110 protein-coding genes, 2 tRNA genes, 3 rRNA genes and 1 riboswitch (2 of these 116 only partly in view) are annotated in these 115,343 nt (G+C 42.6%); of the genes, 6 read left to right on the top strand and 109 right to left on the bottom strand.

Annotated features, from left to right (window positions below):
- From WC676_08495 to WC676_08450, 10 genes are all read right to left on the bottom strand, one after another.
- On the bottom strand, positions 1-228 hold the 5' portion of the coding sequence (locus WC676_08495) for a DUF2846 domain-containing protein (protein MFA5060646.1). 198 nt of this gene lie to the left of the window's left edge; only the first 228 of its 426 coding nucleotides appear in the window; it begins with the start codon at positions 226-228; its stop codon lies off the left edge, out of view.
- Positions 225-671 (bottom strand): hypothetical protein, encoded by a 447-nt coding sequence (locus WC676_08490; GenBank protein ID MFA5060645.1) that lies wholly within the window; start codon positions 669-671, stop codon positions 225-227. The genes WC676_08495 and WC676_08490 overlap by 4 nt, the downstream gene beginning before the upstream one ends.
- A 91-nt stretch (positions 672-762) precedes the next feature.
- Positions 763-1,137 (bottom strand): hypothetical protein, encoded by a 375-nt coding sequence (locus WC676_08485; protein MFA5060644.1) that lies wholly within the window; start codon positions 1,135-1,137, stop codon positions 763-765.
- Positions 1,138-1,287: 150 nt separating this feature from the next.
- Positions 1,288-1,623 (bottom strand): hypothetical protein, encoded by a 336-nt coding sequence (locus WC676_08480; protein MFA5060643.1) that lies wholly within the window; start codon positions 1,621-1,623, stop codon positions 1,288-1,290.
- Positions 1,610-9,349 (bottom strand): LamG-like jellyroll fold domain-containing protein, encoded by a 7,740-nt coding sequence (locus WC676_08475; GenBank protein ID MFA5060642.1) that lies wholly within the window; start codon positions 9,347-9,349, stop codon positions 1,610-1,612. Before WC676_08475 ends, WC676_08480 begins: the two co-directional genes overlap by 14 nt.
- A 301-nt stretch (positions 9,350-9,650) precedes the next feature.
- On the bottom strand, positions 9,651-9,923 hold the full coding sequence (locus tag WC676_08470) for a septation protein SpoVG family protein (GenBank protein ID MFA5060641.1): 273 nt from the start codon (positions 9,921-9,923) through the stop codon (positions 9,651-9,653).
- A 138-nt stretch (positions 9,924-10,061) separates the two neighbouring features.
- Positions 10,062-10,337, bottom strand: coding sequence for a hypothetical protein (locus tag WC676_08465; protein MFA5060640.1), 276 nt, complete (start codon positions 10,335-10,337; stop codon positions 10,062-10,064).
- 118 nt (positions 10,338-10,455) lie between these two features.
- Entirely contained in the window at positions 10,456-10,860 is a 405-nt protein-coding gene (locus tag WC676_08460) for a four helix bundle protein (protein ID MFA5060639.1), read from the bottom strand.
- The gene (locus WC676_08455; protein MFA5060638.1) at positions 10,853-12,412 is read right to left on the bottom strand and encodes a hypothetical protein; all 1,560 of its coding nucleotides are present in this window, start codon (positions 12,410-12,412) and stop codon (positions 10,853-10,855) included. The genes WC676_08460 and WC676_08455 overlap by 8 nt, the downstream gene beginning before the upstream one ends.
- A 16-nt stretch (positions 12,413-12,428) precedes the next feature.
- Positions 12,429-12,713, bottom strand: coding sequence for a hypothetical protein (locus WC676_08450; GenBank protein MFA5060637.1), 285 nt, complete (start codon positions 12,711-12,713; stop codon positions 12,429-12,431).
- 234 nt (positions 12,714-12,947) lie between these two features.
- Between WC676_08450 and WC676_08445 the strand changes: the two genes are divergently transcribed.
- Positions 12,948-13,499, top strand: coding sequence for an XRE family transcriptional regulator (locus tag WC676_08445; protein ID MFA5060636.1), 552 nt, complete (start codon positions 12,948-12,950; stop codon positions 13,497-13,499).
- A gap of 43 nt (positions 13,500-13,542) precedes the next feature.
- Entirely contained in the window at positions 13,543-13,902 is a 360-nt protein-coding gene (locus tag WC676_08440; GenBank protein ID MFA5060635.1) for a response regulator, read from the top strand.
- 21 nt (positions 13,903-13,923) lie between these two features.
- Here the strand turns inward: WC676_08440 and WC676_08435 are convergent, their stop codons facing one another.
- The 20 genes from WC676_08435 to WC676_08340 all read right to left on the bottom strand — a co-directional run bounded on the left by WC676_08435 (position 13,924) and on the right by WC676_08340 (position 33,532).
- Positions 13,924-15,102 carry an HD domain-containing phosphohydrolase gene (locus WC676_08435; protein MFA5060634.1) on the bottom strand — a complete coding sequence of 393 codons (1,179 nt, stop codon included), beginning with the start codon at positions 15,100-15,102 and terminating at the stop codon, positions 13,924-13,926.
- 33 nt (positions 15,103-15,135) lie between these two features.
- A complete protein-coding gene (locus WC676_08430; protein MFA5060633.1) occupies positions 15,136-15,492 on the bottom strand; it encodes a response regulator in 357 nt (118 codons plus the stop codon).
- Between the two features lie 87 nt (positions 15,493-15,579).
- Positions 15,580-17,079, bottom strand: a complete 1,500-nt coding sequence (locus WC676_08425) for an ATP-binding protein (protein ID MFA5060632.1) — start codon at positions 17,077-17,079, stop codon at positions 15,580-15,582.
- Between the two features lie 681 nt (positions 17,080-17,760).
- Positions 17,761-18,846: an SDR family oxidoreductase gene (locus tag WC676_08420; GenBank protein ID MFA5060631.1), complete on the bottom strand. Its 1,086-nt coding sequence runs from the start codon at positions 18,844-18,846 to the stop codon at positions 17,761-17,763.
- A 7-nt stretch (positions 18,847-18,853) separates the two neighbouring features.
- Positions 18,854-20,254: an NAD(P)/FAD-dependent oxidoreductase gene (locus tag WC676_08415; protein ID MFA5060630.1), complete on the bottom strand. Its 1,401-nt coding sequence runs from the start codon at positions 20,252-20,254 to the stop codon at positions 18,854-18,856.
- Position 20,255: 1 nt separating this feature from the next.
- On the bottom strand, positions 20,256-21,911 hold the full coding sequence (locus WC676_08410) for an ATP-binding protein (protein MFA5060629.1): 1,656 nt from the start codon (positions 21,909-21,911) through the stop codon (positions 20,256-20,258).
- A complete protein-coding gene (locus WC676_08405) occupies positions 21,901-23,130 on the bottom strand; it encodes a beta-ketoacyl-[acyl-carrier-protein] synthase family protein (protein ID MFA5060628.1) in 1,230 nt (409 codons plus the stop codon). The genes WC676_08410 and WC676_08405 overlap by 11 nt, the downstream gene beginning before the upstream one ends.
- The gene (locus tag WC676_08400) at positions 23,130-23,561 is read right to left on the bottom strand and encodes a 3-hydroxyacyl-ACP dehydratase FabZ family protein (GenBank protein MFA5060627.1); all 432 of its coding nucleotides are present in this window, start codon (positions 23,559-23,561) and stop codon (positions 23,130-23,132) included. The genes WC676_08405 and WC676_08400 overlap by 1 nt, the downstream gene beginning before the upstream one ends.
- A 100-nt stretch (positions 23,562-23,661) precedes the next feature.
- Positions 23,662-24,585, bottom strand: a complete 924-nt coding sequence (gene fabD / locus WC676_08395; protein ID MFA5060626.1) for an ACP S-malonyltransferase — start codon at positions 24,583-24,585, stop codon at positions 23,662-23,664.
- A complete protein-coding gene (locus tag WC676_08390) occupies positions 24,582-25,568 on the bottom strand; it encodes a beta-ketoacyl-ACP synthase III (protein ID MFA5060625.1) in 987 nt (328 codons plus the stop codon). Before WC676_08390 ends, fabD begins: the two co-directional genes overlap by 4 nt.
- Positions 25,568-26,551: a phosphate acyltransferase PlsX gene (gene plsX, locus WC676_08385; protein MFA5060624.1), complete on the bottom strand. Its 984-nt coding sequence runs from the start codon at positions 26,549-26,551 to the stop codon at positions 25,568-25,570. The genes WC676_08390 and plsX overlap by 1 nt, the downstream gene beginning before the upstream one ends.
- 45 nt (positions 26,552-26,596) lie before the next feature.
- Positions 26,597-26,803 carry a 50S ribosomal protein L32 gene (rpmF, locus tag WC676_08380; protein ID MFA5060623.1) on the bottom strand — a complete coding sequence of 69 codons (207 nt, stop codon included), beginning with the start codon at positions 26,801-26,803 and terminating at the stop codon, positions 26,597-26,599.
- Between the two features lie 39 nt (positions 26,804-26,842).
- On the bottom strand, positions 26,843-27,253 hold the full coding sequence (locus tag WC676_08375; protein MFA5060622.1) for a DUF177 domain-containing protein: 411 nt from the start codon (positions 27,251-27,253) through the stop codon (positions 26,843-26,845).
- Positions 27,250-27,732 (bottom strand): pantetheine-phosphate adenylyltransferase, encoded by a 483-nt coding sequence (gene coaD, locus WC676_08370; GenBank protein ID MFA5060621.1) that lies wholly within the window; start codon positions 27,730-27,732, stop codon positions 27,250-27,252. The genes WC676_08375 and coaD overlap by 4 nt, the downstream gene beginning before the upstream one ends.
- Positions 27,733-28,296 (bottom strand): 16S rRNA (guanine(966)-N(2))-methyltransferase RsmD, encoded by a 564-nt coding sequence (gene rsmD, locus WC676_08365; protein ID MFA5060620.1) that lies wholly within the window; start codon positions 28,294-28,296, stop codon positions 27,733-27,735.
- Between the two features lie 2 nt (positions 28,297-28,298).
- Positions 28,299-30,392, bottom strand: a complete 2,094-nt coding sequence (gene recG, locus WC676_08360) for an ATP-dependent DNA helicase RecG (GenBank protein MFA5060619.1) — start codon at positions 30,390-30,392, stop codon at positions 28,299-28,301.
- Positions 30,393-30,398: 6 nt separating this feature from the next.
- Positions 30,399-30,818 (bottom strand): EamA family transporter, encoded by a 420-nt coding sequence (locus WC676_08355; GenBank protein MFA5060618.1) that lies wholly within the window; start codon positions 30,816-30,818, stop codon positions 30,399-30,401.
- Positions 30,819-30,848: 30 nt separating this feature from the next.
- Entirely contained in the window at positions 30,849-32,525 is a 1,677-nt protein-coding gene (locus WC676_08350) for a M48 family metalloprotease (protein MFA5060617.1), read from the bottom strand.
- A gap of 31 nt (positions 32,526-32,556) precedes the next feature.
- Positions 32,557-33,111, bottom strand: a complete 555-nt coding sequence (locus tag WC676_08345; GenBank protein ID MFA5060616.1) for a LemA family protein — start codon at positions 33,109-33,111, stop codon at positions 32,557-32,559.
- 22 nt (positions 33,112-33,133) lie between these two features.
- The gene (locus tag WC676_08340) at positions 33,134-33,532 is read right to left on the bottom strand and encodes a Minf_1886 family protein (GenBank protein MFA5060615.1); all 399 of its coding nucleotides are present in this window, start codon (positions 33,530-33,532) and stop codon (positions 33,134-33,136) included.
- A 121-nt stretch (positions 33,533-33,653) separates the two neighbouring features.
- On the opposite strand from WC676_08340, the gene WC676_08335 reads away from it, so the two are divergent.
- Complete coding sequence (locus WC676_08335; protein MFA5060614.1) at positions 33,654-34,118, top strand: hypothetical protein; 465 nt, start codon at positions 33,654-33,656, stop codon at positions 34,116-34,118.
- Here WC676_08335 and WC676_08330 read toward each other — a convergent pair.
- The 60 genes from WC676_08330 to WC676_08035 form a co-directional block, all read right to left on the bottom strand.
- Positions 34,115-37,258, bottom strand: coding sequence for an efflux RND transporter permease subunit (locus tag WC676_08330; protein ID MFA5060613.1), 3,144 nt, complete (start codon positions 37,256-37,258; stop codon positions 34,115-34,117). The two genes, WC676_08335 and WC676_08330, sit on opposite strands and share 4 nt — an antisense overlap.
- A gap of 4 nt (positions 37,259-37,262) precedes the next feature.
- A complete protein-coding gene (locus WC676_08325; GenBank protein MFA5060612.1) occupies positions 37,263-38,759 on the bottom strand; it encodes a TolC family protein in 1,497 nt (498 codons plus the stop codon).
- Positions 38,743-39,180: a MarR family transcriptional regulator gene (locus tag WC676_08320; protein MFA5060611.1), complete on the bottom strand. Its 438-nt coding sequence runs from the start codon at positions 39,178-39,180 to the stop codon at positions 38,743-38,745. Before WC676_08320 ends, WC676_08325 begins: the two co-directional genes overlap by 17 nt.
- Positions 39,181-39,423: 243 nt before the next feature.
- A 5S ribosomal RNA gene (gene rrf, locus WC676_08315) occupies positions 39,424-39,540 on the bottom strand.
- A gap of 71 nt (positions 39,541-39,611) precedes the next feature.
- Positions 39,612-42,586: ribosomal RNA gene (locus tag WC676_08310) — 23S ribosomal RNA — on the bottom strand.
- 193 nt (positions 42,587-42,779) lie between these two features.
- Positions 42,780-42,855, bottom strand: a tRNA-Ala gene (locus WC676_08305).
- Between the two features lie 108 nt (positions 42,856-42,963).
- Positions 42,964-43,036 (bottom strand) — tRNA-Ile (locus WC676_08300).
- Positions 43,037-43,206: 170 nt separating this feature from the next.
- Positions 43,207-44,775, bottom strand: a 16S ribosomal RNA gene (locus WC676_08295).
- The 16S, 23S and 5S rRNA genes sit together here with 2 tRNA genes alongside, the layout of an rRNA operon.
- A 275-nt stretch (positions 44,776-45,050) precedes the next feature.
- Complete coding sequence (locus WC676_08290) at positions 45,051-45,968, bottom strand: amidohydrolase family protein (GenBank protein ID MFA5060610.1); 918 nt, start codon at positions 45,966-45,968, stop codon at positions 45,051-45,053.
- A gap of 9 nt (positions 45,969-45,977) precedes the next feature.
- Positions 45,978-47,231: a hypothetical protein gene (locus WC676_08285; protein ID MFA5060609.1), complete on the bottom strand. Its 1,254-nt coding sequence runs from the start codon at positions 47,229-47,231 to the stop codon at positions 45,978-45,980.
- A gap of 51 nt (positions 47,232-47,282) precedes the next feature.
- Complete coding sequence (locus WC676_08280) at positions 47,283-47,516, bottom strand: transcriptional coactivator p15/PC4 family protein (GenBank protein MFA5060608.1); 234 nt, start codon at positions 47,514-47,516, stop codon at positions 47,283-47,285.
- Between the two features lie 39 nt (positions 47,517-47,555).
- Positions 47,556-47,795 (bottom strand): GIY-YIG nuclease family protein, encoded by a 240-nt coding sequence (locus WC676_08275; GenBank protein ID MFA5060607.1) that lies wholly within the window; start codon positions 47,793-47,795, stop codon positions 47,556-47,558.
- A 23-nt stretch (positions 47,796-47,818) separates the two neighbouring features.
- Positions 47,819-48,190 carry a DUF3568 family protein gene (locus WC676_08270; GenBank protein ID MFA5060606.1) on the bottom strand — a complete coding sequence of 124 codons (372 nt, stop codon included), beginning with the start codon at positions 48,188-48,190 and terminating at the stop codon, positions 47,819-47,821.
- Between the two features lies 1 nt (position 48,191).
- Entirely contained in the window at positions 48,192-48,965 is a 774-nt protein-coding gene (locus tag WC676_08265; GenBank protein ID MFA5060605.1) for an SDR family oxidoreductase, read from the bottom strand.
- Positions 48,958-50,100: an MFS transporter gene (locus WC676_08260; protein MFA5060604.1), complete on the bottom strand. Its 1,143-nt coding sequence runs from the start codon at positions 50,098-50,100 to the stop codon at positions 48,958-48,960. The genes WC676_08265 and WC676_08260 overlap by 8 nt, the downstream gene beginning before the upstream one ends.
- A 65-nt stretch (positions 50,101-50,165) precedes the next feature.
- The gene (locus WC676_08255) at positions 50,166-50,666 is read right to left on the bottom strand and encodes an SRPBCC family protein (GenBank protein MFA5060603.1); all 501 of its coding nucleotides are present in this window, start codon (positions 50,664-50,666) and stop codon (positions 50,166-50,168) included.
- 27 nt (positions 50,667-50,693) lie between these two features.
- Positions 50,694-51,614, bottom strand: a complete 921-nt coding sequence (locus tag WC676_08250) for a magnesium transporter CorA family protein (GenBank protein MFA5060602.1) — start codon at positions 51,612-51,614, stop codon at positions 50,694-50,696.
- A gap of 126 nt (positions 51,615-51,740) precedes the next feature.
- Positions 51,741-52,544 carry a cyclase family protein gene (locus WC676_08245; protein ID MFA5060601.1) on the bottom strand — a complete coding sequence of 268 codons (804 nt, stop codon included), beginning with the start codon at positions 52,542-52,544 and terminating at the stop codon, positions 51,741-51,743.
- 66 nt (positions 52,545-52,610) lie between these two features.
- A complete protein-coding gene (locus tag WC676_08240) occupies positions 52,611-52,868 on the bottom strand; it encodes a phosphopantetheine-binding protein (protein MFA5060600.1) in 258 nt (85 codons plus the stop codon).
- A gap of 30 nt (positions 52,869-52,898) precedes the next feature.
- Positions 52,899-53,093, bottom strand: coding sequence for a PspC domain-containing protein (locus tag WC676_08235; GenBank protein MFA5060599.1), 195 nt, complete (start codon positions 53,091-53,093; stop codon positions 52,899-52,901).
- The gene (locus tag WC676_08230; protein ID MFA5060598.1) at positions 53,090-54,337 is read right to left on the bottom strand and encodes a beta-ketoacyl-[acyl-carrier-protein] synthase family protein; all 1,248 of its coding nucleotides are present in this window, start codon (positions 54,335-54,337) and stop codon (positions 53,090-53,092) included. Before WC676_08230 ends, WC676_08235 begins: the two co-directional genes overlap by 4 nt.
- Positions 54,330-55,592 (bottom strand): beta-ketoacyl-[acyl-carrier-protein] synthase family protein, encoded by a 1,263-nt coding sequence (locus WC676_08225; GenBank protein MFA5060597.1) that lies wholly within the window; start codon positions 55,590-55,592, stop codon positions 54,330-54,332. Before WC676_08225 ends, WC676_08230 begins: the two co-directional genes overlap by 8 nt.
- 30 nt (positions 55,593-55,622) lie before the next feature.
- The gene (locus WC676_08220) at positions 55,623-56,624 is read right to left on the bottom strand and encodes a 2-dehydropantoate 2-reductase (GenBank protein MFA5060596.1); all 1,002 of its coding nucleotides are present in this window, start codon (positions 56,622-56,624) and stop codon (positions 55,623-55,625) included.
- On the bottom strand, positions 56,621-57,085 hold the full coding sequence (locus tag WC676_08215; GenBank protein ID MFA5060595.1) for an SRPBCC family protein: 465 nt from the start codon (positions 57,083-57,085) through the stop codon (positions 56,621-56,623). The genes WC676_08220 and WC676_08215 overlap by 4 nt, the downstream gene beginning before the upstream one ends.
- Positions 57,072-57,347 carry a DUF2621 family protein gene (locus WC676_08210; GenBank protein MFA5060594.1) on the bottom strand — a complete coding sequence of 92 codons (276 nt, stop codon included), beginning with the start codon at positions 57,345-57,347 and terminating at the stop codon, positions 57,072-57,074. The genes WC676_08215 and WC676_08210 overlap by 14 nt, the downstream gene beginning before the upstream one ends.
- A 23-nt stretch (positions 57,348-57,370) precedes the next feature.
- Positions 57,371-58,852 (bottom strand): radical SAM protein, encoded by a 1,482-nt coding sequence (locus WC676_08205; GenBank protein MFA5060593.1) that lies wholly within the window; start codon positions 58,850-58,852, stop codon positions 57,371-57,373.
- A gap of 103 nt (positions 58,853-58,955) precedes the next feature.
- Positions 58,956-60,455: an aldehyde dehydrogenase family protein gene (locus WC676_08200; protein MFA5060592.1), complete on the bottom strand. Its 1,500-nt coding sequence runs from the start codon at positions 60,453-60,455 to the stop codon at positions 58,956-58,958.
- A gap of 7 nt (positions 60,456-60,462) precedes the next feature.
- Complete coding sequence (locus WC676_08195) at positions 60,463-61,467, bottom strand: class II aldolase/adducin family protein (GenBank protein MFA5060591.1); 1,005 nt, start codon at positions 61,465-61,467, stop codon at positions 60,463-60,465.
- 4 nt (positions 61,468-61,471) lie between these two features.
- Complete coding sequence (locus tag WC676_08190; GenBank protein ID MFA5060590.1) at positions 61,472-61,954, bottom strand: hypothetical protein; 483 nt, start codon at positions 61,952-61,954, stop codon at positions 61,472-61,474.
- Positions 61,944-62,912 (bottom strand): hypothetical protein, encoded by a 969-nt coding sequence (locus tag WC676_08185; protein ID MFA5060589.1) that lies wholly within the window; start codon positions 62,910-62,912, stop codon positions 61,944-61,946. Before WC676_08185 ends, WC676_08190 begins: the two co-directional genes overlap by 11 nt.
- 3 nt (positions 62,913-62,915) lie before the next feature.
- Positions 62,916-63,668 carry a hypothetical protein gene (locus WC676_08180; GenBank protein MFA5060588.1) on the bottom strand — a complete coding sequence of 251 codons (753 nt, stop codon included), beginning with the start codon at positions 63,666-63,668 and terminating at the stop codon, positions 62,916-62,918.
- Positions 63,649-65,172: an AMP-binding protein gene (locus WC676_08175; GenBank protein ID MFA5060587.1), complete on the bottom strand. Its 1,524-nt coding sequence runs from the start codon at positions 65,170-65,172 to the stop codon at positions 63,649-63,651. Before WC676_08175 ends, WC676_08180 begins: the two co-directional genes overlap by 20 nt.
- Before the next feature lie 124 nt (positions 65,173-65,296).
- The gene (locus WC676_08170; GenBank protein MFA5060586.1) at positions 65,297-65,812 is read right to left on the bottom strand and encodes a PadR family transcriptional regulator; all 516 of its coding nucleotides are present in this window, start codon (positions 65,810-65,812) and stop codon (positions 65,297-65,299) included.
- A gap of 8 nt (positions 65,813-65,820) precedes the next feature.
- Positions 65,821-66,090, bottom strand: a complete 270-nt coding sequence (locus WC676_08165; protein MFA5060585.1) for a thioredoxin family protein — start codon at positions 66,088-66,090, stop codon at positions 65,821-65,823.
- A 7-nt stretch (positions 66,091-66,097) separates the two neighbouring features.
- Complete coding sequence (locus WC676_08160; GenBank protein MFA5060584.1) at positions 66,098-66,580, bottom strand: hypothetical protein; 483 nt, start codon at positions 66,578-66,580, stop codon at positions 66,098-66,100.
- A 16-nt stretch (positions 66,581-66,596) separates the two neighbouring features.
- Positions 66,597-67,160: a hypothetical protein gene (locus WC676_08155; GenBank protein ID MFA5060583.1), complete on the bottom strand. Its 564-nt coding sequence runs from the start codon at positions 67,158-67,160 to the stop codon at positions 66,597-66,599.
- A gap of 4 nt (positions 67,161-67,164) precedes the next feature.
- Entirely contained in the window at positions 67,165-68,376 is a 1,212-nt protein-coding gene (locus tag WC676_08150; GenBank protein ID MFA5060582.1) for a hypothetical protein, read from the bottom strand.
- Positions 68,377-68,535: 159 nt separating this feature from the next.
- Entirely contained in the window at positions 68,536-69,714 is a 1,179-nt protein-coding gene (locus WC676_08145; protein MFA5060581.1) for a FecR family protein, read from the bottom strand.
- Between the two features lie 153 nt (positions 69,715-69,867).
- On the bottom strand, positions 69,868-70,608 hold the full coding sequence (locus WC676_08140) for a S8 family serine peptidase (protein MFA5060580.1): 741 nt from the start codon (positions 70,606-70,608) through the stop codon (positions 69,868-69,870).
- 128 nt (positions 70,609-70,736) lie between these two features.
- Positions 70,737-70,830: riboswitch (cyclic di-GMP riboswitch) on the bottom strand.
- A 121-nt stretch (positions 70,831-70,951) separates the two neighbouring features.
- Entirely contained in the window at positions 70,952-71,374 is a 423-nt protein-coding gene (locus tag WC676_08135; protein ID MFA5060579.1) for a hypothetical protein, read from the bottom strand.
- A gap of 12 nt (positions 71,375-71,386) precedes the next feature.
- Positions 71,387-73,342, bottom strand: a complete 1,956-nt coding sequence (locus tag WC676_08130) for a CHASE2 domain-containing protein (GenBank protein ID MFA5060578.1) — start codon at positions 73,340-73,342, stop codon at positions 71,387-71,389.
- Between the two features lie 25 nt (positions 73,343-73,367).
- Positions 73,368-73,979: an MlaD family protein gene (locus tag WC676_08125; protein ID MFA5060577.1), complete on the bottom strand. Its 612-nt coding sequence runs from the start codon at positions 73,977-73,979 to the stop codon at positions 73,368-73,370.
- Between the two features lie 31 nt (positions 73,980-74,010).
- The gene (locus WC676_08120) at positions 74,011-74,814 is read right to left on the bottom strand and encodes an ABC transporter ATP-binding protein (protein MFA5060576.1); all 804 of its coding nucleotides are present in this window, start codon (positions 74,812-74,814) and stop codon (positions 74,011-74,013) included.
- Position 74,815: 1 nt separating this feature from the next.
- Positions 74,816-75,613 carry an ABC transporter permease gene (locus WC676_08115; protein ID MFA5060575.1) on the bottom strand — a complete coding sequence of 266 codons (798 nt, stop codon included), beginning with the start codon at positions 75,611-75,613 and terminating at the stop codon, positions 74,816-74,818.
- A gap of 4 nt (positions 75,614-75,617) precedes the next feature.
- Positions 75,618-75,950 (bottom strand): STAS domain-containing protein, encoded by a 333-nt coding sequence (locus tag WC676_08110; GenBank protein MFA5060574.1) that lies wholly within the window; start codon positions 75,948-75,950, stop codon positions 75,618-75,620.
- A gap of 10 nt (positions 75,951-75,960) precedes the next feature.
- Positions 75,961-76,398 (bottom strand): ATP-binding protein, encoded by a 438-nt coding sequence (locus tag WC676_08105; protein MFA5060573.1) that lies wholly within the window; start codon positions 76,396-76,398, stop codon positions 75,961-75,963.
- Between the two features lie 35 nt (positions 76,399-76,433).
- Positions 76,434-76,835 carry a CBS domain-containing protein gene (locus WC676_08100; protein MFA5060572.1) on the bottom strand — a complete coding sequence of 134 codons (402 nt, stop codon included), beginning with the start codon at positions 76,833-76,835 and terminating at the stop codon, positions 76,434-76,436.
- Positions 76,836-76,862: 27 nt separating this feature from the next.
- Positions 76,863-77,321 (bottom strand): CBS domain-containing protein, encoded by a 459-nt coding sequence (locus tag WC676_08095; protein MFA5060571.1) that lies wholly within the window; start codon positions 77,319-77,321, stop codon positions 76,863-76,865.
- Between the two features lie 22 nt (positions 77,322-77,343).
- Positions 77,344-78,600 (bottom strand): hypothetical protein, encoded by a 1,257-nt coding sequence (locus WC676_08090; protein ID MFA5060570.1) that lies wholly within the window; start codon positions 78,598-78,600, stop codon positions 77,344-77,346.
- A 33-nt stretch (positions 78,601-78,633) separates the two neighbouring features.
- Positions 78,634-78,996: a hypothetical protein gene (locus WC676_08085; GenBank protein ID MFA5060569.1), complete on the bottom strand. Its 363-nt coding sequence runs from the start codon at positions 78,994-78,996 to the stop codon at positions 78,634-78,636.
- Positions 78,983-79,954 carry an ADP-glyceromanno-heptose 6-epimerase gene (rfaD, locus tag WC676_08080; protein MFA5060568.1) on the bottom strand — a complete coding sequence of 324 codons (972 nt, stop codon included), beginning with the start codon at positions 79,952-79,954 and terminating at the stop codon, positions 78,983-78,985. Before rfaD ends, WC676_08085 begins: the two co-directional genes overlap by 14 nt.
- Before the next feature lie 29 nt (positions 79,955-79,983).
- Positions 79,984-80,451, bottom strand: a complete 468-nt coding sequence (locus tag WC676_08075; GenBank protein ID MFA5060567.1) for a hypothetical protein — start codon at positions 80,449-80,451, stop codon at positions 79,984-79,986.
- A 143-nt stretch (positions 80,452-80,594) separates the two neighbouring features.
- Positions 80,595-81,509 (bottom strand): permease, encoded by a 915-nt coding sequence (locus WC676_08070; GenBank protein MFA5060566.1) that lies wholly within the window; start codon positions 81,507-81,509, stop codon positions 80,595-80,597.
- Positions 81,510-81,542: 33 nt separating this feature from the next.
- On the bottom strand, positions 81,543-82,541 hold the full coding sequence (locus tag WC676_08065; GenBank protein ID MFA5060565.1) for a hemolysin family protein: 999 nt from the start codon (positions 82,539-82,541) through the stop codon (positions 81,543-81,545).
- 160 nt (positions 82,542-82,701) lie between these two features.
- A complete protein-coding gene (locus tag WC676_08060; protein ID MFA5060564.1) occupies positions 82,702-83,871 on the bottom strand; it encodes an EAL domain-containing protein in 1,170 nt (389 codons plus the stop codon).
- 209 nt (positions 83,872-84,080) lie between these two features.
- A complete protein-coding gene (locus WC676_08055; GenBank protein ID MFA5060563.1) occupies positions 84,081-84,617 on the bottom strand; it encodes a dihydrofolate reductase in 537 nt (178 codons plus the stop codon).
- A 13-nt stretch (positions 84,618-84,630) separates the two neighbouring features.
- Positions 84,631-85,446, bottom strand: coding sequence for a thymidylate synthase (locus WC676_08050; protein ID MFA5060562.1), 816 nt, complete (start codon positions 85,444-85,446; stop codon positions 84,631-84,633).
- A 9-nt stretch (positions 85,447-85,455) separates the two neighbouring features.
- Positions 85,456-87,483 carry an alpha-glucan family phosphorylase gene (gene glgP, locus WC676_08045; GenBank protein MFA5060561.1) on the bottom strand — a complete coding sequence of 676 codons (2,028 nt, stop codon included), beginning with the start codon at positions 87,481-87,483 and terminating at the stop codon, positions 85,456-85,458.
- Positions 87,484-87,623: 140 nt separating this feature from the next.
- Positions 87,624-88,655, bottom strand: a complete 1,032-nt coding sequence (locus WC676_08040; protein MFA5060560.1) for a GNAT family N-acetyltransferase — start codon at positions 88,653-88,655, stop codon at positions 87,624-87,626.
- Positions 88,655-90,268, bottom strand: a complete 1,614-nt coding sequence (locus WC676_08035) for a glycosyltransferase family 39 protein (GenBank protein ID MFA5060559.1) — start codon at positions 90,266-90,268, stop codon at positions 88,655-88,657. The genes WC676_08040 and WC676_08035 overlap by 1 nt, the downstream gene beginning before the upstream one ends.
- A 204-nt stretch (positions 90,269-90,472) precedes the next feature.
- On the opposite strand from WC676_08035, the gene WC676_08030 reads away from it, so the two are divergent.
- Genes WC676_08030 through WC676_08020 form a run of 3 tightly spaced genes read left to right on the top strand, consistent with a single transcriptional unit; the run spans position 90,473 to position 92,930 of the window.
- Positions 90,473-91,234 (top strand): methyltransferase domain-containing protein, encoded by a 762-nt coding sequence (locus tag WC676_08030; GenBank protein MFA5060558.1) that lies wholly within the window; start codon positions 90,473-90,475, stop codon positions 91,232-91,234.
- A gap of 21 nt (positions 91,235-91,255) precedes the next feature.
- Complete coding sequence (locus tag WC676_08025; GenBank protein MFA5060557.1) at positions 91,256-91,978, top strand: class I SAM-dependent methyltransferase; 723 nt, start codon at positions 91,256-91,258, stop codon at positions 91,976-91,978.
- A gap of 1 nt (position 91,979) precedes the next feature.
- Positions 91,980-92,930: a DegT/DnrJ/EryC1/StrS family aminotransferase gene (locus tag WC676_08020; protein MFA5060556.1), complete on the top strand. Its 951-nt coding sequence runs from the start codon at positions 91,980-91,982 to the stop codon at positions 92,928-92,930.
- A gap of 15 nt (positions 92,931-92,945) precedes the next feature.
- Here the strand turns inward: WC676_08020 and WC676_08015 are convergent, their stop codons facing one another.
- The 19 genes in view from WC676_08015 to WC676_07925 are tightly spaced (at most 36 nt apart) and all read right to left on the bottom strand, a layout consistent with a single transcriptional unit that may run on beyond the window.
- Positions 92,946-93,659: a glycosyltransferase family 2 protein gene (locus WC676_08015; GenBank protein MFA5060555.1), complete on the bottom strand. Its 714-nt coding sequence runs from the start codon at positions 93,657-93,659 to the stop codon at positions 92,946-92,948.
- A 7-nt stretch (positions 93,660-93,666) separates the two neighbouring features.
- Positions 93,667-94,554, bottom strand: coding sequence for a YfhO family protein (locus tag WC676_08010; GenBank protein ID MFA5060554.1), 888 nt, complete (start codon positions 94,552-94,554; stop codon positions 93,667-93,669).
- 33 nt (positions 94,555-94,587) lie between these two features.
- A complete protein-coding gene (locus WC676_08005) occupies positions 94,588-97,131 on the bottom strand; it encodes a hypothetical protein (protein ID MFA5060553.1) in 2,544 nt (847 codons plus the stop codon).
- Positions 97,128-97,742 carry an acyltransferase gene (locus WC676_08000; GenBank protein ID MFA5060552.1) on the bottom strand — a complete coding sequence of 205 codons (615 nt, stop codon included), beginning with the start codon at positions 97,740-97,742 and terminating at the stop codon, positions 97,128-97,130. Before WC676_08000 ends, WC676_08005 begins: the two co-directional genes overlap by 4 nt.
- 27 nt (positions 97,743-97,769) lie before the next feature.
- Entirely contained in the window at positions 97,770-98,465 is a 696-nt protein-coding gene (locus tag WC676_07995; GenBank protein ID MFA5060551.1) for a tetratricopeptide repeat protein, read from the bottom strand.
- Entirely contained in the window at positions 98,458-100,626 is a 2,169-nt protein-coding gene (locus tag WC676_07990) for a hypothetical protein (GenBank protein ID MFA5060550.1), read from the bottom strand. Before WC676_07990 ends, WC676_07995 begins: the two co-directional genes overlap by 8 nt.
- The gene (locus WC676_07985) at positions 100,626-101,561 is read right to left on the bottom strand and encodes a lysylphosphatidylglycerol synthase transmembrane domain-containing protein (protein ID MFA5060549.1); all 936 of its coding nucleotides are present in this window, start codon (positions 101,559-101,561) and stop codon (positions 100,626-100,628) included. The genes WC676_07990 and WC676_07985 overlap by 1 nt, the downstream gene beginning before the upstream one ends.
- 10 nt (positions 101,562-101,571) lie before the next feature.
- A complete protein-coding gene (locus WC676_07980) occupies positions 101,572-102,768 on the bottom strand; it encodes a glycosyltransferase family 4 protein (GenBank protein MFA5060548.1) in 1,197 nt (398 codons plus the stop codon).
- A gap of 12 nt (positions 102,769-102,780) precedes the next feature.
- Positions 102,781-103,701 carry a Gfo/Idh/MocA family oxidoreductase gene (locus tag WC676_07975; GenBank protein ID MFA5060547.1) on the bottom strand — a complete coding sequence of 307 codons (921 nt, stop codon included), beginning with the start codon at positions 103,699-103,701 and terminating at the stop codon, positions 102,781-102,783.
- Positions 103,688-104,842: a radical SAM protein gene (locus WC676_07970; protein MFA5060546.1), complete on the bottom strand. Its 1,155-nt coding sequence runs from the start codon at positions 104,840-104,842 to the stop codon at positions 103,688-103,690. Before WC676_07970 ends, WC676_07975 begins: the two co-directional genes overlap by 14 nt.
- Entirely contained in the window at positions 104,842-105,618 is a 777-nt protein-coding gene (locus WC676_07965) for an NDP-sugar synthase (GenBank protein MFA5060545.1), read from the bottom strand. The genes WC676_07970 and WC676_07965 overlap by 1 nt, the downstream gene beginning before the upstream one ends.
- A gap of 22 nt (positions 105,619-105,640) precedes the next feature.
- A complete protein-coding gene (locus WC676_07960; protein MFA5060544.1) occupies positions 105,641-107,752 on the bottom strand; it encodes a bi-domain-containing oxidoreductase in 2,112 nt (703 codons plus the stop codon).
- A gap of 4 nt (positions 107,753-107,756) precedes the next feature.
- A complete protein-coding gene (locus tag WC676_07955) occupies positions 107,757-108,518 on the bottom strand; it encodes a class I SAM-dependent methyltransferase (GenBank protein ID MFA5060543.1) in 762 nt (253 codons plus the stop codon).
- 2 nt (positions 108,519-108,520) lie between these two features.
- Positions 108,521-109,723 carry a hypothetical protein gene (locus WC676_07950; protein MFA5060542.1) on the bottom strand — a complete coding sequence of 401 codons (1,203 nt, stop codon included), beginning with the start codon at positions 109,721-109,723 and terminating at the stop codon, positions 108,521-108,523.
- Entirely contained in the window at positions 109,720-111,546 is a 1,827-nt protein-coding gene (asnB, locus tag WC676_07945) for an asparagine synthase (glutamine-hydrolyzing) (protein MFA5060541.1), read from the bottom strand. The genes WC676_07950 and asnB overlap by 4 nt, the downstream gene beginning before the upstream one ends.
- 1 nt (position 111,547) lies before the next feature.
- Entirely contained in the window at positions 111,548-112,582 is a 1,035-nt protein-coding gene (locus tag WC676_07940; GenBank protein MFA5060540.1) for a DUF354 domain-containing protein, read from the bottom strand.
- 36 nt (positions 112,583-112,618) lie between these two features.
- On the bottom strand, positions 112,619-113,386 hold the full coding sequence (locus tag WC676_07935) for an AglZ/HisF2 family acetamidino modification protein (protein MFA5060539.1): 768 nt from the start codon (positions 113,384-113,386) through the stop codon (positions 112,619-112,621).
- A 7-nt stretch (positions 113,387-113,393) separates the two neighbouring features.
- Positions 113,394-114,524, bottom strand: coding sequence for an N-acetyl sugar amidotransferase (locus WC676_07930; protein ID MFA5060538.1), 1,131 nt, complete (start codon positions 114,522-114,524; stop codon positions 113,394-113,396).
- A gap of 32 nt (positions 114,525-114,556) precedes the next feature.
- Positions 114,557-115,343 carry the 3' portion of a glycosyltransferase family 2 protein gene (locus WC676_07925; GenBank protein MFA5060537.1) on the bottom strand. The gene runs 158 nt beyond the window's last position, so only the last 787 of its 945 coding nucleotides appear in the window; its start codon lies off the right edge, out of view — the gene reads right to left on this strand; its stop codon occupies positions 114,557-114,559.

Genomic DNA, 115,343 nt, shown 5'->3' with positions numbered 1-115,343 from the left:
TACATAGGCGTACGAATAACCCATCGCCGTCAGATTAACAAATGGTTTGCCATTAAGCTTTACTGTTGGAATTAGAGCTCCCACCGAGGCTTTGGATCTAAAAACATACAGTGTTCCCTTATCAGTCGGAGAAGCCGGGGCTTGACTAAATAAAGGGCCAGTGGCATAGGTCGCACAGCCTGAAATGACCATACCCAGAAGACTCAAAATCAGGATTTGTTTCTTCATTTGATATTTTCCTCCCGGGGCAAGGTTCCAACATGTAAATTGACATCATCCGTCACATCGAAAACTTCAGGAAACCACTTATCGCCGACAAGAAATATTCCTCCGCCCTTCGATTTCAAAATATACGTATGTCCTGCAACAGCATCAAGATACTTTTTGTTTTTCATCCAATAAGTCTCAAAAAGCGTTTGACCACTAATACTAAAAAAGACCTCATGCCGTCCGGGTTTGAGCAGAATATATTTTGCGCCACGTTGGATTGGAACACTGTCACACCCATCAATGCGTAAACCCTTGCTCTTATCAACTCTCAAAATAGCCACCTGATTTCTCTCTGCAGCGTTATCATAAGTTTTGATGACCGACGGGCCGATGGCCGCACAACCGGACAGAGATAATAAAAGCATAAAAGTCAGGGAAAAATTAATAATTGTTCTGTTCATTGCGATCCTTTTTTGCTGGTTGACCAAATTTATTTGTTTGAAACTGCCCATATTTCTAGGGCAAGGCCGTTGCCCCCTTTCTCTTCTCCTCTCACTGCCCATCTTCTTCCATGGCATCAATCTCATCAACATAAAAAAGAGCTTTTCGCCAAGTTTCTTCATCCTTAAACTTTTTTGTTGCATCCCAAAGTTTCTTCTCCTTAGCAAATTGCTCTTCTTTTGGTTTTACAACGTAGCCATAATAACCCTTGAGTAAATAACCGTATACAAAATATACTTTTGTTTCCTGGCAAATGTTAATAGTCCAATCCTCAGCACTGTCATTTCCAGCTTTAAGTAATTTTATATCAGTAACAGCGATGGGGCATTTCTTTAATTCTTTGGGTAATGTTTTCTTAATATCATTAAAAACTTGCTTAAAGCTACTTTTTTTGATTTTTGACTGAGACAAAACATCTAAATTCATAAGTTCTGCGCTCCCCAAAGATAACGTAGCTAGCAAAATAACAACGACCAAGAAATTGACTCTAAAACAACACAACATTTAATTAGTCTCTCCTTCCCCAATTATTATTACGCAAGGGACATGGCCCGTTCTCGTTCTCGCAAATTGTATTTACCAAGCTTCAAAGCTTGTCCACATTTTTGCTACAATATCATTTTTAAACTGAATATGTGTTTTTTCTTTAGCGATATCTGGAAAATAATAAATCCAATGCTCTTCATTTTTAATTTTCCAAGGATCCCCCCATTTTTCGAGGACTTCTTCTCGTGCCATTCCTTCATGCACTGCAAGCAATTTGCCTAAATCGACAGGGTGTTCCATATACCATCTATCGCGTTCCTTATTGGGAAGTAAATCTAGAAAACCACAACCACTTGAAGATAAGCAAATACCAATGATAAGAGCATAAGCTACATTTTTTTTATACCCCAAATTAATAGTTGACATGCTGCCCCCCTCCAGTTATCGCCCCAAGAAATCCGTTAACATAACCAAAAGGACTTATTTCAGAGGAAGTCAGCTTTATTGGGTCAAACACATGCGTTTCACCATACACCCGCGTCACGCCTGCCATCCATGCAGAAGCATGTGCTCTAAACGAACCTACTGCGGAACCAATGGTGGTGAGTGACGATCCTTGCACCGCACCCCCATGCAATCCGGCATAAATCATTGCATTAGATGAAATAATTGACCCTTGGCTATAACCAACTAAATCTACCCGCAGTTGTGTAGCAAGATGACCTAGTTGCCTGTCCAAAGAACCAGTACCAGTAACTGTCTGAAGAAAAGATTCTGTAAAATCTGCCACAGCTCCATGGGATGGATTGTAAAATAAAACATCTGCGCCACGCCTTCCAGCCATCTGGATTGAATCATCCAAGCTCATGCCAACACCATTAGTAAAGGGCTTCACTCCATTTTGACCATACTTAGCAACGATATCAGCTTCTGATATTTTTGTTCCGGCAAAACCATTATCCGGTCCTTTCTGGATATCATAAAAGTTACCCTTTTCAGACGTCCAAGCTTTTATTCCTTTCCCAATTTCAATCCCCGCTCCTATTGCCGCAGCTGCTGTACCTGCATATCCAAGCACTCTGCTAACTTCAGAAGAAGCGTTGTCTCCAATGTGAGAGGTTGCCCGCGAAGCAAATCCTAAAATTCCCGCTGCCACAAACCATGGGTTACCTGATGCAATAGCTACGACATTAAGCATCTGATATCCAAAATTTGCCCAATCTCCAGTGACAACCGCCCTCCCCAAGGGGCTTACAAAATCTCCCCATTTCTTCCAAAAACTTTTCCAACTGTGTCCATCGGGATCAGTTCTATTAACTGGGTTATTGGAAACATAAGAATAACGATTAAGCGTCTGGGGATTCCCAACCGGATCTTGCACAATCGTATCTGCCGTTATGAATCTTCCCAGCTTCGGGTCATAATAACGCGCGCCGTAGTAATAGAGGCCGGTTTCATCATCGAGTTGTTTTCCGGTAAAGTAGAATTGCGCCTGTTCCTCGTCGCTTGTGCCTAGTCGCTCGTGTCTCGAAAACTGGCCATAAGGTTCATATTCTATCAACTCTTTCAGTACTCCCGCCGAATCGGTGACAACGTTCGTCGAGCCTAAATGATCACCATGGTAATAGTAAATATTACCACCCGTGATGGAGGCGACGCGCATATCGCCTAAGAAAATGTGGCGCGTCGCCTGATTTCCCCGCTTTTCATAAAGCGAGCCGACAAACTTAGTTGTTACCGTCTGAACTTCTACCTGCGGATTTAATTCACTGGGTGAGAGATTACGAATATACCTGGCCCTCGGGAAAATAGGCATTGCAGGTTCATCATCACTTAATTCATCATTAGCCGGGATATTGGCGTTTTCAATTCCCGCTTCCAGAATTTCATGGACAGACGGTTCATAAATGATCTTCTTAGTCCGCCCGCCATCCCCATCATACTCAAATCGCGCTTTTATGGTTGAATTAACTTTCACCTCCTTGAGCCGATTTTCGGCATCGTATAGATAATCGGTGATGCGATTTCCTGTTTCTGTTTTTTGGATCGTATTGCCGTTTTCATCATAAGAAAAATGCGTGCCATCGGAAAGGGATGTGACCGCGTGCGGTTTGGCGCCATTTTCTCCGTATGTATAAGTGAGGTTGTCTTTTTGAATGATATTGCCTATCGCGTCGTATTGGTAGGTTTTCACGCCGTAACTTCCTTGGGCAGAAATTAAACGATTTAAGGCATCATACTGAAATGTTTGTGAATCACTGTAAATATTATCTACGATTGCGATAATATTTCCAGAACTATCATAAGAATATTGCAGGTCTTGGATAACCTGATCTCCTGATGTCCTGGTCACCAAATGCCCCAATCTCACTGTTAGTGGATCATAATCATAAGTTGTCACATCACCATTGCCATAATCAATGCGCGTTATTTGCCCTTGCGCATTGTAATCAACGTTGGAAATATATTCTTCGCCTTCCCCATCGTAGTTTTCCAGGACATAACTTTCCGTTGGCGGGATAAAATCAGAAGTCCACCGGGCGACGCCTTTGGAAATTCTTAGCTCATCAATATAGCCATAGTGATGTCTGGTTGTATCCGCGGTGTCTGCCCCGATCAATAGATCGGCGGTAGAATTTGAAAAAGTTCCTTCGGCGGATGTATTTAGCTCCAGGGAAATTCCATCAACAAATATTTTCGATGTTCCGGACGATTTGGAATATGCGATATGATGCCAAGTATTAACATCTGGTGTCCATGCCGCCCTGATATTAACCGCTCCGGTCGCATCGTACATGACCAATTCATTGGAATCATGCAAATACATAAATACCCATCTATTGCCTCCCGGACCATCAGCAGGGTTGTATTGAGAACAAAAAGGAGTTGAGCCAAGCTTATCCCATCTCACCCATAGATCTATGGTCAGATCACCGCTTCCAAAGTTCCAATCATCACTATCAGATAAAGAAATCTTAGAACCTGCCCCGTCAAAATAAGCGCTGGAATCACCAAACTTACTTTGAGCCGTGGACACAGCTACCCGGCCATAAGGATATTCGGGCGGCGTAAAGTTAGACGTCCACCTGGCTTTTCCTTTAGAAACTCGAAATTCATCGATCCAGCCATTCAGAGAATTATCTGCAAGATGGTCATCCGCCCAATTTTCAGCTCCCAACGTAAACGGACGCGAATAATTAGGATAAGGCGTGCTATTTATAGCCGATGCTTCCAAAGATCCGTTGACAAATAAATACCAGTTGTTACCGGAGCGTGTTGCAGCCAAATGATACCAAACTCCCGGTAAAGGCGTGGATGTTCCGGTAAGGATGGCTAAAGGTATTCCGCTGTTGTGAGCGGAAAAATTCCAATGATCGCCATAAGCGCTGGAATATCTTACCTCCGCGCCTGTTGACGCGTTGCTCCACTGCGCCCAAACTGTTTGTTCTCCGGAAACAGTATTTAATCTCACCCAGCAGTCGATAGTGAAATCCCCCGCGCCAAAATGCCAATTCTCACTATCCGCTAATGAAACGCGAGAACTGTTGCCGTTAAGATAAAGGCTGGAACCGCCAAACTTACTTTGAGCCGTATCAAGCTGGGCTGTTCCTGAAAAAGTATACGCTCCAAAAACAGGATCTGTATAAGCAGCAGCTCCGTCAAATCCATCAAAGTGGCTGGCGAGTTTTGTATACGCATCATAAGCAGCAGTATTAGCTACGCTCTTTCCCGTCTCATCGCTGAAAACCACAGACCCATCGCTGCCGTCGGCATGCAAAAGAAGTTTAGACGCCGTATCGTAACTATAGCTAGACGCTCCGCTTCTCACCTGCTTGATCTGTCCCGCGCGATTGTAAACATAAAAAAGTTCGCCTTGGTCGGGATATTGAATTTGTGTAAGCCTGCTGGCGGCGTCATAATTTCGGTTAACCTCATAATCAATACCGTCGATTTTCTTAGCCGATTGAATTTCGCGGCCCAATTGATCATAGGTGAATTTAGTATCGTCGTGAGTTTCGTATTGCGCTTTTGTAAGCCGGCCTTTGGAAAAATTGACGACCGGATCATCATAAACATAATCAACATTTAGATTTGTCGGTGTCGATTTGTTGATCAAGCGGTTTAAGGGATCATAAGAAAAGTTGATTTCCTGATTTTTTGCATCAGTTTGGGAAATTAGATTTCCAGAAATATCATATTGATACTGCCAGACGCCCATATCGGGATCATTCATTTGCGTTTTTCGCCCCAACGTGTCGTAGGAAATATTTGTGACATTCCCTTGCGCGTCTTCCACCTGAATTAAATTTCCGTCGCTGTCATACGAATATAAGGTCGTCGCGTAAAGCGTAAAGGGCGCTTGCGGATAATTCGGACTTCGTCCGTCAGCGCCTAAATATTCTTCTTTTCTGATGAGCCGTCCGTAGGCATCCATATACGATGTTTGTTTATGCCCATTGGCGTCGATGGTGGAATTGGGCCAATCATCATAAATGGCGGTCGCGTAACTGCCGTCGGGATTGGTGGTTTGAACCGTTCGGCCCATCGCGTCATAAGAGACCAATGCGGACGGAACACTTAAGTCGATCGGGTCTATTGTATTTATTGAATTTGTTGAAAAAAACGAATTGAACTTACGATACGGCAAACCGCGTGAATTATATTGCGCTTGCCCCGAAACAATATATTGCCCCAGCGCTGCTGATTCTGTTTTGGTTTGAATAAGGCGTCCGAGCCCATCGTAAAATTGAACGGAGTCAATTGTGCCGGCCACCCCGTGATTTTCGCGCGCGTGAGTGGTTATTTTCATATACAAACTTGCGAATTCATACTCCACGCTGGACGTGGGAAAATCAATCTGATCCAAGGGCGAAACCGTGGCCACAGGACGTCCGAAGACATCATATGTTTTTCGCCCTTGCTGATTATTGGGATCGGTTGAACTTTTTACTTGTCCCCAAAGCCCACGGAAACCGTCGCCGCTATTCAAGGCGACGCCATTAACGCCATAATATTCGCTAACAGCTTGATGGCCTAAGGAATTTTCGCTTGTCAGAGGAAATAAATGATAAAGCGCGTCGTACGTAACGGTGGAAATATTTCCGGCTGGATTTTGAGTGGTTAAAATATTTCCGAAAGCGTCGTAGGAATAGCGGGCGGTCGGGCCATCAAAATCGTTGCCGCCCGCCCAATCCGTTTTTTTCGTTAAAAGCCCGATTGCGGGAAGCGACTCAAAATTTTCATTGTTATCATAATAAAACCATGACTGATGAATAATTGTATTGTTATTATCTTTAACAACTGCTCTTTTCGGGATTCCTAAAAGCCAATTATTTCCGGATGTATTATTATGGAATTCTGCTTCACTGCTGCGGCTATCATCATTAATATCAGCGCCTGTTGTTAAATTTACTTCGCCAAGACTTATTGCTTTTGTTAAATTTCCTAATTGCGGCGATTCTTCATAAAAATATTCTTCCGCCGTGCGCCGTCCGGTTTCATTGCCATCATAAATAAAATTATCTTTGCGTTGAGGATAAATAAAGCTAACTCCCGAAATAATTTCCTGCGATTGCCAGGTATTGACCGTTTTTCCGAATAGATTTCCCGCCGCGTCACGCGTTTCTTGCCGGCTAGGCCTTCCTTTATAAACATCATCCTGTAAAATCCAAGTTTCGCTGTAATTTCCATCGGGATCGATCGTTTTTCCATAACCAAAACCGCGGAATTCTCGATTGGGATGATTCCATAACCCGGAAGAAAATTGATACTGCGTCGTATACGTTTCATTCAATACAGACGTCGTGACAGATTTGACCGTATTAAATAGCGTCGGACTAAATGCAGCCTTATACCCCGCTCCGTCTAAATTTCTCACGGGAAGATTTTTGTATTCAATGCTCATTGAAGCACCAATGCCGTTATCCATTCCCGTTAAAACATTGGGCCGCGACGATAAATTTCCCGCCACCTGCGGATAAACTATGTATTGCTGTTGCGGAGCAGCTCCGCGCAATAAATCGATCAAACCATCACTGTTAAGATCCACTAACATATTCGCGTTATCGTCTAAGTCAGTGTTTGAATAGTTGCTTAAAACGATCGGCGGATAAAAACCGTCTTCTCCGTTATTAAGCGAAATTTGATACGGAACACCCGCCGACACTTGCCCTAAAAATACATCTAGAAGCCCGTCGCCGTTAACATCGATAAATTTCGCGTTGGAATTATCCGTTCCGCGAATAGGCGGATTAACCGCCGCAACGGGCGCGTTAAAGTCAGCATTTCCATTATTGAAATAAATTAAATACGGTTGATTATTTCCGGAATGACTTCGAACAATATCCGCCAGGCCGTCGGCATTCATATCAACAATACGCGTTAAATTTTGATGCGTAATAGAAATATCCGGGCTGTTACTGGTCAAAACTTCCGGGAAAAACCCGTTCACGCCGTTATTGACCCAAATATGATATGGATTCCACCCTAAAACGGCGTCTAAAAGTCCGTCGCCGCTTACATCATGGAGTTGCATATCCACATTATCCGTGCCGCGAATAGGTGGATTTGTTGCGTTAATTGGAGCCGTAAAATTTCCACCACCGGTGTTTAAATAAATAAGGTACGGTTGATTATTCCCGCCGTAGCTCTTGAGCATATCTGCCGCTCCATCGGCGTTCATATCGACAAATTGTAATAAGTTTTGGTGGCTGATGGAATGGTCGGGGCAATAATTAACGGAAAAAGGCGCGTTAAATCCGTCTATACCGTTATTGATCCAAACCTGGTATGGAGAACTGCTGTAAATAACATCTTTTAATCCGTCGGCGTTAAGATCGATAAAACGCAGATCAGGATCATCAAGTCCATGCGAGGGATAATTTGTCATGGCCACGCGGGTATTGAAATTAAAATTCCCGTTGTTAAAGTAAACATACCAAGGAAGATTTGTCCCCGATTGACTCTCGACAATATCGACCAATCCATCAGCATTCATATCAGCTAAAACAACTAAGCTACTGTTATAAATATGGATGTTAGGATAATTATTAAGGCCCTGATGTGGTTGAAGATTGACCGAGCTTCCGCTATAAGAAAATGTTGTCTGCGGTAAAGCGGTTGCACCGTCGCTGGCGTATTGCGTAACAGTATTAAGCCGCGAACGGTTAAGCTGATTATCAAAGGAATAATCAAATTGATATTGGCGTTGAAGATTTTCTTCGGCAAAAACATCAACGGAAGATAATTTCCGGCGAGTCTTAACACGAAAGCGCGAAATAAATGAAGTCATTTCATCCGCGCGATCTCCATAATGGAATTGAACCCGGGCAAACGGCGACAGCCCTTGGGTATTTCCGGTATAAATGATTTCGTCGGGATAAATTTGGTTTTCATCGCTGAAGTAACTGATATCCATGTAATTTCCGAGCAGATCTTCCACCCGGCTTAAACACCATTTAAAAACACGATTGCTGTTGTTGGGATCACTTTGGCGAGCTTGCGCCGTTTGCCCGAAATAATACTTGGTCCCCTTTTTGTCGGTGACCTTCCAATATCCGGAGATTTGCTCTATCTTCATAAAAGCGCCTTCATTTTTCGAGCGGTAAAATCCGGCTGACGCGTCAAAAACCAACTCTTGAGCTGATCCAGCCTGAACTAAAATAAAAGTATCCGCAGAATCATATTTCGGTGGGCCTTTTTTGGTTGAGCGCTGGATATTTCCTAATTCCAAGATCCATCCCATACCTAGAATTCCATTGGGCGAGCTAGAATTATAGAGAAGATTGATGCTTGGTTGAATTCCGGCACGGCCGGCCGGAACTTCAATGGGAATGCTAATCGTCGCCGTTCCAGTCGTTGGATCAACATCCAGTTTTTCAACCGACTGAAATGCTTTTCCGCCGGACATAATTGAAGAAATGGGAGAATCGCCCGAGTCGTCTTCCGGCGGTTTTTCCACTTGCGCTTGTTGCGAATCCCCGCTTCCTTCGTCGGGAACAGATCCCAATTCTTGCGTCGGCGCATCCCCTTGCGATTGCGCGTCTTGTTTTTCTTCGATTTTACTGATCTCCTGCTCCTGAGCAAATGCGGAATTTAAAACAAGAAAGCTGAATACGCCAGCCGCAATCATAAAACCAAAAACCTTTTTCATAGCATCTCCTCCTGTGCCACTTTAAGAAACATCTCCAACGAACACCTTAGGGATGAAAACCTATTCTGGCTTTCTTTCTATGATCCGCTCCATCGAGCAAGCTCTTGATCGCTTCAAAACAACCTTAAGGCAAGCATCTCCTGCTTCCAGTTTTTGAGGTGCCAAATTGACACCTCAAAAACTCACCTAGCAAATCAATAGGGACGCTTCTGTGGCCCAATATATATCTGTCCCTCTTTTTAAAGTTGGGGACATATATGGGTTACAAGACAGAAGCGTCCCTAATAGTTTATTCACAGCTTTAGCTATCCTTACCTTGGTAGACATCTAATATCTGTTGCGAAATCGCGAAACGAACATCACGCGACAAACAGCGAATCGTGTCATACCATTTCTTGTCTTTCCCTTTTTGTTGCGGCATGGCAACAAAAAGCCCTTTGGGCCCGTCTACAACGCGTAATCCCTTCACGACAACCAGATCCGCGATATTCATATCCACAAAAGCCTTTACTCTGTTATTCCCATCCACTTTGTGCATTCGGGCAATCCGCACATTAATATTATTTCCGGTCATTTTAATCTCCTTTATATGGACAAATTTTTGAGCAAACTTTTATTTTCGATGATCAACTTTCTTGCTGTTTTGCTTTGACATTGAATTCTGAAATTCTCATCATGGCTTTGTTTAAGGCAAATTGTTGAAATGCAATCGTTACTTGCTTGACTTTTTTGACGCTAATTTTTCCTGTTTTGATTTTTCTACAGCCGATTGATTGCCATCGCTCATGCATTTTCCGCACGGCTTTAGGCCTTTTTCAACGGCCGCCTGCTGATCGATCTTTTGCGTGTCTCTATTTTTGATAAAAACACATTCAGCCTTGTGATATTTTTTTCCATTTTTTGTCGCATAAACATCTTCGGCGAAAGCTAAAGCACTCACCGAAAGGACAGCAACGCATAAACTGAGTGTGATCATTTTCTTAATCATGTTTTTCTCCTTGTCATGATAGCCATAAACAACATGCTTAAATTTCAAAATTCAATGTCAAAACAAAATCCAAATGTCAAATTCCAAGAATCACGTTTTTGTTAAAGAATTTACGCCATCAATGATCCCCTTTTGAAATAGATGAAAAGATCCTCAATAATTGATCCGACTCATCAATAAGTCGGTCAATCTGATTTCCCTGTTCCCGGTTAGAATGCCGTAAAAGCCTTAACCAATATCCGCTTTCTTTCGATTCTCGGCGCGCTATTCCAATACGATGGAAAAATTCTTTTCGGGATACCGCTTCGCTGGCTTCGCGATAACTTGCGCCCACTAAGCTTGATGAACGAATAAGCTGCGTAACAAATTCCGCGCGAATAATATCTTTAATAAATGCCTGACACAGATCGGCACAATCTTTGGAAAATTGGAGCGTCCGATCTTCAAGATCAAATTTTTTTTCCGGGCCCCGATCAGAAAACGATTGCCCCTGGCTCGACGATAAAACCGTTAACTTAATCATGACGAACCTCTTTGGCTTGCTTGCTAAAACCACCGCCGGTAAATCCGTCTAAAAGCGCGGTTAACTCCTCAATGCGCATTTCCTTATCGATCCTCTGCACCGGCGGCAAATCTTCGGTAAAAACTAATTCCATCTGAAGCCGTCTCCGCTCAAAATAAAGCCGTGTCACTTGATCTAAAATATCTTCACGCAGCTCCACCATCAATTTAGAGCGAGAATCGATAGATGTTTGATCGGAGCTCCAGATCACATCTCCTAAATCCCAGGAAAGCGCAACTCCCCAGCCAAAATTATCATAAAACGTCTTATCATCCGGGCCGATATAGCTCGAACCTCCGGATGAGCTGGAGCCGTAAATGCTGTCGCCAATGGTTCGATTTCGGTCCTGATCTAGGCTTAAAGACACGCTGGGATACCATGCTTTCTTCTGAGCGGCCGACCGCCAGCCTTTAATTTTTTCAGGATTAACTTCCGCGTAATTGACCGCCATTTTCTGGACAAGAGAAATAGCCGGTTCGCTTTTAAAAGCTTCCTGTATTTTTGCATAGTCGGCCGTGCCGGAAAGTGCCGGCGCATTTCCCTCTTTTAAAACAAAAATACCGCGATCGGTCGCGGCGATTGGCGCGCCCAAAGGGCGCGCCACCAAAAAATTGATCTGATTTGTCTCTAGCCCCTTATAAAGCGCGGTCCACCTTTCCCCGTCAAATAAAAAGATCCCTTTTCGCGTTCCGGCAAGAATTTGTTCATTCTCTAAAATAGTTAACGAAGTTATGTTTTCAACAGGCAGACCATCGCTTTCAACTCTCTGCCACGCTTTATCTTGATCATGTTTTCTAAAAATCCCTTTTTGCGTCGTCACATATAAAAACTCACCCGTACCCATCCGTTTTATTTGACGAGCTGACACATCGTCTTGCGGCGCGTCACTGCTATTTTCATCTACATCAACAAAACTGCTTTCCTGCGATGCCACCGAAAAAACCTTATCAAACTCCTTACCGTCTTTGACGGTACGAAATATATCGCTTGCGGTCGCAACATAAATATATTCTTTATCACCCGATAGATCATAAATGGGCGTATGTGCCAGCACTCCGTTTCTTTTTTGCCACACAGAGCCGGAATTTTCCCTGACAAAAAGCCCATCCGCAGTTCCCAAGAATGTTGCATCTTTATTAGCCGTTACCGAAAAACATTGACGCTCCAAATCCGAATTTGAATAAAAGATCCGCTCCCAGACCTTACCGGCATCTTTGCTAAAAAATAATCCGGAATTTGTTGCGGCAAAAACCTGTTCCGGAAAATCTGCCCCTATATAAAGGAAGTTAGCTTCCGGCTGACTGCCCGGAATTTGAAAAGCCAACTCAAAATCCTGGCCGCCGTTTGTTGACTTGTAGATAGCTTTGGAAGTTCCCGCGAAAACTATTAATTCATTGTTCGGGTGAACAGCAACGCAGCTAACTTCAGATTCCCTGATGCCTCGGCCACCCTTTTCCCAGACAAAACTGGGATCAATAAAGGCAACATTAAAAAATGCGACCCCTAAAATCATTAGTGAAAGTGATCTTTTACGAACGCTCACGGTTTGCAATGTCCTTATACATTTTCTCAATACTGATCAAATTAATAGCCTCCCCAACGGCCGTTTTAAATTCCGGGTTATTTTTATCAATAACGGAAAGATATTTCTCAACATACTCCAACATCGCCTCTAAACCTAAATGCGACCTCATCTTGAATAGAAGGCGTAGGAATGTGTAAATAGCAATGGAATTACTGGCAGAAGAAAAAATGTTGGAAGCTTTTTGGGGCTTTGCGGCTGAAGGATTGTTATCGTGTTTTGAATTATCCATTTTGTTTTCTCAACTTGCAAAAGAAGAATAACACGATATTGATTATTTGTCAAGTATATTGATTATTGTTCAATCATTTTAACTGCATTGTATATCATTAAACACCAATGATTTACAGAAACATAAGTTTATAATAAAAAAATTTATTGTCTTTCTTGATTAATTAAAAAATATATTGACTTTTAATCAAGGGATGTTATCTTATTTGTATATCAAACAAGCGAAAGGAAAACAATGTTCATCGGCACCAGATTAAAAGAGATCAGAGAATCCAAAAAGATATCCTTGACCGCCCTCTCTAAAACCAGCGGCGTTCAATTGGCAACCCTTAGCCGAATTGAAAATATGAAAATGGTCGGAACGCTTGAGTCTCATATGAGCATTGCCACCGCTTTGGGGGTAAGCTTAGGTGAGCTTTACAGCAACATCAGGACCGAAGACCGCAAGGTTGACCTTCAAAAAGAAAGTAAAGATCCCGGCATCTTTGTTCATAGCGATAGGTCTTCTTACGAGATCCTTACCGCGCAAGTCTTAAATAAGAAAATGATGCCTGTTCTACTTAAGCTGGAGCCGGGCGGAAAGACAAATGTCGAGCAAAGTTCGTTCGGAACAGAAAAGTTTCTCTATGTTTTAGATGGATCTTTGGAAGCCAAGATCGGTGGCGAGACCTACTCTTTAAGCAAAAATAACTCCCTTTACTTTGACGCTTCCCTGCCGCACAGCTTCTCTAATAAGGGAAAGGCTTCAACACGCGCGTTGTGCATGGCGAGCCCTGTATCGCTGTAGGAACTAAGTAAAATGACTGCAACAGACACAATCGGAGGAAAATATGTCTAAGCTGAAAGTACTAATTTGCGACGACGAAGAAAGCATTAGAGAATCCTTAAAGCTTATCTTAAGCGACCACTACGACCTGATCGCCACAGAAAGCGGAGAGCAATGCTTGGAATGCTTAAAGAATTCCAAGGACATCGGAATTGTTTTGATCGACATTAAAATGCCCAAAGTCAATGGCCTGGAAACTTTAAGGCAGATCAAAGAGGCAAGGCCGGACGTTAAGGTCGTCATGGTTACGGGATACAAGAGTGTGGAAACCGCTCAAGAAGCTATTCGTTTAGGAGCTGATGGATACATCGTCAAGCCGTTTAAGTCGGAAGAAATCTTAGAAACAATTCGAAAGCAGTCTTAAGGCAGCCTTTCCGGATCTTGCCTAAATCTTCCCCTTCTCAAACAACTCCACAATAGCCCGGGCGGGCTTGGGGTTAAATTGAATACCGGAGTTTTTCTTGATCTCAGTGATGGCTTCGTCTTTGGTGAGGGCTTTACGATAAGTGCGGTTGGTCGTCATGGCATCAAAGGTGTCGGCAACGGCAATAACAGCCGCCGTCATCGGAATATCTTCCCCTTTCAATCCTTCGGGGTAACCTTTCCCGTCATAGCGTTCGTGATGATATTTCACTCCGTGAATACAATCTTCAAACTCGGTAATAGGGCGCAAAATTTCAACTCCGCGCACGGGATGCTGTTTCATAATTTCAAATTCTTCCGCCGTTAATTTATCGGTCTTGCAAAGAATGGCTTCAGGAATAGCTATTTTACCGATATCATGCAAAAGTCCGGCAATATAAAGATTTTCAAAAAAAGACGCTTCAAAATTAACGCTTTTATTTTCGGCCATTTGACGAGCTATCGCCAAAGAATATTTGGTAACCCGCTCGGTATGGCCGCGCGTGTATTTATCTTTGGCTTCAATGGCGGACGCCAAGGCAATGGTGGTGCGGATAAAAAGGCTTCGGTTACGCTCGGCTTCTTTTTTAAGATCATCGAAAAGCTGGGCGTTTTTAATAGCCATGGCGACATCAGACGCCAGCGCTGAGAAAAATCCCAATTCTTCTTGGTCAAAGCCCGTCGCGTCCGTTTTCTCGCCTAAAAGAAGAAGAGCTAAAAGCGAATCTTGAAAATACGCCGGAACACACGCCACCGCGTTAAACATCTGCAATTGCTGGCCGACCGTGTGCAAGAATTCTTTTGCATCGCCATTGCCGTTTTTTATAACACTGTCTTGCCAAAGCAGCGTGTTTAAATCGTGAACTAAAAGCGCGTCACGGTTACCAGGAAGCTTGACATTTCTTTGCGTAAAAAGTTTAATGAGAGGATTATTGCGGTCGAAGCGCGCGAAACCGGCTGGGATCTTTATTCCGGTTTCGCCTTTGGAGATGGTCAAAACGTAAGCGTCTTTTTGCGGATCGAATAGGATCATGGCCGCGTGCTTTATTTGCACTTTGCGCACGATCATACGCACAATGAGCTTGATGAGCGTTTTCGGCTCATGGATGAGGATCATTGACCTGCTGGCGGATTCGAGTTCTTTCTTATAATTGACGGGCATTCGTAGCGTTTAGGGCTTACCCCTATCCCCTTTTTATTGAAGTTCTTTTAAAACAACTTTTTCCAATTCTTCCAGAACCAACGGCTTGTGAATATATCCAGCCACACCGAGTGAATTGGCTTCGCGGATGGTTTCGGTGTTCTCTACTCCGGTCACCATAATAACTTTAACAGGATTGTTGCGGTTTCGCAAAGTTTTTAAAACATCAATGCCGTTCATCTCCTCCATGCGCACGTCCAACAAAACTAAATTGGGGTTTTCCTGGTCGATCAAACGCAAAGCTTCATTACCGCCGGAGGCTGTAAAAACATCAATTTGGCGTTTGCGGAAAAAATTCCCGGCAAATTCTCGAATATCAACTTCATCATCTACAATAAGCAGTTTTAGCATAGTTTCCTTTTTAGCGTGTAGCGTACAGCGTTTAGCGGATAACCTCAAAACCCTAAGTGCTATACGCTATTCGCTAACCGCTATCCCCTAATTAACTGTTGGCAATAATATCGTAACAAGCGTTCCCGTCATATATTCCGACGACATGGAAACTTTTCCGCCATGATTATCTTCAATGATCTTTTGGATAACGTAAAGCCCTAACCCTGTTCCTTTTTTGCTGGACAACTTTGTAGTAAAAAACGGCGTAAACAGTTTTCGGGAATCTTCATCCTTAACGCCAATGCCATTATCCAAAACACCGATCTCTATTTTACCCTCCAGCCGTCTCGCGGAAATATTTATTTTCCCTTTATAGTCGGGCTCTTTCTGCTCAACTTTCCTTTGCATCATAGCGTCATACGCATTATCGATCAAATTAAAAAACACTTCCTGAAGCTGGGTAAAATTCCCCAGGATCTTCGGGATATCTTCGGAGAAATCTTTAACAATCGAGATCTGATCAAGTTTAACTTTATATCCGGCCATTTCAATAGAAGCCGTTAATAGCTGGCTAAAATCCACCGGAGAAAATCCGGCTTCGCCTTTACGGGTGTATTTCAAAAGCCCCTGAACAACTTCTCCGCCTTGCTTGACATTATCTTGAATGCGAGTAAGCGAGCGCTCCAGATCGGCTAAAATGCTTTGCGCCTCCTCGGGTGTTTTGATCTCTTTTTTTAGGCGGATGGTGTCTAAGGCGTCGCCGGCAATAAATCCAAGCGCGTGCAAACGATTATTGATCTGGTGGGAAAGCCCGTCGGCCATGGTCCCGATGGTGGCCATTTTTTCAGCTTGAAAAAGCTGTTCTTGAGTGCGCTTAATATCTTCGTAAAATTGAGCATTCTCAATGGCAAGCGCCGCCTGGTTGGCCAGAATAGAAAACACCGCCAAATCGTCTTCGCTATAGAGTTTTCCGGAAAGTTTTTTTCCTAAAACAATGATCGCCAATAATTTATTTTCCACAAAACTGGGAATAACAACAGCGGCATCCAGCTGACGAAGGTTTTCTTCAACTTGACTTAATTCAGCATCGCTATAATCTTGCGTACGCTGCTTTATTTCTTCGTAGACAATGGGTTCGCGCATGCCAAACAAATATCTGATGAGGGGCGAATCAATGCTGATAACAGCGCTAGGCTTAGTCGCGCCTTTATTGCGGGTCGCTTCCAGGAAGAATTTCTTATCAGTGCTGTCGTACAGATAAACCTGGCTGTGCTCCAAATGAACAGTTCGGGTCACAATGTGGACGATCATCCTTAAAAGTTTCTTTAGATCCTTGATCTTACTCATCCCGCTGGAAGCTTGACGAAGCGTCATCTGATAACGGCGCTGTTCCTGTAGTAATCTATCCTCCGCCCTTTTTTGGATAAAAAGATAAATAAACGGCCCAGCGGTAGCAAGCACGGTCGAACTGATCAAAGGCACCATCCACCAATTTTTTCCAAGAGCAGAAATCAATCTCTCCTGATATCCAAAGGCGAGAGCAAAGGGAATGCCAAGAATGAGTGAATACGTTGCTATGAAAATACTTGTTCGAGTGATTGCCAATGAAATATCCATTAAACGATATCGAATTATTGTATATCCAATAACAATTAGAAAGATGAATGCAGGCAAGTAGCCAAGTGGATATATTTCAAGTCCGTAGTTTGGTAAAAAGTCAACCGAAGCAAAGTTATAGACAAATAAAGCAAGAAAGAGGTATTTAATTTGAGAAATTTGCCGAGTTGATAGCTGATCTCTTTTTTTCCAGAAAAAATAAAATAACATTGTCGAAATTGTGCTAGCAATCCCAATAAAGAAAACTAGGAACAGGGGATGTAAAATACCTGCCTGTGGATAATATCCCCAAGAGTAAAGCCTTACTTTGTCTATTAACAAATGAGATGCCCATAACAAAGAAACCCAAATCATGCCTAAGAAATATGCAGAAATTATAAGCAGCTGAATATTCTGGACTCGTAGAAATTTTAATGTATAGTGAAATGCAATGACTGCAATAAAAATAACACCGGTGTAACCGATTCTAAAGAATAAATCTGCATTTTGCTCACTATTCCCTCTTCCATATCCAAAAGAATAAAAAAGTAGCCACATGCTGCTTACAAAACATAGGAGCGCAAATAAGCGATTAAGAATATTCTTTTGATTTCGAGTATAAACTATTACTCCAAGAGCAATTTGGAATAATGAAATTATAAAAGGTGGTATTGAAAAAATGTTCATTTCTTAAATTGCTTTCGAGTTTTTCATGTAAAACAATATTTTTTTAAGATGATTATTTTTATATTCCAAAAATTGGAATCCAATCTCCTGCAAATAACGATTAGTTTTTCTAGAATCCAATTTTAGCTTTCTAGACAAGAATGAAAAATTAAATTTCAGTATAGCTCTTTCTGTAGCTGTAAGTTTTTTCTGCCATTTCCGATTCGGGTATATAAACTTAGGAGCTTTGATCCTTAAAAACTTACTTGCAAGCAATAAGAAATTATCAACGGGTAGTGGCGTAGAATTAAACAAGTGGTAGCAGGAATTTTTTAAGGTCGACTTTGAGAAAATACGATAGATGCTTTTGCAAAGATCATCAATAAAAACGATATTAAAACTTGTATTTTTGCATGGTAACTCTGAAAATATTCTCTTGCTTAATATTCTGAGCGCTTGATAAAACGATTGACTAAAAGTTAATGCTTTCCCAGTAGCAGCCTCTCCGATTATCGCGGGTGCTCTCAAGATATCAACTTCCAGCCCCTTCCCCCGATACTGTCTAACAATTTTCTCTGCTTCAAATTTGCTCCACTCATACGGGATAGTAAACGACTGACCTAAATCAAAATCGGCCTCTGAAAAACGCCCTTTATAACTACCGCAAACATAAGCCGTGCTCATGTGATAGACTTTCACGCGATTTCCATGGTGTAAGCAATTTACTCCAAAATCTAAGATATTTCGCGTCCCGCGAATATTTACATCAGTTAAGATTTCTGACGAACACTTAAAATTAGTCAACGCCGCAAAGTGAAATATTGCATTAATTTCGCGACAAAGCTTTTCTTGAACTATTGAAGATACTCCCAATTTAACCTTAGTGATATCGCCATCAATTACGTTTAAAAATCTTAGATGTTTCTTAGCAAGAAAATTTTTTCCTCCCCAGAATTTTAAAACATCAACTACTCGTTTTCTTGAAGACACTCCTGGATTTTTCCTGACTAAACAGAAAACCTTATGGCCTTTGAGCAATAATAAATAGAGCATAAAAGATCCAACCATGCCAGTTCCGCCGGTTAACAATATTGTGTCTCTTTTTATCATTTAATGCTCAATTCTCGTTTAGAATTTGCCCTGCTTTTCGCCTTGCTAAATCCACAACAGCTGGAACGCCGAAACCTTGTGTTGTCCAATGCCCAACAAAATATAATTTTGGAACTGAATTTAGACGCTGTAAAACTTTTCGGTTGTAACATTGGGCAACTGTCGGAGAAGCACCATAGGTTGCGCCCATATAGCTTCGAATATATTTATTAATTCCAACTGGAGAAAAATTCTTTAGGAATACTATATGCTTTCTAAGCTGAGGAACAACCACCTCTGCTTTAGAGAGAATGTCATTTATAAACTGGCCATCTTTATTTTTTCCAAACAAATCTTCAGAATATGGCGCATTAACAAAAATAGAGATGGTCTTATTTTTCTTCTTCCGGAAAAACTCTGAGAAATACATCAAGAGATAAACATTCTTACTGGTAAAATTTCCGGAAGAAATATCTGCATACATTTTTTCCAAGTTTGGCTGTGGTAAGTACCAAACATTGGCGAGCAGATTATCGTCAATAGCAAGCTTGTCATCCATGCCCAAATACAATGTAAATGCTGATAAAGAAGGCTTAATGTCACAAGGAATTTTTTCTCTCTCAGTATTAAGAATCCGATTCGACTCATAAATGGAACAATTTAAAATTACTTTTTGGCTGCGATAACTTCGTCCGTCTACAGTAGTGACATCAAAGATTTGATCAGAGTTTTGTACTGAACTTACTTCTGAGGCAAATAGAATGTCAGCTCCCATTCTATTTAGATTCTCAGCAATTACATTCGCAAACTCTTGTATCCCACCCTTTACATAGTAGCCCCCATCAAAAATAAAGTCCCTAAAAACAAAAACAGAAAAATAAGCAGACACAAGAGACGGGGGAAGCCCTGCATTTCCCAGTATCAATACCCCCAAGACTGATTTTAAGAGACTATTCTTGAAATAACTGTCCAATAACTCCGCAAGACTAAGACCCTGCAAGCGAATCAGGAGAACTTTCTCGCTTGAACTAGAAACAAATGATAAGAAATTATGGATAGCGATACCTTCCTCTGGAAAGTTTGCGGAAAGCTCCTCAAGCAAAGCTTTTCTAGTATTCCAAAATCTAATTTGCTTTTCTCCGCTAATCACAATATCAGAAGGATTATATCTCTGAATAGATAATTTACCGTTCAGTTTAAATTCAGAAAGAAAGCTAGAAACACGTCCACCCTTTCTACAGCTACCAAGAGAATGAACAAAAGGATCAAACTGAAAACCATTCGCCTCAAACGATGCGCAACATCCCCCACTATGCCTTGAACATTCCAAAACTAAGACTTTCTTTCCTGCCTTACTTATATAAGAAGCAGAAACCAATCCGCCTATCCCGGCGCCAACAATGATTACGTCGTATTCTTCCTTTTTCAACTCAATCCCTCGGTAATTCAATCGTAAATTTTGTTCCCTTGCCTAATTTACTTTCAGCCATAATCATCCCACCATGCGACAGAATAATTTCTTGCGAAATACTAAGACCTAAACCAATCCCATCCTTTTTTGTTGTTACAAAAGGCGTGAAAAGCTTCTTCAAGCTCTCTTCGGAAATTCCACAACCGGTGTCGGTTATCGTAATTTGATAGACTCCAGACTCAAGACTCAAGACTAAAGGATCATCTGATTTCTGGGCTTTGGTCTTTGGTCTGTAGTCTTTAGCCTCAACAGTAAGCGTTCCCCCTTTATCCATCGCCTGAATAGCATTTAGAAACAAATTTAAGAACACCTGGCGAAGCTGTTCTTCATCACCATTTATTATAGCTTCATTTACGGAAAAATCTCTCTGAACACTGATTTTCTTTAAGGTAAGATTGTCTTGCAAAAGCGCAAGCGTTGTATCGATCACGGTTAAAACATTAAGGGGCTTTAAGTTAACTTGCCGAGGCTTCGCGAGGTTTAATAATTGCCCCACCACTCTATCAATACGCTCAACTTCTCCGGGAATAAGGCGAGAAAACTTTTCTCTGAAATCCACATCATTATATTTCTGCGGTAAATAATCAACAAAAGTTTTTATGGCTGTTAGCGGGTTTTTTATTTCATGAACAACAGAACTCGCAAGCTGGCCGATATAGGCAAGTTTTTCTTTGTGATAAAGCTCCTGTTGCAAACGCTGCTTTTCCTGAGCCAAAGATTCCAAGGTTCCTTGAAAGAAATATCGGTCAATAAACCGCTGAACCTGCTCCCTCAAGGGATTGAATAAAATCGCAATCATCAAAACAGCAAATAAATTCATCAAAAAAGACTGCGACCCAATTAGCCCCTGGAATAGCTGCCCAATTCCCAGAATAAACATAAAATATATAGCTGTAATAATTGCAACTGAGATTGAATAAACAACGCTTTTTTGGATAATAAGATTTATGTCAAGTATCTGATGTTTTAATACTGCATATGAAATTACCACAAAATATACAGGAATCAGAAAGCTTGCAATAGGATATAAGTTAATGCCGAATCCTGGCAGAAAATTTGACGCACCACCTAAGAAGCCCACAATAGTTGACGTAACGAAGAGTAAGTAATGTTTGTCTTTTTGTTCACCAATAAATCGTATAAGAAGATAGTGTCCGTAAACTACCGCGAGAATCCAACAGATGAAGAGTGCTAAATAAGGCCATTTACCCCTTAGGTAATAAAAAGAATCAAACATAAACATAACATCGGTAAAAAGTACTCCATTGAAATTTAAGACTAGAAAGAATACTCCCGCACTATAACATGCTAATAAAATAAGAATATTACGCTGAGAAACTAAAATGAAAATGGCATGCAAAAACAAGATTGGAATAAATATAACTGCAGAAAAAGCAATCTTCCACCAGAAAAATGCGCTTACACTGGAAACACTGGACGTCGAGAGAAAGCCCCCAAAACCCCAGAGAGCGACACAACATGTGTGCAAACCATAAACAAAACTTAATTTTGTTTTACCGCAAAGAAAGAGAATGGCTGAGAGGATAATGCAAGTAAACGCCGTCAGCAAATTTGAAATCGCAAACGGATTGAGATGAAGTTCATTATTGAGCATAGCGTCGCATGGCTACACACGCGTTATTTCCGCCAAACGCCTGGGAATTATTCAACACTGTCCCAACTTTGTGTTTGCGCCCTTTACCGGGAACGCAATCAATTTTACACTCAGGGTCCTGCGCTTCTAAATTTATGGTCGGCGGGACTTCTTGCTTTTCAATGGATAAACAGCACGCAATGGCTTCAAGAGCCGCGGCTGCTCCCATGGTATGGCCCAACATCGATTTAATAGAACTGACCGGAACCTTAGGAGTGTTTGAGCCGAGGGCCTTATTGATCGCCTGACATTCGGCTGTATCATTTTCAGGAGTTCCCGTTCCGTGAGCGCTCACATAACTGATCTCCTCTTTTTGAATTCCAGATTGCTTAATTGATCTTTCCATAGCCTTGACAACACCTTCAATCTTTGGCGCCGTCATTTCAAAAGCATCGCAGGACAAACCGTATCCTAAAATTTCGGCATAAATATGGGCTTTTCGTTTCTTTGCGCTATCCAAGCTTTCTAGAAAAAGGATCCCGGAACCTTCTCCCAACATCATTCCTTTGCGATTTTTATCAAAAGGTTGGCATTTCTCCGGCGCCATCGCGTAAAGCCGGCCAAAACCGGTAAAAGCAATGCGCGACAAAGCGTCAGCGCCACCGGCAAGCATATACTCCGCTTTTCCGGATGAGATCAGATCGTGAGCATAGCCAATAGAATAATTACCCGCCGCACAAGCATTAGCAAATAAAAAGCTTCTTTCTTTAAAACCAAAATAACGGGAAACATTTGCCGCAATTGAATCAGCCGGATATTCTAAAATAAGGATTTTCTTTGCGTTAAACCGCCCTGAATCCGTAATCTGCTTGACCATGCTTTCGATGGCCTGAGATTCCCCCATCGTCGTTCCGATGCAAACGCCGCATTTTCGCTTTGCCAACTCATCCAGTTTAATTTTTGCATCCTTAAGGGCGAGTTTACTTGCCGCGATAGCCATTTGCGACGCGCGGCCTAATTGGGGGATTTTTCGCTTATCGATAAAATGCTCAGGATTGAAATTCTTAACTTCCCCGCCAAAGTGACGGTCGTAGGGAGCTGTATCGAAGGATTCAATTTTACTAATGCCGCTTTTACCGGCCATGATGTTCGGCCAAAAATCTTCCCAGCCAATCCCTAAAGAAGAAACCACGCCAAGCCCGGTAATAACAACACGTTTATAATTCTTTCCTGCGGCCATTATTTTTTCACCTTATAAAAGATCTCAACATCCGCGATCTTTTCTTCTTTGGATAAGATATTAATTGTGCAATATCCGCTTGTATCGAGCATTTTTCCGTTTGAAACCTTGATCTGCAACTGATCGCCGATCTTTGCTTGACCTAAAAAATTCGCGGTGGTTTTTCCTAAGAAAAAAATGGGATTTTCACCCTCCTTAATTTTACTTAAATGATGCAAGATGATGCCGGCTTGCGCGGCGGTTTCCATGAGAAGCGTTTCGGGGAAAACCCCGTTTTCCGGATCGCCTTCAAAACACCATTCATTAGCCGTGATATTTTTAACAGCGACGAGACTTTCGCCTTCTTTGTAATCAACAACTCTGTCGATCATCAAGAAAGGATACGCTTGAGGTAGAATTTTTCGCAATTCGTCAAAAGTCAGTTCCGGCATAATGTATATGTATTTATATTAGGCGAACGGAAGGCAACCGTCAAGAAAGAATACGAGGAATTAGCTTTAACTGCTTAGGAAGGTTGATGATACGCGCAAACTAAAATGGAAGCGCTTCTAAATCAGCTAGGGTTTCGATGTTGTAAACTTTTAAAGCGGGATTGATCTTGCGCATAAGTCCTTTGAGGACCTTACCCGGACCAATCTCAATAAACTCCGTAATGCCCTGCTGAGCCATAAAACGAACAGAATCGTCCCAGCGCACCGATGATGTAATTTGCTTAGCTAAGTTTTCACGAATAAGCCGCGCATCCGTTGTTGCAACAGCGTCAACATTACTAAGGATAGGAAATTTTGGCGTTAAGAATTTTGCTTTTGCTAATTCCTGTTCAAATGGGCCGACGGCAGACTGCATAAGGCTGGAGTGAAACGCTCCCGCTACATCCAAAGGAATAACTGTCTTGGCACCTTGAGCGCGAATTTTCTCGCAAGCCGCCGCAACCTTTTGTGCTTCACCGGTGATCACGATCTGCTCCGGTGAATTAAAATTAGCCACTTGAGCGCCTGTTTCTTTGCATATTTCGCTTAAAAGATCTTTTGGAAAGCCGATCACCGCCGCCATGGCGCCTTTTTCTTTACGCGTTGCTTCATCCATGAAAAAAGAACGCCGCTCTACGAGCTTCAATCCTTCTTCAAAGGAAAGCGCATTGCAAGAAACCAGCGCCGAGTATTCGCCTAAACTTAATCCGGCGCAAAATGTTGGCGAAATATCTTTAAATTTTGGATGAGCCTCAAACGCCTTTAAAGCGGCAACACTAAAAGTAAAGATCGCCGGCTGACAAAAAGCCGTTGAGGTGAGTTTTTCGGCGGGGCCGTTAAAAATAACGTCGGATAAATTGACCTTTAAAATATCATCAGCTTTTTGAAAGATCTCTTTGGCCGCGGCTGAGCTTTCAAAGAATTCTTTGCCCATGCCAACCTTTTGCGCGCCTTGACCGGGAAATATTAATGCAATATTTTTCATGCCCACCTCACGATATTCGCCGCCGCAACCAAGCCAGCACCGAATGCCACCAGCGCCACATAATCACCTTTTTTAATTCGGCCTTGCTGTACCGCTTCATGAAAAGCCACCGCAATGGAGGCGGCGGACATATTTCCATATTTATCAATATTGATAAAGATTTTTTCTTTCGGGACATCCAGCTTTTTTGCCACCGCCGAAATAATACGGTCATTGGCCTGATGCGGAACGATGCAATCGATATCAGATAGTTTTAAGCCTGCTTTTTTAGCGACTTTTTCAACCGCCTCGGCCATGGAATTGACCGCGACTTTAAAGATCTCTTTTCCGTCCATCACCACATAAGGCAATTTGGATTTTTCAGCCGCCTTTTGAGACGGATGACGCCTTCCTTCGACGACCACCGACATCAAATCAGAGAGATTTCCAAAATTCTCCAGATGATCGGCAAGAATGCCGTGATTTTTCTTTTCTTCAACGCCTAAAACGCAAGCCCCTGCTCCGTCGCCAAACAAAACGCACGTGCCTCTATCGGTCCAATCAATAATGGAAGTCATATTTTCGGCGGCAATGACCAGCGCGCAGTTATAAAGCCCGGTTTGGATAAATTGTTTGGCGGTTGTAAGCGCGTAAAGATAACCCGCGCAAGCCGCGCTGATATCAAATCCGGCGGCATGTTTGGCGCCAATGGCTTTTTGAACCAAACAAGACACCGAGGGAAAATTGCTATCAGGAGTGACGGTTGCCACCACGATCAAATCGATCTTGGAAGCATCAAGATGAGAATTTTTTAAAGCATCTTTGGCGGCGCCGATAGCCAGATCACTTGTTTTTTCGCCTTTGGCGACCACACGGCGTTCTTTAATGCCGGTGCGTGACATGATCCACTCATCGGATGTTTCGACAATTTTTGCTAGATCTGAATTGGTAAGTTTTTGTTCGGGAAGATAAGATCCTAAACCGAGAATACCGACGTGACGCATCAACCAACCTCTTTGATGATCGCCGCAAGAATGTTGTGTTCAACTTCTCGCTTGGCCGCGCGAATGGCATTTTTTATAGCTTTTGGGCTAGAGCGGCCGTGGCTGATCATGACAATGCCGTTAACGCCAAGCAAAGGCGCTCCGCCATATTCGGAATAATCGGCATATTTTTTAATATCATTAAGGCAAGGTTTTAAAAGTGCGGCTCCGGCTAAGGCCATGGGGCTTTTTTTGATCTCGCGTTTTAGAAGTGTGGCGATGGATTCCATTAATCCTTCAGAGACTTTGATCATGATATTTCCGGTAAATCCGTCACTAACGATACAACTGCATTTTCCGGAAAAAAGTTCATTCGGCTCAACATTACCGATAAAATTTTTAACACGTTCAGAAAGAAGCTTGTGTGTTTCTTTGGCAAAATCAGTTCCCTTGCCTTCTTCTTCGCCGATGTTTAAAAGTCCTACCGACGGATTTTCAATTCTTAAAACTTCCTGCGCGTAAACACGGCTCATCAGCGAATATTGCAAAAGGTGTTCCGGTTTTGGGTCAGGATTGGCGCCAACATCAATAAGAAAAGCAAAACGATTTAAGGTTGGAATAACTAAACCGATGCCGGGCCGGTCAATGCCTTTGATCATCCCTAAATAAATAGTAGCCGCACAAACGACCGCGCCGGTATTTCCGGCGCTGACAAAAGCATCATAAGATGGTTGTTTTAAAAGATTAACTCCGATAGAAATGGAAGAATTTTTTTTCGTGCGGATACTGGATGTGGCCGGCTCATGCATATCAATGGCTTCCGGCGCATGGACGATCTCGACATCTTCCGGAGAATATTGATAGCGGCTTAATTCTTTTTTAATAACATCTTCTTGTCCGACAAAAACAATTTTGACATTTAATTCTTTAATGGCGCTGATAGCCCCGGCAATAACAGCTGTCGGCGCGTAATCACCGCCCATCGCATCAACGACGATTTTCAAGAGAAACTCCTTTAAAGCTTTCAGTCTTCAGCTGACAGCTGAAAGCTAGCCTTTTTTCTTTTTCTTGTCCGCTTTTACCGCAACTTCGACGATCTGCTGGCCTTTGTACGCGCCGCAAAACGGGCAAACGCGATGAGGCAAAATGGGTTTCTTGCACTGCGAGCAAACGCTAAAACCCGGAACCCGGATCTTCCAATGTGTACGGCGTTTACGCCCGCGCTGTTTGGAATGCTGTCTCTTTGGTAATGGCATATTCAATACTCCTTCTGAAGGTTACGATGCAACTTCTAACTATTTTGAGCACTTACACTGCTCTTTATTTAAATTCACTCCGCACTTTGTGCAAAGCCCACGACAATCATCTTGGCATAAAATTTGCACCGGCAATCCTAAGATCAATTCCTGCCGGATATCTTCCCCGATATCCAAAGTGTCCATATTCGTTGAAACCGGATAATCGAACGAATACTCTTCGTCTCTTGTAAATTCCACCGGCTCAAGACAACGAACGCACGTATGCGAAAATGTTCCCTGAACGATCGTTTTTGCTAAAACCGTATCGCCCACACGAGAGGCGTCCAGCAGAATTTTTAAAGGCGCCGTCGACCGAAAATCATTCTCATCTAATCCTAAGTCTTTCGGCCAAATATCTTTTACGATCTCAATGCCGGACGCTGAAATGTCCCGGACTTTAATTTTCATTTTCGTAGACGTTCTTTAAGCTTTTTGGCCACAAATGACGGGACAAAGCTGGTCACATCCGCGCCTAAAGCCGCGGCCTCTTTTAAAAGCGTTGAGGAAAGATACGAATACCCTTCTGAGGGCATCAAGAAAACAGTTTCAACATCATCGGCTAATCTTCGATTGGTCAACGCCATCTGAAATTCATACTCAAAATCTGAGATCATCCGTAAACCCCGAATGATCACATTAATTTTCTTGGAATGCGCGTAATCCACCACCAAGCCGTCAAAAACTTCAACATGAATGCGCTTAATACCGCGGGTAGCGGCCTTTAAAAGCTCCAGGCGTTCCTCGAGGGAAAAAAGCGGCTTTTTGTGAAGATTGTGCGCAACGCCCACAATAACTTCGTCAAAGATCTGAGTTGCGCGCTTGATAAGATCAATATGGCCATAGGTAACAGGGTCAAAACTGCCCGGATAGATCGCTCTTCGACTCATTTATTGTCCTTGATAAACGGATAGGCAAGATGTGCCGTATTTTTTTTGCTTTATAATAAGAAATCTACCTTCTGATTCAGGTAGAGATTCCTTTTTGTCATGTTGGATTATTACGAAACAATTGCGCTGTAATATATCACAGGCACTTAGGGTTTTCAAGGTTTTTTTTGCCAGCTCCACGTTATACGGCGGATCGGCGAAGACAATATCGAAAAGTTTTTTCTGCGCCTGCAGTTGCTCGATCGCCGCAAAGCAATCCGCGTTCATCACCTGGCAAAAAAAACCCTTCTCGTCATAAGTCTTTATCTTTAAGGCAGTTATATTATCGCTGATGATCGCGCAGCAGCGAATACTTCCCTCTACTAAAACAGCCTGCTTAACGCCATTGGAGATCGCCTCAAAACCAACCGACCCGCTACCGGCAAAAAGCTCCAGGAAAGTTAAACCCGAAAGGTCATGGCCTAAAATATCAAAGACCGCCTTACGCACTTTGTCGGGTGTTGGGCGAATTTCATTGGGCATGAAGAAGTTGCGCCCTTTTAATGTTCCGCTTAGGATTTTCATAATTAGCCTGCCATCGCCATCGCCAAATAGGACGGATAGCGTTTTTCAATTAATGCTTTGATCACCATATGGGACGGATGTTGCAACTTAGGATCCGTTTTTGTCAGCTCAATGGCCTCCGCCCTGGCTAATTCCAGAATATCCAACTGTGTCAAGGGATTGGCTATCTTTAATTCGTTAAGCCCGTGTTGATGGCGGCCAAAAAATTCCCCGGGCCCGCGGATCAATAAGTCCTTTTCCGCTATCTTAAAACCATCGGATGTAGATAAAATAGCTTCTAAGCGCGCCTTGGCGTCAGCCGTTGTCGGGTTAGCGATCAAAATACAAGTCGCATTATCTTTGCCGCGCCCTACCCGTCCGCGCAATTGATGAAGCTGAGAAAGCCCAAAGCGCTGGGCATGTTCGATAATCATAACAGCCGCATTGGGAACGTCAACACCGACTTCTAAAATTGTTGTGGCAACTAAAATATCGATTTCTTTCTTTTTGAATTGTTCCATCGTACTTTGGGCTTGAGCTTTTTTCATCTGCCCATGGACAAGCCCGACCCTAAAATCTTTGAATTCTTTTTTCTTAAATTCTTCGAACATTATTTTGGCGGCTTTCATATCAAGTTTTTGAGATTCTTCCACGATCGGATAAATAATATAAGCCTGATGGCCGCCGCGCATAATACCTCGCGCAAATTCATACGCCTTAAGCGCTTCTTCTTCCGAGAATAAAACTGTTTTCGTAATGCCTCGCCCCGGCGGCATTTCATTGAGAATAGAAATATCCAGATCTCCGTAAAGCGTCAAACAAAGCGTGCGCGGAATGGGTGTTGCCGTCATGACCAAAATATCAGGATTCATTCCCTTGGCCGAAAGAAGCGCGCGTTGGCGCACACCGAATTTATGCTGCTCATCGACGACCGCGAAACTTAAATTCTTAAAACTTAAATTTTCTTGGATAAGCGCATGCGTTCCGACAATAAGGTCAACGCCTCCGGATTGCGCTTTTTTGCAGATCTTTTCTTTTTCGTCTTCCGGCGTACTGCCGATCAAAAGCTCTAAACGAATATTTTTAAACGAAGATTTCTTGATAAAGCCTTTCAAGACTTCATAATGCTGTTGGGCTAAAATTTCCGTCGGAGCCATAAAGACACTTTGAAAACCGTTACGTTTCGCCGCCACGCATCCAAAAAGCGCCACCACGGTTTTTCCCGAACCGACATCGCCCTGTAAGAGCCTATGCATCGGCGCTTGATTTTTCATGTCAGACGCGATTTCCTTGATCACTTTTTCCTGCGCTTGCGTAAGTTTAAAATCAAATGAACCGGAAAACTCCGATAGAAGCGAATCATCAATTTTATGCGCCACACCCTGCTGGCGAACAATGTTCATCCGGCGCAGTAAAACCGAAACCTGAAAAAGAAAGAACTCTTCAAAAGAAATTCTTTTGTAAGCCTGCTCTTGCATCTGTAGTGTTTCCGGGAAATGAAGATTGATCAGGCTTTTAACTAAATTCTCCAAATGATATTTCTGGCGCAATTCATACGATAAAATATCTTTTGCATGATTGGCGTATTGATCAAGCGCCCGCTTGATCGTTCGGCGCAAATAGCGCTGTGTGATTCCCCGCGTCAAAGGATAAATTGGAACAATGCGCCCTAAGTTAAGATTTTCTCCGTCATCTTCATCATCGATGATTTCGTATTCCGGAGCAACCATCTGCAATGTGTCTTTATACATGCCAACCTTGCCGTGAAAAACCGCTTTTGTTCCGGTTTGAAAATAACGTTCGAGATAAGGCTGGTTGAACCAAATGCAGGAAATTTTTGCCGTTCCGTCGTTCACCAAGATCTCTGTAACGTGTTTACGCTGGAACCAGCTTTTCTTCCCGTGAAAATCCATGACCTCTCCCGAGATCGTATGCTCTTCTCCAATATTTACTTTATCAATGGATGTTAAATTCGTGCGGTCTTCGTAACGACGAGGAAAAAAATACAGCAAATCCTCGACCGTCTCGACACCGAGCTGGAAGAAAAGTTTTTTCTTGGAAGGGCCAACGCCTTTTAAGAATTGGACCGACGTTTCGCTGGGATCAAATGTTCGCATAAATAATTATTTGAGTAGAATAACTCCCAAGATAATAAAAAATAATCCACCTAATTTTGCCGCCGTGACCGACTCTCCCAGAAAGATTGCTCCGATCAGAAAACTAATAAGAGGATAAGACGCCGCCAGAGGAACAACCTTGGAAGCTTCCCCGCCCTGAAGCGCGTGATAGAACATGATCTGTCCGACGACGCTGGCGAGAAATCCTCCGACGACAAGATAAAAAACCCCAAACGGGATATTGGCCAAAGATTCTTTCAGTAAATTAAATTTAAAAAATACGATGAGCATCATCCCTATGATAACTCCGAAACTGCGGTAAAAAATCCCTACCAAAACAGGCATTTTGGCTAAACCCAATTTTTCTAAAACAGGAACACATCCCCACACCAGCGCTGTCATAAGCGCCCAGATATACGGCTTCATTTATTCTCCTTTTATTAAAATACTAGCTCTTTATTCTAACTTTCTATTTTCTTCAATGCGATATTGCAGAATTTCCAATTCGTGACGGTCAAACCACAATTTGCCGCAAAAAATACACTTATCAATTTCAATAGGATAGACCGCGCTATAAAACATCCGCACCATTTTTGTTGCTACGTGTTTGCACCCCGGACATGTCAGATTATCTTGCGACTGAGCTGATATTTTTCTAGGTCCCCAGAACTTCTGCTGATTTTTTAAGATCTCCGATTCGCGGATAACATCTTTCGAAAATCCCATTTCTTCCCTGGCTAAAACTTTACTCACATCATTTTCTTCTAAAAGAATTCCGTAACATGTCACGCACTTATAAACCGGCGCGCCTTCGTACAAAACCTCCATCAGCGCGACACGGCAACGCGGACATTGAAATGCCGACAAAGCCTCTGCCTTGCGAAGCAACTGATTAATTTCATTATCTTCATAGGCGCGCGCAATATGTTCTGCGCCCATTTTTTTAATCCACGTTTCCGGCGTAAGCCAAGAGAACTCTGTCATTTCTCTTAAGAAAAATGGCCCAAGCCATTGTCCGTTATTGTGGACAAGCCATTGTGTTTGAGAATTTGTCACAGCAGTTGGCACGGCGGACTCCGCCGGAATTTGCCGCGGCCTTAGACTATCCTTTAATTTCTGCTCTAAAGCCTGCGCGTCCGCATGCGCCATATCAAGAAGGATGTCTAGTCTCTTTTGAACCGGCGGATGCGTTGAGAATAGATCGGCAAAAATGCTTTCTTTCTCATCAAGGCGGCTAAAACGCGGATTAATGATAAAAATGGCATCTAGCTCTTCTCCGGGAAGCGACGCTCCTCGCCAGCGATGAGAAATTAAATATAATGCCTCCGCCAGGCTTAACGGATCGCGTGTTAATCGTACCGCCACCGAATCAGCCCGAAATTCACGCTGCCGAGAAATAAACATATTCAGTAACATTCCAAAGAAATTGATAACAGCCAAGACTAGATAAATGATAATAGCCGAACCGCTTGCCCTTGAGCGAAACATTCGATTCTCTCCGCCTCCCATGGCTTTATTCATATAGGTCATCGCTGAGCCATAGATCTTGAACAAAGAACTGGTCATGGTCGTTGCCAAGCAATCGCCGGTCACAAGATGCGCCGCTTCGTGGCCCACCACGGCTTCAAGCTGAGCGCGCGATAATTTCGCCAAAAGCCCTTCGGTGACTCCAATGATCGATCGCCCGCTAAAATCCGTAAGCGCGAACGCATTCATCGCGGTTACCGGAACAACAACGCCTTCCATTTTCTTTCCGCCGGTTGCGACAGAAACTTCATCAATGATGTTCTGGAAAACATGATGGTAACTGTCTTTGAGATTAACCGGACCAGCGGATAAAACTTTTAAGATGCGTGGGATCAAATTTTGAGCAGTTATAAACCAGTGGATCGCCCCAACCGCGCACGCCAATAACAAGATCAGAAAAGTTTCCGGTAAGCTAAGAAAATAAAACCGAAGCTCCGGCCCCGCCACCACATACGCCATGCGCTCAACGGATTCCATCGCCAAGAGATTTTTGATCACTACGGACAAAATCCACGCCGAAACAAAATAAAAGAGGATCAAAAAAAGGAAGACAAAACCGATGGTTCGGGTTTTGTCTTCTTCGATTTTTGTGAAAGAATACGGCATGAAAAGCCAACCGTTTAGCTAAAAAGTGGGTTTAGAATTTAACGCTTGGGGCTTGCCGTTCGGTCGCGTCTTGCACTTGGAAAAATTCAAAAGGCTTGAACTGCGCTATCGCCGCGACAAAATTCGTCGGAATAGATTGGATCAACGTATTAAAACGCGCTACCTCATCATTATAATATTGACGGGCGAAGGCAATTTTGTTTTCCGTTGATGTCAATTCTTCCTGAAGGCGTAACATATGTTGATCCGCTTTTAAATTCGGGTAATTTTCCACAATCGCAAAGAGGCTGCGCAAGGTTTGCGAAAGAAAGTTTTCCGCTTCCTGTTTATTTTTAAGGCCACTGGCATCCACCGCCTGCTGACGGGCTTTGGTCACGGCTTCCAGCGTTCCCCGTTCGTGCGAAATATAACCCTTGGCTGTTTCTACCAAATTGGGGATAAGATCATGTCGGCGCTTGAGCTGAACATCGATCTGCGACCAGCCATTTTCTGTGTTTAATTTTGATCGAATGATGTTATTGTAAATTCCCACGTACCAAAGAACAGCCAGCACAACGAGAGCAATAAAGATCCAAAATGACATCATTAGTTTCTCTCCTTTTAAAAGGTTAAGTGCCTCGTAATTTGCGGATCTGCTTCGCTAACTTTTCCTGATACTCCGCGTTAAAAACTTTTTGAAAATCATAGCCGTTTTTAAAATCTTCCATGGAATCTTCATCTGTGCGGCTAAGGATCTTGTGCTCGACCAAATTAAAAACGATATACCCAAAATCTTCGGTCGTTTTAATGCCCCAATATTCTAAAACAGACAGGGTCATCGGGCCAAATCGTGAGATCAAAAGCTCTTTAGCTCCCTCTAAGAGTTCTTTTCCGGAAACATGTTTTACGCGCCGGAACTTCTTTTGAGTAAATGAAAGGGCCTCCAGAATAAAATCATACGCATCGCGCCGATAACGAGTATCGGACGCGCAAAGTTGCTCCATAATTTGATTAGCTTCTTGGTCCATTCTAAAAACCTCTTTTGAAGTTATCCTCGAAGATAAGAAAACTGAATTTCATCTTATCGCAAATAAAATGTAAAATCAAAGAAATTGTCTTAAAAGAATTAGCCGTTGAGATTTTTAAGGCTTGTGGCATAATATCGCCATGGCTTCAGGAATGAAATTACGCTGGAAGATCTACCTTTTCTTTTTTGTGCCCGTAACTCTGGGGAATTTCATCGGGATCCTGCATTCCGAGTCCGTCGTCTACGCGTATTATCATGTTTTAACGGCGTTCCACCCGGAATATCAACTTTCCTATCATCTTAACATCGCTAGCGCGGCCATTAGCCTTTTCGCGCTTATTCCGATTTTTCTATACGCCTATCGTAAGCCCTTTTTGCATCCTATAGTTTGGCAAATTTTCTTTTTTTCGCGATTTGGCCTTGACTTGATCGGACACTCTTACGAAACGCAATTTTTACGGTCGATTTTTTACACGCAACCCTGGATCGCCCTTTCAACAGCCGCCATTCTTCTGGCGGTTATTTTCCCTTCGTATTTGGCCTGTTTTTATTACGCCTTCCGGCAAGAAAAAATGCTGAAGAATTAAATCTGCTGGCTGTCGACCGGGACAACTTTAACGGTCGACTTATGAAGGATCTTTAACGCGATATCGTCCACCATCGCGTAAACGCAAGGAAGCAAGAAAAGCGTTAAAAGTGTCGAGAAGAACAATCCCCAAACAAGGGCAAGCCCCATCGGTTTTAAGAACGGATCACTTCCGCCAATTCCATAGGCGACCGTAATCAGCCCGACGATCGTTGTGATCGTTGTCATTAAAATAGGCCGCAAACGTACCTGGCAAGCTTCGAGAATTGAAGAGCGCCTGTCATGGCCTTCTCGGCGAAGATTATTGATAAAATCCACCATGACGATAGAATTGTTGACCACAACGCCGGCTAATCCCACCAAACCCATAAAAGCAAAAAATCCTAAAGGTTTTCCGTGAATAAGAAAAGCTAAAATAACTCCCACGATACCAAAAGGAATGGCCAACATAACGATCATCGGCTGAATTAACGATTTGAACATAGCCGTTAGAATAATAAAGATCAAAAACAAAGCAAATAAGAAAGACCTTAGCAGATTCCCCATAGATTCTAGCTGATCTTCAAATTCACCGCTGTATTTAACGCCGTATCCTGGATACCTTTGGCTGATATCTTCAAATTTCTTCTGTAACAGCTGGTTAACCTTAAGTGAAGTCGCATTTTTCCCGTCAACTTCCCCGGTCACTGTAATAACTCTTTTTCCATCCATATGCCCGATGATATAAACACCCTCAATTTCTTCCACCCTGGCAACAGCCGTTAAGAGAATTAACTTTCCGGTATTATTCGGAACTAAAACTTTATTAAAAACATCCCTGTCTCGCCTTTTATCTTCCGGAAAGCGCACGAGAACCTCAATTTCCTTATCTGCTTTCAAGGGCTTAATAGTCGTAGCCACTCCGCCTTTAATAGCATTTCTGACGGCTGCGGCAACATCACCAATGGTCAATCCAAATTGATTCGCTTTTGACTCATCGATCACAACACGAAATTGTTTTTTTCCAAATTGATAACTTGTATCAACATCGGAAACACCGGGAACTGTTTTTAGATAATCCTTAAACTCCCCGGCAATCTGCTGCAGAATACCAAAATCTTCGCCTTTTATTCCCGCTTCAATAGAACGGCCCGTTGGCGGTCCTTCTTTTGAAGTAAAGAAATAGAGCCGGTCAAATCCTTCAATCTTCTCAAGCTGCGGACGAATTGATTCGATGATCTCCTGAGGACCACGTTCTCGCTTTTGAAACGGTGTTAAGAAAACCGTGATTTGCGCCAAGTGCGTTCCGCGCTTAGAATTCGGATCCCAGCCGCCTTCTTCTTCGATGGAGCCGATGTAACTGCGAAATGAATTTAACTCTACCTTTGGAATTCCCGCAACCATATTTTCTATGGGCACGATCATCTCATTCATTCGTTCCAAAGAAGTTCCTTTGGGCGCTTCGCAACGAACATAGAAATATTCCAACCCTTCTCCGCCAAAAAGAACAACTCTCATTTTTGTCGCCGCAACCGCAAGAAGCGCGACAAAAAGGACAAAAGAAGTAAAAATAATTTTATACCGATGATCAATGAGCTTGCTTAAGGTGTTACGATAAAACTGCAAAAGATCCTTTATCCATTTCTTTTCTTTATGATGTTTTCCATTGCCATTTTCAAAGAAGCTCGCCTTGATCTTAATAAAATCGGATAAATGCGCGGGAAGAAAAATAAACGCCTCAATCAGTGAAGCCGCCAATGCGATAATGACAACCATGGGAACTTCCTTGATAAATTTCCCGATCATATCCGTCATGAACATAAGCGGTAAAAAAGCTGACCAAGTTGTAGAAATGCTTGCTACCACCGGCCACATAACTTCATGTGAACCTTTAACAACAGCTTCCTTAACTGAAATTCCTTTTTCCAAATGCCGATAAATATTCTCTGAAACAACAATGCCATCATCCACTAACATCCCCAAAACGATAATAAGCCCCAGCATAGATACCAAATTAATGGTCATGCCGGTAAACGACATCACCATAAAAGTAAAAAATAGGGCGAACGGAATACCGATGGCTGTCATGACAGCCGGAATAGGGTCCATAAAAATGAACAGGACAATAACCACCAAACAAAAACCCATAATGCCGTTACTAATAAGCACACCTAGTCTTCGCTCAACATAATAGGAAAAGTCATTGGCTGTCTTTAGTTTTACCTCTCCGGGAACATTTGATTTAAATTGTCCTAAAACTTCTTTAACTTCCTTGACCACTTTGACAACATCGGCATATTCACTTTTAACCACCACCATGCCAAGAGCTTTTTTCCCGTCCACCTTGGCAATGCGAGTTTCATCTTCAAAGCTTTCCACAACACGCGCAATGTCTTTGACCTTTAAATTAACTCCGGCATCATTGCCGCGAATGACCGTTTCTTCAATTTCCTGTGTGTTTTCAAATTCATCACTCACCCGAACCGTAAATTCAGTCGTCGGCGTCCTTAGCTGTCCCGCCGGAAGCGTAACATTCCGTTTTCCTAACGCTGCCATCAACTCTTCAATAGAAACGTGATATTCCAAAAGCTTGTCCGGCGAAACTTCAACCCAAACTTCCGGATCACGCCAACCAATACGCTGAATTGTGGAAACGCCCCGAATATCTAAAAGCTGATCTTCTAAGCTTTCTGCATAACGGCGGATTTCTTTCTCGGATAGATCTCCCGATAAAGATACCTCGATCACAGGACGGTCTTTGGTCCTTAATTCCGACACCAGCGGCTTATCCTTTACGCCCGCCGGCAAATCCGTAACGCGGTCAACCGCCCGTTCTATATCGTCAATGACCTGTTTTTTATCTTTTATTTTCGGTTCAATGGTAATCCCAATAGAAGAAATTCCTTCCTCGGACGTCGAAGTCATTTCTTTAATTCCGCTGACTCCCTTAATTTCATTTTCCAAAGGAATCGTCACTAATTTCTCAACATCTTCGGCCGGAGCTCCGGAATACACGGTTGTAACCGTAAGGACATCCATGCTGACATTAGGAAAGGCGTCGCGATTGACATTGAACATCGCGATAATTCCCATCGTCCAGATAAAAACAGAAATTAAGTTAACTAAAAGCGAATTTCTTATGGAAAACTCTGTGAGCTTCATTGCCTTAAATCTCTTTGTCTAAATGATCGATTAACAAAAACCCCTCTTGATGCTTTAAATTGATCAAGGAGATGTAATAATTAAATTTTGATTGAGCGGCATCGAACTGAGATTGAAGATAGTCTTGTTGAAAACGAATAATGGTATCCGTATTAGAACGGCCGTAATTAAAACGCTTTTGCTCTTCTTCTAATTTTCTTCGTTCAATGTCAGCAATTTCAACTTGACTCGCGGCAACTTCATTAAAAACATTGCAATCCCTTACCCTGTCGATCACGTCGATCATAATATGGCGTTCCAGCTTTTTAAGCTCAAGCAATGATTTAACTTTCTCCAGCTGCGAAGCCTTAAGCTCACCAAGTGCCTTATTATTTTCTAAAGGAAAGCTGACGGTAAGGCCGGCGGTTAAATTAGGATTATCTTGCTCGGATATTTCTTCGACGGCTTGTTTAAAATGATCGCCTAATCCATTTCGCGCCAAAGAAGCTGTTAAGTTGATCTCCGGCCAAAGGCTATTTTCTTTGAGAGTTATTTTTATTTCTTGTTTGCTCAAAACACTACGAGCTTTTTTATAATCATAGCGACTTGCGAAAGCCTTCTGTAAAGATTGGTCATTGGATTGCTTCTCCGATGATAAAGAAAGAATGTCTTGCGGAACAATGACCGGAGCGTCATCAGGGATATTCAGTAAAAGTTTAAGGACATTTCCCTTTGTTTCAAAATTATTTTGGATGATCTTTAATTCATTCAAACGTCTTTTATAATTCGCTTGAGAGGCATACAATTCCGGATATTCTACTAAGCCGTTTTTTATCTTCTCTTCGTGGAGATCATAAAGTTTTTTCGCTTCTTCGGCAATTCCCTGCGCGATTCCCAAGCGCTCAGCTTCTAAAACCAGGTCCCAGTAAGCTTTTTGAACTTCAATGACCGCATTTTCAATTTTTTCCATGGAAACATACTCGGCGCTTTCCACATCCTTAAGCGTCATTTTGATATTGCTTCGGTCCTCTATTCCAAAAAAATTCTTTCCCAAAGCTTGCTTGACCGAAACAGCCAAAGAAGAATCGTGGCTTAGACTCGACGTGACAAAGGAAGAATTCGACCAATTACGGTTATTGTTCATATCAACACCGACGGTCGTCCCCGTCGGAAGCTTTTTGCTAAGGCCAATATTGTAGTCGTTGTCAATGACCTTAGTTCCCATCAAAGTTGACGTTCGCTTGCTTTGATCATTTTGATAACGGATTTCGGCATCAATCACGGTATCATAAATAGATTTGGACGATTGTTTATTGGTCCGGGAAATTTTTGCGTCATATTTTGCCAGCTGAACGTCAAAGTTATTGCGCAAAGCCAGCTGTGTTGCCTCTTCCAGGGATAAGGGATAGCTTTCCCTAATAAGGACTTCTTGGGTAGAAGCCTCTTGGGCTAAGGCGCACGGCAAAACACCGTAAACAAATCCGGCCAAGCAATAAATGAATACTTTATGATGCCGCTTCATGGGTAAGCCCTCGTGTAATTTTTGTCACCGTTCTTAAAATATTTTCCTGCTCATCTTGAGGAAGCTGGCTAAGAATAACTTGCCAACGCTTACGGATATTCTCGCGAAATTCCAATAATATCTTTTCCCCTTTGGCTGTCAGGCTAATGGTAAACGCTCGCCTGTCGCTAGAATCAGCCGTGCGCTTAACATACCCGGATTTCTCTAGGCGATTAATTATCCCGGTTACGGTCGGAGCCGAGATATGCATTTCATGACTTAGATCGCACAAGTGGCAATTCCCTTTTTCAAACAATGTCGTGATGGCTAGAACCTGGGATGGAGGAAGTTTTAGAGGCTGAAAAACATACGGGTACATATGACGGATAAGCGTCGGTAAAAGCTGTGACATTTGTTTCGCGATATTTTCGGCTTGGGACATTTGAACCTCCAGTACTTAGCTTCGCTAAATATTAGCATAGCTAAGTAATTTGTCAAGGAAGTTTTTTGGGAATTTTGGGAAGGTGAAATTAAGCAAAACTACCCCGACTCGTAATCTGCGGCGAAATTCTCTTTGATAATTTCACCACACTCGTCGGGATTCGCCTTCTCGCTTTACAGCGAAGGCAAATAAAAAACCCAGCACTAATTTTGACAAAGTCAAAATTAGTGCTGGGCTAAATTAACCCGGTAACTTTCTACTCTCCCATAGCCTTACGACTAGAGTACCATCGACCTTAGAGGGCTTAACTTCCGTATTCGGTATGGGAACGGGTGTTGCCCCTCTAGTAATGTTACCGAGAAATATTCCTGACAATTACGCAACAAAAGCGAAAGCCGTATTGTGTTCACATATGATAAGAATAATACCATATGGTCAAGCGTTTGGCAGATTAGTACTGCTTAGCTTAAATCCTCGCGGATCTTACACACGCAGCCTATCAACCTAGTAGTCTACTAGGTGCCTTTATTTCCTTGCGGAAAATCGATATCTTATCTTGAGGAGGGCTTCGCACTTATATGCATTCAGCGCTTATCCCTTCCGAACATGGCTACCCAGCGTCATACCCTTGGCAGGATAACTGGAACACCAGAGGTTCGTATCTCCCGGTCCTCTCGTACTAAGGAGATCTTCTCTTCAAATATCGTGCGCCCACACCAGATAGAGACCGAACTGTCTCACGACGTTCTAAACCCAGCTCACGTACCCTTTTAACCGGCGAACAGCCGGACCCTTGGGACCTTGTCCAGCCCCAGGATAGGATGAGCCGACATCGAGGTGCCAATCCGCGCTGTCGATATGAACTCTCGAGCGCGATCAGCCTGTTATCCCCGGAGTACCTATTATTCGTTGAGCGATGGCAATCCCATAATCTACCACCGGATCACTATGCCCTACTTTCGTATCTGCTCGTCCTGTCGGACTTGCAGTTAAGCTCCCTTATGCCATTGCACTCTATAGTCGATTGCCGACCGACTTGAGGGAACCATTGGGCCCCGTCGTTACATTTTAGACGGGAACCGCCCCAGTCAAACTGCCCATCTGGCACTGTCCCTTGCCTCGCTTCAGAGGACAAAGTTAGAATCGAAGTACTATGAGGGTGGTATTTCACCGACGACTCCGCCTCGGCTAACGCCGAAGCTTCACAGTCTCCCACCTATCCTACACAAATAGGACTAAAATTCAATATCAGATTGCAGTAAAGGTTCCGGGGTCTTTTCGTCTTGGTGCGGGTAGACGGCATCTTCACCGCCACTACAATTTCGCCGAGACTCTTCTTGAGACAGCACCCAAGTTGTTACACCATTCGTGCGCGTGGGAACTTACCCCACAAGGAATTTCGCTACCTTAGGACCGTTATAGTTACGGCCGCCGTTTACTGGGGCTTCAATTCGCAGCTTTGCTCTCGTCTTGCGACGGAGCTAACCGCTCCTCTTAACCTTCCAGCACCGGGCAGGTGTCACACCCTATACGTCGTCTTGCGACTTTGCAGAGTGATGTGTTTTTACTAAACAGTCACCCGGGTCTCTTTACTGTGACTCATAAGGGCTTCGTCTGTGCAACTACACCCCATGAGCACCCCTTATCCCGAAGTTACGGGGTCATTTTGCCTAGTTCCTTAAGAAGAGTTCTCTCGAGCGCCTTCCCATATTCTGGGTATCTACCTGTGTCGGATTACGGTACGATCGACCATGATGCTCTCTTAATGGTTTTTCTCGGCAGCCTGGCATTAACAACTTCGTCATTGACGTATCGTTGACTCCCCATCACCTCTCATCTTGCCTTTCGACAAAACTACGGGTTTGGACGAAGACATCCAACACTTCGCTTGTTTAGCCTCCTGCGTCACATTAAGATAATAACGCTCATAGTCGGTACTGGAATATTAACCAGTTGTCCATCGCCTACGCCTTTCGGCCTCGACTTAGGATCGACTAACCCTGGGAGGATTAACCTTCCCCAGGAAACCTTGGATTTTCGGCGCCACGGTTTCTCGCCGTGGTTTTCGCTACTCATACCGACATCATCACTTCTGTCAGCTCCAGCGCTCCTTTCGGTACGCCTTCAATGCTTAACAGAACGCTCCCCTACCAGCCATTTTATCCGAAGATAAAATAGTTCCATGGTTTCGGTTATAGACTTGAGCCCCGTTCATTTTCGGCGCAAAATCACTCGACCAGTGAGCTGTTACGCACTCTTTAAATGATGGCTGCCTCTGAGCCAACATCCTGGTTGTCTATGTGATCTCACTTCCTTTACCACTTAGTCTATATTAGGGACCTTAACCGATGGTCTGGGTTGATACCCTCTCGACTCTGAAGCTTAGCCCTCAGAGACTGACTCCCGGAGTACGAATAACAGTATTCGGAGTTTGGTTAGGTTTGGTCGCCTGGTGAGGCGCCTAGCCTATTCGGTAACTCTACCCCTGTTATTTATTGTCCGAGGCTAGTCCTAGAACTATTTCGGGGAGAACCAGCAATTGCTACGTTTGATTAGCCTTTCACTCCGACCCACAGCTCATCGCTAAATTTTTCAACATTTATGCGTTCGGTCCTCCGCTTTGATTTCTCAAAGCTTCAACCTGGCCATGGGTAGATCACGTAGTTTCGGGTCTACTATACGTTACTTTGTCGCCCTATTCAGACTCGCTTTCGCTACGCCTTCGTTCCATAAGAACTTAAGCTTGCAACGCACAGTAACTCGTCGGTCCATTATGCAAAAGGTACGCCGTCGCTCGTTCACACCTTGCGATGTGCATAGAGCTCCGACCGCTTGTAGATCTATGATTTCAGGTTCTATTTCACTCCCCTTACCGGGGTTCTTTTCAACTTTCCCTCACGGTACTCGTCCACTTTTGGTCAGATTCTAGTGTTTAGCCTTAGCCCATGGTCGGGCCGGATTCTCACAGGGTTTCCCGTGTCCCGTGATACTTGGGATACCTCTAGGGTGTCTTGAGATTTGACATACAGGGCTTTCACCTTCTATGGCGCGCTTTTCCACACGCTTCTATTATCTCTCCACAATCCCACGTTGAGGTCCCGCAACCCCCAGTACTTATTGCTAAGTCCCGGGTTTAGGCTCTTCCCTTTTCGCTCGCCGCTACTATGGGAATCTCTTACGATTTATATTCCTGGAGTTACTTAGATGTTTCAATTCACTCCGTCTTGCCTCGCATACCTATGTATTCAGTATGCGATATTTCGAAATTAATCGAAATCGGTTTCCCTATTCGGAGATCTTCGGATCAAAGCCTATTTGCGGCTCCCCGAAGCATATCGCTGCTTATCACGTCCTTCGTCGCCTGAATCTGCCGAGTCATTCATCATAGACCCTTTGTAGCTTGACCAATAATTAATTATATTTGTTTCATCTTGCGACAAAACAAACATGAATATACGGCTTTATTTGTGTGCCTTTACCTTTGTTGCGTAATTGTCAAAGAGCGATTTTGCACGTGTTCATAACATGCAAAGAAAAGCTTTTTATCCTGCTGTCATTTTTAAAGCTGTTTATTTTAAATATCTTATCAAAGTAAAAATTGGTGGAGCTGAGGAGGATCGAACTCCTGACCCCCTGCTTGCAAAGCAGGTGCTCTCCCAGCTGAGCTACAGCCCCGTGAATTCCATAAGATTAAATATTCTATCACGAATATCTTTAATGGTTGCTCCTCGGTCGCTATCGCTCTCTCGGAGTGATTTTTGTTTGCACTGCAAACAAAAATCATGGGCCCAAGTGGACTCGAACCACTCACCCCCGCGTTATCAGCACGGTGCTCTACCAGATGAGCTATGGGCCCTAATTGTTCGGCCGATTAGTCATCGGCCCAAAATCGGGCCCGTAGCTAGCCTTTGATAAGAAATAAAACCAAGTCATTGAAGAGTATTGATTGCTCTTCATTTGCTTACTGTACTTCGGGTTAATGTCTTTCTTGTTCTTAATTTTGCGCAAGCGCAGAATTAAAAAAAGAAAGGAGGTGATCCAGCCGCACGTTCCCGTACGGCTACCTTGTTACGACTTAGCGCCAGTCACCTGTTTTACCTTCGGCCTACTTGCATAGGACTTCGGGTACCCCAGGCTTCCATCGCTTGACGGGCGGTGTGTACAAGGCCCGGGAACGTATTCACGGCAGCGTGCTGATCTGCCATTACTAGCGATTCCGGCTTCATGCAGTCGAATTTCAGACTGCAATCTGAACTGAGGCCACATTTAAGAGATTAGCTCCCCCTCGCGGGTTGGCAACCCTCTGTTGTGGCCATTGTAACACGTGTGTAGCCCAGAGCATAAAGGCCGTACTGACTTGACGTCATCTCCACCTTCCTCCTGGTTATCCCAGGCAGTCTCTTTAGAGTGCTTCACTTTAACCTTACGGAAAAAATGAGTGGCAACAAAAGATAATGGTTGCGCTCGTTGCGGGACTTAACCCAACATCTCACGACACGAGCTGACGACAGCCATGCAGCACCTGTGTAGGCTCCTGATTTGACAGGTCGTTCCCCTTTCAGTTCACTACTTCCTACATGTCAAGCCCTGGTGAGGTTTTTCGCGTAGCATCGAATTGAACCACATGTTCCACCGCTTGTGCGGGCCCCCGTCAATTCCTTTGAGTTTTAACCTTGCGGCCGTAGTCCCCAGGTGGAGTACTTAATGCGTTAGCGACGGCGCTGACCCTTATTCAGGACCAACACCTAGTACTCATCGTTTACGGCTAGGACTACCAGAGTATCTAATTCTGTTTGCTCCCCTAGCTTTCGCAATTCAGCGTCAGAAATGGACCAGAAAATCGCCTTCGCCGCTGGTGTTCTTCTCGATCTCTACAGATTTCACCCTTACACCGAGAATTCCATTTTCCTCTTCCACTCTCAAGTCTAATAGTTTGAAAGGCAGTTTTCCGATTGAGCCGGAAGATTTCACCCCTCACTTATTAGACCGCCTACTTGCCCTTTACACCCAATGATTCCGAGTAACGCTTGCCACCTCCGTATTACCGCGGCTGCTGGCACGGAGTTGGCCGTGGCTTATTCTGCAGGTACCGTCAGTTTCGGCGATGTTATCGCCGAAAGTTTCTTCCCTGCCAAAAGAGGTTTACAATCCAAAGACCTTCATCCCTCACGCGGCGTCGCATAGTCAGACTTTCGTCCATTGCTAAAGATTCTCGACTGCAGCCTCCCGTAGGAGTCTGGGCAGTGTCTCAGTCCCAATGTGGCTGACCATCCTCTCAGACCAGCTACCCGTCATAAGCCTTGGTGGGCCGTTACCTCACCAACAAGCTGATAGGACGCGAGCTCATCTCTAAACGACAGGCCTTACGGTCCCCGTCTTTAAACATAAACTGATGCCAGTTCATGGTGCTATCAGAAATTACCTCCGTTTTCACGAAGCTATGCCTGATTTAGAGGCAGATTACTCACGTGTTACTCACCCGTTTGCCGCTATCCAATACTCATTTCTTGCGAAACAAATTCTGGATCGCGCGACTTGCATGCCTAATCCACGCCGCCAGCGTTCACTCTGAGCCAGGATCAAACTCTCCGAATGACTTGGCTTTAAAATGACAACAAGATGAGAAAGAACGAAAAAATAAGACACTCGCAAAAAAAGGAATGTCTTTTTTAAATTTCATTCCAAAAGATTCTAAATATTTTTTTAAGAACTTGAAGAACGCCCCAAAAGATAAGATGTCTTACGAGGTTCAACAAAAATAACAGAACATCCTAATTTTGTCAAGAAATATTTACCGAAATTTAAATGATAGGCAAATCAATGACTTAGGGACTTAAAAGAAAATTTCTCGAGGAGAAAATAAGCGGTTTTTAAGAGCGCGAAAGTAAGCTTAAAATATTCTGAGAAAGAATTTTTTCTTTATCCGAAGATGAGATTTGTGAAGCCAAAATCGCATCAATGGAAGCTTTTGTATTTTGATTGGCCGGATGATCACTTCCCCATAAAATATGCGAAGCATCAGTTACTTCCAGCGCGCATAAAAGTGACGCAAGCGATTTGGAGCCGCTGGTATCAAAATAAATATTTTTTAAATATTCGCTGGGAACTTTTCCCAAATCTTTAACAAATTCTCTTTTGCGAAGCATTAAATAAGTATTATCAAAACGTTCTTTAACTAAAGGAAGGACGCCGCCGTAATGCGCGAAGATAAATTTCACGGAAGGAAATTTCAAAAATGTCCCACTCATCATCAGTTTTCCGATACACATGGAAACATCAAAAACATATTCAAGAACCGGAGAAAGAAGCGGGTCGCGCACGCGGTCTTCGCCGATAGGATTCATAATTTGCGGATGAATATGAATAGGGATTTTTTTCGCCGCGGCATATTCATACACAGCGAAAAAAATCCCTTCATCCAAATACTTCCCTTCATAGCTCGACGCAAGTGAAATAACCGGAAAGCCGTAATCGGAAAATTGCTTTAAGCTTTCGGAAAGATTTTTTTCATTATCGATCGCTAATATTCCGGCACCGATAAACCGATCGGAATGTTGCTTAACGATTTTGGCGATACCGGCATTATAAGCTTCCGCCAGGTTTTTCCATCCGCCCATTTGAATATGGGCATCGCTCGTTGGATACAAAAGAAGCGACCTCGCGATGCCCTGTTCATCCATCGCCGCCAATTGCTTATCCGCATCCGACCAACCAACTTTAAAAAAAGCAGTCTTCTGCGCAACTTCGAGGGGAATACAATGGGAATGTGAGTCGATGATTTTTAGCATATTTCAGTTTTAAGCTTTAGGTGATTTCTCAGAAGAGTCTTCAAAGAAATACTTTGTAATAGTCGGTGTTAAGAAAAGAATAGCAGTAAAGATTGCCCAGCCAAAAGGCCAAATAAGAATTGCAAAGATATCTGCGTCTTGACCTAAAGATATCCATGCAATGAAAGTCAAAAAAACTACAATTAAAGAGGAAGCGATATGAAGCCACCAACTGATTTTCCTTAAAAAGCTATTCTTTGCAAAGAGTCCTATGCCTGCTAACAAAAAAAACGCAATTCCAACATAAATCGGCAGTATCGCGCCTCCAATACCGCTCAGAGATGAGTTAGCTAATAGTGAGAAAATAACTACCAATGCGCAAAACCCACCCAAAAGAATATCAACGCCCCCCACAACCCAAAACAATAGAATAAAAAGCCAGCTTTTATAGAAAGTTCTCATTTGCAGAAGATATATTGTGGTAAAAAGAATTATCAGAGCTAAAGAAAACCAAAATGTGTTTGTGGATTCTTTCTGGGATCTTTTTACACTCTTGTCTTGTGCTATCTTTTGGCGCTGATACTCTGTCAATTTCTCCCCAATAATCCCATCGAGATTTACTGGATCTTTAGATGAATTTGTTGTTATATTTTCTCTAGATATTACATTTAAAATCATTCCATCCTTACTTGCTTCTTGTTCCAAGAGACACAAACCTGTTTCTTGATCGAACACATATTTATTTATACTGCCTTCAGAAATAAATTCTGTAATCCAAACATTACGATTGTCATATAAGTCATCTTCATGAAAACGAAGTAGCTTGAAATCATCCGTTGCGCCAGGAAAAATAAACAGCTGTCCTCCATCGAGACAAGTAGAAAATGGAGCCAGTTTTTCACCTGGCACAGAGGAACTTGTTGATGAGCAAAACACCTTAGAGGGATAGATGTCGCGTAAACTTTTATCTGGATCGATAATATTAATTATTAAAGGAAAGCAAGCAGTCTGTCCAGATGTCGACTGAGAGCACATTTTTTTAACAAGATACTTCCCTTTACGATAAGTAGTTCCAACGGTCGAATGGTTGAAATTCTTCTCAAAATAAAGATTCGGCTGGCTTTCTTGTAACCTCGTGTAGATCGCATTCACTTCCTTAATTTTCTTAACAAAATCCACTTTATCCATCTTAGGTGCATCTTGACTAAAGGCAGTCAAGCCACCAAGAAACAAGATAGCTCCAGAAATAATAATCCCTCTAAACAAAACGATTTTTTTCAACATTTAATTCCCTTCTTGATTTGCCTTTTCTAATATAAAAGTTGTATGGGCAAATTAAATCATTCTGCTTTCTTTTAATTCCTTCTCAACCTGCACCAGCGCGTCTTTGAGTTCGTTTAAAAGGCTGATGTTAAGCGACACACCTTTGGCGGTGGGAACCATTTCTTCGGTTCCTTGCGTTTGCGTCCAGGTGCGGATGTCGATCAAATCATTGCCCTTAAATTCCCTGATCCCAACGCGAATTTCCTGAAACTTGTTTTTCTTAAAAACCTTAACTGTTTTGTCCATTTCATTTCTCCGTTTTTTTATTTCCGGAAATGCCCAGCACTAATTTTGTCTTTTCAAAGAATGTTGAATTCTATTTTTAAGATGAGTTCTTGATTGCCCATAATCTTTTAGCTTTCGCTCTCGTAACCGCGCATCTTTTTCAGAGAAGAAAGCTTCATAATAAATCAAATCCCATTCAAAATCTATATTGTGTTCCGCAAATCGCCTTTCGATATTATTGGTATAGCCGTAGTACAATTGGTTGTCAGCTTTGCTTCTTAATACGTATACATAATACATGGCAAAATTAGTGCTGGGCTTGCTCATTGAAGTTTACGTAGAATTGCCGCAAGAATCGTCTGCGCCAGTTCTGTATTCGGCAGCATATTTTTTCGAGCGGACACCTTTATATCTACGGTGCGCTCGGTCAGCTTTGAGATCTTCACGCGCACGGTTGAGCCTTCCACGATGGCATTGATCTCGCCGATCTTTTGGAATGTGCGCTTCGCTTCCCCGATCTTTTTTAATTGTTCATTAGCAATGCTCCAGGCTCTTTTGTAATTGACATCCACCGAGGTGGTGGCAAAATCCTGGGAAACCGCAACAGCGCCCACGGCCGCGCCGCCAACAATGGCCGCCGCACAACCGCTATTTACAATAAGGAAAATACTTAAGAAAATATTTCGCATCATCATTTTATTTCGCCTGTTGTTGTTTGTAGTCTATGACTGGCTTCGTCCACGGCGTTTGCTGATTGATGACCGCTAATTCCAGCGGGCAGGCATTTTCCGGAACGGACAGCGCGTATTCCACCATATCAGCCACAGCAGAGGGCGACATCAAACGATCTTTTTGCTCTTTGGCAATATCTTGCAAATGCCCCGTTAAGTCGCTATCCACCACACCGGGCAAAATGGATGTGACCTTGATTCCGTGATCGCGCATTTCCCAAAACAATCCTTTTAAAAAAGCGCGTAAGCCCACTTTTAAAGAACTATACGTTAAAAACGTGCGCGGGATCGGATCTACCAGTGTTGAACCCGACACGACGCTGATAATGGAACCTTTTTTGCGCTCGATCATTTGCGGAATAAGTAAACGGATAAGCCGCACATAGCCCAAATAATTGGTATGCGCGAGTTTTTCCATGTCTTCTATGGGTTGTTTTTCAAACGGAAATTGACTGGAAACTCCGGCGCAATTGACCAAAATATCCACAACTTTAAACTCTTTATAAGCGGCTTCGGTTAAATTTTTTAGATCCTCGAGCTTGGCCACATCCGTCGGAACTCCGATCACTTTAACGCCGGTTTTGGCTTTAATATCCTTAACCGCCTCATCCAAAGTGTCTTTGGTGCGCGCGGCCAACACGAGATTAATTCCTTTTTCCGCCAATCGCAGCGCGATCGCCTTTCCTATGCCGCGACTAGCCCCGGTGATCACCGCCGTTTTTCCTTTCAAATTATCCATTCAATTCCCCTCCAATGATGTCATGTGTTGTTTCATTTTTGATAACGCTTCGCTCTAATATCAATTTTACGTAGAATATTAATAAGAATATTAAAGCACCAAATGCTAAAAATGTTAAGCTAAAACTTTTCTCCACAAAATATTTACTCAAAGAAAATCCTAAACCGCCGCTGACAAAGCGCACGCCGGAATTAAGGCTGGCCATGATCGGACGGTCTTCATCGGGAAAATCGGTAAGAATAGTGGAAACCGAATTATGGCACACCGTCCAGCCGATCGTGATCAGGCCTAAAACAAACGTCAAAAGCGCGAACGGATAATGCCCGGATAAAAGCATAATACCAACCGCCAAAATAGCTAGCCCTGTGTAGCAGGCGAATAACCTTCCCCGTTTATCCGATAAAAATCCGCCGATCTGCTGGCCCAAAAGCCCGCAAAGCGCGGCGGCAATAAGGACAAAGCTCACCAGCTCTTTGCCAAAGCCGTATTCCTGCGAAAGATAAACACCGTACCATTTTTGCACGCCATGATATAAAAAGCTGGTAATGAAAATAAAAATAAAAATGTTGCGGATATCAGGCTTTAAAAACGCGGTAATATAATTGATATTTTTCTGATGGCAGGAGTTTAAAAGTTTTTGGTTTAAGGCCGCCCAGGATAAAGCGTTGATGGCCGCAACGACCGCCGGAACAAAAAAAAGCCAGCGCCAATCAAAAATACCCATCACGATCATTCCGGCCAATGACGAAAGAAAACTTAATCCAAAAAATCCTCCGATCATCCGTCCGCGGATATTTTTCTCAAAAAGATCGCCGATCAACATTAAGCTTAACGGTGTTGAGCTGGCCCCGGCTGCCCCGGCTGCCACAAGCGAAAAAAGCATGAAATTAAGCGATTGGCTCAATCCCGCTGCCAAACTCGCGATCGCATAAACGATCATCGCCATCAGTAAAGTTAGCCGATAGGAAAAAAAACGCGTGAGCGGCGCGTAAAGCAGAGCTCCTAAGCCATAAGGGATCATGTAAAACGGAACGACCCTTGCAACCGTAATATCGGAAAGGTTCAAACTTTGCGCGATGGTGGGAATGGCGGCGGCAACAGCGCCGTTATTGAAAGAAACGGCAATATTACCCAGACATAAAGAAATGAAGATTATTTTTTTGTCGCTAATTGAGAGGCCTCTTTTTTGCCGACGTTTTTTTAATGCTTTTTAGTTGAAGTCGGCATCCCGACCGACGATGAAACGTCGTCGCGTCGGGACAACTTCGCTTCATCTTCAATCACTTTCTTAAAGATTTTCAAATTATGCTGCGAGTGCTGATTAATAAATCCTGCGATCTGCTCTGAAGTAAATTTAGTGAATTTAGGATCCATTTCAAAATCCTGAACCCAGATCATTTCTATTCCTTCCGGCGTTTCAATATAAAACCAGACGATCTTCATATATTTAAACGGAAACATCGGCTCATGGCGCGAAGCGACCGCGAATTTATGTTCCTTATCCAGCCAGCGCTTGGAAACCCAGCTTTTATTCTCATCGTCGGTAAGCCGAAAGGTGATCTCATTTCCCTTGCGCTCCAACACTTCGGCTTTGACATATTCTTTGCCAAAAAGTTCCGTCCAGCGTTCGATCTTATTGGAGATGTCAAAAACCAAACTGTAAGGCGCATTGATCACAATTGAATTTCTTGTCGTTGCCATGTATTCGTCCTTTCGCTTGTAACAAATTTAAAGTTTTTTAAATCTCCAGATCAAATAAACCGCCGCACCGGCAACAATAGACAAGCTCATAATGATCCAAAACGGGATCATGGAATGCTCTTGATCCATAGGAAGCTTAACATTCATGGAAAACGCGCTAATGATAAGCGTCGGAACCATAATGCTGATCATGACAAAAGTTAACTTTTTAATCAAAATATTCAAGTTATTGCTGACGATAGAAACCCGGGCATCCATAAGACTGGAAAGAACCTGAGAATAGGTATTCGCCTGTTCGTAACATTGGCTGTTTTCGATAGCGAGATCGTCTAAGTATTCCACATTGTCGGTATTGAAATTTAATTTTGCCGTATTAACTTTCAGCTTCTCAATCGCCCTGGAATTGGAGCTAATGGCTTTTAAGTAATACACCAGGCTTTTTTCTAGCCCGAACATATTATGCAGTTGTTTATTTTCCATGGATTGGTTGATCTTCTCTTCCAACTCATCGGAGATCGCCTGCAAAACGTGTAAATGCTCTTCAAAATGTAAGATACAGCGTCGAATAATGCGCAAAACAACATCTTGAATGGTCTGTATCTTTTGAAATTCACGCGCGTCAAAGATAGCGGCATCTTCGGCTCGAATGACGACTAATTTATCCGGAAAAATGAATAAACCAATGGATGAGATCTTGAAAATAAAATTATCTTCGGACGAATATCGTTTTGGGCGCTTAATGATAACAACGGCATGATTTTCGTCAAACTCCACACGGGACAACTCATTAGGGTCTAAGGCGGAATGGACGTTATGCTCGTCAATTTTTAGTTCTTCCACCAGATGCTTTCTTTCTTTCTCATCCGGACAGACATAAACTAAAACCGGACAGCCACCCTCTTCACTTTCAACAAGTTTATGCTCGATGATCTTATATTGTTTTAGCATTTTCGTACCCCCACGTGTTTCGTTTAAACGGCTTTATCTTTAATCAATGATCACAACTACTCTACTTCATCCCCCTGCTGATTTACTTCGTAAATCAAAGCGCGGGGGTTGGTGCCGCGCTGCTTACTATTCTAATAACGCAATAGCGCGGCACCAACCTGCGCCTGCGTTCTTAACTTTTACCGGCAAACAAGAAACAGTAAATCCAAAAGGCTTGGGAATTGCTTTTAAATTCCCCAGACGTTCCATATGGCAATATTCCCTCTTGCGGCCTAAAAAGTGGCACGGCCAAATCTTGCTTTTGTCTTTCGTTGTTAAAAATTCTTTGAACATTAAAAAGCATGGACGATCTAAACCGATCGTATCAATGCCCATCATCTTGATGCCGTTATCTAAAAGATATTCAATAGCGCTAGGAACGCATCCGACGTATTTATTAACGTAATCATCTGTGCCCAAAAGCTTATCTCCGTCGGTGCGCAAAAGAACGATGTCGCCTTTTTTAAGTGTATAACTGATTTTTTTAAGCGCTGCCACAATTTTTTCTTTGTCAATAAAATCAGGAAATTTCAAATGAGAGAAGTCCAAAACAACGCCGGGGCCTATGCACCATTCCAGCGGAATATCCATAATTTGCTTGGAAGGCTTCCCTTCGCAGGTTGAGCCATAATGAAACGGCGCATCCACGTGCGAGCCCATATGCACGGAAGAATTAACGATCTCTAAGGAAAGCATTTCGCCGTCAGGAATTTCCTGAGGTGTTGCGACGCGTTCGCCTTTATTAAAACGTTCTTCGCCGCCGGGTTGGTTTTTCATCACCACCCAGTTAAAATGCTCAACGCCCGCTTTGTGCGCAATACGCTCAATGGTGGCCGCATGCGTTTCTTTCAAACTGTCATCAATGGGAAGGCTAAGGTCGATGATTTTCATTTTCCAGCTTTCAGTCATCAGTCATCAGTCATCAGCTGCTGAAAGCTGAAGACTGAAGGCTGATAGCTATTTTATGCCTTTTGTTTTTAGGACATTAAGAATATCATTCACCGAAAAAGTCTTTTTGATCTCGTTATCGGCAATGGGAACATTAAATTCCTTCTTGACTCCGACGGAAATCTCCACCATCTCGGTTGAATCAATTCCCAACGATTGGTCAAGTTTCGCATCCGACTTAACTTCGCTGGGGTCAATATCCAAAACTTTTTTGAGAATATTCTTAACTCTTTGCTCTGCCGTTAAGGCACTTGCTTCTATTGACATCTTTCTCTCCTCTTTTAAGCAATTTGTGTTTTAATTTTTTATATTTGATTTTGAATGAACCGCAAACCACATGATGATATAAAGCAAAAGCCCAAACCCACCCACAAAAAACAATGCCGCAAAAAGAATGCGAAAGATCACCGGGTCAATGTCAAAGTATTCGCTAAGGCCGCCGCAAACACCGGCTATTTTCTTATCTGTTTCTGAACGATATAATTTTTTCATGGCTTCTGCTCCTTGTTCTTTTCTAAAACCAACGCCGTATTAATTCCGCCCCGCCCGCGAGAGATCACCAGCGCGTTTTTAATTTCTTTAGCTTGCGCTTTATTAGGACAATAATCTAAATCGCACTCTGGGTCCGGTGTTTCATAGTTGATCGTCGGAGGAACAGTTCCATAGCGCATGGCTAAGATCGTCGCGATCACATCCGCCGCGCCTGAAGCGCCTAAAAGATTTCCGAACATAGACTTCGGCGCGGAAACAGGAATTTTCTTCGCGTAACCGTTAAACACTTTTTTGATAGCCCTTGTTTCACTAATATCGCCGATCTGTGTTGCTGATCCGTCGGCGCAAATATAATCAATTTGTTTCGGCTCTAAACCGGCATCATCCAGCGCCATAGAAATAGCCCGCGCTAGCTGAACACCATCGGCGGCAGGTTCAATTCTATTGACGCCATCTGTTGTCGTTCCGTAGCCGGTAATGTAGGCATACGTTCTGGCATTTCTTTTTTGCGCGCGCTCGGGGCGTTCTAAAATAACAACGCCAGCCCCCTCACCGATCGCCAACCCGTCACGCGTTTTATCAAACGGACGATAAGCACTATGTGGCAAATCATTACGCCTCGTTAAAACACCCGACGTATTACAGCATAAAAGTCCGTAAGGCGTTACCGGAGCTTCCATGCCGCCGGCTAAAATAAAATCATTCCTATCGTGAACGAGATTCTTCGCGGCATAAGCAATAGCCATAGAAGAACTTGCCCGATCCGCAACAACCGTTTTGCTGTAACCTTTAATTCCGTAGTTAATGGAAATTTGCCCTTGCGGCGCCGCCGGAAACCACGCGGAAGCCATAAAAGGACTCACCCCTTCACGGCCTTCAATATATAGATCCCGCAATTCTGTTTCGGCATACAACCAGCCGCCGATGGCATTTCCCATAAAAATTCCGGCACGTTTTAAATTTTCTTTCGTAAGATCCAAATGCGCGTCTTTGATAGCCATTTCGGAAGCTACCAGCGCCATATGCGAAAAAAGATCGATCTTCTTTAAAAGGCGCGAAGACACGTGGCTATAGGCGTCTAATTCATGAACTTGCCCCGCCACATGCGACGGATAAAGCGACGCGTCAAAGCGTTCAATGCGTCCTACCGTTGATTTACCGGCCTTTAAATTAGACCAGAAAATTCGCTTATCAATTCCACTGGGAGATACGATCCCCAGGCCTGTAATGGCTATCTTATTCATTATACCTCCTAAAAACCATCGAAGAATGAACGCCGGAAAATCCGGAACTTGTTTTTAGCATACAGTTTATTTTCTTTTCGCGTGCCACATTGGGAACATAATCCAGATCACACTGCGGGTCAGGAGATTCTTGATTGATCGTCGGCGGTAAAATATTACGCTCAAAAATAAGCGCGCAAACCGCGATCTCAACGCCATTAGCGCCGGCGAGGGGGTGGCCGATCATGGACTTTAAAGAACTGATAGGAATTTTGTAAGCATATTCGCCCAGCGATGCTTTGTAGGCATTGGTTTCAAAAACATCATTTTGTTTTGTCGATGAACCGTGCGCGTTAATATAGTCAATATCTCTAGGTTTAATGCCCGCATCTTCCATGGCTAAATTAATGGAATCCGTCATGGCCTCGCCTTCCGCAGGCAAGTCGGTCATATGATAGGCGTTACAGGTCGTACCAAAACCAACCACTTCGCAATAAATTTTTGCTCCACGTTTTAACGCGTGATTTAATTCTTCCAAGATAACAAGCCCGCAACCCTCGGAAATGACAAAGCCGTTTCGTTTCGAGTCAAAAGGGCGCGATGCTTTTTCCGGTTCATCATTATGGACCGACAGGACATTGACCACGTCAAAAGCGCCAAAAGTGATGGGCGTGATCGGCGCTTCGCTGGCACCCGCGATCATGACATCAACTTCTCCGTCTTGAATGGCTTCAAAAGAAAATCCCACCGAATCGGTTCCGGCGGTACACCCGGTTGAGATCGTATTACAAATTCCCATTAAATTATATTTGGTAGAAATTTCGCTAGAAGGCGTATTGAACATGGAAGCGTCATAAAGATGCGGGCGAACCATCGCCGGATTAATAGGATTTTTTCCGTTATCGGTCACCAGCGCGAATTCTTCTTCCATATATTTTGTTCCGCAGATCGCGTTCGCTAAAGAAACGCCCATACGCTCACGATTAACTTTGCTTAAGTCTAATTTGGCGTCTTCTAAGGCCATCCGCGCGCCGACCATAGCAAATTGCACATACCGGTCCATGCGAATTGCCTCATCTGATGTGAGCCCTAATTTTAGCGGATCAAAATCCCTAGCTTGCGCGGCGATCTTGGTATTGAACATGGAGACATCAAATTCTGTCACGCGTTTTATCGCTGAAACGCCGTTGATCATCCCCTTCCAACACGCTTCTTTTCCGACGCCATTAGGCGAAACGATCCCAACTCCCGTTATCACAACTCTTCGTTTTTCCATTAAGGACAATTCTCCGATCGATGATGTTTTTTAATTTAGACTAAATTCTTTCTTTATTTCTTCCGGTGTAAAAAAACGCCGCTCACGCTCAACCCTATGGACAAGATCAACAACTTTCAAGTTTAATGGCGCCATTGATTGGACTTGTTTTCCTAATAAAACAACTTCCCCATTAATAAAATCGATCTCGCTTGCCTTTTGACGCAAGATGCTCTGCAAGATGGAGCCGTATAAAGGCTCTTTGCTTAAACCGGTTAAGGTTTTATTCATGATGCCCGCCGCTTGGTCTAAGGGCATTTTGGTCAATCCAAAAATTCTTTCCGCCGGAAAAGACGGTAAAGATACAAGTTCTATGCCGACTTTTTCTGTGACCGCGATACCTTCTTTAAGAAGCATGACGCTTAATTTACAAAAATCCATATCGGTAAAAGTTTCTTGCATAGATTTTCCGATCAAAGCCGGAAGACAATTATTGAAATTGACAAAAAGTTTAAGCCATTTCATCCCGACGATATTCGTCGAGACCGCGACCGTAAATGCTTTCTTTAGGATCTCGGCAATATCGCGAACTTCTTTGTCCACCGAAATAAACGGCTTTCCTAAGATCCAATCGCCTTCAAAATTAAAAGTAACAACACCCGGCTCAATATACGTCGCGCCAAACATCACAATACTGCTGAGCATATTCTCTTTCTCAAAATGGCCGCTTAAAATATTGTCCGCCTGAACACCGTTTTGAGTAGAAAGAATTAAAGAATTTTCTAAAAGAAACTCACTATTTTGCGCGTAAGCATCTTCTAGGTCTTGGGTTTTAACCGTAAAGATCGTTAGATCATATTTTTTATCTAAACGTGTTAATGCCGGAACGCGAAATATTTCTTCGCCGCGCACACCGTTTATCTTCAAACCCGACCGTTTGATGGCATTCACTTGGTTTTCGCGGCCGACGAGAACAACATCAACTCCCGTTTTATGCAAATAAGCCGCTACCACCGAACCGATCGCCCCCGCTCCAATAACCGCAATTATCATTTCAAACTCTTTTTTTCCATAAAATCTTTTAAACTTCTCAAGATCAGCTTAATATTACGGTCATGAAGCCGCCGAAAAATAATTCGCCACAAAACTTGATTGAAACTTCCGTTGATCTTGAAATCCATTACATAATCAACTTGTGTTCCTTGCGCAACATTTTTTGTCGTCACGGTTTCTTTTCCGCTAAAGATCCCGTCTAAAAATGTGCGTTCGATCTCCCGATTTAAAATAAGCCTGGTCACGCAAACCGTCCAGCTTGGCGCTGAGGGAAATAAAACTTTTTGCTTAAATTTTTTTCCGACTTTAATTTCCCCACCGTCTTCGGGAATAAATTTCATCGAACATCTTTTGGGCCACCACGACGCCTCGCCCCAAAGAACAATTTGTGCGCCAACCGCATCGATCGGCGCCGAAATAAAAATAGAGTGATGATTAAGTTCCAACTTACTTCGCCACATAACGCTTATAATCAAAACCCGCGTCTTCTAAAAGTTTGATCATCAAGCTATAAAATGTCATTGGAACTTCCGAGAAAAACGCCTTGATAATGTCGGGCTCTTCAACCTTTTTTGAGCCGCGTTCTTTCGCGTTTAACTCTGCTTTTTTAAAAGCAACTTTACGCGCGATCTCCCGATGAAAAAGTGGAATGCGCGCGATCATTTTATTGAACTTCTTTAACGACTCATCTTCCCAGATAACTTGCTCTTGGCTATTCATCATATTCTTTCCGTTTTGATTCTTTTTTAAACAGCAGCCGCTTGTGCGCCAACACGGGAATTCTTCTCCCATTTGGCAATATTATCCATAAAGTCTTTCACGCACAATTTAACCTTCATATCGTAATTGCTGTCCATGATGCGATGAATGCGTTCCGGTTTGGAATAATATTCCCGCATACACCAAGCGCCTAAACGCCCCACCTCTTCGATGGAAAGAAAATCCGTCGGAATGACGGGGTGCTGAAAATCCCAAACCCTTAAGTCGATCTTGTCCGGATCAAACCAGCCCTTCTTGATGGCATAGCGCCAGTCGGGCGAATTAGGAACAGGCGTTAGATAATCCAGCGCGAAAATATCCGCATCAATTTCATCCGCCACGCGAAGGCGTTCCTTGATCTTGGCTTCCGTATCTTCTTTAAGGCCGACCAGAACTGTTCCGACCGATCCTATATCCTGATCGCGCAAGATCTTGATCGTTTTCTTGATTTGATCAATCGTCACACCCTTGCCTGTTTTGTGCAAACTTAGGTCGTCTTCAACCTCAACACCTGTGAGCGCCAAGAATAAACCGGCCTTCTTCATCAAAGGCAAAATATCGTGTTGAGCGATCCACTGGTCGGCGCGACCAAGGCAAACCCAATCAATTTTATTGCCGCGCTTAAGTTTTTCTTCACAAAACTCGATCATGGCTTGCGTATCGGTATTAAAAGCATCATCCTGAAAAACGATCGTGGTAATTCCGTACTGCTTTTCTAAGATATCTAATTCATCCACGATACGTTTTCCTTTTAATCCACGCCATGACGTAAAATCTTTCGTCGCTGTGCGCGAATCATACAGCGCCCACTCATAACAAAAATGGCATTTCCCCGGACAGCCACGCGAAGTCATCAGTTCCGCGAACGGTTTCCAATATGTGTGCCCAACGTATTTATCCATCGGGAATAGGTCATAAGCCGGCATTGGAAGAACATTTAAGTCGGGAATAAGATCGCGATGCGGACCTAGAGCAATCGTTCCGTCTGCTGCGCGAGAAACTAAACCGTCAATATCGCGCTCTTTCTTTTTATTTCCGGATTTAATATTGACGATAAGCTCTTCTAAAGTCAATTCGGCTTCCCCGAGCATAATGTAATCAATGGTGGGGTTAAGGCGCATTTGCCGCTCATAATCTCCGGAATACCAAAGCCCGCCGGCAATTGTTTTCACATTGGGATATTTTTCCTTGATGAGGCGTAAGCCCTCATTAAAGTACCAAATAACGGCAGCACCGCAAGTCGAATGAAGCAGTTCGCCGACAAAAACAAAATCAGGTTTTATTTCGGCAACTTTTTTCATCATGCCGTCCCAATCCATATCAAAAGCGCGGCAATCTAAAACCGCCACATCGCAAATTTTCTTTTCACGCAGATACGCCGCCAATTGCGCGTGCATTTGATTGGCCGCTCTATGAAATCCGTGGGAATCCCACGCTTTTAACGGTGGTGTTAAGAATAAAGCTTTCATGCTGACTTCCCCCTTTTTGTTTGTGTTAAGTTTTTCGAAGCTTCTTTATCAATCGAACAATGTTTGTTAATAAAAATATGCCAACTACTCTCGGGCTGTTCAGTCAAAACCACCCCGACACTAAAGGCCTTCCGCCGGGCGTTTGATCAGCGCAAATATGTTTGACTTGGCTGTATTCTAAAAGCCCGTCGGTACCTAATTCTCTGCCAAAACCGCTTTGTTTGTATCCGCCAAACGGCGCTTCATTATAAAATCCGCCATACGTATTGATCCACACTGTCCCGCAACGAAGTTGGCGCGCGACCGTATTTGCTTTTTGGGGATCTTTTGTCCATACACATGCGGCTAAGCCGTATTTTGTATCATTGGCGATTTTTACGGCTTCCTCTTCGCCGGAAAATTTTATGACTGCCAAAACCGGCCCGAAAATCTCTTCTTGCGCGATCGTCATGGAATTCTTCACATTTTCAAAAATGGCCGGCTCTAAGAAAAATCCGTTTTTTAAATCAGCTGATTCCGGGATTTTCCCGCCACACGATAATTTTGCGCCTTCTTTAATGCCGATCTTAATGAAATTTAAAACCTGCTCTCTTTGTTGCGCGCTAATGAGTGGACCAAAATCCGTATCGTAATTAATACTGTTGCCGATCTTCAAGGCTTTGGTTTTTTTGATAAGCGCGGCCATGAATTCATCATAAATTTTATCTTCTAATAAAAGCCGCGAACCTGCCGTGCACATTTGCCCTTGATTCATAAAGATCGCTGACATAGCCCCACCCACGGCTGCTTCTAAGTCGCAATCGGCGAAAATGATGTTCGGCGACTTGCCGCCGAGCTCCAGACAGATTTTTTTTGTATTGGAGGCGGCGAGTCGCATAATTTCCTGACCCGTTGCCGTACTTCCGGTAAAATTTATCATATCCACATCCGCGTTTCGTGCTAGCTCGCTTCCCACACTTTGTCCGCTTCCGGAAACAAAATTAATAACACCCTTAGGCAATCCGGCATGTTCAATGATCTCGGCTAATCGCATAATAGAAACACTGGCTAATTGTGCCGGCTTAAAAACGATCGCATTCCCGGAAACCAATGCCGGAGCAATTTTCCAAGCCGCCATGATCAAGGGATAATTCCATGGAATAACACAACCCGCAACACCAACGGGTTCACGTCGGATCAAGCTTTTGACCGGCGCGGCAACAGCCAAATAGCTCTCCTGTAACGGCTGTTCAATTTTTCCAAAATATTCAAACGTATCCGCGCAAGTCGGAACGTCAATAAATGTTGTTTGTTTAATTGTCTTTCCGGTATCAATGCATTCTAATTGCGCTAGCTCTTTTGCGTTCTCCCGAATAAGTTCGGCAATGCGAATCAAATACTTTCCTCGCTCAGGAACGGAACATTTTGTCCAAATTCCCGCGTCAAAAGCTCGCCTGGCCGCGGCAATAGCCGCTTTCGCGTCATCCACATTACCATCGGCCAATCTGGCGACGATCTCGCCTGTCGACGGACTAATGCTGTCAAAATACCGCCCTGATAACGGTTTTTGTTTCTTTCCGTCTATAAATAATTCGAATTGGCTGATGTCGCTTACTGTTTTCATAATTCTTTTATTCCACAGGTGCTCTTTGCCAAAGTTCAAAAATGCGGCTGCAAGGCGCATACCAACGCGAGATCTTGGCGAAATCCCCGCGCAAATTCATTTTCTTTTGCGTCGTCGCCACAAAGGGATCTATTTCGCGGTTAAAAACAGCCCGCCAAATATCTTTGGAAGCCGAGATCAAGAATTCCGCGTTTTCATCACTGCCCACTTTGGCGATTTGTCCATTTTGAAATGAAAAACTAAATACCTCGCCGGTTTCATTCAATTTAACCGCCAAATCCATATTCATCTGGGTTTTCTTCCCTAGGTCTTTTAAAACCTGATCGCCATTGATGAGCCGCACAATTTCATCAACTTGTTCCTGGGAAAATAATTTATATTTCTTTTCTTGGGCTAACGATTGCGCTGGCGCCTTTGCACTTGAACCCTGAGAAGAAACCGAATTCAACTGATATAAACGGCTGACGCTATCGACAATGATCGCTTCTTCTAAAGCTTGAATGAGCAGAAAGCAATCAAAGAGACTTTTTCCCATCGCCACCGTTCCGTGATTGCGTAAAACAACGATATTGTTGCTTTTTAGCCCATCGATCACCGGCGCGGCATCCGTGACAGACGGCGTTGTTTGGTCAATGCCTTTCACTTCCCCTAAATAAAATTTGGTTTCAAAGGTGGAAGGCGTTAGGGTTTTATTCACCGCAAAAAATCCGTTTGTATACGATGTATGTGTATGAACAATGGCCGTGACTTCCGGAAAATTCTTATAGATCTCGATGTGTAATAATTTTTCGCTGGACGCTGTTCCCGGCTCTAAGACCTCTCCTTTTAAGTTCATTAAAAGAAGTTCATTTTCTTTAAGTTTTCCAAGGCAAGTTCCGCGCGCCGTTAAAAGGATCTTGTCCGTTTCAACGCGCGCGCTGATATTTCCGTTTAAACCCGTCGCGAGATTTTTATCCCACATGAGTTTTCCAATCTCGATGATCTCTTGCTTTAATTGTTTGATTTTATTCATAGGATTAATTAGCTTTCGTAATATATTCATTAGGAACCCATTCTAAAAGCGGTACATACCCCTTGACGCCTTTGGGCGCGACACGCATTTTGTTAAAATAAAAGATATCCCTTTCCTTAGCCATAAGATCCTGGCGGCGCCCAGATGGAAACAGGCGCAGCGAAACGCCATGACGTTTTGCCAGAACACCTAAGATAAGCCCCCCACAATCACACAGCGCGCCTTGTTCATTTTTCTCCTGATACGCCAGCCAAACTTCCTTTACGCAATCTTTAAAGAAAAGAAAACCACTCATATTGTCACTGATTAGCGTTGGTGTGATTTTATTTTTAAGAAGTTTCGCGCATAATATTTTCGCTCCGGACAAATGTGGCCGCCCTTCCAAAACCACAATACTTTCCGCTTTTTCTTGGAGAAGACCTTTCAAGAATTCATCGCGAATTAATCCATGCAACAAAATGCAAGAACGCTTACTATTAATTAACATTGATGGCAATGGCCTCTTTAATAAAATCGCGCGTAACGACATCAAATCCCGGATAAAAACCTTTCACTGCTTTTGGGGCAATGCGCTTACGGTTAAATTCTAATAATTCTTTCTCATCGCGAATTTCAATAGGAATATCGTCGCCTTTGGGAATTTTATTCGACGGCTGAGTTAAGGCATAAAACGGAACATTGAATTCTTTGGCCAAAACAGCGATTTGATATGTTCCGATCTTATTGGCAAAATCTCCGTTAGCGCAGGAACGATCAGAGCCGACGATCACCATATCGATCAGGTGATTGCCGAACAAAGTTCCGATGGCATTATCAGCGATCAACGTCACGTCAGCGCCTATTCTTTGCAGTTCCCAACACGTTAATTTAGCACCTTGTAAAAAAGGACGCGTTTCTGTAGCAAAAAAGCTAATTTGTTTTTTCTGCTCCTGACAAATGGATGCTGCCATGGCGAGCTCACCGCTCACATTACAATGTGTTAAAACACGACTTCCCTCTTTCATTAATTCGGCAATACGATTTACTCGTTCCAAACGACGTGCGCGAATTCCGGATAAAAATCCGTTAATATTCTTTTCCAAAAACGATACCAAATCTTTTTTTTCTTGAAGAGCTTGATTGGCCCAATGCAAAACCATTCCCGTCACTTCAGAAAACGGAAAAGTCGGACGGCTGGCGTTTAGGGCTTGGGCAGCTTTTTGAAGAGCTTCAAAAAGCTGCCCAGAGTCTTTTTTCTCGCTTTTTTTAAGAACAACCAAAAATGTGCTTAATACAACCAAAAACTGTCCAAAGGCGCGCGTCTTCATCTGACGGATAACGTCCACCGCCGCTTTGACGCTATCCACTTTTACATAGTGAAGTTTTTTGGGAATCAATGTCTCGTCTAAAACGAGAAAATAACTTCCTTTAAACTGCACCGGCCAAAATAGTGGAGATTCTTTCATGAATTATTTATTCTCGAGTTTCTTAACCCAATTTAAGGCGATGGAGATCATCGCCCCTTCCGCCATATAATAACCGGGATTTAAGAATCCCATTTCGCCGGTAATAATGTTGTCACTTACTGCTAAAATCGCGACAGCCCGCACTTTATAAAGTTGAGCCAGCGTTAAGAAAACCGACGTGACCATATCTACCGCGATCGCATCTTTCTTAATAGCGCCGTTGACCACGTCTTTTGTCTCGCGCAAAATCGCATCCGTCGACCAAACTTTACCCGTATGGACATTTAAGCCCGACTGCTTGGCAACATCGATCAGTGTTTTTGTTGCCGCGCTATCCGCCTGGGGCTGAAAATTGCTATCCACATAATACGGCGTTACGCCGTCACCACGCAAAGCACTGTCCGCAACGATCAAATCTCCGACCTTAATATCTTCGCGTAAAACACCACAGCTTCCGATGCGGATCATATATTGCGCTTCGGCGTTACACAGAATTTCCGTCGTAATCGCCGTATCTGCCGAAAAACGTCCGCCATTGATCGCGGTAATTTTTGTTCCGGCATGCATTCCGGTATACATCGTATATTCCATAAAAGAAAAATTCTTAACCGGATTTTCGATCTTTTTAAGCAAGCTATCCAGCCGCTCTTTGGGCCCGGGAACGATGGCATATTTTCCAATATCGCTTGGACGAAGCTGAACCATGCCCATTAAGTCTTTTCCGGTTAAATGAATATCACGCTTCATTTCTGACATTGTCTAATCCTCTCTTTAATAGTTCTTTATCGATCTTCCCCGTTCTATTCTTTGGCAAAACATCTAAAATTTCAATCTCATGCGGAACTTTAAAATGCGCCAAATGCTCACGCGCGAAATAACGTAAGTCTTCCGCCGAAACGCTTCCCTTTTCTTTCAAAGAAACAAATGCCTTCACCGCTTCTCCACGCAGCTGATCAGGAATTCCGACAACCGCCACTTCAAAAACGGCCGCGTGTTTATGCAAAGCCGCTTCCACTTCCGGCGCGTAAACAATTTGTCCGCCGACTTTGATCATCTCTTTCTTGCGTCCGACGATATACAAGTATCCTTCTTGGTCAAACCGCCCCAGATCACCCGTATGAAACCAACCGTTACGGATGAGTTCTTTGTTCGTTTCCGGATCTTTATAATATCCGTCCATCACCACCCAGCCGCGAATAACAACTTCGCCAATTTCTGTGGATTTAACTTCAATATCATTTTCATTAACAATTTTAATCTCACAATGCGGCGAAGGCTTGCCCACGCTTTCAATTTTATCGCTTCCTAAAGGCGTTACGGTATTAGGCGGACAGGTTTCGGTCATACCCCAGCCGTTTAGAAAACGCGCGTTAGGGCAATACTGGTGAAAACGGCGCAACAACTCCGGAGAACTAGGTGCGCCAAAAACAACGATCCAGCGCAAAGAAGATAAGTTAAATTTCTCAATTTCTTTTAACATCAAAAATGCCGTATACATCGCCGGTACAACATGAAAACATGTAACCTTGTATTGTTCCACATTTTTCAAGAATTCCACGGGATGAAACCGTTCCATTAAAATTAACGTGATCCCGAACATCAGGCAATTTTGAATATAAATAAGCCCGGCGATATGGCTAAGCGGAAGCGCCGATAATTTCACATCTTTGTCGGACAAATCTACAAAATGTTCCATCGCCTTCGGAGAACCGTTGAGATGACGATAGTTAAGCAAAATTCCCTTTGGCTTTCCGGTTGTTCCGGACGTATACATAATCAGCGACGGGTCTTGGTCATTAACATCAACGGCCGGCGCCTGAGCTTTTGCCGATGAAACAATTCTCTCGAATGAGATCGTTCCGGGAATTTCTTCGCCCAGAACAATAATTTTGCTCAAGCTGGAAACATTATTTTGGACATCGCGAAGAAGAACATCATTATTTTGCTTGGCGATCAAAAACTTGGTTTCAGAATGATCTAAACACGCCGTTAACTCATCAATCTTTAACATAAAATCAAGAGGAACAACGACCGCGCCTAACGAAAAAAGAGCTAAATAGCTGTACACATATTCCGGGCAATTTGGCAAAAAAATAGCAACTTTATCACCTTTGGAAACACCGCAGGCTTTAAGCGCGTCGACTAGCTTAAAGACATTATCGCGCAGCTGGCTGAAGGTAATTATGTTATTTTTGAAGATAACCGCCGGTTTTTGAGCAAAAACCAGCGCTCTATCCTCTAGCAATTGCTTAACTTTCATAGAAAACCCCCTAAATAGTTAAATTTTACTAGTCTGATTTTAATACGCAATTCCCCTTTGTCAAGAAAATATTACAGATAAATACTTATATATAAAGGAGCTGAAAAGGTAGGGTTTGGATGAACTATTCGAGAGTATCAATAAGGCGGTCGATGGATTTTATTTCTGCGGTCACTAGATCTAACTCGTGTTCCAAGATGATCTGGAGATGAACATCGGCTGATTTGATGGTTGATTTCATTCCCTCTAAGTCGCGGCGAATTCTCCTCAAAAGAATAACCCTGGCTTTCAATCTGCGCCAGGCAATTTTCCGGTCAACGTATTGCAAGAAATATAGCGCCAAATCAACGTTAAAATACGGCCTTTCGATAGATAAAAAGCTTTCATTGATCAGGTGATTAAAGATCTTTTCGCCTTTTGGCGTGATGCTGTAAACAAATTTTTCCGGCCATTTCCCTTCCCGCCCGACATCTTTATTCACCAAACCTAATTCTTCCATTTTCTTTAGAGGATAATAGATAGATTTGATCTTTAAGCCGATAAATGGAAATAATTCGTCTTCGATCTGGCGTTTAATTTCGTAGCCATGTTTTGGACCGCGCATCAGTAAACCTAAAAAAAGAAGTTCGTGTTCGATCATGGGAATAGCTAAAAGTTTGGATTTGACTGACGGTTATATTCGACTAATTTCTTCGCTACAATATCAACTTCAGGCGTTCGGCCGGCAAATTCAACATGCCCGCTTATAATAATGATCGGCGTTTGAGACGGATTAATAGCGCAATGAGCATACTCTGCAAATTTACTTGTTTTATTGACCTGGACCGGAACATTGGCGATTTTCGAGGCAACCCGTATCGCTTTTTCTGTCTGCGAGCAATCTTGGCTTGGTTGGATCAAAATATCAACTCTAACCATAAGTTTTCTATTTGATAGCGGGAAATGCCTGGCTTAGCCTTGAGAATAATATTTCTGCAGCGGTCGTTTTAGCTGATGGGCTCAGCGAAGCAATTTCAATTTTTGTTTCGCTCGGGCCAAGGCTCAAGAAAAAAACCCCAACTTCGGTCGTTGGAATACTATTAGGAATATTCATCAGGACAATACGGCTTCGCTTCCGGTCTTTAATAAAAACTGTCAGCTTCACTTCTTCAGCGCTCACGCTAGCGTTGGCGTTGGCATCGTCATCCGCATCGGTTAAAACGGGAGCGGGAACACCGGCGGCCGCAATCTTTAAAACCTCATTAAAGGAATCATCGAAAGAGCACGGAAAGGTTTTTGAAATAGCATCAACGCGGGAATCTTCAAGAGCCCTCGTCGAAGAGCCCCAAAGCGCTTTAGTTACTTCGGTTACGCGGGCACAGCCGGTCAAGATAAACACTAAAGCAATTAAAACGGATAATTTCTTCATAGTTAGCTCAATTTTATCAACGTGACGAGAAAATCTCTGTCATTTTTATTAAGTCAGCGATCGGTAAAAACAAGGGGTCAACTTTATGGTCACCATTGGCGTCTTTATATTTTACGCCATAGGGACTTTTCGGCGCGCCTTGAGGAAAATATTCGCGATTATTTAGCAGTTCATCCAAAGACAACCACTGTCCGGACTTCTGTTGCGCCTCTTGCCACTTAACATTAATAACTTCCCTGTTTTTCTCTTCGACGCTTACAGCCTTTTCATGGACAATGCCTTCTCTTCCATGAGCCTTGGCCATGATCACTAAATATTCTTCTCGCGTTAAAAAGGCTTTATGGTTCCATCCTTTTAGCGGCGCGATCCCGATGCGATCTAACAATTCCACGCAGTCGCTCGGCAACGCCGCCGTTGGCAACAATTGATCCATGCGCATTTGACGCACCAACTCAACCGCAAATTCCTCTTGTGTCAAGCGTTGCGGCTCCTCCTGGTCCTGTGCCAAGGCACTCCCTAAGAATATAAGCGTTGCCACCGCTGCAAACAACAATCCGAAACTAAAAATATTTTTTTTCATGAGATTAATATTTTACCGTAAACGTAGCGCTGTATCTGTTGTCGATATACCCTTCTTGTTCAAAATCGGTATCGCGCTTGGTATATTCGTATTTCAAATCAAGCGTCAACCATGATTTAATTTTACGAACGATGTCAAATTCCAAGCCTTGAACACGCGTATTTTTATGCACTTTGGGCTGACCGATCAAAACATCCGAAGCCAAAAAATCTTGATCTTCGTAAGAATAGCTAAGTCCCGCCGACGTTTTTGGGCTGATCACATGACTGACCCCTAAAACAGCGGCATTGCTGGTGTATTGCGTATAATCACTTCTTAAAGACGGATTTCTGGTGCTAAGATTTATCGCAAGGTTAAGTTTTGTATAAACGGAAAAAATTGTTTCCGCGGAAAACTTGTAGTCGATGTTCGCGTCATCCATATTGGAGTTTTCTTCCATATCGATATCCGCAAAACCAATTTCTTGTGTTAGTTTGATCAATCCCGGAATTTTCTCCGTCACCCCAACGAATAGCCGCTGCGTTGTCGAAGCCTTCTCAACAGTTTGAGAAAAATCAATGCGGCTATATCCAAGCCCTAAGAATCCAACTAAACTTTTCTGGGGTGTAAAATTATATTCCAACTGCGAAGAAATACCCACGCGTTTATTATCAATAAAGTCATCATTGGAGCTATCCACAACATCGAGAAATTGATAATACGTATCCGCCTTTAGTGTATATGACGGGCTGAGCTCATATTTGACTTCGACGGCCGGAGTATTTTGAATATAACCTAAAGCAAAAACACGGTCTCCTAAAGTTGTGGAGATCTTGCTGTCGCCAAGCCAATTATAATCATCGCGCAAACCTATCGAGACATTGCTGAACGGACGGTAGGAATAAAGGACATTGGCAGAATGCCCCAAAAGCCCTGTGGCTTCTTGATCATAATAAGCATAATTTCCCGTGTATCCCCACTCGAAATAGTAGTTTTCTTTTGGAAGACGATAGCTAAGCCCCTGAGTAAAAACCTGGCGGAAATCAGAATCTTGCCTGTCCTCGACAGAGAAAATATTGTCGTCATATTCAATCTTAAAACGGCTCGTATATTCAATATCATTGAGAAAATCAAAAATAGGCAGAAGAGGCTTTGTAGCCGGACCAGAAAAGGCAGGGCGAACAAAACAACAAAAAAGAAAAGCCGTAGAAAGCATCAGGAAACGTTTTGATTTCATAAGTAAAACTTAAAACTATTGACCAGAGAATAAATATTAGTAGTTAGTATAGCGGAAAATATAAATCAGTGTCAAATACTATTAAGTTTTCGATTTAAAAAAAGAGCGGCTCCGGCGTTTTGCCGGAGCCGCTCTTTACACTTCTCTTTAAAATTTCTACTACTTCCCTTTACCCTTTGATTCGTTGTTTAATTGCGCGACATCATTCACTGCGCCGCAATCAACGCACGCATCTAAATTTAGATCCGCTGGCGGCTGAGGAATATTCGGATTAACAATCACGACATTGTTGCCCGGAATAACATGCGCATTATCCGGTTTAACCGGTTTGGGCTTAAGGCCCGGCCATGGTTTCGGAATTAAATAGTTGCCGGTACAATTGGGCTGGCCAATATAGCATCCATGCCCCGGATGCACTCCGCCGCCACCACCGCCACCGTTGCCACCAGACCCTCCCTGAGGCTCGATAAACGACCCCGGAACAATATCGCCACCGGGAATTCCGCCACCATCTCCGGCTCCTCCTGTCGTCCGAGCCAGAATAAATCCTTCATTGCCGTTTCCGCCGGATGCAAAAGCGCCTTCAAACCCTCCCTCTTCTTCTTGCATAACTTCTTCAAAAAGATTTGACGAATCGCCGTCATAATTCTCAACGATCTTTTTCCAATCTTTCCCTTCAGTTGAAGAATTTCCGAGAGTTTGATCAATGCGGCCCGACCATTGATTCATGTGATCTAAATCATCCTGAGATAGATCGGAAAGATCACCCAAGCTACCGTCATCGCCAACTTCGATCCCTTTTCCTTCTAAAACATCGGCTGTCGTTGTCACTTGGCCTAGGCTAAGCCCGTTAACGTACACAGTATTTTCTTTAACCTTAAATTCACTTTTGCTGGTAACAATAGATTCCCATGCTGTCCCTCGTACGCCGGCAACAGCTTGAGGCGTGACAATTTCAAAGCGAGAACCTTCCTTTAGCCCGCGGATCCTCGAAAACACGCGCCCCGCTGATATATTCACCTGCTGAAAATCACTTCCGATCTTGATCTCGGAATTCGGACCAACGCTGACAATATTTTTTTGATCAGCATCAAAGGCAATATCGCAGTACGAATCATCAGAAGTCTTGACGGCCGCATTTGCGTTAAGGCTTAATCCTTTTGAAGCTGAAATCCATTCTTCCCCTGAAAGATTGATGGAAACATCTCCTTGGACATAGACGATTTGAGGCGTGTTTACTCCGGAAGGCTCATCGGCAGCATTAACAGAAAAAGCAATTCCCACACAAAGAAAGAAAGCAAGAAGAAAAACCTGCAGAAAAACATATTTTCTTATCATTGACCAGTTTACTCCTTTTTGATTTGTTTTTTAAAAACAGAAAGACTGCAAAGGTAGGATAACTATAACCTTTAAAAACCCCATTGTCAAGACGAGAGAACTATTTGACTGGTAAAAAGGGATAAACGGAGATTTTAAGAATTTTAAGCTTTTTTAGGAGAGTAATTGCAGGATGGCGCTTTTCTGCGCATCCGGATAAGAGGAAAGGATCTGAACAACTTTTGCTGTAATTCTGGCGCAGGAAAAAGATGTTCCTTCTTGTTGCTGATGATGACCGTCCGCATAAACATCGCTATCTTTACTGGAATACGGAGCCACCTTACCGTGGCGATCGATGGCTCCGACTGAAATAACAAAAGGACAGGAAGAAGGAAAAGCGGGCTTTATATCTTTTTTCGCTTTATAAACATATCCACTCGCATCACTCGCAAAATGACTTGCCATCGTATGATTGCCGCTCGCCGCAACAAAAATAATTCCATGTTTAACCGCCGCATTCGTGATAGCCTTTTCAAGAACTTCATCAAACCGCATCACTAAAGACATATTGACGATATCAACACGATTATCAACCGCCCATTTGATCGCCGCAAAAACAGCTTCCCTGGAAGGAACGAACTTTCCCTGTTGTTTACTACAAACCTGAAGCATAAAAAGTTTAGCGCTAGGATTGTCTTTTCGGATCAACTTTGCGATTTGCGTTCCATGATCCAAGGGGTCAATATTGGCAGGATAATCCGTAAAGCTTATAGATCCATCCACGTAAGCTAGCGCGCCGGAATCGATGATCGCTACCTTAATAGCGTCCTGCGCGTAAAGGCTTGGCAAAAATAGCGCGCAAAACACCATCAGCGCGATAACCGTTATTCCTAATTTTTTAAGCTTTTTTTCCATTTTTCTCTCCAAAACAAAAGGCGCCTGCCCTTTCCGTGGCTATGATAAGGGCAGGCGCCTTCAAACGATCTCCAACGCCAAAAAAATGCCTACTCATGAATAAGGAGTAGGCGCCATAAAAAAACCCAACCGGCAACTGACTATCCGTCTTTGACTTGCGCCAAAGGTGTGGACTCTATAGTTTTGCGTCCCATCCTTTCGGATGGTTTGCCCTTATCAATCGAGTGTTATTCGACTGTACCTAATTGTCAACTTAAGTATAGCCGATGAAATGCCAAATGGCAAGTTGGCAGGGATTTTTTTTGAGGTAAAAGCCTGTGTTCCTGGGAAATCGGTTTCCGTGCTAAGGCGCTTTGGAGGGTAATTTTACAATGAGTGGGAAAAGGTAACTTTCTTCAACTTTAATCCTGGCAAGCACTTCGCGATGAAATTGCAGGAAATCTACGGGAAAACTACGCCAATTGGTATCCAGGACTTCTCCGGAATGTTTTTCAAAAAAGATAAGGAACTTTATTTTAATATCCTTGAGATCGTGGGTTAAAAATTCGATCATTTTCTCAGATTCTCGGTCTGAGCGAAACAGCTCGCGCAATCGATCAAATAACTCCTTATCCTGATGGTTAAAATGGACTAAAAGAATAGCCTCCATTTCACGAATAAACGGTTTTGCTTGAAGATAGGAACGAGCAACCAGCTGAGTCCTGTCAAAAATATCTACAATAGCCTGATGGCTCACCCTAAAGCCAGAAACTAACTCTTCGGACACGCCTCACCCCTATCATCCATCGCCCTCTTTTAAAACAACAAGAGTAAAATCATCATGATAACGCGCCTTGCCGGCAAAAATCTTGATTTCCCCTTCAATTGCCCGCAGAACATCTTTCGCCGCTTGCAAACGTGTTTTCTTCAAAATAGAAAAAAGCCGCTCTTCACCAAACTCTTCTTTCTTAGGATTCCGCGCCTCTAAAACACCATCCGTACACAAAACAATTTCATCCCCTTTACCCAAAATAACCTCTTCCTGTGAAAATTCCGCCCCGGACATTAGCCCAAGCGGCATTCCACCGGAGAATTCAACTTTATGGATTTTATTCTCCGCCCCCTGAAACAAGATCGGCGCCACATGGCCAGCGCTCGACATAGAGATTTTTTTTGATCTTGGGTCAAAAACCAGATAGACCGCCGTTATAAATACATTGGATTTGCTATCTTTAACGATCTCCTCATTTAGCCGAGTCAACAAGCTACTCGGCTCCTCAATCTGATGGACAAGCATACGAAAAAGCGAGATCGCCTCCGCCATGACCAAGGCCGCACCGACGCCTTTACCGGACACATCACCGATCAAAACTCCGATCCTCTCATTTTCCAAAACACGCATATCATAAAAATCACCCCCAACATGTTTTGCGGGCGTCATATGTGCCGCGATCTGTGCGCTATGAAATTTCTCAATAGGAAGAGGTAAAAAGCTTTCCTGGATCGTTTTGGCGATCGATAATTCTTTTTCTAAAAGTTCACGCTTTTTCCCTTCCTGGAACAAGTCATAGATCGTTACGCCGATGTAAGCAAGGCCGGTGACCATCAAGGGATAAAAAAGATCGATCCAGATCCCAAAGAAAATAAAAACACCGAACGCAACCGCCGCAAATACGGCGGAATAAAATACAGTTGCCGCCAAAGCAATGATCGGCTGATTCTTTTTAAGAAAATGTGTTGCCAAAACGATCAGTAAAAATACAAAAAGAATGATACAGTTTATGGTTCGCCCGGCGCGATGAATATATCGATCAAGCAAAATACTATTAAGAACATTCGCGTGCAAACCGACCAGCGGATAATTATTCTGAAAAGGAATAGCCTGCAAGTCGGGCGTTCCCGTCGCTGTTAACCCAACAAAACACACCGAATCTTTCAAGCTGTTTAAATCAATGCGCGGTTTTTCTCCGTTTTGTGCTTCTTGCCAGGCGGCCAAAATATCCACATAAGAATAATGACGAAATGTATCCTGCCAACGCCCCGCGTAATTGACCAGCATGGAGCCATTGGGAAGCGTTGGAATCTTCAGCTTGTTACCAATCGAAATAAAACCGCCAGAATAGCTGATCGGCTCAAAAGGGATCCCGAGATAATCACAAGCCATGCGCAAGGTGATCTGGGGATAATTCTTACCTTGAAATTGGATAAATAAAGGCGACCAGCGGGTTTTCCCATCGCTATCTTTAAAAGAATTGATGTGTCCTGAGCCGGCAATAACGGAAGTAAATCTGGGCAAAAGCGGCGCAACAATATTTTGAGCACTTACAAAAGCATTTGATTTTTTCTCTTCGTCAGGCTGAAGAACAAACGGAAGATAAACATTTCCCGCATTTTTTATCGACGTATAGAATTTATCATCCTCTTGGCTCGCGTCGGTAAAAATAAGATCAAACATCACCTGCCTAACACCGCTTTGCTTTAAAACATCGATAAGGCTAGCATGAAAATCCCTCGGAATAGGCCAAAAGCCTAACTGCTGAATGCTGTCGTCGGATAATTCAATGAGGACAATTTTATCGGAGAACGGTTGGATCGGGCGAGATTTAAAACGTAGGTCTAAAAAAATGTTTTCATAAGGGTCAAGTATCCGGCTATTAGAAATCAGCACAACGAGGACAAAAAAGAAAAATAAAATAACGGGGCGCCAAATTTGATTTCGTAAATGCAGAGGTAGCAGTGGAGGTTTTGAGAACATCTTTTAAGGAATTAAGACAGCGGCGTTATTTCTTTTCCTTTGGCTTGTATAAAAGCTTCCAAGGATTTACTTTTAGATCGCCGCTTAATTCTTCGAGGTTTTTACTTGCCAGATTGAGATTGGCCACAATATCATCTAGGGCCTGACGGTTAACGGTTAGCCGTTCGTTTAAGTTTTTCGCGATCCCATCGAGAGATGTCGCGATCGAATCCCCTTTAGCCAACAGGCGTTCAAAATTAACCGGCTCAACCCCAACGATAACAAAACCGGGCTGCAAAAACGAAGTTTCTTTTTCACCGGCCGTTAACTCAACATACTTTTCGCCTAACATGCCCATGATCTTGATATAGGCTTGCGCCCCTTCCCTTAGCTTGGCTTTTTCATCCAACCAAACGGTAAGTTCCATTTTTGTTTCGCTGTCATAAACTAATTTGATGTCTTTGATAAGGCCGATCTCCAGGCCGTTAAGACGCACCGGAGCGTTTAATTCCACCCCATCGATGTTATTAAAGTAGATCTTTCCCTCATAGCCTTTTTTTGTAAAACTAAAACTGCCCACTTGAAATGTTAAAACGAGCAGCATCCCCGCCACGATGGTCACCATGATCCCGATTTTCATTTCATTTGTTATCTTCATAAAATCTCCTTAAGTTTATGATTCCAGAAAATTATTCCTTGATCAAATCCTCGAGAAGCCCATCGCCTTTGTCGATAAAATTGACCGGGCCCTCGGTTTCGCCTTTGATAAATTGCTGAACCATTTTATTTTTTGAATTTCTTATTTCATCGGGCGTGCCGATCTCCAAAACCTGTCCGGCATGAAGCATGGCAATGCGGTCCGCGATGCGAAAAACACTGTTCATATCATGAGTAACGACCACCGAAGTGATCAAAAGTTTTTTACTGAGATCAACGATAAGCTTGTCGATCACCGCCGAGACGATCGGGTCAAGGCCGGCGGTAGGCTCATCGTAAAAAACGATCTCCGGATCCATAGAGATCGCCCGGGCCAAACCAACACGTTTTCTCATCCCGCCCGAAAGCATGCTGGGCATCAAATGTTCAAAGCCGCGCAAGCCCACCAATCCTAATTTCATCCGCACAACAATGCTAATGATATGCGGATCAAGCTTTGTATGTTCTTTTAAAGGCAAGCTGACATTATCTTCAACGCTAAGAGAATCAAGTAATGCCGACGATTGAAAAGACATCCCGAATTTTCTCTGGATCTTTTCTTTCTCGGCGGATGTCAGCGTTGTCAGGTCCCGACCCCCAAAGAAAACTTTTCCCATGTCGGGCGTTAACGCTCCGATCATATGGCGCAACAGAGTGCTTTTCCCACATCCCGAACCGCCCATGATGACAAAGATCTCGCCTTCGTAGATATCAAGATTCACTCCGTTTAAAACCTTGCGGTTATTAAACGATCGGTGCAAATCCCTAACGGAAATAGCGATCTTTTTCTGTTCCATTTTATAAATTTGAGAAATAATAAATACCGGTTAAAATACAATCCGCTAAAATGATCAAAATAAAACTGACCACCACGCTTAATGTTGTCGCCTGCCCTACGCCCACCGCGCCTTCTTTTGTTTTCAATCCTTGGTAACAGCCTACCAAAGCGATAATGGCCGCAAAAACGAAAGATTTTGAAAGCCCCGTGTAAATATCTTTGAGCGATAAAAACTTCAATGTCGTTTGAATATACAGCGCTGAATTGATCTTCAGATTAAAAACACCCATCAGATATCCGCCAAACATCCCCGAAAAATCCCCAATGATCGTTAAACACGGCAACATTAAGAATAAAGCCAAAAATTTTGGAACAACTAAAAAGCGCACTGGATTGATCGCCATTACTTCTAAGGCTTCAATTTGCTCGGAAACCTTCATAGAGCCGATCTCTGCCGTGATCGCGGCACCGATACGCCCGGCAATCACAAGCGCGGTTAAAACAGGGCCCAGCTCACGACACAAAGAAACGCTGACCAAGCTTGATACATAGACCGTCGCCCCAACCTGCGCCAATTGATAGGCCGCCTGCATGGCGAGAACAACGCCGGTAAAAAATGTCACGAAGAAAACAATGATGATGGAGCGCGTTCCCATAAAAACCATTTGCTCAAAAACGCGCAGACGATTGATGGGCTTTTCTCTAAAAGGCGCCACGCAGATCCAGAAAAAAGTATCTGAGGCAAGCTTACTGAAATCTGTCACAACAAAGACCCAGTACTTTACAACACTTCCAATCTTCTCGAAGAATTTCAACATAATCCTATATGGCTTTAAAAGCCTCTGCCTGTGTTCGGTGGATAGAGAATAGTTTATCTAATTTTGTAATTTCGAAAAGACTGCGAATCTTATCAGACATTTGCACCAAGCTTAACTGCCCCTGGATCTTCTTGAGCCTTTGCATCATCTCAATAAGGGTTGCCAAACCGGAACTATCGATATAAGAAACTTTCTCAAAATCAATAACGATCCTGGATTTGCCTTTATCCATAAGTTCCTGAAAGATCTTGCGCATCTGCGGAGAGGAATCCAGATCAATTTCTCCGTCGATAGCAACAACGACGAAATCATTATTTTCTGTTTGAGTAATTTTCATAAAAGCCTCCTTAATGACTTTTTTCTTTTTTAGAAAGGTATTTGATCATGTGGACACAGCTTCCCTTTTTTTCGTACCGAACTTTGTCCATTAATTTATGGATCAAAAAAACACCGCGTCCGCATGTTTTTATTAAATTTTCTTCCTTTGTAGGATCAACGCAATGCGAGAAATCAAAACCACTGCCCTGATCCCGGACAATGATCTCAAGATATTTCTCGGCTTTAATAACTTCCGCCTCAATATTCAACTGAATATCGCCCTTATTACCGTGTTTAATGCCATTGATCAACGCTTCTTCAAAACAAAGCTTAATGTCAAATAGGTCCGATTTGTTTAGCTTAAGGTCATCAAGCGTGCTTAAGACCTTTTGACTAGCGTCCTTGATCTTCCTTAAATCACTCGGAAAACAAAAGTGCTCGCTGTGTCTATTTTTTAAGGCGAACATAAAGATCTAATCCTAAATTTTCCTAAATATCTTAGTTACTTTTTTGAAAAATTTTTTGGCGCTAGTGAAGAAATGAGATTACGGCTTGAAACAATGCCGATCAGTTTTCCGCTTTTAACGATCGGGAGATGCCGAAAAGGAGATTGGCACATGATCTCATGGATCTTGTTAAGGCCGTCTTTGATGTCGGCCGTCACAACTTCCGATGTCATGATCTGCTTGATCTTGATCGTCTTTGCCGATAATTGCTTACAAACAACCTTACGCACAATATCTCTTTCGCTGACAATGCCGACGATCTTTTCATTCTTTAAAATGACAACGGCTCCGATATTGTGGTCGCGCATAAGATTCGCGACGCTTAACGCCGTATCTGTTTCTTCGGCAACAACAACCCCGCTTGATATCGTAATGGCAAATCCGGTTTCCTTTAGCATCCTTCTCCCCTTTTAAAAAATCACCGATTAATAAAACGTAAATACCGCGTTTAAAATATCATGCCGGCCGATAATGCCGATCAATTTCCCTGATTTTACGACCGGAAATCCGTGGATCTTTTTTTTAAGCATAATATGGAGAATAACATCTAAAGTTGTATGCGGAGAAACAGTGATCACTTTCGTTGACATGATCTCTTTTACTTTTCGTTCGCGAAATTGAAAAACCTGTTCATAAAAATCTGTTTCTTCTTTTTTGGACGATTCATCAATAACACGCAACAGATCACTGATCGTCAACATCCCAACAATATTCTTTTTTCGGTCAACGACCGGAAGGCCGCTGATACGGTCACGTAGCATAAGATGAGCAACTTCTTTCACTAAAGTATCTTGGGTGACATTGACAACAACTTCGGACATGAGGTCTTGGGCGAGAATTTTCTGGAAATTAACTTTAACCTTCGGCGATCGTTTTTTTGTCATCAATAAGATTTATCCCAAAAGTTCAAACTGTCGGTGACGAATTTCTTTTCGCTTTCAGCTCTTCATTTTCTTTTTCCAAAAGGCCAAGCAGCTTCTTTGTTTTTTGCAATTCTTCTTCCAGGGCCGCCATTCCCTCTAATTTTGATTTAAAATCGGCGCAAATTTTCTCCAGGCCGCCTGCCTGAGCGCGGTTTTTAGCTAATTCATACTGAGCCAGCTGTTCTTTTTCTTCGAGTTGATTGTTGAGCTCGTGGAGCTTCTGTAGTTCCGAAACATCAACGCCCTTGATCTTCAATTGCTCGTTCTCAGCCCGGAAACTTTCAATGGTCTCTAAAAGCTCGTCGATTTGCCGCTCATAATCTTCTTTAATGCCCGCCGCCGCATCAAGCAACTGTTTCACGCGAACAGCCGTATTTTCATTTTTTTCTTTAAGGGTTGAAAATTCTTCATTTTGATTGTTCAGCTTGTCTTGGATCTCGCCTATTTGCACACGCAAAGAAGCATTTTCTTCTTGCAACTGCGTATTTAACTGCGCTAATTCCCGAACACTGCTTCCGCTTTTTTCCTCGGCCATCGCCAGTGCTTCGCCGAGCTCTTCAATTTTAGTTAATTGCCCTTCGGATTCTTTTTGCAATAATTCGTTTTGAGTTTTTAGCTGGTTTAGGTTTTCCGCCGCGTCGTTTTCCTTTTGCCCTAATTTCACTTCCATATCACTGAGAGCATTTTGCAACTGAGTTATCTGTGTTTGATAACTTTCTTCGTTTTTCTTTAAAACTTCGCCCTCTTTTTTCAGCTCATCAATGACTTCAAGGGCGCCGCGGGCTTGCTCATCAGCTTTTTGTTGGACCGCGCTCAATAAGCCTTCTAGTTCTCCGGCCTTCGCCTTGACGGCTTCTTGAGCTGATAAAAGACTGTCACGTTCCGACCTTAAATTTTCAATGAGCGCTGTAGTTTCACTGGCTTGAACATCAAATTTATTTTGTAGCTCCTCGGTGATCACGCGAAGCTTTTCAAGTTCTTTGTAGGCTTTTTCTTCGGTTTGGCGGGACAGTTGAAGATGATCTTGCGTGGTTTTTAATTCAGTTTTTGCGGCACTTAATTCTGCTTTCGTTTTTTCTTCAGATTCTTTTAATTGATTAAAGTTTCTTTTTAATGTTTCAAATTCTAGGCGAGCAACGACCGTACTGGCATTAGGGATGGCAAAAAAACCCTTAAGCGCTAACGAAATTCCAATAACAAATAGGGTGACTCCTAAAACAGAAAGTACGATCATCACCATATTAACCGCCTCGCCTTTTATTTATTTGCATGACTAACGTTTTCTTATGATATTTCCTATATCGCTTCCGGCCTCAGACCCAACATCATAGCCTTTTCGTGACAGAACATCAGCGATTTTCTCGCCGATCCTTTTCGCTGTTTTGGGATCTTGGATCATCTGCTGAGCCATCTGCGCATATTCCTGGATCTTTGTCTGACTGTAATGAGATAAGAATTCTTCAGATGCCTTAACCATATCCTGATTTTGTATTTTGGCATCGTGCATCATAATAACACTTTCCGCCGCCATATGGACATACTCATCTTCGGTCATGGCCCAGGAGAAACTCACCGATGCGACAATCAGCAAAAGCGTCAAAATAAAAACTTTGGGCAATTTCTTAAAGGTACGCATGTTGACTTAAATATTTCCCGTAATCTTTAATGGAATCCTCTAGTGTCATCATGGCTTTTTTATAGCCTGTTTTTCGCAGCTTTTCCATATCCGCTTGAGTAAAATACTGATACCTTTGTTCCAGCCCTGGCGGCATATCAACATATTCGATATTGGGTTTTTTCCCGACGGATGAAAACAATGCACCGGCTAGATCGTTCCATGTTCGGGCTTTCCCCGTTCCGACATTATAAATACCGTGCAATGTCGAATTATTCAGAAAATACATCACAATATCAACAGCATCTTTGATGTAAATGAAATCACGTTTTTGTTCACCGTGCGCATATTCTTTTTTATACGACTTGAACAGCGACATTGTTCCTTCGCTGGCAACGCGCGTATAGGCCTTAGCAACAACACTTTGCATATCGCCTTTGTGATATTCGTTGGGCCCGAAAACATTGAAAAACTTAAGGCCGACAACCTTATCGATCACGCCGTTGTCTAAAACCCAAAGATCAAATTTCTGCTTTGATTCGCCGTAAAGATTTAAGGGCCGGCATCGGCGCGTTGACTCATCCGCATCGTTATAGCCGCCAGAGCCATCTCCGTAAGTTGCCGCCGAGCTCGCGTAGATCAAGCGGACCTTTCTTTTTAAGCACCATTTTGCCAAATCGCGCGAGTAGAGAAAGTTATTCTCCTCAAAATACTGGGCGTCCTGCAAAGTCGTTGAGCTGCACGCGCCCATATGGATCACGCAATCAATATTCCCTTTTACCTTATCATCCCTGATAAGTTTAATAAAGTCTTTTTTGTCAAAAAAATCAGTAAATTCTTTTCCTGCTAGGTTTTTTTTCTTTGGATCGGCATCCCCCGCAAGCTCGTCAACGATCACGATATCTTTTTTTCCGGAAGCGTTTAACACGCTCAAAATACAGCTTCCGATAAATCCTGCCGCACCCGTTAAGACTATCACGATTTCCTCGCTCTTTTTTCTACTTTAAACTATTGCAGCTGATCAAGAATAAACGTTCCAATTTCCCGGCCTATTTTACGCGCCACCGATTCAAAACCTTCATTTTTTTCCCGGGTCGTTTCAAGATGAGAGAAGCGAAGAATAACCTCGCCGCTGGCTACATCCGTCATTTGACAATCAATGCCAAAACTCAACTCTTTTTTTCGTAAGCCCCACCTGTTCAAAATCCCTTGAGGCTCTTTAAAAGAAACGACGTGCCCTTTCAAAACAAAATCCGCTTTTTCTTCATTGTCTTCAAAAACAATGTTGAGCGACGTTTTTGCTTCTTGAAGCGTTTCAACGATCTCTTTTACTGCCAAAAGCACAACATGATTTAGCTGCTTCGTCGCCTCAACCCCCGCACCGGCCTTAAAAGGAGCGATAAAAAGATTGCCTCCGCTTTTAAGATGGCTCACATCAAACACTTTGCCTTGCCCGATGGCATCTTCAATTATCATGGGAGATTCTTTGGGATGTGAAAAAAGGCAACCCGAAGCAAAACACAGAACAGACAGAAGAAAAAAGAGGTATGTTTTTTTCATTTTTTTAAAACGCTGAACGATTTTAGCACAGCCCCTTCAGGCTAACAACCATTTAACCATTAAAATAAATCTCCGGTCACCAAAAAATTATATCCCATACCGGCCGACAAAGAGAGGAGTAAAATTCCTAGAACATACACGCTTAAAACTTTAAGTCCAAATTCTTTTTTAACCGTAAAAATCATTCCGTAGCTGGTAATGGGCCCGGCGATCAAGTAAATCATGACCGATCCGGGCGTAACACCGCTCTTCAGTAAAGCATCAGCCAAAGGAACGCTTCCCGTCGAGCAGGCATAAGTCAAAAATCCCGCCGCTAGGCTGATGCAATAGCCTTGGATCCCAGTCAAATATTGATGGAGAAGCTGTTGAGCCTGGGGGATCATCGCGATTAAGCTCGCTACGGCAATTCCAAGCAACAAGGAAAGCCCGATCGCCTGAGGCAATGTGATAAATCCATAAGTTAGGGCGTCGCGTATTTTTTTCTTAACCGTTTTAAGCGGTTCTTTCTTGAGATCATTTGCGCAGCAAGGATCAGCCTGCAGTAATTCTGTAGCGCTCGCGTTGAATCTTAGCATATTTCCGACAAGTCCCATCACAAACCCCATAACAATAACAGCGCAAAAAATATAGACCGTAAATATCGGGCCTAGTAGTTTCCAGCTTATGATCAGCGCCGGAACAGAAGTAGCGGGAGTCGTGATCAAAAATGCTAAAACAGGGCCCAGCTTAGCGCCTTTCCTTTTTAACGTTACCGCCACCGGCAGAGATCCGAAACAACAGATCGGCAGCACCGCCCCCAAGATCGATGAAGAAAGAATTGGAACCAAGCCCTTTCTTCCTAAATAGCGTTCAACCATCTTTGTAGGAATAAACTCATAGCAAAGCCCGCTCAAGAAAAACCCAAGAAAAAGGGCCAGCCATAATTCCTGAAGATACGCAAAATAGATCGTAACGAATTGAGATAAAAACGACATAGGCAAGACCGGTTTAGCCGCAACTGACAGCGCTTATTTGATTCCCCTTCTGGCTTTATGCTTGATATCTTTTTCATCGTAAATCTCGCCGAAAAGCTCTTCCAAAACATCTTCCATGGTTAAAAGGCCGAGGTCTTTTTTGGCGTCGTTTTGCACAATGAAAAGATGTTGATTGTAGGCGATAAATTTCGCTAAAAGCGCGTCAGCCTTTGTTAGGTGATGAACAACGATAGGCTTGGTCATAAATTCTTTGATCATGATCTGGTCATCGCCCTTGGCAATATGTTTTAAGAGAATGCTTAAATAAACCATACCAACAATATTCAAAGGGTCTTTGTCGTAAACGGCAATGCGGCTAAAAGGAGCATTGAGAATAGTTTCTTTCATTTCGCTTAGGGTTTTATCACCGGGTAAAGCAAAAATTTGGTCGATCGGTTTCATCATTTGGAAAGCCTGCAAGTCATTCAGCTTGAAGACTCTTTTGCAAAGCACTTCTTCGTCCATTTCAACAGTTCCGGAATCTCTTCCCAGCTCCAGCATATGCTTGATTTCCTCTTCAGTGACCTTCGGTAATCGGCTCCCCTTAACGACCGGACCGGCTAGTCGCACGAGAAATTTAACAAACGGACCCAATATCCAGACTAAAAGCCACAAAGGCCTAGCAAATAATAAAGAAACCGGCGCTTTGTACCGTTCTCCGATCGTCTTAGGGATAACTTCCCCAAAAACAATGATCCCCAGCGTCATGACAGCAGAAGCAAGCCCAAGCCACTCATTGCCAAATAACTCACTCACCTTTTGCCCGATGAAAAACGCGCCAATAATATTGATCGCGTTATTGACAACAACAATCGAGGCAACAACTGTATTGATATGTTCTTTTAAATAGAGGACTGTTTTGGAATTTCTACGCTTTTCTTCGGAAAGAATTCTCGCGCGCACCAAAGGCAAGCTAAGGATAGCCGCCTCCGCCATGGAGCAGATCGACGAAGCTAAAAGTACACCAATAATAAGGAAAGATAAAGAAATCATGAGATCAGGTTTGAATTAAAGAACAGCTCCATCCTAAAGAAAACACGTAAGTTAGATACTCTATGCAATCCAAAAAAATAAAAAGATGATCAACGCGCACCTATTATAGCGTTAATCATCTTTTTTGCCAAATCAAACTTAATTAACTATATCCTGTCGCTTATACAGACAACCCTAGGCGGACATAAATATCTTTATAAATTTCATTGATATTGATCTCCGGCATGGGGCGGCAAAGCAAATACCCTTGCCCGGCATCAACTCCCAGATCAATCAAAACATCAAGGTCGGATTTACGTTCAATTCCTTCCGCCAGTGAAATGATATTGTTCTCCTTGCAAAAAGAAACAACGAATTTGATCAAGCTTCTTTTGATAGCATCTTGATCCAAATTCTCCACCAAACGCCTGTCGATCTTTAGGATATTAGGCTTTGTTTGGACAATAGATTCCAAGCTGGCAAACCCGCAACCAACGTCATCAATGGCAATGCTAAATCCATAATCACGATAAAAACGCAGGCGTTCATAAAATGAATCAAAATCATGGATGGCAGAACGTTCTGTGATTTCCAAAACCGTGTCTTTGGCGGAAATATTGTTCTCTTCAAAAATTGATTTGATCTTAAAGAATTTCGGGCTTTCAACGAGATAGGGATTGCAGTTCAAAAATAGCTTCTTCCCCGCAACGCTTTCCGGCCGGGATTCAATAGCTTTTCTCCAGGAAAGCAACTCTAAATCGCAATACAAACCAAAACGCAGGGCTACTTTAAAAAGTAATTCGGGATTTGCTAAAACACTTTTGCTCGGGGGGCGGCTCAGGGCTTCAAACCCAAAAAGCTGAAATGGCTGTAGGAAAAATATCGGCTGGTAGAACGGCGTGATCAAGCCCTCCTTGATGATCTTTTTTGCTTCGAAGATCACCGAGTCACGATAATCCGATCCTTCATCAAAAATAAGAGCCCGCCTTAAAACAGCTTCAATGCGGGCAAAGAGCTCTTCGTGATCAAACGGTTTTGTCAGGTAATCATCAGCTCCCAAATAAAGCCCTTCGATTTTATCTTCGAATAGGTATTTGACGCTGATCATAATGATGGGGATATTGCGGGTTGATTTTTCTTCGCGGAGCCTGCGACAAACTTCAAAACCTTCAATATCAGGAAGGATGAGATCAAGCAAAATGAGATCAGGCTTCGTGCTGGCCTTCTCCATAGCCTCTTGCCCGGAACCGGCAATGTTGACCTCATAGCCGCGGGTTTCAAGCATCATGGACATCATCTCGGCTACATTGCGCTCATCATCAACAACCAAGACTCTTTTTCTGTCAGTCATTGTTTCCTTCCTTCCCGCTAGAAGGTAACGCTTACCTGCTAAATGCTTCCCGCTGTTCTCAGTACGTTACTTTAAGTATAACTGACGAAAAAATGAAATACCAAAAAAATATAATATTTCTTTAGTTTTATCTATATAAATACCAAGTAGTTACAAAATAACTGCTATTTCTTAAGAAAATTCGTGGTATCGTGGATTTTTATAGATAACTAAATTCGAGAGAAAATCGTAAAGAAATACTTAAGAGATTTGGACAAAAAATGCGGAGAAATGAAAATCTTTTTAAAATTCTTATCAAAATGAGGGAAAAAGGTATCACAGTGAAAGTCTTCAAGGATTTGCGTTAAGTAAATAGTACTCGTTTGATTGCTTTTGAGAGCTTCCGCGAAAATCTGCCCTCCTCCAATAACAAAAACCTTCTCAACACTGGTCTTCCATGGCTCTGTTGAAAGCAGGCTTAAAGCCGCCTCAAAACTTCCGGCTTGCAAAACACCTTCCGGAAGCGAAAACCCTTTGCTCTTTGTCAAAACCAGATTGATGCGCCCGGGAAGCGGGCGAAATTTATCCGGCAAAGATTCCCACGTCTTTCGCCCCATGATCACAGCATTCTTTTTATCGAGAGATCTGGTTGCCGTTGTGATCGCTTTAAAATGCTTTAAGTCATCGGAAAGCTGCCAAGGGATCGTTCCGTCGCGGCCGATCCCAAATTTTTTATCAACGGCAACAATAATGTCGAATGTGCGCATAAATTTTATTTGATTAAACAGCGATGGGAAATTTTATAAAATCATCATGCTGATAATTCACCAGCTTGATATCTTCAAACGCCAGATCGAAAAGAGATTTCTGGGCAATTTGGATTTGAGGCAAAGGCCTTGGCTTTCGTTGAAGCTGTAATTTTAAACCGTCAACGTGATTAAGATAAATATGAACGTCTCCGAACGTGTGCACGAAAATTCCCGGCATAAGACGGCATTCCTGCGCTACCATGGCTAAAAGCAAGGCATAACTGGCGATATTAAAAGGAACTCCTAAGGCCACATCCGCCGAGCGCTGATACAGCTGGCAATCCAAGCGGCCGTTGGAAACATAGAATTGAAAAAAGGCGTGACACGGCGGCAAAGCCATCCTGTCAATATCCGCAACATTCCAGGCGCTGACAATAATTCTGCGGGAATGCGGTTTACTTTTGATGAGGTCAATAGCCAACTTGATCTGGTCAACGTATTCTTTTTGAAAATTCTTCGACTTTTCATCCCAGGAAAACCTTTCCCACTTGCGCCACTGATAACCATAAATAGGGCCTAATTCCCCTTTTTCGTTCGCCCAGGCGTTCCAGATCGGCGTGTACTGCTTAAGGCCGTCATTAATATTGGTTGCCCCTTTTAGAAACCATAACAATTCCCGAACAACGGCATCAAAAAGGACTTTTTTTGTCGTGACAAGCGGAAATCCATCGCGCAAATCGTATTTTGCTTGGTAGCCAAAAACGGAAATGGTTCCTGTTCCGGTGCGGTCTTCCTTCTTTTCCCCGTGGTCAAAAATATACTGCACTAGATCCAAATATTGCTTCATGATAATTCGCTATTCCCACATCTGAGACTTATATTGCCCGATCATGCGTTGCGTATTAAAAAACCCGCTTTTTTCAATACAGTGGATCATCTTATCGATCCATGGGCTTTCCGTAACAATTTTACCGCTTTTACATGTTTTATAATATAGCCCGACGGCTTCCTCTAATGTGTCACAAAGAGCCTTAGAGTCCTCATCTAGGCGCAAATCGTTCTCGTTGCCGATATCCGACCCTTTATGACGATAGCCAAAAAGCCATCCAATATCATCCGAAACAGCTTCAACAACCCATCCATCAACTGTGCTCATTTGCAAAACACCATTTAAAATAGCTTTCATACCGCTAGTTCCGGAAGCCTCAAAAGGCGGCAGAGGATTATTTAACCAAACATCAACCGAATTGCTCAGTAATTTCCCAAAATACGTATCGTAATTTTCCAAAATAAGCACTTTGACAACATCGCTATAATCATTCAACGCGTCAATATGGTCTAAGATATCTTCAATATGCGCCGCGCCCAAATTATCATTTGGATGAGCCTTACCGGCCAGGATGATCTGCATCGGCCCAACGCGCCTGGCGATATCAACAAGCCTTTGGGTATCATGAAAAATAAGCGCGGGTCTTTTATAACCGGCAATTCTCCTTGCCCAAGAAAGCGTAAAAATATCTTCCTTCAGCTGCCAATGTTTAACCACATTGATAAGATTACGCTTATTTTCCTGATGAGCTTCAAACAAATCTCGCCGGAATGCTTTACTTTCTGCTAAAGCAGTGATACGCGAAAGTAACGTGGGGTCTGCCCGCCAGTCGCCGAGGATCTTTTCGTATTTATCAAAGAGCTTGGCGAAACTTTCCGAAACCCATGTATGCGTATGAACACCGTTGGTGATGGATTGCACTTTCTTGGCAAAATCCGGGAATTGAATACGCATAACTTCGCCGTGTTTTTTGGCGACGGCATTAACCTTGTTGCAATGATTAAGCGCCATAAAGGTAAGATTTATTTCCGGAGACTGCGCGTTTTCTTTTCCAAATTCTTCCGCCGCCCGAACATATCTCTCGTCAAAAATATTGCGCAATTCGCTCACCTTAAAACGGTCATGCCCTGCCACCACCGGCGTATGACAGGTGTAGACAAAATGCTTCATCAAATCCTTCATTTCGCTTTTATCATCTAAAGAAAGATATTTTTCGATAATAGCGAACGCCGCGTGCCCTTCATTCAAATGATAAGTTCCAATGTTGTAGCCTAAGCTATCTAAGGCCTTAACGCCGCCAATACCAAGAATGGCCCGTTGGAAGATCTTCCACCACATATCATCGCTTCGGTAAAGCTGGTCGGTCAATTTTCGAAACGGCTCGCTATTTTCAGGAAGATTTGAATCAAGAAGGATGATGGGGCAAGCATTTTTCTTATCATAACTATAGACATAATACTTCCAAAGCTTTAAGTTGAGCGGCCCTTGCTTCGTTTCAATGGTAACAATATTTTTGAGCGGAATAAGCCCCGGATACGTATGCGGATCCCAAGTAAGCTCCTCAGGAACTTGGCCGTGTTTATACCAGAAATTTTGCTTGAAATATCCCTTATTCCACAAAATACCAATGCCGGTCACCGGAAGCCCCAGGTCGGCAATGCTTTTCATGGAATCCCCGGCTAAAACACCTAAGCCTCCGCTGTAGATAGGGATGTCCAGCATCTTGTCGATCTGGATCTTAAACACATAATCGGAAAGCCAGTAATTCGAAAAAACTTCATGCTTAAAGAATTTATTCTTTTCGCTCATCGGACGGCTTAAACCAAACGAGTTATAGATGCTCGGCGCAATACCAAATTCCATTGAAAAATAAGCGATCGTTTTAGCTTGGCCGCCTAACAATTGATTTTCGATCTTCAAAATCGGGTCCAGAGGAAATCCAAAATATTTCTGCTCATCGATGTCCGACTTATAAACCGAGTCAAAACGATCGATAAGCCCGGCAAAATCCTGGTAAGAATAAGATGATTGCTTTTTTGAGGAAGATTTTTTCAAGGATAACTCCGTCGCATCAGATTAAACAGCAAGATTGGACTTATTATAGCAAAATTTCCGTGAAATACGGCATTGGTTTACTTTTTTATTTTAAGTGCCAGAACATCTTTACTGGCGCTTCAACTTTAAAGAATAAAAACCTACGCCAAAAACGGATAAATAATACTACTCCCTGCCCGCGTAATAAAATCCGGAACCCATGGAGCGGTCAAAGTATGGGTAAATACTTTCAAGATCCTTTTTTGGCTGAATTTATAATCGGGTGGATTAAATCCGAGATGACAGATATCCAAACATTTTGCGCCAACATGATCTTTAAACATGATGAGTCCGTGTTGCTCATATCCGCTAGAGCCTAGATCTAAAAATTTTAGGTTAAGTTCCTTGGCTAGTTTGATCCCTTCCCACAAAAGAAGATTGTTCACCCGCAGTTTTACAAAATTCAAATCTGAGGTATTGAATTTATAATACAGCGTATCTCCGCAGCGAAGAAAAACATTTCCTCCGACAAATTTCCCATCTCGATTGTAAGCGCCCAACAGAAAACCATTGCCGCTTTCCATATATTCGCGCCAGATCTTATCGAAAAACCTAAAGGGCTGAGGAAAAAGACGGTATTTGCTTTTTCTTAGCCTCAAATGAAGCTTGTAGAATTTGTCCAGATCAGCTCTTGCGCCGCGCTTAACTTCAATCCCGTTTTTTTGTGCTTGTTTCACCGCCGACCGAAACGAATCGTGGGTTTTCTTCCAGATAGAATCTAAATCATCATTAATATCCAAAATGTGAAATCGCTCTTTGCTGAGCAAAGCAAAATTAGGATTTTCTCGCGCGAGCTGATCGCGCAGATTTCGGATCGCGATGCGATAGCGCGGATATTCTTTTCTCAAAGAATCAAAGAACATCTGCCAATGTTCGGGTGTTTGAACATGACAATCAAAATAATCACAGTAAGAGCAAATGCAGATCTTCTGCTCTAGAAAATTGTCAACAATTGAATAGATGATATAGCTTTTGATTTGATCATTTTCTTCAATATATTTTGCGAACAAACTAAGCTTATAGGTCTGGCAAAGCACAGACAGCCACGCGGCGGAAGAAAACAAATTCCGCTCTAATCCCGGGAGCGCGATCGTCTTAATATTTTCTTTTGTTAGCGGTATTGTTTTTATCATTACTTCCCTTTTTTCGGGTGATAAACGTTCTCAACTGCGTTGATGCATGTCTTTAGATCGTAAACTCGCAGCGCGCCTAAATCTTTCTTTCCTGATGATAAGAATTGGACTGACGTTTTCAGATTTTCGTTATGCTCAAAAACAAACCGTTCCAAAAGTCGATTGTTAAAATGCGAAAAAGTTTTAACCGGCTCAACAAATGTCGTAATGAATTTTAAATACGGAAGCAAATGGGGATCAAATTTCTCTTTATTGTCCGTCCAGGAAATAAACGCCTGCGGGCAAATGATCAGATACCGATACCCTTTTTTGTAAGCGCCAAGCAAGGCTTCGTAATTTTTTGGCATTTCCGCCACGTCATCTTGGCTTACATAAAGTTTCTGGATCCAAGGCTGAGTCGTGATGATCTTAAATTGAGGACTCACGGCGCGAATGTATTTGACAGAATTCTTATAATCCGAACGAAATTGTGCCACATCAATTGAGCGCACGATCAAGCCGGCAAAAAGAATAATAGTGATAATGACAACAAACTTGCGGTTAATCTTTAAATTATCTTTCGAAAATAATTGTTCCAGAAATCCCGCAACCGCCATGGCCATAAAGGGGAGCATAACACATAAATACCTCGCCCCTTTTTCGGCGGTCAGAGAAAAGATGAGCATATAAAAACAAGCGAGGGAAAAACAAAAAGCCCTTTGCCATTGCCGCTTCATCAGGTAATATCCGTTCGCGAAAAACAAAGTCGCAAATACAATTCCTTCCAGGCGGAAAATATAATAAGGATAGGAAAATAGATCCAAAAAATGACGCTGAGACTGCGCCAGATCTGCCTGATGGAACATCCAGGCGAAAACGACCGTTATGTATCTTCCCTTATCAATGCTTCCGATCATCAGCACAAGGAAGATAAAAATTAAAGTATGCCAAAAATACTTCCTGAAATTAGGCTTTTGACCCGAGGAAAGGCTTATATAAAATTCGGCGAACAAGACCAAACCCGGAAGGATGACAAGGCGATAATTTGAGAAATACGCCAACACTAAAAGAAAAGATGATAGAAAAGTCTTAGCGCCAAACCGGGCGGGAAAAAGATAAAAATAAAAACCTGCCAAGAAAAGAAAAGCGCATAAACCCTCTTGCAACGCTAAGCGTGAATAAAAAACATGGCTTGGCAAAACGTTTAAGATCATTAAACTCAAGAGCCCTGCCGTTGTGGAGTTGAAAAGCTTTCTGGCAAATAAAAACACAAGCCCCAAAGTCAAAGTGCCAAAGACCGCCGAAACAAGATGAGGAAAAAACCATTGATGCACGCCTCCAAAGAAAACGCGCGCGTCAACGATAAAGAACCATAATGGTTTTCCCGTCGCTAACGCCGCGCGCAAAGAAAGATAGACCGCTTGGATCATGTCGGGCATTTTCACCGGAAAATGCCCGTCGATCAACTCAAGGACAGGCCGGTTGTAATTAAGATAATACCCCTCATCATACAGAAAAAAGTTGTCATTATTGATATTTGCGAAACGGAGGACAAGCCCTAGCCCAAGAATAAGTAAAGAAAAAATGACCGGAGCCGATAGAAGATATTTTTGCGTTGGAAATTGCTTTGCCATTATTGACCTTTAAGAAATGTGAATATATCGTGTTATTCTACAGTCATCAAAAATTTGACGCAAGGAAAAACTCTTTTCTTCCGCCTTCGCAGCAAAACTACGTGATTACTATTAGACGAACAGGTAAAAATTATGCTATAGTATCACCTGTTATTTTTAGAAAGTCGTCAAAACATTATTAGAATAATTTCTAGAAAATCGAGCATGGACAAGCAAAAACGAATCAAACTTTACCCCGGAATTTATCTTGCCGACTACGGATTTGAAAAAAACGCCGTCGCCAGCCGCCAAAGAATTGCCTTAGAAACCCTGCAACAGAAAAAGCCGGTCATTGTCGTTGAAGTCGGCTGCGGTGCCGATCTGCTCTACAAAAAAGCACTCAAAGCCCGTCTGTCTATAAAGCAATGGATCATTGTGGAACCATCGGCAAAATTTGCTCAAGTTGCCAAGCGTTCTGCTCAAAAGAAAATTCCTCTTTTTGTCATCCAGAATTTCCTTGAAGATGCCGCCCAAGATATTCGCGAAATAACTCACGGCCCCATCGATTTTATTGTTTGCACCGGGCTTTTGCACGAAGTTCCAAATCCCGACGAACTTCTCAGAGCCGCCCGATCTCTTCTCAGCAGGAAAGGAACGATCCACATCAATGTCTCCAATGGAAATTCTTTGCACCGGCGCCTGGCTAAAGCTATGGGGCTCATCAAAGATGTCAAGGCATTTAGCCGGCGCAACAAACAACTTATGCAACACCACGTATTTGATCTTCGCTCTTTGACAAATCTTGTCATTAGCCAAGGGTTTGCCATTGCCGGATCGGGCGGATGCCTTTTAAAGCCTTTCAGCAATAGCCAAATGGACTCCATCAAAAAAGTCCTCACTGCCCCTGTCATGGAAGGTCTCTTTATTCTAGGAAGAAAATATCCGGAACTTGCCAATGAAATCTTTATCAATGCCCGCCTTCGATAATATGTTTATAAACGTTCACCAATGAAAATATCATCTAAAAGATCTAAAGCGTCTTCCTGGAGCGAATGGTTCAACCGTTGCGCGCAACACTACAAAGACCCGCGCATGAAGATGGCTTATTATGAACAAGGAAGACCGCTTTCAAAAAGAGTTATGAAAGCGATCCATGAGGATGTTTGGAAGAAACTGAAGCCCTCAAGAAATTCTGTTCTCTTGGATGTCGGCGCAGGGGCCGGACTTTTTTCAAAAGTTTTTCAAAAGCGCTTACGAAAAGTTATCGGCACCGACATTGCCCCTGCAATGCTCTTCGACGCCCGCAAACTAAATCCGCGAGGAATTTTTCTTGCTTGTAACGCCGCGTCACTTCCCTTTGCGGCGAACGCTTTTGACCAAATCTTATGTTACAGCGTTTTTCATTATTTATCGGGCCAAAAAGAAGCAGAAAAAGTTCTTAATCAATTTATGCGTACTATTAAGCCTAAAGGGCGTGTTTTCATTGGAGATGTCCTCTTGCCTGAATCACTTTTAAAACAAAAACTTCAAAAAGAACTGAAGAAGAATCCGTCAAGCAAATCATGGTGGCCTTCTTTTTTAAACCACAATTTAAAAAAACTGACATTTCCGCCGTCATTTTTTAAGAAATACGGACAGAAAAAAGGTTATTGCTGCCATATTCTATCGCAAAATATTCCGGGGAAATTAACCGACATTTCCCGTTATGATGTTATCTTAGAAAAAACGTAAAATGAAAACGACAAGAAAATCGATCGATCGATCCATGCTTAATTCCTTCGAGCTTATGGCGCACATGACAGCTCACATCCGCATTTCGCCTTTTAGCGCCATCGAGTGGGATAAACTTACCGGCCAACAAGGACACGAAAACCGTTCTGCGATCATAGAGCCGGAATTCTGGCTCGACAATGCCCGCGATATCCGGCTTTTAAATAGCGGCCGTCAGGCTATTTATTTTTCTTTAAAACATCTTCGGCTTAAACCTGCTGATGAAGTTCTCATTGTCAAAACAACACCGGGGCCCTACATCAGTTCTTGCGTTACAAAAACAATTGAATCGGTCTGTCAGTGGTCAAGGAAACTGAGCTTAAAAACCCGCGCTGTTTTAGCCATTCATGAATTTGGTTTTCCCTGCCCGCAAGAAACTATCGAGCCTTATCGTCAAGAAGGTTTACCTATTATTGAAGACGGGGCTTATTCCATCGGAACAAGGCTCGAGGGAGAATCCGTGGGAACATTCGGCGATTATGCCATTTATAGCCTCCCAAAATATTACCCAATTCCCTTCGGCGGGATCTTGGCTTCCAAAAAACCTCTTGGCGCTGTCAAAGAAGTTTCAGCTCACGACCAAGCTTTGATCAAAACAACGCTTATTAATTCTTTGCTTTATTGCTACGGCTGGAATGAAATTCGCCGATCGAATTGGAATTTTTTTGCCGAGAAATTAAAAAAGCAAGGCATTGTTCCCTATTTTCCGTTAAGCGAGAAAATTATTCCGGGAGTTTTCTTAATGAAGGCAACAAAGAATTTCAGAGGTTCTATTAGAAAACAAAACTTAATTAAGGCAGGCGTTGAAGCGACGGAATACTATGGACAAAGCGGATTCTACTTTCCTGTTCACCAGTTTTTGACTTCCTACGAAAAAAACTACATCTTGCACCACTTCAATAAAACTTCTTGATAGCGCACTCACTAGCTATTTTTTAATTCCCAACCCCAAATACACCAAGGGTCTTAAGATGCTCCACCATCCAACCCAAGGCTTCATTTTGGTGTACCCCTCTTTTTTGTCGGGATAAATTTTGCTGACCGGAACTTCTTTTACTTTATAACCAAGCTTGATCGCTTTATAAAAAAGATACGGCTCTAATTCATACTGGTTAAGCCACGGTTGGTCAAGATCAATGCGCTTATCTAAAAGCATAGAGATCCTAACAGCTCGAAAGCCATTTGTTGAATCAGTAATCCTTTGCCCGGAGACCAGAGAAAAAAGGGCGGGATGAATAAGGCGAGTTGCTATTTTTCTATAAAAAGGCATCTTTCCGGAAATGCCTCCTGACAAATACCTTGAGCCCTGCACCAGGTCAAAGCCTTGTTCAACGGCATCTTTTAGTTTCAAAATATCCTGCGGATCATCTTTGTCATTTCCGGAAACAAAAAACACGGCCGTATATTTGTTTTCTTTGGCATAATTGAAAATTTGCCGAACACAATGTCCCGCGCCTTGATTGATTGAATTTCTTATAATTTTAATGGATAAATGATTGTCAAAGCCAAGAAGAGAGCCATCGGTCGATCCGTCGTCGATCACTAAAACATCATAGAGATCGTACCGATCACACTTAGAAAGCATTCGCTTGATCTTTTCACCTTCATTAAGAACGCAGGTTCCAACTAAGTATTCTTTCATATGAAATTTAGGAGAGAATTTTCTCTTTTTTATTTTTGCGCGAGATCAAATAAATGGATGCGGCAAAAAACATCACCAACCCTGCCAAACTGATCCAAGCGGAAACAAAAAAGCTTTTCGGTTCAAATCTAAAAATGACTTTGTGTTCGCCTGAGGGAATGGGACAAGCTAAAAAATTAAAATTCGCACGGTAGACAGGAGCAGGCCTATCATCTACATACGCCTTCCAGCCGTTTGAGTAAGATTCAGAAAACAATAGCAAAGCCGGCGTAGGAGTCTCGACATTCGCGGCAACCGCATCAGAAGTTGCCGCACTAATAAAAACGGCCTTCCCTGGCAAACCCGGACTTGCTGTAAAATTTTCCTGAAGAGGTTGCGACAGCAAAATTTCTGCTTGTGGATTAAATTTTTCATCTTTTAATATTTCAAGTGTCCGGCGGTCATCAGGAATAATCGAATAATTGTAAAACAGCATAAGTCGGGATAAGGCGCTGGGGCGGACTTGGGCGGATGCCAGGTCTTTAAACGTATATTTGGCGGCCGACAGATCAAGGAAACGTTCACTCTGCGCAACATCGCTGGGATAAATAAGCACAGTTCCTTTTGGATAGCCAAAATTATTGATCAGATCCGAGAATCTTTTAGGCATATAGCCGATAATTCCGCTGTAGCTTGGAACGCCAAAAATAAGATTTTTGTTGGAAAGCATCCCGCCGGTATGGATCGCGTCACAGCGATAATTAACAATATCGATACTGCTTCGTAATTTCACATCCAGGTCTTGGTATGGAAAAGGTATTTTGTAATACGCTTCCTTGAGAGGTGTCGGTGCGACCACATTGTCAAAACGGGCATTAAAGCAAAACAGGTCAAAGATCGTGACAAAAATACACAACCCTATCAAAAGCCGTGCCGAAACCCAGCTAATTTAAAAAGAGACCACCGCCGAGAAAAAGATCAAGGCGATCAACCAAAACCGTAAATGGCCCAAAAAGATATCAAGCCCATAAGTTAAAACCGGCGCATCCAAATTAAATAAGCTCAAAAGAAAAGGCCGCAGGAATATCGCAAAAATAATCATGAATCCTGCCAGGAAGCAAATGATCATTTTCGTTAAGTTAAAAACGGTCTTACGCCTTATAAAATTCATATAGATCGTAAATGCGGCCGCAATAACCGCAAAAATGATCAAGGCCGGAATGAAAATAAACGCTGCCGCGCCTTCTTTTTCATCAATGGGCCGGATAAAGATTGCCGTTGCGGTTAGGAACATCGCTATCCAAGCAAAGACAGTCATCGCTAAAGTAGTTTTGACTAGAAATGCATTACGGTCATGCTGATTTTTAGAAACATGAAAACGTAAGATCACATACCAACCGATCATACTTAAGAAAATAATCCGAGAGAGCACGGTCAACGACGGAAAAAGATACGTAAGGATCACGATGAGCAAAGCCTGCAACAAAAGCAAGATAGCGGTAAGCCGATTTAGATTTTTAAAGATATCAAATTTGCCTTGTTCCAAATAAAGTCCGGTATACCCCGCCAACATGCAAATTCCCACCGGAAGAATGATCAAGTGATAGCTGTAATGATTAAGAGGAAAAAGCAAAATGCTTAAAATCCCCCAGATCGGCTGGAATAAAAGTGCTGCCGCGACCGCCAAAAATGAATAAAGTTTCCAAAACCCATGCTGATTTTTGGCCTTTATAAATAAATTGCACACAAGCAATAGCGCCGCCACGATCCCAAAATAAACAAAAAACATATTTTGAGAATTAGACGGTAAGTCGCTGCGTTCAAAGATCAGATTTAAATTCCTTGATGTCAGGGCATTAAAAGAATGAGACCCGAACCATCCGGCAATTTCCGGAACAAAAAGTCTCACCAGCATTGCCGAACGATCGTGGAGAGTGTAAAAATTATCCACAATTCGATTGCTGGCTAAAATGCCCAGCGCGCACGGGATCAGGCGAATCGCAGAAATTAAAATAGCCGTGATCACGCTGGCAAAAATTAAAACAAAGTTCTCATTCCTGGCTTTTTGTCCTACTTCCTGGCTTATCAGCCGATACACTGTAAAGATCGCCAGCGAAATGCCGGCATAAAAAATAAACGCCATGTTGGCCGATGTGAAGATCAAAATAAGAGACACGGTTACCCAAAGATAATTCCATATCTTTGTCCTTTCACTGAGTGACCAGATCAAATAAAGATACAAAGTCATGGCAAAATACAGCGATATGGCCGGAAAAACCGTCAATGTAAAGATCAACAAAGAACATAATTGGTATACCACTGAAGAAAAAAGCGCCCAACCCTGAGATCTTAGTTCGCGGCGAAAGAATTGATAAGCAAAAATTCCGATCAAGAAAACTTCTAAAAATGTCCGCGCCGTTAACGCGGTTAAAACATTCTTATCGTCAAATAGGAAAATGACCCAATTCAGCGGATAATAGATCATATTCCAATGGCTGGAAAAAAACGGCATTCCATTGTGCGTATATGGGTTCCACAAAGACAAAGATTGCCCGCTTAAGATATCGATAAAGTTATGTTTTGATAAGAAGAATAGCGGAAAGATTTCTCCAAAATTGTCGGCGCTAGACACCAAAACACTTCCCTTTAAAAGAAACGGCCAAAAAACAAAAGTCGCAGTTAGCAAATGGATAAAAACCGCCCAAAGGATCCCAAAAGAGTTTTTCTGAGTTGGATGCGCTAGAGCATTCTTTGACAAATATTCAAAGACCTTGGCTAGATAACCACTGAACGCCAGCATCGCCGCTAAAAGAAAGAATGAAGAAATAAGATGAGATCCTGAGAGATATTCCGGGCTTGCTCGACGGACAATGTGCCTGCCGTCACGCGTGTGACCGCTCATTGAGATCTGGCTAAAAGCGGTTTTAGGAAGCTTGGCATCATTTAAAACAAGAGCTAATTTTCCTTCCGCTTGCGGAATATTAAATTGGAATAACGGCTTATCGTTGATCGCGATATGGACCGTATTTTGATCCACCTTTAAATTAACGCGTAGCACTAAGGAAATATCAAAAGGAAAGGATTTAATAAGGTAGGGCTTTTGTTGGGTATTAAGGCCGATAAATATCTTTTGCTGGGCTTTGTTAAAATATACAAAATGAAAGTTTTTATCATCTTTAAAATTGTAAAGCACGCCGCAATCTTTCGGATTTATTAACAAAAACGACAGATCAAAATCATTCCAAGAATCTTTGGACAAAAGAAGGGTGTCGTAATCCGCCAACGCATCCGTGCGCAAGATCCCTTCGGGCGTGCTGCGCCAGGAAAAGGTTTGATCAATGCTAAAAAGCGCATAATCAATTTGTGTTGATGCCTTTAAGAATCCGGTATACGCGAAAACAAGAACGATCAGAAGAGCAATTCCCAGCGCTAAAAACTTAACCGGTTTTTTCTCAAGGCTAAAAGTCTTCGATATTAAAGACAGGATCTTCATTGATTTTGAATTTTACTTTTCTTTAAAGCGGCAACAACCACTTTCCCTGATTTTTTATAAACGGCCTTACAGCTTACACAAGTTCCCTTCGCGGCCAAGAACTTTATTTTTGTGCCGCAAGCGCACATCCACCCCATTAAACGTGCCGGATTACCGAAAAAAAGCCCAAAATCAGGAACGCTTTTCGTCACCACCGCCCCCGCTCCGACAAAAGCAAAACGGCCAATAGTAATGCCGCACAAAATGGTCGCGTTCGCGCCAATGGTCGCCCCCTTTTTCACTAAAGTTTTCTTGAAGAATTCAGCGGAATTCCTCGAGATAGCAGACCGGGGATTTATTACATTTGTAAAAACGCAAGACGGCCCGCAGAAGACATCATCTTCCAGTGTTACCGCATCGTACACGGAAACATTATTTTGGATCTTGACGCCATTTCCGATCACAGCCGTCGGATGCACCACCACGTTTTGCCCCAAATGACAGCGCTGCCCGATCTTCGCCCCTTTTAAAATATGCGAATAAAACCAGATCTTTGTCCCTTGCCCTATTGTAGCGCCCTCTTCAACGCAGGATGTTGGGTGACAAAAATAATCATTTTTTTGTGTTTTCATGCTTCGCCTCCAACGTTCATATTATCATTAAAAGATTTTTGGATTAAAATTTTTATCTCTTTGTAAAACACGAGCACGTTCTAAGAATCTTAATGAGGACAAGCCATTTTGAGCGTCGCAAAGCATCAATATTTCTTGGCATTGATCGTAAGCTTCTTTAAGATTAAGTTCCGCGGCTAGGATCAAGTTTTCTTTTGACCCAAAATATCTCTTCTCAAAAAATACGGATGCAAATACAAATCTCAGCGTTTCTCTTAAGTCAACGGCCTTGGCCTTGCGCCAGGAAGACAAAGCCTTCTCAAATTGCCCGGATTTAAAATAAACAACTCCCAGATTGTAATATGTCCAAAACGATTGCGGAGCTTTTTCAACCGCTTTTTTATAGAATTCAATAGATTTCTTATGATCGCCTAAATAGTAATAACAAAATCCTAAAAGATACGGCGGTTCGGGCTGATGAAGCGCATATTGCGCTAATCGCTCATAATACCGAATTTGTTCGCGCAGCTGAAACTCATTAGGAAGAACCTTGGCAGCGGACAAATCCAATAAATAATCCATAGGAACCTTAAAATAATTCAAAAGCCTTGCCTGGATCTTGCCCTGATCAAGGATCGCAGACAAAAGTAAAAACGCGGCAAGATACAAGGCCCAAGAAAAACCTCCTATCTTAAGCATCGAATGCGTCACATTCTTCAAGAAGTCCTTAAGAAAATTAAACATACTGTTTTTGATCCTGTTTGATGAAAAGATATATAACAAAAACAAAAAACAGAGCGTAAAATGCCAGCAAGAAATAGCTCAGCCAATATCGCCACGCAACTCCAAAATGAAAATAAACGATATGCTCTCCTGCCGGGATCCAAATCCCTTTGAAAGCAAAATTCGCCCGATGGATATCTATCTTTTGGTTATCCATAAAACACTTCCACTCATTGTGGAAGCTGTCGTTGTAAACCAAGAATTTGGTTTCGGAGAAATTCGTTCGAAATTTTATCTTGTTGAGGTCGAAGTCCAAAACCGTCAGTTGCGGTGAATTTTGAGCAATCTTCTCAAATTGATCTGCCGGATGCTTGCTTAAGCCGGCCGCAGAAAAATCATTCACATCATCAAAAATGAACGCAAGGTTTCTTTCAGCGCGAAAAACCTCTTCCATGCGTTTAAAATCAATATCACTCGTATCTACATGCTCGACCGTATCATAAACAATGAACTTATTGCGCGCGTAATTCTCAAAAACATCATATTTGATATTTTTTTGCAGTACATATGGATAGCTCAACCCCGTGTATTTAGTGCCGTCAAATCCGGATCCGTCTTGCATCTCTTTCGGGCTTCGCCCTTTAAAATAACTGTCGTTTTCACGCGCCGGGCGAATAAAAGAAAACTTTGGATAAAAACGATCCACCGGAAACCATGCAACAACCCCGCTTTTGTTTTTTATGTAGTGGGAAAATACCTCCACCGGCTGAATCAAGACAACAACAAGCAAAAGAAAGCAAGGCAGGATTTTTCTTCCCTTAAAGAGTCCGGAAAAATGCGCGAAGAAAAATACGAAGCTTAAAACAACGGCCGCATACGAAGCCATGACAATATCGCCTTGTCTAAATAAAAACACAATAAGAAATAAATGAACGAGCGTAATAAATCCAAGAAGAATATTTTTCTTTCTTGTGGATCTGGGATCATGTTCAAGAAAGATCCGCAGCTGCTCAACGCAAAACAAAATAAGAATTGGGAAACACAAATAGAGAAGATAAAAGATGTTTCGAAACAACTTAAAGAAATAGATGTGGTCATATAGAAATCGGTGTGCCGGCGTTGCGTCCGTCAACATGACAAGAAGCACAATAAATCCCGAAATGAATAACGCGAGCAATCTTCGATTTAAATAGTTAACCATTGAGAGCAGAAGGATAATAAAAATAAACACCGACATGTAAAACAAAGTTTGATCCGGAAAAGCAAGTTCCGAAAATAACCACTTAAACGTAACAGGGCCAATGATAGATCCTGTATTGATCGTGTCAATATCCATACTGGCCGTATGCGCGTCGCCGGCTCCTTCATGGCGCCAAGATAAAATTTGGTCTCCCTTAAAACCTTCCCAATACCAAAGTAAGCCCGGGATAAGAGAAGCCAAAATAGATGCGATGCAAAAAATCGATAATGCCTTGTTCTTTCTTAGAAAAGCAGAAACTTTAGGAAGCTGACGCTTTATTTCAGGAAAAAACAGCAAAACAAAAACAAGGAATACGGCGGCAGAGATCGTTACAAAATAAAACGGCATATATGTCGTAGTGACGATCATCAACGAAAATGTTAAGCCCAATAAATACTTTTTTTCAGGGCTTCCCATAAACACCGCTAAGAAATAGAAAAACCATACCGACGGAACAAAAAGAAGCAGGATGCAATAATTGTTGAAGATCGTAAACGTTAAAGAGGAGAACAAAAGAAGCGTAAAAGAAATTACCGCCAGATCTACCCTGCCAAGAAATTTTTTAGCCAAGAGATAAAACCCAAACAACCCCAGAAAATAATACGATGTCGAATACACGGCAAAAGACGACATGGGTGATAAGCTTGTATGGCTTAAAGCAGCATAGACCCATAGAAAAGGATTAAATTCGCCAATAAAGCGCAGATCAATATTATCAAGCCTGCCCCATGAATAAAACGGATCCCACATCGGAAAAACACCGCGCGAAAGATTGTCCATATAGTGTTTGATAATATGGTAGTAATCGATCCCATGACGGGTCATGGAGGGCTCGGCAAAAAAATATCCTCGAAAAATGAAAATCCAGACTGCGACGGGAAGAAGAATGCAGATATTCTCTTTAAAAAATAAGAATATTTTCTTAAATCCTGCAGTTATCATTATTTTTTATCTAACCCTGCCAGCGAAAGACCTTTACGTTTAAACAAAAGATATGTGAAAATTGGCGTTAAGCTAAAAGTAATCAACAAATGTACCACCCGAATAAGCGCCGCGCCCATAACCCCCACAGAAAAACTTTGCCCAAGAACCGAAAAAATCAACGCGATCATAGCTTCTTGAATGCCTAAGTTGCTTGGCGTGATGCTAACGAAATTTACGATTGTCGTATAGACACCGACCGCCAGTGCCTGTTCATATGATACCGAGATCCCCAAGGCATAAAATGCTGATTGAAAAATAAAAGCACTTAGGGCAAACTGCGCGACATATGATATGCCAATGCGCATCAAGCCCATTTTCTGATTACGAATGGCATCAAACCCTTCAAGGGCCAGCTTCAACATCTGCGCGATGCGCCGTTGAGAAGTAATTTGGGGTATATGTAAAACAAACGGAACAATGGCCACGATCACGAATGCCCAACAAACCGCAAGAAGGATCATGGAAACTTTTGTTGCTGCGATCTTGAGAGAAAAAAATAAAATGACCCCAAAAATCCCGGTCATAAAGACCCCCAAGAAAGCACTCGCAAAGAAAACAGACGTAAATTTCGAATACTCTAGCCCTTTCACCGCTTTCAAGTAAACGGCCTTAATAATTGAACCGGGACTGGTCGGGCCTAAATAATTGCCAAAATTAGTTAAGATGGACAGCCCAAATGTCTCCGCTAAAGTTAATTCGACATTTAAGAGATTTACCACAAGACGAAAGGTATATCCGGTGACAAAGAAAAATGCGAGGATCAGGAATAGCAGGCAAAGGATATTCAAAATATTTATGCTTCTGAATAAGAAAAACTGATCCCGGTTTTCATAAAGATAAAAGCAACTAATGAAGAAAACAATTCCCGAAAAAATTAAGCTATAACGTTTCATATGGGTTACCTTAGAGGTTTTCAAGCATCTTTAAGAAATTTTTTACGCTTTCCTCTGCCGAAAACGGACGACAATGCTGAAAATTATTTTCTCCCATCTCTTGACACCGCCTGGGATCATCTAATAGGAACTTCGTACGTTGATACAGATCATCCGCAAGATCCTGAACAACATATCCCGTTTCCTTGTCTTTCACCAAAGTTGGGATCGAGCCTCCGGTAGTAACAATAACCGGCTTTTTAGCGGCCGCGGCCTCTATGATCGACATGGTCCACGGTGGATTAAACTCGATAAAAAATAAAATGTCACATAAAAAATAATAGGTCGACAGATCTTCCTGGGCGACGTAACCCAAAAACGTTACACTTTTTTCAATGCCCAAGCGGCGAACGGTATCCTGGAGCTGCCCGTATTCCGGCCCCTCACCGATGATAAGGCCATGGATTTCCTGTCTTTCATGGGTCAACCGGTAGATAAGATCTAAAAATTCCGGGATATTCTTTTTTTTCGTTAAGGAGGCGTTCATAAGCAGTATTTTCTTTTTTCCGAGGCTTAAACGATTCCTGAATGCTTCAACCTTTTTTGCTGCATCGTCCGTGATCTCAAAGCGTAAATAATCGACACCGGCCGGCACTACGCAAAAACGCAAGTCGCCATATAACGAACGCGCGGAAATTATTTCCTGAGAGCTCCAGACCAAAACACCATCGGCCAAGCGCGGCAACCTTTTGTGTAAAACCTTGTAAACAGCGATAAAAGGCGAAAAAACCGTCATCCAAATACCATATGTTTTTTTCGTACAATCACGCAGGTCATATAACTCCCTTGGGATCTGATAACAATAATAAATCAGCTTAGCCTTAGGGAAAAGTATCTTGGATAATACAGCCGCAAAAAGGCTCTCTTCGGAATGCAAAACGATAACATCCGTTTTTCGAGGAATAATGATCGGCAAGAATATGATGGTTGCTATTTGGCTAAAGATCGAACAAATTTTAACAAATCCGGATTTCTCTCTGACCTTAGTTTTAGATTTGAAAAGCGGCTGAATGGACCCTTTAAACCAAAATGGCAAAGGGATGCAAAACCTTGGACAAACAATGGTATTGTTATGCCCTTTTTCTTCTAAGGTTGTCGTAAAAAGCAACAGCCACTTGCTTGCGCCATGGATGCGAAAAACACTCGAAGAAATATGAACAATATTCATGCTGGCCTTTTGTTAAGCAAGAATAATATCTGAAACCATCTGCATATTTTGAACCGCTGCCTTCGTGTCACAAAGAAACTTCTCTTTTGTTTTAATCTTATTAACAAAGTCGCTGATAAAAACAAAAAAAGGATCTGCAACTGGATTTTCTTGCCTTAACTCATCGTCCCGAATAAGCGATGGGCAATATTGATTATCCCGGACCTCAAAGGATCTCGATGTTTTTAAGCCATTTATCTTGAAACTGAATTCTTTAGGCCCCTTTGGATCTTCCTTAAAATGAAAGTGGCATTTGATGCCCGTATACTGGAACCAACAATGATAATCATTTTGTGTAATTTCTTTTTTTAATGAGGAGAGCACCCCACGAGGCGCGAGGTAATTTATTAACGAGATCCCATGAGGCAAAAGATCAACGCCGATCTCATCGCCATTGTGCTTCCCTTGAGCAAAATAAGAAAATTCAAAAGACTCAATTTTTGGAGGAAGCCCATAAAGTTTTTCATAGGCTTGTAGGTAAGCAATATTGCAGATATTAAGAGCTAGTTTTTCTTGCGCATTTTCTAAAAGATACCGGCAATCTTTTTTAATTCCTTCCGGCGTGACCGCCTTGTTCCAAAAAAGAGGTTTTTCACAAAAAACAAATAAACCTTTATCCAGAGACTTTCTGATCTGCTCGAAATGGATATCCCACGGTGTCGCGATGCTAACGGCGTCAATGCCGCAGTTAAGCAATTCCTCAATATTCCAAAACGGTTTAAGGGACAGGCGAAATTCCTTGTTAAGCCGGGCAGCGGTTTGGCTGGCCGATTCTTGCGAGCGTCCCAAAATGCCTTTAACAAAAGCACCGGCTCTTGTAAATTCTCGAACATGAGCCCGCCCGATACCGCTCGCTCCTAAAACCGCAACCTGTAATTGATCAGATTTTTTCAATGATTCCTGATTGCTTAAATAGGCTATTAACAACGTGTTCTTTTCGGTCACAACGGCAATCATTCTTGCACATCTTAACAAAGAAGGATTCGACGTATTTCTTAAAATTCTTTACATCATAATCATAAAAGAGGTCCCAAAAATCACGCTGAGCTAAATTGCCCAAGCTCATATCGCGAAAATGCGGAGCGGCCGACTCCGAACAATGCGCCAAATATCCGTCAAAACCTATGGTCGGAAAAACAAATCTGGCAAAACACGGATGCGTGCGCCTCTGCTCCGCGATCCCATAGTCCGCGTCAAAATCCAAAATAACGACCTGCACTTGATCCGAAGTAAAGCTGTCAATGACCGGCTTTAGGCGTTTAAAACTATCAAGAATTTCTTGTCGCCCGGGCACCATAACATCCTGGTCCGCTTTTTCATGTCCACGCGGCACTTGCGGAAACGTAAAGCGAATAATATCAACCCCCGCCGCCGTAAGATCTTTAATGGCCGAAACAACTTCCTCTGTTGAATTATTAAATTGGGTTACCAAGTATGTTGCGCTGACATCTAGCGGACAATTTGTCAGTTTGCGCGCCGCTGTAACACGGCGAATGTTCTCTAAGACCTTATGATAGATATCTCCACTCGAATGCCCTACTCCATGAGTACGATTGTAACTTTCTGGATTCCCCGCATCAACGCTGATGCTGAAATAACTTAGTTTCTGGATATTTGATCCCGTCAATAGCCCGAGAAAGCGGTCAGAAAACCTAATCGACTTAGTATGAAAACCGAAAATAACATTGTTATCGCGCGCTGTTTGCAAAAGGTCATCGATATGCTCGTAATTAAGAGGATCCGTGGCATACCCTGCAAAAATAAATTTATTGATGCCGCCGTTCGGCCCCTGCGCCGCCTGGCGCAAGATCTCGACATATCTTTCAGGTCTTAAGCGCTCTTGGGTATTCTTTGATGTGCCTCCATAGCAATAAGGACAGCTTAACCAGCAAAGCTTATCCCCACCAAGACGGCCCGGCTGGATCTCAAGTTGATGGGGGATAATCGTTTTATTAAGGATTTTTCTTATGACTTCATCAACATCGCTGACATAGCGATTTTGATAGGAATATCTCTTAAGTAGATCAGGCGTCATTATTTAATTTCCCGTAACGTCGTTAGTTTAAATTTTCGAACAATATTTTCCGCCTGCTGAATATCTTTGGGGCTATCTACGGAATGCCAAAAGCCTTTCGCCGCCCAATGAGTGGCTTTCCCTTTTCGGATCAATAATGGATACAGCTTTTCTTCAAACGAATCACACTGCCGAAGGTTAGTGGCGGTCAACGCTCTTTTATTCAAAAAAGCAATTCCGGAATAGATAAAACCGTAATTATTTTTCTTTCCGGACAAACCATACCGATCAATTTTTGCATCACGGTCAAAATTAATAACCCGTCCATTTTTCTCATAAATAAGACCGTAATTTGAAACGATCTCGGCCGACGCCAAGGTCAACCAAGATTTTGTTCTTGAATGTTTTTTATACATCTCTTTCAGATCAAAGCGAAAAAATGCATCGCCGTTAAGCAAGAGAAAATCTTTTCCGTCCGGAATAAAACGAGCAATCTTCGCCAAACGCCGCGCAATCGGGGTATTAATTCCGGTATCAACAAGGACGATCTCACAATTAAGTTGCGCGAAATTCCTATCGACATAAGATTTAATCATATTCCCAAGATACCCTAAAGGAAAAATAAATTTTCGAAAACCTATACTATAAAGCTCTCGAAATATATACCAAAGGATCGGTTTGCCGTTTATTAAGACCAACGGTTTTGGAACATGGCGAGTTAATGTTCCCATGCGCAGTCCCCGCCCGCCGCATAATATAACGGCATAAGAATCCGACAGCTTAGAAGGAGTTTTCATGATGTTAAGATTTTCTTGATGATCAACGATGGATTATTTGTTCGTGAGCTTTAAGGCAAACCCAAGAGGCGGATAATGCATCATCCAAATCCTCATCTGAACAATGTCCGGATATTTTTGTGCTAAAATATTCCAACTCTTCAAAATGCCCCATCCCTAACATTTTCGATTGAATCTTCCCGTTAATGAGAAGCGTATTGAAATCAATGATTTCTAAAGTCTTGCTTCCACAAAATATTTCAAGCCTTTCCCGAGGAATTTTTGGGCCGCCCAAACTTGTATAAATAAGCTGTCCAAGACTATTGTTCTCATATTTCACTTGAACTGCAAAGTTGAACAACCCTTCTTTGGTATCTGTTGATATCGGAAAGGAAGCTGCCGAAACTTCTTTTGGTCGCGATCCGGCAAAACAATTCATCAGGTCGAAAAAATGGTCCGCTTCCCCTAACAAGCGACCACCACCCTCAACAGGATCCAGTGTCCAGTGAGAATCGGAAAGATTTTTTATATTTACCACATAATTCATCACAATAGGTTTTTGAGTAATATATTTCTTTGCTTTTTGAACGATCGGTGAAAATCGCCGGTTATAGCCAGCCATAAAGCAAACATCGTTCTCTTTTACTGCTTGCCGGACAGCATCCAGGTCTTGCAGACTCATCGCCACTGGTTTTTCTACAAAGATGTTCTTTTGGGCTTTTGCCGCCTCAATGGCGATCAAAGAATGCAGATCGTGGCGTGTTGCGATCAAAATGGTGTCAATATTCGGGTCTTGCAAAATATCGTGATACTGAGTCGTCACACACTCAATATTGTAGCGTTTGGCCATCGCGGCCGCATTCATACCTGAAGCAGAACAAATAGCCTTAATATTAAATTTCTTTAATCTTGATAAATTCGGAATATGGACATTGCGGGTAAAATTCCCAGAACCAATAACGCCGATATTGATAACATCCTTAGAAACATGCCTACGAGGTACGGCGCTAACAATTTTCGTTTCTATTTTCTCATTTTTGGGATACGAAAGAAGCACAGCTACAGACTTCATTTGGGAAGTTTTAACTTTATCAAATGCTTTTTGTGCTTCACCAAGCGGAAAAATTGAATCGATTAAAGGCTCAATATTCAGGCGGTTTTCAGCCATGAGCCGGATCACTTCTTCTAAATTCCGTTTTTCCGTCCATCGAATATACTGATACGGATATTCGATCCGTCCTTTCTCATAGGAAGGATCATAACTGCCAGGCCCATACGCCCGCGAAAACGACAAATCAAGTTCATTTAAGAAAAACGGTTTACGCTCAAGGTCCATTTTGACAATCCCGACAAAAGTAACCCTCCCTTGCTTTCTTGCCATTTTCATCGCATTATTCGCAATAACAGAATCTTGAGAAGCAGCGCAGATCATCACACAATCTGCTCCTTTGCCCGCTGTTATGCGCAAAACTGTATCCACCGCATCATCTTTTGCCGGATTAACGACGTATTTTAGCCCTGCCTTCATTGCCAATTCAACTCTTTGCTCGCTAAGATCAATACCGATCACGCGCATTCCCGAAGCCAGAAGAATTTGAGCCGCAAGCTGTCCTAATAGCCCTAAACCGTAAACAACAACCCACTCGCCAATCTGCCCTTGAGACCGACGAATACCCTGCAAAGCAACCGCGCCAACTGTCGCAAAAGCAGCATATTTTAAATCAAGATTCTCGGGAATTTTTACAACATGATTGGCGTAAGCCGCAACTTGTTCGGCATGACCCTGAGCGGCAAAAGCAACCTTGTCTCCGACCTGGACATCAGTAATATTTTTTCCTTTTGCCAAAACGATCCCTGAACCGCTGTAACCGATCAGTCTATAAAGAAACAATTCATTCGTGATGGTATCCGCTGTCTCTTTTAGGCCTCCGGAAAAAATAAGATCTTTAACTGCATTACGCATCCACGGATCGGTCAAAGCAAGTTTGGCCAATTCAATGGGATTCTTGCTGATTTCAGCTAGCTCTGTTCCCGAGCTAATAAGCGAATAATGAGAAGAGATAAGCGCCTGGTTTTCTCCAGCATGAGGAGTAGGAATTTCTTCGATACGAATAATACCTTTTGGGTCAATAACGCGGCGTATGAGCTGTTTCATATTTTTATTTTCTTGCAATCACCAACACACCTGCTCCGCGTGCCGGCTTACTGTTACGGCCAAAATAAGAAACGATTAAAAGGAAAGGAAAAACAGCCGCATAAAGACATTTATTCTTCATGCGGGCTTTTGTAATTAAATAGGAGATATTATTCGTGATCGTCTCAAGCCAGCCGTATGTATAATAATTTTCTACGACCTGGAAGCCGACTCTCTTGATTTTCTCCAAAATATCTTCCATAGTATATCCTGGACGATAATGCCCGTCCACATCAAAGTTAACTTTCCAGCCAAAGAAAATCCAGCGCCGATAATATGCCGGAACATGGAGGATCAGCTCTCCTCCAGGCTTTAACGCCGCGTAGAAATTACACAACGCTTTTTCATCCTCTTCAAGATGTTCTAGATTATCAACATTGAGAACCAGATCGTATTGGTTTTTAAAACTTAAATGATTGATATCCTGATAGAGAAATTGACAATTTACAAGACTGACTTTTTTTGCGATTTTCTCGTTGCGCTCTAAGAGTTTTTTATCGATATCAATGCCGGTAATTTGACTTTTAGGAAGGCGCCGCGCCATCTCAAAGGTAAAAATCCCCTGCCCGCAGCCCGCATCAAGGATTTTGCTGTATTTTGCCGTAATCAGCGGTAGAATGCGCCGCGCCCGAATTCTTAAGCCATTGATCGGAATTCCAAAGATCCGGATATAAAATCGTTCTGCCCCAGATAATGATTGATCGTAAATTAATTCCTGGCCCAGCATAATTAAATTCCTTTTTTCACAGGATCAGAATCGGCTAAAACATATTCCGCTAAGGCCCTGGCCATCCAGGCATTACACCAGCGCATCAGCGAAAAATCACACTTAAAGAACCTGCCTTGACGGTAAATAAAATCTTGAGCTCGAGACCGATAAAGATTATTCATCGTCCACTCGCCAATACGAGCAGCCTGCACTATATATTCTTTTTTATATCGTCCGGCTTTAGCAAAGCTTATAATTCCTTGCGCCGCGCCATGAATATCAAGCGGATATTTCTGGTCGTTCATCCAGCGTGGCGCTCCGTTATCCTCAAAAAGGTTTTTTTGATAATAGTCTAAGCCTTGCCAGTAAACATCCATGTACCGTTCATCTTTTGTTTCTTCAAAATATTCTAAAAATCCGTCCAAGATCCCACCCGTATGATAATTATCATGGCGGATAAACGACTTTCCTTTGGGCTCGGTATAATACCAGGCATTATACGATGTTCGACGATGATACGCAAAATTCAATTGTTTTCTGGCGATATCCAGGATTTTTTGATCCTGTTTGTGCCAAAAGATCTTCGTCAAGAAAGCCGCCGACAAAACCTGAATATTGATAACGATCAAATTGATCGGTTGCGCAATATAAGAAATAGCTCTTTCTTCGCCTTTTTCATAGATAACGGGCAAATCTTCCGTTAAAAACCTGGCAACCGAGCATGCCGCATCCAGATATTTTCTGTCGCGTGTTTCACGAAATGCATGGATCAGGGCTTCCCCGGTAAAAACGGTTACCACACAATTCGGTTCGCCCTTATTTTGAAAAAATGGCGGGATATCCTGCCAGGCAAATTGATAGCCCCAGCATAAATTTTTATATCCCGGCGAAGGATTTTCTAACAGCCAATCCAAAAGAATCTTTGCTTCTTTTAAATATTCCTCGTTTTTTGTTTTCCGGTAAAGGAACAGATACGCGCGCGCAAAAAGCGCTATGCCCTTAGGATTACGGAATGTTTGAACGCCTAAAAACGGACGAATATTAAAAGGAGATTCTTTGACCAATTGGATCAAAATAAAACGCAGCCATGGATTGCCGAACGAAAGCTGCTGCAAAAACGGGCTATTAAGCGCATCAAACTTATCATAGCCTTTATAATCATTGGCTTGCGCGCTTTTGAGCGCGCCCAACAACACCGGTTCATAGTTTGCGGTTTTGATCATTTTATCGAGACAATGCCTTTCCAGGTATTTAACTGACTAATCTTCCAGCGATAAGAATTTTCTTCAGGCAAAACAGAATTATTTCTGAAGATTTCTGGAAAAGATTCTTGCAGCTGCTCATAGCTTTCTTCCGTCATCTGCCGCCACTGCGGTATACTCATCCACTCTTGCGTCGGAACGCCAAATCCTATCTTGTCTTTTCTATTCAATATCTCATCAACCGTATATCGCCCCACAGCCTGTTTTTGTAAAAACTTTGTTTCTCCCGATCTGATTTTTAAATCCTCGCTTAGGCCCAAAACATATTCAATAAGCCGGTAATCCAGATAAGGTACGCGCGCCTCAAGTGAGAAAATCATCGAATTACGGTCTTCCAACCGTAGAAGATGTTCAAGTTTATATTGGAAATGCCGCAAGAGGCTGACATTGAGACTACTCGCGTCAAAGAATTTCTTATAAATAAGACTTGAATCGATATGTTCCTTAAAGAAATCAGGATTTATGAATGAAGCTTGCCTCATAAGGATTTTCTTTTTTACAACATCCGGCAATACCTGGAAGAGAAAAGTTTCATAAGCCAAGCGTTCCTGACGGCGCAAAATGCTCTTTCCTAATTCGTAGGCAAATTTCCCAATCCTTTTTTTATTCCACAATCCATACAAATAAAATCCCAGAAAATAGGGATAGCCCGCAAAAACCTCATCACCGCCCTGCCCGTCTAATAAAACAGTAACATTGTGTTCTTTGGCTAGTCGCATCACTTCATATTGCGCATAATAGGTCGCATCGGTTGATGGTTCATCGATCGCATAAACAAAATCACGTAAATCTTTAAAAGCCTTTTGCCCGTCCGGAAAAGTGCGGTAATTTTTAAAAGGATATTTTTGATTTAAAGCATCAACATACTTTGTCTCATCAATTTTATGCCCGGGAATTGAAGCGGTAAATGTTGAATAATTTTGCTCAATTGCATGATGCGAAAAAAGTATTCCCGTCAAAATCGAAGAATCCAACCCTCCGCTAAGGCAAGACCCCACCGTCACATCACTGCGTAATCGAAAATCGACCGAAGAAACAAGAAGATCTCTTATGTGCTTAGATGCCTCATCGAGAGAAACAGAAATATTTTGGTTAAAGTAACTTTCAGGATCCCACCATTGGATCAATTGCAATTTTTCATCACGAAAAGTTGCATAATGCCCTTTGGGAATACGCTTGATCTCATTTAAAAATGTTTCATCAAAAATATCTGTCCGGTTAAAAACCAAATAATCAAAAACCGCTTGCCTGCTCATTGAAAAGTGAATGCCCGGAATACTTCGTAGCGCCTTAATTTCAGAAGCAAAATATAATTTTCCGTTATGTACGCAATAATAGAGCGGCTTAACCCCAACCCTGTCGCGCGCCAGGAATAGAGAGTTTTCTTTTTTGTCGTAAATAGCAAAGGCGAACATCCCGTTAAACTTTTCTAAACAACGGGAACCGAATTGTTCAAAGCTTTTTAATAAAACTTCCGTATCTGTCTTGGTTTTAAAACGACATCCGAGCTTCACAAGTTCATCGCGAAGTTCAATATAATTGTAAATCTCTCCGTTAAAAATGAGAATATATCGCCCATCATCAGAAAAGAACGGCTGATGCCCGTCTTTAGATAAGTCAATGATGGATAAACGGCGATGCCCTAGAACACATATCTTATCCGAAAACAATCCTTGGTCATCGGGGCCGCGGTGCTTTTGAATGTCATTCATCGTTTGAACAGCTTTTATATCCGATTCCCTAATCTCTTGGCGCTTAGAATAAATTCCGGCTATCCCGCACATATCATGGCCTCAAAGCTTGATTGATAAAATTTTCTATCCAAGCGGTCACATCAATTTTGTCCTGAAGCAATTTTTGTGTTTTTTTACGCCAAACCTCTTTAACGCTAGCGTAATCTTGCTTTAGAATTTCTATTCCCTTTTGGACCGAGCGCTCTTGATCTTCTGGTGATTCCTTGAAATTAAAAACCAATCCGTAAGTTTTTTCTTCTTCATCTGTGTATCCGCGGCCTTCATTATCCAAATAGATCGCCGGCGTTGCCAAAACAGCACTTTCGGAAGCCATCGTGGCACTCTCGCCAAAAAGAAGTGTCGCGTAATATAATGCGCTGTGAACTTTTTCTGCAGGAATTTGCAAGCGAAATGATTCCAGGTCTTTGGGAAGCGGCCCTTCGGATGTAATAAAAACTTTCGCGTACTTTGCGAATTCTTTCACGGCTTTTCGTTTCATGGCAAGCGAAAATCCCTTATGTCCAATATCATGAACCGCCTGCCAAGAAACAAAGCGGACGATAACATATTTCTCGTCGGATTTAACGCCAAGTAGATTTAAAACAGCTGGGTCGGGTTTAAATCGGGAAGGATGTAGATATGCTAACTCGTGATAACCGTCATACCGAATTTGTTTCGCGCCTAAGTTCTTTTGATAACAGGAAGGCGTGCACACGAAGCTGACAAACGGCAGATAAAGCCGTAATTCGGCAACTCCATTTTCCGTGTCATCAAAGTTGATACATTGCTTTTTAAGAAAACTCGCTACATGTGCCGCGCGCACCGAAGCGAGCCCCAAAAAAAGATCCGGCTTAAAATCCTTAACCGCCCGGTACATTCGCCAATCCATGGCCGGAATACTGATAAGCTTTCCTAAGAGCGTTTTTGAATGCTTTCCCAATTTGATATAAGGGAATTTTAACGCGTCCAAAAGATAGCAGGCAATTTCCTTATCTTTAACCGTGATCAAAACCCGATGCCCTTTTTCTTGAAGAGCCCAGATCAGGTTCTTAAAGAAATGGACATGCGCCGGATGATTGATATCAATGACAATCTTAATAGCTGACTCCTTAAAAAATAAACCCTATCTTCCTGATAAGGTTACTTCTAGCTCCTGCCTTGTTGGAAAATTGATCAAAACCGCCCGACGGCGGCCGTGAAAAACAAAAAAGCTTCCGGCGGCAACCGCTGAAGCTCCGCCATTTTCAACAGCATCACGAAAATCTTCAAGCTTACCCACCCCGCCGCAAGCGATAACGGGAATATTGACTGCCTGAGTAACGCTTTTGATCAAAGCAATGTCATAACCTGACATAGTGCCGTCTTTATCAATAGAGTTTAAAAAGATTTCGCCGGCCCCCTGTTTTTCCATTTGAACGGCAAAATCAACGGGGCTTATTTTTGTCGGTTTTCGCCCGTTATGAGTAAAAACCTCATAGGCGCCATCCGAATGACATTTCGCATCTATTGAGACAACAATTGCCTGGCTACCGAATTTTTCCGACGCCTGCGCAATAAAATCTGGATCTTCAACCGCAAAACTATTGATCACAACTTTTTCCGCTCCGGCATCGAGCATAGCATGAACATCGCTGATTTCTCGAACGCCCCCTCCGGCGGTTAACGGCATATTGCATTCTTCCGAAACCCGGGCGATCAATTCAAAGTCCGGTTTACGATTAAGAGAAGTTGCCAAAATATCCAACAAGATTAATTCGTGAGCTTCTTTAGTGTTAAAGATTCGAATAGCATTCATCGGATCGCCGATATATGTGGGATCCTTAAATTGGACTGTTTTTACCAACCGTGTTTCTTGCAACAAAAGACATGGAAAGACGCGAATTTTTAGCATGAAATGATCAGCCTAAATATTTCATATAAAGATGTTTTGGGAAAATATTGAGTTTTGTCGCCCAAAGGATCGGAAATTTGAGAATTTTCAAAAGCGGAAAATACGTCGGGTAGTCTTGAAAATTTTTTCGGGGAGCTTTCATGATGCTTTCAAAGTCCTCTTTGCTCAATCCCAATTTATTCATGGTGTATTTCACAAGCTCTTCATCATAAGGATAGACGTTTTGCGTAATATCCGTAAGTGCGGCTTCGCGGGTCATCTGCCCCGAACGAATAAGCGCTGAATATTCAAGTTTGCGTTTATCAATGTTAAATTTTCGCGGCAAATAAAATGACTGAAAAAAATGCGTATAATACGACTCATGGTGATGCCCGCCGTAATATTTCCAGCCTAATTCCTTTTCTAGCAACTCTTGGGCTTCTTTATGGCGGTATTCCATCAATGATAAAAGAGGAACAACCTGGATCTTTTTGATAAGGCGATAATAAAAGAAATTTGAAATGGTCAGATTTGGAAAGGTTTTTAATTTTTTTGTGCCGAATTTCTTTTGAACTTCGCGGATATACCGCCCGTCCATATACGTCCAGCCAATGGGTGAAAACCCTTCCGTTCGAAAAGAATGCGCGAAAAGAATGTATTTAATATTTTCCTGCGCTGCAACGCGGTGCAAAATCCCATGAATGGCAACATCAGTGGGAATTTCGGCATCAGACGTTGATGCTTTTAAAAAAGAGATCTGCAGATCCTTAAATTCGTCCCAATCCACCACAAAGGTATGTAAATCAACATTTAATTTTTCCGTTGCCCGCTTGATATTTGTAACGGCGATCTCCGAATTCCATCCATTGTCAAAGTGAACAGCTAGGGGACGTAGTCCTAACTTAACAACCATATACAGGCCAAACGTACTGTCCCGCCCGCCGCTTACTCCCACGATAATGTCGTACGGTTTCCCCTGCCCATCTTTTTTTATTTTTTCAACCCAGCGATCAAGCTTGCGTTTTCCATCGTCATTGAGCGGATATTCTTTTTCCAGGTCATCGTGGATTTTGCAATACTGACAAACACCGTTTTCATCAAAACGGATTTCGGGAATGGTTGTATCCAAGACGCATCGCGTGCAAACACCAGAATTCATTGTTCCTCAAATTTTTTCTTTAAAAAGTTTGCCTACTTGCTCGCTTCCATATCAAACCACATGCCGAACAGAACAAACTGCAGTCCCGTCAAAACAAGCAGCGCGCAAAGGATCGCTTTGGGCCCGGAAACACCGATCCCGGCCAAAGATAAATATATTAAATAAAGCCCAAATAATAACCCCAAAGGCAAAAACACTAACCCGCAAAAAAAGAAAAAAACAAGCGGATGAAAATCGCGGTAAACATATTTAAAAAGCATTCTCCAGATAAATCCCCGGATAAGCATCGGTGATGTCTTAAGCGCATAACGAAACCCCTTGATCTGCGACTGCCTTTCGCCTTTTAAATAAATGGGCGTCCGGGCAATATCTTTGACCCGAAACCCGTAAGCATTGAGCCTAATCAGAAAATCCATTGGATATCCGTATTTTTTCCAAGCATTATCCCAGTTGATCGTCTCAATGGCTCTTTTTGTAATCGCCGTATAACCATCCACCACATCCATCACTTTGTAGTAGCCGGAAGCAATTTTCGTCAATCCCGTAATAATGATATTTCCTAAAATCCTAATTCTCGGCATCTGTTCGCGTGTAATATCCCAGAGTAAGAATCTATTTCCCTTTGCATAATCCGCCTGTCCGTCAATTAAAGGATCTAAAAATTGCTCAACTTGTTCTAGGGGCATTTGAAAATCCCCACCAACCACAACTGTAATGTCAAATCCATCTTTCGACGACCGTAAATACCCCGTAATAATGGCTTGCCCCGGCCCTTCGTTTTTGGGATGGGAAATAAGCTCGACACGAGAGTCTTTCCTG

Source organism: Candidatus Omnitrophota bacterium (genome assembly GCA_041649175.1).
Classification (GTDB): Bacteria; Omnitrophota; Gorgyraeia; order Zapsychrales; family JBAZNR01; genus JBAZNR01.
This window is presented reverse-complemented; position numbering and strand designations above follow the sequence as displayed.

Bases quoted from the DNA above. Each gene is read 5' to 3' on its own strand.
- WC676_08180 (MFA5060588.1), bottom strand. From the start codon at position 63,668: ATGTCAGAAATGAAGCGTGATATTCATTTAACCGGAAAAGACTTAATG.
- WC676_08225 (MFA5060597.1), bottom strand. From the start codon at position 55,592: ATGGAAAAACGAAGAGTTGTGATAACGGGAGTTGGGATCGTTTCGCCT.
- WC676_08125 (MFA5060577.1), bottom strand. From the start codon at position 73,979: ATGAAGATAACAAATGAAATGAAAATCGGGATCATGGTGACCATCGTG.
- WC676_08005 (MFA5060553.1), bottom strand. From the start codon at position 97,131: ATGAAGATCCTGTCTTTAATATCGAAGACTTTTAGCCTTGAGAAAAAA.
- WC676_08030 (MFA5060558.1), top strand. From the start codon at position 90,473: ATGGACAAGCAAAAACGAATCAAACTTTACCCCGGAATTTATCTTGCC.
- WC676_08220 (MFA5060596.1), bottom strand. From the start codon at position 56,624: ATGATAATTGCGGTTATTGGAGCGGGGGCGATCGGTTCGGTGGTAGCG.
- WC676_08215 (MFA5060595.1), bottom strand. From the start codon at position 57,085: ATGTGGCGAAGTAAGTTGGAACTTAATCATCACTCTATTTTTATTTCG.
- WC676_08485 (MFA5060644.1), bottom strand. From the start codon at position 1,137: ATGAATTTAGATGTTTTGTCTCAGTCAAAAATCAAAAAAAGTAGCTTT.
- WC676_08450 (MFA5060637.1), bottom strand. From the start codon at position 12,713: ATGGATAATTCAAAACACGATAACAATCCTTCAGCCGCAAAGCCCCAA.
- rpmF (MFA5060623.1), bottom strand. From the start codon at position 26,803: ATGCCATTACCAAAGAGACAGCATTCCAAACAGCGCGGGCGTAAACGC.
- WC676_08255 (MFA5060603.1), bottom strand. From the start codon at position 50,666: ATGGCAACGACAAGAAATTCAATTGTGATCAATGCGCCTTACAGTTTG.
- WC676_08455 (MFA5060638.1), bottom strand. From the start codon at position 12,412: ATGATTTTAGGGGTCGCATTTTTTAATGTTGCCTTTATTGATCCCAGT.
- WC676_07965 (MFA5060545.1), bottom strand. From the start codon at position 105,618: ATGAAAACTCCTTCTAAGCTGTCGGATTCTTATGCCGTTATATTATGC.
- rsmD (MFA5060620.1), bottom strand. From the start codon at position 28,296: ATGAAAATCCTAAGCGGAACATTAAAAGGGCGCAACTTCTTCATGCCC.
- WC676_07930 (MFA5060538.1), bottom strand. From the start codon at position 114,524: ATGAATTCTGGTGTTTGCACGCGATGCGTCTTGGATACAACCATTCCC.
- WC676_08160 (MFA5060584.1), bottom strand. From the start codon at position 66,580: ATGAAGAAATTATCCGTTTTAATTGCTTTAGTGTTTATCTTGACCGGC.
- WC676_08230 (MFA5060598.1), bottom strand. From the start codon at position 54,337: ATGAATAAGATAGCCATTACAGGCCTGGGGATCGTATCTCCCAGTGGA.
- WC676_08275 (MFA5060607.1), bottom strand. From the start codon at position 47,795: ATGTATTATGTATACGTATTAAGAAGCAAAGCTGACAACCAATTGTAC.
- WC676_07990 (MFA5060550.1), bottom strand. From the start codon at position 100,626: ATGATAACTGCAGGATTTAAGAAAATATTCTTATTTTTTAAAGAGAAT.
- WC676_08240 (MFA5060600.1), bottom strand. From the start codon at position 52,868: ATGTCAATAGAAGCAAGTGCCTTAACGGCAGAGCAAAGAGTTAAGAAT.
- WC676_08070 (MFA5060566.1), bottom strand. From the start codon at position 81,509: ATGTCGTTTTTATCTCAATTCGTTACGATCTATTTTGCGTATCTTCAG.
- WC676_08020 (MFA5060556.1), top strand. From the start codon at position 91,980: ATGAAAACGACAAGAAAATCGATCGATCGATCCATGCTTAATTCCTTC.
- WC676_08200 (MFA5060592.1), bottom strand. From the start codon at position 60,455: ATGAAAACAGTAAGCGACATCAGCCAATTCGAATTATTTATAGACGGA.
- WC676_08060 (MFA5060564.1), bottom strand. From the start codon at position 83,871: ATGACTGACAGAAAAAGAGTCTTGGTTGTTGATGATGAGCGCAATGTA.
- WC676_08145 (MFA5060581.1), bottom strand. From the start codon at position 69,714: ATGATAAGAAAATATGTTTTTCTGCAGGTTTTTCTTCTTGCTTTCTTT.
- WC676_08400 (MFA5060627.1), bottom strand. From the start codon at position 23,561: ATGCCGGAACTGACTTTTGACGAATTGCGAAAAATTCTACCTCAAGCG.
- WC676_08015 (MFA5060555.1), bottom strand. From the start codon at position 93,659: ATGAAAGAATACTTAGTTGGAACCTGCGTTCTTAATGAAGGTGAAAAG.
- WC676_08095 (MFA5060571.1), bottom strand. From the start codon at position 77,321: ATGACAAAAAAACGATCGCCGAAGGTTAAAGTTAATTTCCAGAAAATT.
- WC676_07950 (MFA5060542.1), bottom strand. From the start codon at position 109,723: ATGATCAAAACCGCAAACTATGAACCGGTGTTGTTGGGCGCGCTCAAA.
- WC676_08185 (MFA5060589.1), bottom strand. From the start codon at position 62,912: ATGAAAGAATCTCCACTATTTTGGCCGGTGCAGTTTAAAGGAAGTTAT.
- WC676_08420 (MFA5060631.1), bottom strand. From the start codon at position 18,846: ATGATAAAAAGAGACACAATATTGTTAACCGGCGGAACTGGCATGGTT.
- WC676_08340 (MFA5060615.1), bottom strand. From the start codon at position 33,532: ATGGACCAAGAAGCTAATCAAATTATGGAGCAACTTTGCGCGTCCGAT.
- WC676_08445 (MFA5060636.1), top strand. From the start codon at position 12,948: ATGTTCATCGGCACCAGATTAAAAGAGATCAGAGAATCCAAAAAGATA.
- WC676_08165 (MFA5060585.1), bottom strand. From the start codon at position 66,090: ATGGTTAGAGTTGATATTTTGATCCAACCAAGCCAAGATTGCTCGCAG.
- WC676_08330 (MFA5060613.1), bottom strand. From the start codon at position 37,258: ATGAAGCTCACAGAGTTTTCCATAAGAAATTCGCTTTTAGTTAACTTA.
- WC676_08100 (MFA5060572.1), bottom strand. From the start codon at position 76,835: ATGCTAAAGGAAACCGGATTTGCCATTACGATATCAAGCGGGGTTGTT.
- WC676_08025 (MFA5060557.1), top strand. From the start codon at position 91,256: ATGAAAATATCATCTAAAAGATCTAAAGCGTCTTCCTGGAGCGAATGG.
- WC676_08050 (MFA5060562.1), bottom strand. From the start codon at position 85,446: ATGAAGCAATATTTGGATCTAGTGCAGTATATTTTTGACCACGGGGAA.
- WC676_08110 (MFA5060574.1), bottom strand. From the start codon at position 75,950: ATGAAAATTACTCAAACAGAAAATAATGATTTCGTCGTTGTTGCTATC.
- WC676_07985 (MFA5060549.1), bottom strand. From the start codon at position 101,561: ATGAAACGTTATAGCTTAATTTTTTCGGGAATTGTTTTCTTCATTAGT.
- WC676_08355 (MFA5060618.1), bottom strand. From the start codon at position 30,818: ATGAAGCCGTATATCTGGGCGCTTATGACAGCGCTGGTGTGGGGATGT.
- WC676_08405 (MFA5060628.1), bottom strand. From the start codon at position 23,130: ATGGCCGCAGGAAAGAATTATAAACGTGTTGTTATTACCGGGCTTGGC.
- WC676_08205 (MFA5060593.1), bottom strand. From the start codon at position 58,852: ATGAAAGCTTTATTCTTAACACCACCGTTAAAAGCGTGGGATTCCCAC.
- WC676_08190 (MFA5060590.1), bottom strand. From the start codon at position 61,954: ATGTTAATTAATAGTAAGCGTTCTTGCATTTTGTTGCATGGATTAATT.
- WC676_08280 (MFA5060608.1), bottom strand. From the start codon at position 47,516: ATGGACAAAACAGTTAAGGTTTTTAAGAAAAACAAGTTTCAGGAAATT.
- WC676_08000 (MFA5060552.1), bottom strand. From the start codon at position 97,742: ATGAAAACACAAAAAAATGATTATTTTTGTCACCCAACATCCTGCGTT.
- WC676_08170 (MFA5060586.1), bottom strand. From the start codon at position 65,812: ATGATCGAACACGAACTTCTTTTTTTAGGTTTACTGATGCGCGGTCCA.
- WC676_08430 (MFA5060633.1), bottom strand. From the start codon at position 15,492: ATGCTAAAACTGCTTATTGTAGATGATGAAGTTGATATTCGAGAATTT.
- WC676_08390 (MFA5060625.1), bottom strand. From the start codon at position 25,568: ATGCGTCACGTCGGTATTCTCGGTTTAGGATCTTATCTTCCCGAACAA.
- WC676_08265 (MFA5060605.1), bottom strand. From the start codon at position 48,965: ATGGATAATTTGAAAGGAAAAACGGCGGTGATCACCGGGGCTAGTCGC.
- WC676_08075 (MFA5060567.1), bottom strand. From the start codon at position 80,451: ATGATAATTGAAGATGCCATCGGGCAAGGCAAAGTGTTTGATGTGAGC.
- WC676_07970 (MFA5060546.1), bottom strand. From the start codon at position 104,842: ATGACGCCTGATCTACTTAAGAGATATTCCTATCAAAATCGCTATGTC.
- WC676_08290 (MFA5060610.1), bottom strand. From the start codon at position 45,968: ATGCTAAAAATCATCGACTCACATTCCCATTGTATTCCCCTCGAAGTT.
- WC676_08175 (MFA5060587.1), bottom strand. From the start codon at position 65,172: ATGAAAGTTAAGCAATTGCTAGAGGATAGAGCGCTGGTTTTTGCTCAA.
- WC676_08475 (MFA5060642.1), bottom strand. From the start codon at position 9,349: ATGAAAAAGGTTTTTGGTTTTATGATTGCGGCTGGCGTATTCAGCTTT.
- asnB (MFA5060541.1), bottom strand. From the start codon at position 111,546: ATGTGCGGGATAGCCGGAATTTATTCTAAGCGCCAAGAGATTAGGGAA.
- WC676_08460 (MFA5060639.1), bottom strand. From the start codon at position 10,860: ATGATTAAGTTAACGGTTTTATCGTCGAGCCAGGGGCAATCGTTTTCT.
- WC676_08375 (MFA5060622.1), bottom strand. From the start codon at position 27,253: ATGAAAATTAAAGTCCGGGACATTTCAGCGTCCGGCATTGAGATCGTA.
- WC676_08250 (MFA5060602.1), bottom strand. From the start codon at position 51,614: ATGCTAAAACAATATAAGATCATCGAGCATAAACTTGTTGAAAGTGAA.
- WC676_08085 (MFA5060569.1), bottom strand. From the start codon at position 78,996: ATGCGTACCTTTAAGAAATTGCCCAAAGTTTTTATTTTGACGCTTTTG.
- WC676_08055 (MFA5060563.1), bottom strand. From the start codon at position 84,617: ATGCGCACATTCGACATTATTGTTGCCGTTGATAAAAAATTTGGGATC.
- WC676_08440 (MFA5060635.1), top strand. From the start codon at position 13,543: ATGTCTAAGCTGAAAGTACTAATTTGCGACGACGAAGAAAGCATTAGA.
- WC676_08115 (MFA5060575.1), bottom strand. From the start codon at position 75,613: ATGTTGAAATTCTTCGAGAAGATTGGAAGTGTTGTAAAGTACTGGGTC.
- WC676_08270 (MFA5060606.1), bottom strand. From the start codon at position 48,190: ATGATGATGCGAAATATTTTCTTAAGTATTTTCCTTATTGTAAATAGC.
- WC676_08065 (MFA5060565.1), bottom strand. From the start codon at position 82,541: ATGATTTCTTTATCTTTCCTTATTATTGGTGTACTTTTAGCTTCGTCG.
- WC676_08480 (MFA5060643.1), bottom strand. From the start codon at position 1,623: ATGTCAACTATTAATTTGGGGTATAAAAAAAATGTAGCTTATGCTCTT.
- WC676_07960 (MFA5060544.1), bottom strand. From the start codon at position 107,752: ATGAAACAGCTCATACGCCGCGTTATTGACCCAAAAGGTATTATTCGT.
- WC676_08245 (MFA5060601.1), bottom strand. From the start codon at position 52,544: ATGAAAATCATCGACCTTAGCCTTCCCATTGATGACAGTTTGAAAGAA.
- WC676_08345 (MFA5060616.1), bottom strand. From the start codon at position 33,111: ATGATGTCATTTTGGATCTTTATTGCTCTCGTTGTGCTGGCTGTTCTT.
- fabD (MFA5060626.1), bottom strand. From the start codon at position 24,585: ATGAAAAATATTGCATTAATATTTCCCGGTCAAGGCGCGCAAAAGGTT.
- WC676_08140 (MFA5060580.1), bottom strand. From the start codon at position 70,608: ATGGAAAAAAAGCTTAAAAAATTAGGAATAACGGTTATCGCGCTGATG.
- WC676_08035 (MFA5060559.1), bottom strand. From the start codon at position 90,268: ATGGCAAAGCAATTTCCAACGCAAAAATATCTTCTATCGGCTCCGGTC.
- coaD (MFA5060621.1), bottom strand. From the start codon at position 27,732: ATGAGTCGAAGAGCGATCTATCCGGGCAGTTTTGACCCTGTTACCTAT.
- WC676_08155 (MFA5060583.1), bottom strand. From the start codon at position 67,160: ATGAAAAAAAATATTTTTAGTTTCGGATTGTTGTTTGCAGCGGTGGCA.
- WC676_08195 (MFA5060591.1), bottom strand. From the start codon at position 61,467: ATGAATAAAATCAAACAATTAAAGCAAGAGATCATCGAGATTGGAAAA.
- WC676_07935 (MFA5060539.1), bottom strand. From the start codon at position 113,386: ATGCTAAAAATTCGCGTCTTTCCATGTCTTTTGTTGCAAGAAACACGG.
- WC676_08285 (MFA5060609.1), bottom strand. From the start codon at position 47,231: ATGTTGAAAAAAATCGTTTTGTTTAGAGGGATTATTATTTCTGGAGCT.
- WC676_08150 (MFA5060582.1), bottom strand. From the start codon at position 68,376: ATGAAATCAAAACGTTTCCTGATGCTTTCTACGGCTTTTCTTTTTTGT.
- WC676_08090 (MFA5060570.1), bottom strand. From the start codon at position 78,600: ATGGTGATGATCGTACTTTCTGTTTTAGGAGTCACCCTATTTGTTATT.
- WC676_07955 (MFA5060543.1), bottom strand. From the start codon at position 108,518: ATGCTGGGCCAGGAATTAATTTACGATCAATCATTATCTGGGGCAGAA.
- WC676_07980 (MFA5060548.1), bottom strand. From the start codon at position 102,768: ATGAATATTGTTCATATTTCTTCGAGTGTTTTTCGCATCCATGGCGCA.
- WC676_08105 (MFA5060573.1), bottom strand. From the start codon at position 76,398: ATGTTCGCCTTAAAAAATAGACACAGCGAGCACTTTTGTTTTCCGAGT.
- WC676_08490 (MFA5060645.1), bottom strand. From the start codon at position 671: ATGAACAGAACAATTATTAATTTTTCCCTGACTTTTATGCTTTTATTA.
- WC676_08320 (MFA5060611.1), bottom strand. From the start codon at position 39,180: ATGTCCCAAGCCGAAAATATCGCGAAACAAATGTCACAGCTTTTACCG.
- WC676_08465 (MFA5060640.1), bottom strand. From the start codon at position 10,337: ATGATTAAGAAAATGATCACACTCAGTTTATGCGTTGCTGTCCTTTCG.
- WC676_08325 (MFA5060612.1), bottom strand. From the start codon at position 38,759: ATGAAGCGGCATCATAAAGTATTCATTTATTGCTTGGCCGGATTTGTT.
- WC676_08410 (MFA5060629.1), bottom strand. From the start codon at position 21,911: ATGCTCAATAATGAACTTCATCTCAATCCGTTTGCGATTTCAAATTTG.
- WC676_08350 (MFA5060617.1), bottom strand. From the start codon at position 32,525: ATGCCGTATTCTTTCACAAAAATCGAAGAAGACAAAACCCGAACCATC.
- WC676_08435 (MFA5060634.1), bottom strand. From the start codon at position 15,102: ATGCCCGTCAATTATAAGAAAGAACTCGAATCCGCCAGCAGGTCAATG.
- recG (MFA5060619.1), bottom strand. From the start codon at position 30,392: ATGCGAACATTTGATCCCAGCGAAACGTCGGTCCAATTCTTAAAAGGC.
- WC676_07995 (MFA5060551.1), bottom strand. From the start codon at position 98,465: ATGTTTAATTTTCTTAAGGACTTCTTGAAGAATGTGACGCATTCGATG.
- WC676_08120 (MFA5060576.1), bottom strand. From the start codon at position 74,814: ATGGAACAGAAAAAGATCGCTATTTCCGTTAGGGATTTGCACCGATCG.
- WC676_08235 (MFA5060599.1), bottom strand. From the start codon at position 53,093: ATGAAAAAATTATATCGTTCAGAAACAGATAAGAAAATAGCCGGTGTT.
- WC676_08130 (MFA5060578.1), bottom strand. From the start codon at position 73,342: ATGTTCTCAAAACCTCCACTGCTACCTCTGCATTTACGAAATCAAATT.
- WC676_08040 (MFA5060560.1), bottom strand. From the start codon at position 88,655: ATGATAAAAACAATACCGCTAACAAAAGAAAATATTAAGACGATCGCG.
- WC676_08470 (MFA5060641.1), bottom strand. From the start codon at position 9,923: ATGACCGGAAATAATATTAATGTGCGGATTGCCCGAATGCACAAAGTG.
- WC676_08210 (MFA5060594.1), bottom strand. From the start codon at position 57,347: ATGATGAATAGCCAAGAGCAAGTTATCTGGGAAGATGAGTCGTTAAAG.